General features: G+C 60.9%; 100 protein-coding genes, 2 tRNA genes, 1 pseudogene and 2 riboswitches (2 of these 105 cut by a window edge). Of the genes and pseudogenes, 56 read left to right on the top strand and 47 right to left on the bottom strand.

Annotated elements, in window-relative coordinates; genetic code table 11:
• On the top strand, positions 1-300 hold the final stretch of the coding sequence (locus ACXAEK_RS04155) for a hydantoinase/oxoprolinase N-terminal domain-containing protein (protein WP_475040072.1). 1,707 nt of this gene lie to the left of the window's left edge; only the last 300 of its 2,007 coding nucleotides appear in the window; its start codon lies beyond the left edge, outside the window; its stop codon occupies positions 298-300.
• 149 nt (positions 301-449) lie between these two features.
• Here ACXAEK_RS04155 and msrA read toward each other — a convergent pair whose 3' ends face one another.
• The 8 genes from msrA to ade form a co-directional block, all read right to left on the bottom strand.
• Entirely contained in the window at positions 450-965 is a 516-nt protein-coding gene (gene msrA, locus ACXAEK_RS04150; protein ID WP_475040071.1) for a peptide-methionine (S)-S-oxide reductase MsrA, read from the bottom strand.
• Positions 962-1,411 carry a peptide-methionine (R)-S-oxide reductase MsrB gene (gene msrB / locus ACXAEK_RS04145; protein ID WP_475040070.1) on the bottom strand — a complete coding sequence of 150 codons (450 nt, stop codon included), beginning with the start codon at positions 1,409-1,411 and terminating at the stop codon, positions 962-964. Before msrB ends, msrA begins: the two co-directional genes overlap by 4 nt.
• Positions 1,412-1,526: 115 nt before the next feature.
• The gene (locus ACXAEK_RS04140) at positions 1,527-2,090 is read right to left on the bottom strand and encodes a DUF4202 domain-containing protein (protein WP_475040069.1); all 564 of its coding nucleotides are present in this window, start codon (positions 2,088-2,090) and stop codon (positions 1,527-1,529) included.
• 109 nt (positions 2,091-2,199) lie between these two features.
• Positions 2,200-3,105 (bottom strand): DMT family transporter, encoded by a 906-nt coding sequence (locus tag ACXAEK_RS04135; protein WP_475040068.1) that lies wholly within the window; start codon positions 3,103-3,105, stop codon positions 2,200-2,202.
• Between the two features lie 66 nt (positions 3,106-3,171).
• Complete coding sequence (locus tag ACXAEK_RS04130) at positions 3,172-3,795, bottom strand: LysE family translocator (RefSeq protein WP_475040067.1); 624 nt, start codon at positions 3,793-3,795, stop codon at positions 3,172-3,174.
• Between the two features lie 163 nt (positions 3,796-3,958).
• Entirely contained in the window at positions 3,959-4,246 is a 288-nt protein-coding gene (locus ACXAEK_RS04125) for an HU family DNA-binding protein (protein ID WP_008553440.1), read from the bottom strand.
• 139 nt (positions 4,247-4,385) lie between these two features.
• Positions 4,386-5,852 (bottom strand): AMP nucleosidase, encoded by a 1,467-nt coding sequence (locus tag ACXAEK_RS04120; protein WP_475040066.1) that lies wholly within the window; start codon positions 5,850-5,852, stop codon positions 4,386-4,388.
• Positions 5,849-7,651, bottom strand: coding sequence for an adenine deaminase (gene ade / locus ACXAEK_RS04115; RefSeq protein WP_475040065.1), 1,803 nt, complete (start codon positions 7,649-7,651; stop codon positions 5,849-5,851). The genes ACXAEK_RS04120 and ade overlap by 4 nt, the downstream gene beginning before the upstream one ends.
• 142 nt (positions 7,652-7,793) lie before the next feature.
• Between ade and ACXAEK_RS04110 the strand changes: the two genes are divergently transcribed.
• Together ACXAEK_RS04110 and ACXAEK_RS04105 are read left to right on the top strand one after the other, a co-directional pair.
• A complete protein-coding gene (locus ACXAEK_RS04110) occupies positions 7,794-8,216 on the top strand; it encodes a VOC family protein (protein WP_475040064.1) in 423 nt (140 codons plus the stop codon).
• A gap of 83 nt (positions 8,217-8,299) precedes the next feature.
• Positions 8,300-9,490: a hypothetical protein gene (locus ACXAEK_RS04105; protein ID WP_475040063.1), complete on the top strand. Its 1,191-nt coding sequence runs from the start codon at positions 8,300-8,302 to the stop codon at positions 9,488-9,490.
• On the opposite strand, the gene ACXAEK_RS04100 is transcribed toward ACXAEK_RS04105, so the two are convergent.
• Complete coding sequence (locus tag ACXAEK_RS04100; protein ID WP_475040062.1) at positions 9,487-10,428, bottom strand: GlxA family transcriptional regulator; 942 nt, start codon at positions 10,426-10,428, stop codon at positions 9,487-9,489. The genes ACXAEK_RS04105 and ACXAEK_RS04100 overlap by 4 nt on opposite strands.
• Positions 10,429-10,508: 80 nt before the next feature.
• Here ACXAEK_RS04100 and ACXAEK_RS04095 point away from each other — a divergent pair, with 80 nt between their 5' ends.
• From ACXAEK_RS04095 to ACXAEK_RS04080, 4 genes are all read left to right on the top strand, one after another.
• Positions 10,509-11,672, top strand: coding sequence for an acyl-CoA dehydrogenase family protein (locus ACXAEK_RS04095; RefSeq protein WP_475040061.1), 1,164 nt, complete (start codon positions 10,509-10,511; stop codon positions 11,670-11,672).
• A gap of 3 nt (positions 11,673-11,675) precedes the next feature.
• Entirely contained in the window at positions 11,676-11,972 is a 297-nt protein-coding gene (locus ACXAEK_RS04090; RefSeq protein ID WP_475040060.1) for an Rdx family protein, read from the top strand.
• A gap of 243 nt (positions 11,973-12,215) precedes the next feature.
• Complete coding sequence (locus ACXAEK_RS04085) at positions 12,216-14,246, top strand: acetate--CoA ligase family protein (RefSeq protein WP_475040059.1); 2,031 nt, start codon at positions 12,216-12,218, stop codon at positions 14,244-14,246.
• A 50-nt stretch (positions 14,247-14,296) separates the two neighbouring features.
• Positions 14,297-15,082 (top strand): carnitinyl-CoA dehydratase, encoded by a 786-nt coding sequence (locus ACXAEK_RS04080; protein WP_475040058.1) that lies wholly within the window; start codon positions 14,297-14,299, stop codon positions 15,080-15,082.
• Between the two features lie 276 nt (positions 15,083-15,358).
• Here ACXAEK_RS04080 and ACXAEK_RS04075 read toward each other — a convergent pair whose 3' ends face one another.
• Complete coding sequence (locus ACXAEK_RS04075; protein ID WP_475040057.1) at positions 15,359-15,994, bottom strand: class I SAM-dependent DNA methyltransferase; 636 nt, start codon at positions 15,992-15,994, stop codon at positions 15,359-15,361.
• A gap of 74 nt (positions 15,995-16,068) precedes the next feature.
• Between ACXAEK_RS04075 and ACXAEK_RS04070 the strand changes: the two genes are divergently transcribed.
• Entirely contained in the window at positions 16,069-16,938 is an 870-nt protein-coding gene (locus ACXAEK_RS04070; protein ID WP_475040056.1) for an SDR family oxidoreductase, read from the top strand.
• Positions 16,939-16,989: 51 nt separating this feature from the next.
• Here ACXAEK_RS04070 and dxs read toward each other — a convergent pair whose 3' ends face one another.
• The 6 genes from dxs to ACXAEK_RS04040 form a co-directional block, all read right to left on the bottom strand.
• The gene (gene dxs, locus ACXAEK_RS04065; RefSeq protein WP_475040055.1) at positions 16,990-18,918 is read right to left on the bottom strand and encodes a 1-deoxy-D-xylulose-5-phosphate synthase; all 1,929 of its coding nucleotides are present in this window, start codon (positions 18,916-18,918) and stop codon (positions 16,990-16,992) included.
• A gap of 42 nt (positions 18,919-18,960) precedes the next feature.
• Positions 18,961-19,860, bottom strand: a complete 900-nt coding sequence (locus ACXAEK_RS04060) for a polyprenyl synthetase family protein (RefSeq protein WP_475040054.1) — start codon at positions 19,858-19,860, stop codon at positions 18,961-18,963.
• A 3-nt stretch (positions 19,861-19,863) separates the two neighbouring features.
• Positions 19,864-20,106, bottom strand: a complete 243-nt coding sequence (locus tag ACXAEK_RS04055) for an exodeoxyribonuclease VII small subunit (protein WP_019297546.1) — start codon at positions 20,104-20,106, stop codon at positions 19,864-19,866.
• Positions 20,103-21,029: a histone deacetylase family protein gene (locus ACXAEK_RS04050; protein WP_475040053.1), complete on the bottom strand. Its 927-nt coding sequence runs from the start codon at positions 21,027-21,029 to the stop codon at positions 20,103-20,105. The genes ACXAEK_RS04055 and ACXAEK_RS04050 overlap by 4 nt, the downstream gene beginning before the upstream one ends.
• 274 nt (positions 21,030-21,303) lie before the next feature.
• Positions 21,304-22,005: a response regulator gene (locus ACXAEK_RS04045; RefSeq protein ID WP_475040052.1), complete on the bottom strand. Its 702-nt coding sequence runs from the start codon at positions 22,003-22,005 to the stop codon at positions 21,304-21,306.
• Positions 22,002-22,514: a MarR family winged helix-turn-helix transcriptional regulator gene (locus tag ACXAEK_RS04040; protein ID WP_475040051.1), complete on the bottom strand. Its 513-nt coding sequence runs from the start codon at positions 22,512-22,514 to the stop codon at positions 22,002-22,004. The genes ACXAEK_RS04045 and ACXAEK_RS04040 overlap by 4 nt, the downstream gene beginning before the upstream one ends.
• A 161-nt stretch (positions 22,515-22,675) precedes the next feature.
• On the opposite strand from ACXAEK_RS04040, the gene ACXAEK_RS04035 reads away from it, so the two are divergent.
• Positions 22,676-23,542: a branched-chain amino acid aminotransferase gene (locus ACXAEK_RS04035; RefSeq protein WP_475040050.1), complete on the top strand. Its 867-nt coding sequence runs from the start codon at positions 22,676-22,678 to the stop codon at positions 23,540-23,542.
• A gap of 89 nt (positions 23,543-23,631) precedes the next feature.
• On the opposite strand, the gene ACXAEK_RS04030 is transcribed toward ACXAEK_RS04035, so the two are convergent.
• The gene (locus tag ACXAEK_RS04030; protein WP_475040049.1) at positions 23,632-24,720 is read right to left on the bottom strand and encodes a calcium-binding protein; all 1,089 of its coding nucleotides are present in this window, start codon (positions 24,718-24,720) and stop codon (positions 23,632-23,634) included.
• Between the two features lie 321 nt (positions 24,721-25,041).
• Here ACXAEK_RS04030 and ACXAEK_RS04025 point away from each other — a divergent pair, with 321 nt between their 5' ends.
• From ACXAEK_RS04025 to ACXAEK_RS04015, 3 genes are all read left to right on the top strand, one after another.
• Positions 25,042-25,356 carry a DUF1330 domain-containing protein gene (locus tag ACXAEK_RS04025; RefSeq protein ID WP_082020690.1) on the top strand — a complete coding sequence of 105 codons (315 nt, stop codon included), beginning with the start codon at positions 25,042-25,044 and terminating at the stop codon, positions 25,354-25,356.
• Positions 25,357-25,434: 78 nt separating this feature from the next.
• Positions 25,435-26,394 carry an AraC family transcriptional regulator gene (locus tag ACXAEK_RS04020; protein WP_475040048.1) on the top strand — a complete coding sequence of 320 codons (960 nt, stop codon included), beginning with the start codon at positions 25,435-25,437 and terminating at the stop codon, positions 26,392-26,394.
• Between the two features lie 142 nt (positions 26,395-26,536).
• Entirely contained in the window at positions 26,537-26,908 is a 372-nt protein-coding gene (locus ACXAEK_RS04015; protein WP_475040047.1) for an SPW repeat domain-containing protein, read from the top strand.
• A 1-nt stretch (position 26,909) separates the two neighbouring features.
• Here ACXAEK_RS04015 and ACXAEK_RS04010 read toward each other — a convergent pair whose 3' ends face one another.
• Entirely contained in the window at positions 26,910-27,746 is an 837-nt protein-coding gene (locus ACXAEK_RS04010; protein ID WP_475040046.1) for a LysR substrate-binding domain-containing protein, read from the bottom strand.
• Positions 27,747-27,842: 96 nt separating this feature from the next.
• Between ACXAEK_RS04010 and ACXAEK_RS04005 the strand changes: the two genes are divergently transcribed.
• Complete coding sequence (locus tag ACXAEK_RS04005; RefSeq protein ID WP_475040045.1) at positions 27,843-28,547, top strand: SDR family oxidoreductase; 705 nt, start codon at positions 27,843-27,845, stop codon at positions 28,545-28,547.
• 102 nt (positions 28,548-28,649) lie between these two features.
• On the opposite strand, the gene ACXAEK_RS04000 is transcribed toward ACXAEK_RS04005, so the two are convergent.
• Positions 28,650-29,585, bottom strand: coding sequence for a DMT family transporter (locus ACXAEK_RS04000; protein WP_475040044.1), 936 nt, complete (start codon positions 29,583-29,585; stop codon positions 28,650-28,652).
• 94 nt (positions 29,586-29,679) lie between these two features.
• Between ACXAEK_RS04000 and ACXAEK_RS03995 the strand changes: the two genes are divergently transcribed.
• Positions 29,680-31,182, top strand: a complete 1,503-nt coding sequence (locus tag ACXAEK_RS03995; protein WP_475040043.1) for a malonate--CoA ligase — start codon at positions 29,680-29,682, stop codon at positions 31,180-31,182.
• A gap of 94 nt (positions 31,183-31,276) precedes the next feature.
• Here the strand turns inward: ACXAEK_RS03995 and ACXAEK_RS03990 are convergent, their stop codons facing one another.
• A complete protein-coding gene (locus ACXAEK_RS03990; protein ID WP_475040042.1) occupies positions 31,277-31,909 on the bottom strand; it encodes a cation efflux transmembrane domain-containing protein in 633 nt (210 codons plus the stop codon).
• A gap of 73 nt (positions 31,910-31,982) precedes the next feature.
• Here ACXAEK_RS03990 and ACXAEK_RS03985 point away from each other — a divergent pair, with 73 nt between their 5' ends.
• Positions 31,983-32,399 (top strand): MerR family transcriptional regulator, encoded by a 417-nt coding sequence (locus ACXAEK_RS03985; RefSeq protein WP_475040041.1) that lies wholly within the window; start codon positions 31,983-31,985, stop codon positions 32,397-32,399.
• Positions 32,400-32,402: 3 nt separating this feature from the next.
• Here the strand turns inward: ACXAEK_RS03985 and ACXAEK_RS03980 are convergent, their stop codons facing one another.
• On the bottom strand, positions 32,403-33,557 hold the full coding sequence (locus ACXAEK_RS03980) for an AAA family ATPase (RefSeq protein ID WP_475040040.1): 1,155 nt from the start codon (positions 33,555-33,557) through the stop codon (positions 32,403-32,405).
• Between the two features lie 86 nt (positions 33,558-33,643).
• On the bottom strand, positions 33,644-34,744 hold the full coding sequence (gene aroC, locus ACXAEK_RS03975; RefSeq protein WP_475040039.1) for a chorismate synthase: 1,101 nt from the start codon (positions 34,742-34,744) through the stop codon (positions 33,644-33,646).
• A gap of 232 nt (positions 34,745-34,976) precedes the next feature.
• Positions 34,977-35,068, top strand: a riboswitch (TPP riboswitch).
• Positions 35,069-35,100: 32 nt separating this feature from the next.
• On the opposite strand from aroC, the gene thiB reads away from it, so the two are divergent.
• Genes thiB through ACXAEK_RS03960 form a run of 3 tightly spaced genes read left to right on the top strand, consistent with a single transcriptional unit; the run spans position 35,101 to position 38,289 of the window.
• Positions 35,101-36,078: a thiamine ABC transporter substrate binding subunit gene (thiB, locus tag ACXAEK_RS03970; protein ID WP_475040038.1), complete on the top strand. Its 978-nt coding sequence runs from the start codon at positions 35,101-35,103 to the stop codon at positions 36,076-36,078.
• Positions 36,054-37,610 carry a thiamine/thiamine pyrophosphate ABC transporter permease ThiP gene (locus ACXAEK_RS03965; protein WP_475040037.1) on the top strand — a complete coding sequence of 519 codons (1,557 nt, stop codon included), beginning with the start codon at positions 36,054-36,056 and terminating at the stop codon, positions 37,608-37,610. Before thiB ends, ACXAEK_RS03965 begins: the two co-directional genes overlap by 25 nt.
• Entirely contained in the window at positions 37,597-38,289 is a 693-nt protein-coding gene (locus ACXAEK_RS03960; RefSeq protein ID WP_475040036.1) for a thiamine ABC transporter ATP-binding protein, read from the top strand. Before ACXAEK_RS03965 ends, ACXAEK_RS03960 begins: the two co-directional genes overlap by 14 nt.
• On the opposite strand, the gene ACXAEK_RS03955 is transcribed toward ACXAEK_RS03960, so the two are convergent.
• A complete protein-coding gene (locus ACXAEK_RS03955) occupies positions 38,286-38,723 on the bottom strand; it encodes a 6,7-dimethyl-8-ribityllumazine synthase (RefSeq protein ID WP_475040035.1) in 438 nt (145 codons plus the stop codon). The two genes, ACXAEK_RS03960 and ACXAEK_RS03955, sit on opposite strands and share 4 nt — an antisense overlap.
• A 79-nt stretch (positions 38,724-38,802) precedes the next feature.
• Positions 38,803-39,001, bottom strand: a riboswitch (FMN riboswitch).
• Positions 39,002-39,052: 51 nt separating this feature from the next.
• On the bottom strand, positions 39,053-39,349 hold the full coding sequence (locus ACXAEK_RS03950; RefSeq protein WP_475040034.1) for an antibiotic biosynthesis monooxygenase family protein: 297 nt from the start codon (positions 39,347-39,349) through the stop codon (positions 39,053-39,055).
• A gap of 111 nt (positions 39,350-39,460) precedes the next feature.
• Here ACXAEK_RS03950 and ACXAEK_RS03945 point away from each other — a divergent pair, with 111 nt between their 5' ends.
• The 5 genes from ACXAEK_RS03945 (at position 39,461) to ACXAEK_RS03925 (ending at position 44,544) form a co-directional block, all read left to right on the top strand.
• Positions 39,461-40,060 (top strand): glutathione S-transferase, encoded by a 600-nt coding sequence (locus tag ACXAEK_RS03945; protein WP_475040033.1) that lies wholly within the window; start codon positions 39,461-39,463, stop codon positions 40,058-40,060.
• A 212-nt stretch (positions 40,061-40,272) separates the two neighbouring features.
• Positions 40,273-40,833 carry a ubiquinol-cytochrome c reductase iron-sulfur subunit gene (gene petA / locus ACXAEK_RS03940; protein ID WP_475040032.1) on the top strand — a complete coding sequence of 187 codons (561 nt, stop codon included), beginning with the start codon at positions 40,273-40,275 and terminating at the stop codon, positions 40,831-40,833.
• Between the two features lie 12 nt (positions 40,834-40,845).
• Positions 40,846-42,180 carry a cytochrome b gene (gene petB / locus ACXAEK_RS03935; RefSeq protein ID WP_475040031.1) on the top strand — a complete coding sequence of 445 codons (1,335 nt, stop codon included), beginning with the start codon at positions 40,846-40,848 and terminating at the stop codon, positions 42,178-42,180.
• A 19-nt stretch (positions 42,181-42,199) separates the two neighbouring features.
• Positions 42,200-42,985 (top strand): cytochrome c1, encoded by a 786-nt coding sequence (locus tag ACXAEK_RS03930; RefSeq protein ID WP_475040030.1) that lies wholly within the window; start codon positions 42,200-42,202, stop codon positions 42,983-42,985.
• An 80-nt stretch (positions 42,986-43,065) separates the two neighbouring features.
• Positions 43,066-44,544 (top strand): calcium-binding protein, encoded by a 1,479-nt coding sequence (locus ACXAEK_RS03925; RefSeq protein WP_475040029.1) that lies wholly within the window; start codon positions 43,066-43,068, stop codon positions 44,542-44,544.
• Positions 44,545-44,591: 47 nt separating this feature from the next.
• Here the strand turns inward: ACXAEK_RS03925 and mtaB are convergent, their stop codons facing one another.
• Together mtaB and dapF are read right to left on the bottom strand one after the other, a co-directional pair.
• Positions 44,592-45,857 carry a tRNA (N(6)-L-threonylcarbamoyladenosine(37)-C(2))-methylthiotransferase MtaB gene (mtaB, locus tag ACXAEK_RS03920; protein ID WP_475040028.1) on the bottom strand — a complete coding sequence of 422 codons (1,266 nt, stop codon included), beginning with the start codon at positions 45,855-45,857 and terminating at the stop codon, positions 44,592-44,594.
• Complete coding sequence (dapF, locus tag ACXAEK_RS03915) at positions 45,854-46,696, bottom strand: diaminopimelate epimerase (protein WP_475040027.1); 843 nt, start codon at positions 46,694-46,696, stop codon at positions 45,854-45,856. The genes mtaB and dapF overlap by 4 nt, the downstream gene beginning before the upstream one ends.
• 187 nt (positions 46,697-46,883) lie before the next feature.
• On the opposite strand from dapF, the gene ACXAEK_RS03910 reads away from it, so the two are divergent.
• Both ACXAEK_RS03910 and ACXAEK_RS03905 read left to right on the top strand, forming a co-directional pair.
• Positions 46,884-46,959 (top strand) — tRNA-Lys (locus ACXAEK_RS03910).
• A 405-nt stretch (positions 46,960-47,364) separates the two neighbouring features.
• Complete coding sequence (locus ACXAEK_RS03905; protein WP_475040026.1) at positions 47,365-47,811, top strand: terminase small subunit; 447 nt, start codon at positions 47,365-47,367, stop codon at positions 47,809-47,811.
• Positions 47,812-47,974: 163 nt separating this feature from the next.
• Here the strand turns inward: ACXAEK_RS03905 and ACXAEK_RS03900 are convergent, their stop codons facing one another.
• From ACXAEK_RS03900 to ACXAEK_RS03870, 7 genes are all read right to left on the bottom strand, one after another.
• Positions 47,975-50,035: an AAA family ATPase gene (locus tag ACXAEK_RS03900; protein ID WP_475040025.1), complete on the bottom strand. Its 2,061-nt coding sequence runs from the start codon at positions 50,033-50,035 to the stop codon at positions 47,975-47,977.
• A gap of 2 nt (positions 50,036-50,037) precedes the next feature.
• A complete protein-coding gene (locus ACXAEK_RS03895) occupies positions 50,038-50,289 on the bottom strand; it encodes a hypothetical protein (protein WP_475040024.1) in 252 nt (83 codons plus the stop codon).
• 585 nt (positions 50,290-50,874) lie between these two features.
• Positions 50,875-56,973 (bottom strand): hypothetical protein, encoded by a 6,099-nt coding sequence (locus ACXAEK_RS03890; protein WP_475040023.1) that lies wholly within the window; start codon positions 56,971-56,973, stop codon positions 50,875-50,877.
• Positions 56,966-61,936, bottom strand: a complete 4,971-nt coding sequence (locus ACXAEK_RS03885; RefSeq protein ID WP_475040022.1) for a DEAD/DEAH box helicase — start codon at positions 61,934-61,936, stop codon at positions 56,966-56,968. The genes ACXAEK_RS03890 and ACXAEK_RS03885 overlap by 8 nt, the downstream gene beginning before the upstream one ends.
• Positions 61,936-65,001 (bottom strand): hypothetical protein, encoded by a 3,066-nt coding sequence (locus ACXAEK_RS03880; RefSeq protein ID WP_475040021.1) that lies wholly within the window; start codon positions 64,999-65,001, stop codon positions 61,936-61,938. Before ACXAEK_RS03880 ends, ACXAEK_RS03885 begins: the two co-directional genes overlap by 1 nt.
• A gap of 363 nt (positions 65,002-65,364) precedes the next feature.
• The gene (locus ACXAEK_RS03875) at positions 65,365-66,681 is read right to left on the bottom strand and encodes a tyrosine-type recombinase/integrase (protein ID WP_475040020.1); all 1,317 of its coding nucleotides are present in this window, start codon (positions 66,679-66,681) and stop codon (positions 65,365-65,367) included.
• A gap of 286 nt (positions 66,682-66,967) precedes the next feature.
• Positions 66,968-67,987 carry a DMT family transporter gene (locus ACXAEK_RS03870; RefSeq protein ID WP_475040019.1) on the bottom strand — a complete coding sequence of 340 codons (1,020 nt, stop codon included), beginning with the start codon at positions 67,985-67,987 and terminating at the stop codon, positions 66,968-66,970.
• A 191-nt stretch (positions 67,988-68,178) separates the two neighbouring features.
• Here ACXAEK_RS03870 and ACXAEK_RS03865 point away from each other — a divergent pair, with 191 nt between their 5' ends.
• The 6 genes from ACXAEK_RS03865 to ACXAEK_RS03840 all read left to right on the top strand — a co-directional run bounded on the left by ACXAEK_RS03865 (position 68,179) and on the right by ACXAEK_RS03840 (position 73,253).
• Positions 68,179-68,877 (top strand): fumarylacetoacetate hydrolase family protein, encoded by a 699-nt coding sequence (locus ACXAEK_RS03865; RefSeq protein WP_475040018.1) that lies wholly within the window; start codon positions 68,179-68,181, stop codon positions 68,875-68,877.
• A 325-nt stretch (positions 68,878-69,202) separates the two neighbouring features.
• Positions 69,203-70,246: a TRAP transporter substrate-binding protein gene (locus tag ACXAEK_RS03860; RefSeq protein WP_475040017.1), complete on the top strand. Its 1,044-nt coding sequence runs from the start codon at positions 69,203-69,205 to the stop codon at positions 70,244-70,246.
• 79 nt (positions 70,247-70,325) lie between these two features.
• Entirely contained in the window at positions 70,326-70,907 is a 582-nt protein-coding gene (locus ACXAEK_RS03855; RefSeq protein WP_475040016.1) for a TRAP transporter small permease, read from the top strand.
• Positions 70,904-72,409 carry a TRAP transporter large permease gene (locus tag ACXAEK_RS03850; protein ID WP_475040015.1) on the top strand — a complete coding sequence of 502 codons (1,506 nt, stop codon included), beginning with the start codon at positions 70,904-70,906 and terminating at the stop codon, positions 72,407-72,409. Before ACXAEK_RS03855 ends, ACXAEK_RS03850 begins: the two co-directional genes overlap by 4 nt.
• A 150-nt stretch (positions 72,410-72,559) precedes the next feature.
• On the top strand, positions 72,560-72,736 hold the full coding sequence (locus ACXAEK_RS03845) for a hypothetical protein (RefSeq protein WP_475040014.1): 177 nt from the start codon (positions 72,560-72,562) through the stop codon (positions 72,734-72,736).
• 88 nt (positions 72,737-72,824) lie between these two features.
• Positions 72,825-73,253 carry an acyl-CoA thioesterase gene (locus ACXAEK_RS03840; protein WP_475040013.1) on the top strand — a complete coding sequence of 143 codons (429 nt, stop codon included), beginning with the start codon at positions 72,825-72,827 and terminating at the stop codon, positions 73,251-73,253.
• A gap of 6 nt (positions 73,254-73,259) precedes the next feature.
• Here ACXAEK_RS03840 and ACXAEK_RS03835 read toward each other — a convergent pair whose 3' ends face one another.
• Positions 73,260-74,465 carry a winged helix-turn-helix domain-containing protein gene (locus ACXAEK_RS03835; protein ID WP_475040012.1) on the bottom strand — a complete coding sequence of 402 codons (1,206 nt, stop codon included), beginning with the start codon at positions 74,463-74,465 and terminating at the stop codon, positions 73,260-73,262.
• A complete protein-coding gene (locus ACXAEK_RS03830; protein WP_475040011.1) occupies positions 74,465-75,490 on the bottom strand; it encodes a LacI family DNA-binding transcriptional regulator in 1,026 nt (341 codons plus the stop codon). The genes ACXAEK_RS03835 and ACXAEK_RS03830 overlap by 1 nt, the downstream gene beginning before the upstream one ends.
• A 146-nt stretch (positions 75,491-75,636) precedes the next feature.
• Here ACXAEK_RS03830 and ACXAEK_RS03825 point away from each other — a divergent pair.
• The 15 genes from ACXAEK_RS03825 (at position 75,637) to ACXAEK_RS03755 (ending at position 92,653) form a co-directional block, all read left to right on the top strand.
• Positions 75,637-75,713: transfer RNA gene (locus ACXAEK_RS03825), tRNA-Arg, on the top strand.
• 280 nt (positions 75,714-75,993) lie between these two features.
• Positions 75,994-76,185, top strand: a complete 192-nt coding sequence (locus tag ACXAEK_RS03820) for a Flp family type IVb pilin (RefSeq protein ID WP_475040010.1) — start codon at positions 75,994-75,996, stop codon at positions 76,183-76,185.
• Between the two features lie 175 nt (positions 76,186-76,360).
• A complete protein-coding gene (cpaB, locus tag ACXAEK_RS03815; RefSeq protein WP_475040009.1) occupies positions 76,361-77,167 on the top strand; it encodes a Flp pilus assembly protein CpaB in 807 nt (268 codons plus the stop codon).
• A 30-nt stretch (positions 77,168-77,197) separates the two neighbouring features.
• Positions 77,198-78,655 carry a TadE/TadG family type IV pilus assembly protein gene (locus ACXAEK_RS03810; RefSeq protein ID WP_475040008.1) on the top strand — a complete coding sequence of 486 codons (1,458 nt, stop codon included), beginning with the start codon at positions 77,198-77,200 and terminating at the stop codon, positions 78,653-78,655.
• Between the two features lie 2 nt (positions 78,656-78,657).
• The gene (locus ACXAEK_RS03805; RefSeq protein ID WP_475045178.1) at positions 78,658-79,164 is read left to right on the top strand and encodes a TadE/TadG family type IV pilus assembly protein; all 507 of its coding nucleotides are present in this window, start codon (positions 78,658-78,660) and stop codon (positions 79,162-79,164) included.
• Positions 79,161-79,805, top strand: coding sequence for a TadE/TadG family type IV pilus assembly protein (locus ACXAEK_RS03800; RefSeq protein WP_475040007.1), 645 nt, complete (start codon positions 79,161-79,163; stop codon positions 79,803-79,805). The genes ACXAEK_RS03805 and ACXAEK_RS03800 overlap by 4 nt, the downstream gene beginning before the upstream one ends.
• A 23-nt stretch (positions 79,806-79,828) precedes the next feature.
• The gene (locus tag ACXAEK_RS03795) at positions 79,829-81,058 is read left to right on the top strand and encodes a CpaE/TadZ family protein (RefSeq protein WP_475040006.1); all 1,230 of its coding nucleotides are present in this window, start codon (positions 79,829-79,831) and stop codon (positions 81,056-81,058) included.
• A gap of 94 nt (positions 81,059-81,152) precedes the next feature.
• Entirely contained in the window at positions 81,153-82,454 is a 1,302-nt protein-coding gene (locus ACXAEK_RS03790; protein WP_475040005.1) for a CpaF family protein, read from the top strand.
• The gene (locus ACXAEK_RS03785; RefSeq protein ID WP_475040004.1) at positions 82,455-83,447 is read left to right on the top strand and encodes a type II secretion system F family protein; all 993 of its coding nucleotides are present in this window, start codon (positions 82,455-82,457) and stop codon (positions 83,445-83,447) included. It abuts the gene before it with no gap.
• 14 nt (positions 83,448-83,461) lie between these two features.
• Complete coding sequence (locus ACXAEK_RS03780) at positions 83,462-84,463, top strand: type II secretion system F family protein (RefSeq protein ID WP_475040003.1); 1,002 nt, start codon at positions 83,462-83,464, stop codon at positions 84,461-84,463.
• 250 nt (positions 84,464-84,713) lie between these two features.
• The gene (locus ACXAEK_RS03775; RefSeq protein WP_475040002.1) at positions 84,714-85,553 is read left to right on the top strand and encodes a helix-turn-helix transcriptional regulator; all 840 of its coding nucleotides are present in this window, start codon (positions 84,714-84,716) and stop codon (positions 85,551-85,553) included.
• On the top strand, positions 85,550-86,032 hold the full coding sequence (locus tag ACXAEK_RS03770) for an A24 family peptidase (protein WP_475040001.1): 483 nt from the start codon (positions 85,550-85,552) through the stop codon (positions 86,030-86,032). Before ACXAEK_RS03775 ends, ACXAEK_RS03770 begins: the two co-directional genes overlap by 4 nt.
• Before the next feature lie 360 nt (positions 86,033-86,392).
• A complete protein-coding gene (locus tag ACXAEK_RS03765; RefSeq protein WP_475040000.1) occupies positions 86,393-89,272 on the top strand; it encodes a Hint domain-containing protein in 2,880 nt (959 codons plus the stop codon).
• Positions 89,273-89,432: 160 nt separating this feature from the next.
• A complete protein-coding gene (locus ACXAEK_RS03760; protein ID WP_475039999.1) occupies positions 89,433-91,622 on the top strand; it encodes a dehydrogenase E1 component subunit alpha/beta in 2,190 nt (729 codons plus the stop codon).
• Positions 91,619-92,653 carry an ACP S-malonyltransferase gene (locus tag ACXAEK_RS03755; protein WP_475039998.1) on the top strand — a complete coding sequence of 345 codons (1,035 nt, stop codon included), beginning with the start codon at positions 91,619-91,621 and terminating at the stop codon, positions 92,651-92,653. Before ACXAEK_RS03760 ends, ACXAEK_RS03755 begins: the two co-directional genes overlap by 4 nt.
• 232 nt (positions 92,654-92,885) lie before the next feature.
• On the opposite strand, the gene ACXAEK_RS03750 is transcribed toward ACXAEK_RS03755, so the two are convergent.
• The 3 genes from ACXAEK_RS03750 to ACXAEK_RS03740 all read right to left on the bottom strand — a co-directional run bounded on the left by ACXAEK_RS03750 (position 92,886) and on the right by ACXAEK_RS03740 (position 95,572).
• A complete protein-coding gene (locus tag ACXAEK_RS03750; RefSeq protein WP_475039997.1) occupies positions 92,886-94,460 on the bottom strand; it encodes a DUF427 domain-containing protein in 1,575 nt (524 codons plus the stop codon).
• Positions 94,461-94,605: 145 nt separating this feature from the next.
• Entirely contained in the window at positions 94,606-95,307 is a 702-nt protein-coding gene (locus tag ACXAEK_RS03745) for a winged helix-turn-helix domain-containing protein (RefSeq protein WP_475039996.1), read from the bottom strand.
• A complete protein-coding gene (locus ACXAEK_RS03740; protein WP_475039995.1) occupies positions 95,279-95,572 on the bottom strand; it encodes a hypothetical protein in 294 nt (97 codons plus the stop codon). Before ACXAEK_RS03740 ends, ACXAEK_RS03745 begins: the two co-directional genes overlap by 29 nt.
• A gap of 131 nt (positions 95,573-95,703) precedes the next feature.
• On the opposite strand from ACXAEK_RS03740, the gene ACXAEK_RS03735 reads away from it, so the two are divergent.
• From ACXAEK_RS03735 to ACXAEK_RS03720, 4 genes are all read left to right on the top strand, one after another.
• Positions 95,704-96,255, top strand: a complete 552-nt coding sequence (locus ACXAEK_RS03735; protein ID WP_475039994.1) for a hypothetical protein — start codon at positions 95,704-95,706, stop codon at positions 96,253-96,255.
• A gap of 99 nt (positions 96,256-96,354) precedes the next feature.
• Positions 96,355-96,972 (top strand): ribonuclease HII, encoded by a 618-nt coding sequence (locus ACXAEK_RS03730; protein ID WP_475039993.1) that lies wholly within the window; start codon positions 96,355-96,357, stop codon positions 96,970-96,972.
• A gap of 107 nt (positions 96,973-97,079) precedes the next feature.
• Entirely contained in the window at positions 97,080-98,183 is a 1,104-nt protein-coding gene (locus ACXAEK_RS03725; RefSeq protein ID WP_475039992.1) for a DNA methyltransferase, read from the top strand.
• Positions 98,184-98,377: 194 nt separating this feature from the next.
• Positions 98,378-99,766, top strand: coding sequence for an adenylate/guanylate cyclase domain-containing protein (locus ACXAEK_RS03720; RefSeq protein ID WP_475039991.1), 1,389 nt, complete (start codon positions 98,378-98,380; stop codon positions 99,764-99,766).
• A gap of 3 nt (positions 99,767-99,769) precedes the next feature.
• Here ACXAEK_RS03720 and ACXAEK_RS03715 read toward each other — a convergent pair whose 3' ends face one another.
• Entirely contained in the window at positions 99,770-100,903 is a 1,134-nt protein-coding gene (locus tag ACXAEK_RS03715; RefSeq protein WP_475039990.1) for an alkane 1-monooxygenase, read from the bottom strand.
• A gap of 84 nt (positions 100,904-100,987) precedes the next feature.
• Positions 100,988-102,052, bottom strand: coding sequence for an A/G-specific adenine glycosylase (gene mutY, locus ACXAEK_RS03710; RefSeq protein WP_475039989.1), 1,065 nt, complete (start codon positions 102,050-102,052; stop codon positions 100,988-100,990).
• An 84-nt stretch (positions 102,053-102,136) separates the two neighbouring features.
• On the opposite strand from mutY, the gene ACXAEK_RS03705 reads away from it, so the two are divergent.
• Both ACXAEK_RS03705 and ACXAEK_RS03700 read left to right on the top strand, forming a co-directional pair.
• Positions 102,137-102,664: a DUF721 domain-containing protein gene (locus ACXAEK_RS03705; protein WP_039130804.1), complete on the top strand. Its 528-nt coding sequence runs from the start codon at positions 102,137-102,139 to the stop codon at positions 102,662-102,664.
• Positions 102,661-103,332 carry a DsbA family protein gene (locus ACXAEK_RS03700; RefSeq protein ID WP_475039988.1) on the top strand — a complete coding sequence of 224 codons (672 nt, stop codon included), beginning with the start codon at positions 102,661-102,663 and terminating at the stop codon, positions 103,330-103,332. Before ACXAEK_RS03705 ends, ACXAEK_RS03700 begins: the two co-directional genes overlap by 4 nt.
• A gap of 73 nt (positions 103,333-103,405) precedes the next feature.
• On the opposite strand, the gene lpxK is transcribed toward ACXAEK_RS03700, so the two are convergent.
• The 5 genes and pseudogenes from lpxK to ACXAEK_RS03675 form a co-directional block, all read right to left on the bottom strand.
• Entirely contained in the window at positions 103,406-104,407 is a 1,002-nt protein-coding gene (gene lpxK, locus ACXAEK_RS03695) for a tetraacyldisaccharide 4'-kinase (RefSeq protein ID WP_475039987.1), read from the bottom strand.
• Complete coding sequence (locus ACXAEK_RS03690) at positions 104,394-105,587, bottom strand: 3-deoxy-D-manno-octulosonic acid transferase (protein ID WP_475039986.1); 1,194 nt, start codon at positions 105,585-105,587, stop codon at positions 104,394-104,396. Before ACXAEK_RS03690 ends, lpxK begins: the two co-directional genes overlap by 14 nt.
• Before the next feature lie 113 nt (positions 105,588-105,700).
• On the bottom strand, positions 105,701-106,504 hold the full coding sequence (locus ACXAEK_RS03685) for an inositol monophosphatase family protein (RefSeq protein ID WP_475039985.1): 804 nt from the start codon (positions 106,502-106,504) through the stop codon (positions 105,701-105,703).
• Positions 106,491-107,838: pseudogene (locus tag ACXAEK_RS03680) on the bottom strand (TldD/PmbA family protein). Before ACXAEK_RS03680 ends, ACXAEK_RS03685 begins: the two are co-directional and overlap by 14 nt.
• A gap of 122 nt (positions 107,839-107,960) precedes the next feature.
• A complete protein-coding gene (locus ACXAEK_RS03675; RefSeq protein WP_475039984.1) occupies positions 107,961-109,484 on the bottom strand; it encodes a DUF2125 domain-containing protein in 1,524 nt (507 codons plus the stop codon).
• A 135-nt stretch (positions 109,485-109,619) separates the two neighbouring features.
• On the opposite strand from ACXAEK_RS03675, the gene ACXAEK_RS03670 reads away from it, so the two are divergent.
• The 3 genes from ACXAEK_RS03670 to ACXAEK_RS03660 are packed head-to-tail and all read left to right on the top strand — an operon-like array spanning position 109,620 to position 111,660.
• The gene (locus tag ACXAEK_RS03670) at positions 109,620-110,369 is read left to right on the top strand and encodes an SDR family oxidoreductase (protein WP_475039983.1); all 750 of its coding nucleotides are present in this window, start codon (positions 109,620-109,622) and stop codon (positions 110,367-110,369) included.
• Positions 110,366-110,977, top strand: coding sequence for an enoyl-CoA hydratase/isomerase family protein (locus ACXAEK_RS03665; RefSeq protein WP_475039982.1), 612 nt, complete (start codon positions 110,366-110,368; stop codon positions 110,975-110,977). Before ACXAEK_RS03670 ends, ACXAEK_RS03665 begins: the two co-directional genes overlap by 4 nt.
• Positions 110,974-111,660, top strand: coding sequence for a VOC family protein (locus ACXAEK_RS03660; protein ID WP_475039981.1), 687 nt, complete (start codon positions 110,974-110,976; stop codon positions 111,658-111,660). Before ACXAEK_RS03665 ends, ACXAEK_RS03660 begins: the two co-directional genes overlap by 4 nt.
• On the opposite strand, the gene ACXAEK_RS03655 is transcribed toward ACXAEK_RS03660, so the two are convergent.
• Positions 111,657-111,950: an HNH endonuclease family protein gene (locus ACXAEK_RS03655; protein WP_475039980.1), complete on the bottom strand. Its 294-nt coding sequence runs from the start codon at positions 111,948-111,950 to the stop codon at positions 111,657-111,659. The genes ACXAEK_RS03660 and ACXAEK_RS03655 overlap by 4 nt on opposite strands.
• A gap of 68 nt (positions 111,951-112,018) precedes the next feature.
• Here ACXAEK_RS03655 and ACXAEK_RS03650 point away from each other — a divergent pair, with 68 nt between their 5' ends.
• Entirely contained in the window at positions 112,019-113,218 is a 1,200-nt protein-coding gene (locus ACXAEK_RS03650; protein WP_475039979.1) for a TIGR03862 family flavoprotein, read from the top strand.
• Here ACXAEK_RS03650 and ACXAEK_RS03645 read toward each other — a convergent pair.
• Positions 113,191-113,764: the 3' portion of a glutathione S-transferase family protein gene (locus ACXAEK_RS03645; RefSeq protein ID WP_475039978.1), read on the bottom strand. It continues 17 nt past the right edge of the window; 574 of the gene's 591 nt are visible here — the last part of the coding sequence; its start codon lies off the right edge, out of view — the gene reads right to left on this strand; its stop codon occupies positions 113,191-113,193. The genes ACXAEK_RS03650 and ACXAEK_RS03645 overlap by 28 nt on opposite strands.

Here is a 113,764-nt window from a genome sequence, read left to right as displayed (position 1 = left end):
GTGGTGGGGCGTGTCACCATGCGGCGCAGCGGCACCGTGACGTCGCCAGCAGAGGGTAAGTACCGGGTGCATCTGGAGAGCGGGCCGGTGGATTACCCGGAGTCCGTCGACGCGCTGGCGGCGCTGGAGGCAGCGCTGGCGCAGGATGCCCGCGGCGCGGCGGAGGAAGCCGGCGCCGAGGATATTCACGTGCATGTGGAGCGGGATATCCGCACCGCGCAGGTGGAATCGCGCGAGGTGTTTGTCGAAGGCACGCTAACGGTGGAAGCCAGCGGGAGGCCGCGGGTGGCGCACGCCTAGCGCCGGTTTCACTGAGCGGGTTTTCGGGGAAAACCCGCAGCCTCCGGCGGGGATATTTTTAGCCAGAAGAAGCAGGTTTGCCTGTTGGGCGTCTTGCATGTGAATAGCCCCGCCGGAGTGCGGCGGGGCTGAAAGTGCTTTGTTAGAACCTATTCCGCGGCAGTATCGCGCTTGGGCAGAACCCAGTCGGGGCGGGCGAAATGGCAGGTGTAGCCATTGGGCAGCCGCTGCAGGTAGTCCTGATGTTCCGGCTCGGCCTCCCAGAAGTCGCCGACGGGTTCGAGTTCTGTCACCACCTTGCCGGGCCAGAGGCCGGAGGCATCGACATCGGCGATAGTGTCAAGCGCTACCTGCTTCTGGGTCTCATCGGCGTAGTAGATGGCCGAACGGTAGCTGGCACCCAGATCGTTGCCCTGGCGGTTCGGGGTGGTCGGGTCGTGGATCTGGAAGAAGAACTCCAGCTGATCCCGGAAGGAGGTGACGGCGGGGTCGAAGATGATCTCGATCCCCTCGGCATGGGTGCCGTGGTTCTTGTAGGTGGCATTGGGCACGTCGCCGCCGGTGTAGCCGACGCGGGTGCTGATGACGCCGGGGCGTTTGCGGATCAGTTCCTGCATGCCCCAGAAACAGCCGCCTGCCAGGACGGCGCGTTCGGTGGTGCTCATTTCACGACCTCCACTTGGTTGATATAGGCGCCATAGCCCTCGGCCTCCATGTCGTCCAGATGCACGAACCGCAGGGAGGCGGAGTTGATGCAATAGCGCAGGCCGCCGCGGTCCATCGGCCCGTCCGGGAACACGTGGCCCAGGTGGCTGTCGCCATGGGTGGAGCGGACCTCAGTGCGGATCATGCCGAGGGTGCGGTCCTCCAGTTCCTGGATATGCGCGGCCTCGATGGGCTTGGTGAAGCTGGGCCAGCCGCAGCCGCTCTCGTATTTGTCGGAGGAGGCAAACAGCGGCTCGCCCGAGACGATATCGACATAGATGCCCGGCTCCTTGTTATTAAGCAGCTTGCCGGTGCCGGGGCGTTCGGTGCCCGCGTTCTGGGTCACATAGAACTCTTCCTCCGACAGCGCGGCAATGGCGTCCGGGTTTTTGAAGTATTTGGTCATGATGTCCTCCCGCCTGTTCGCGTTTGGTGCAGAACATGGGGTCTGGATGGTCAAATGCAAAGCCCTGTTACAGGCGGCTCGCAAAGCCGTGTGCTGAGGAACGCCGGGTGTGCCTTCAGGCGGCGAAGGCGCCGGCCAGCTCCGCCGGCAGTTCGAATTCGCTCAGCACCCGGGCGCGGGCCTCTGCCGACATCTTGCGGGCGGTCTTCTCGACGATGCGCTGCACCTTGTCTGCAGGGTGTTTGGCGGCGAAGGGGGCAAAGTACCATTTCAGGAAGACAAAGCAGATGATGTCTTCCAGCGCCTGCACCTGATCATCGCGCTTGATGCCTTCTTTGCGCAACATCCTGGCGGCGGAGTCCACGTCATCGGCGCCATAGCCTGCCTCCCGCATCAGGGCGGTGACAACTTCGGCGTGGTGCTCTGCCTCGGCCTTGCGCCAGGCGAGATAGCCGGCCCGGCCTTCGGGGAAGGCGCTGCGCTCCAGTTTCCAGCGTTCCACATGCTGGCCGCGGGCGGTGATCTGCAGCACCTCGGCTGCGTCCGGGAACAGGCGGGCCTGTTCTGCGCTCATCCGCTGGCCATAGAGCAGCGCGGCGGGCTGGCCGTCTTCCAAGGTGGGGTCCTGGGCATTGGCGGCGTCGATCGCCTCCAGCACCTGGGTCAGTTGCGCGCTCATGCCGCGTCCTCCTGCTAAGTCTTTGAAACAGGTTACGCTTGAAGGGCTGCGGGTTGCAACGGGCCTGCACGCCGTCAGGCGTGCCGGGCCCAAGGGGCAGGGACGGGCGTCAGCCCGGTTTTGCCGCGCGGGAGGGCTCTGCTGGCGGCGGGGCGGGTTGCCGCGCCAGTTGCACGGCCAGGATGCCCGCGGTGACGATAGCCACGCCGAGCAGGTCGAGGGGGCCCAGTTTTTCCCCTAGCAGCACGCTGGCGACGGCGACGCCGAACACCGGGTTCAGGAAGTGGAAGGTGGCGGCGCGCACCGCACCGATGCGGTTCAGCAGCAGAACCCAGATGAAGGTGGCCATCAGTCCCGGCACGATGGTGGTATAGGTGAAAGCCGCGGCCAGGCGCCAGGTGGGGGTGACAAAGATGTCCTCGGTCAGCGGCGCGGCGATGAACAGGATGGCGGAGCCGACCAGCATCTGCAGCCCGACCACCATCATGAAATTGCCGCCCGAGGTGGCGCCGCGCAGGGCAAGCGTTGCGGTGGTGAGGGCGAGGACGCCAATGACGCAGAGACCAACGCCCAGCATATCGACGCCGGCGCTGAGGCGGGTGCCCATGATCAGCGCCACACCCAGGATGCCTGCGGCCAGCCCGGCGTAACCCAACGGCCGCAGCCGCTCGCCAAACAGCATCCAGCCCGCCAGTGCCACCAGGAGCGGCATGGTGGAGGCGATGATGGCGGCCAGGGACGCCTCGATCCATTGCATGGCGACAAAGTTCAGGCCGAGGTAAAGCGCGTTCTGGCAGATGCCGAAGATCACCGTGGCGCGCCATTGGCCGGGGGTCAGCCGCCAGGTCTGGCCCATGGCGCGGGCAATGGCGACGCCGATCAGGCCGGAGATCAGGAACCGTACCGCCAGCGAAAACAGCGGCGAGGCGTCCTGCACGATGATCCGGGCCGAGGTGAAGGCGGAGGACCACATCAGGGCGAAGGCCAACCCCATGGCAATTGCGCGTGCGTCCATTGTGAATTCCTCCTGCTGCGGCGGAGCTTCGGGGAATTGGCGGGGGAGTGCAAGCGGGGCAGGGGGTCAGCCCAGCCGGGCCACCAGGATCTGCCAGCTGGCAGCGCCGAAGGCGGCGGCAAAGACGGCCTCAAAACCTCGGCGCAGGCGCAGGTACAGGCGGCTGGCGGCGGCGCTGGAGAACAGGATCGCGTAGCCGTGGAAGATCAGCGTGCTTTGCACCGCGATGGCGCCGATCACCACCAGCAGCACCGAGGGTTCAGTGCCGGGGGGGATGCCGATGGCATAGACAGAGCCGAAGAACAGGATGGCCTTGGGGTTGGTCAGATGCAGCGCCAGGCCCTTGGCAAAGGCCGCACGCAGCGAGGCGGCAGACGAGGGGCGCAGGTCCGGCGTGCCGGGCCGGAGGGCAGAGCGGGCGGAGCGGATGGCGAGATACATCAGGTAGGCCGCACCGAAATAGCGGACCGCCTCGAACATCCAGGCGTTGGCCAGCATCACGGCACCGAGGCCAAATGCGGCGGAGACCGACCAGATCAAGGAGCCGGTGCTGACGCCTGCCGCCAGCGCCAGCCCGGCAGCACGGCCGCGCTGCATGGAGGTGCCGGCGATGGTCAGGGTGGCGGGGCCGGGGCTGACGCCGGCCAGCAGCGCGGCACCCAGGATCAGGATCAGATTGACGTTTTCCATGGCTCGGCTCCCTTGCGCTTTGGCAGCAGCGTGCGCCTCTGGGTGGGGCTTTGCAATCAGGAACGATGCGCTGGCGGGCGAACTGTCAGCCGGGACTGCTGCGGCAAAAGAAAAGGGCCGCCCGGCGGGGCAGCCCTGAAACCATCCGGCATGTGATCCGGTATCAGCCGTTGACGCTGTCTTTCAGCGCTTTGGCGATGGTCATCTTGACCACCTTGTCGGCTTCTTTGGTGAACTTCTCGCCGGTGGCCGGGTTGCGCACTTCGCGCTCGGGGCGCTCGCGGCAGTAGATCTTGCCGACGCCCGGCAGAGTCACGGCACCGCCGCCCGACACTTCGCGGGTGATCAGCGAGCAGACTGCTTCCAGCGCGGAGCCAGCGGTTTTCTTGTCGCTGCCCATTTCCTCTGCCAGAGCGGCAACAAGCTGGGTTTTGGTCATCGGTTTGGACATTCTTCGTCTCCTTAAACTGCCCGAACTGTGGGGCCTCATTGCGCGACATTATCGTTATGTTGTGGGACAACACAACTTCTTGTGTGCGCTGGAGGCAGTAAAACAGGCATTTTTTCGGGGAAATCTGCGATTTTCGCCCTTAAAGGAAGGCTGTTTCGTCGAACGAACGCAGTTTCCGGCTGTGCAACCGCTCCAAAGGCATGCCGCGCAGGCGCTCCATAGCTCTTATGCCGATTTGCAGGTGCCGCGCAACCTGGGTGCGGTAAAAGTCCGACGCCATGCCCGGCAGCTTCAGCTCACCGTGCAGCGGTTTGTCGGACACACACAGCAGCGTGCCGTAGGGCACCCGGAAGCGGTAGCCGTTGGCGGCGATGGTGGCGCTTTCCATGTCCAGCGCGATGGCGCGGGACTGGGACAGGCGCTGCACCGGGCCGGACTGGTCGCGCAGTTCCCAATTGCGGTTGTCGATAGTGGCGACGGTGCCGGTGCGCATGATCCGCTTGAGGTCGTAGCCTTCGTATTCGGTGATCTCTGCCACGGCCTCCTCCAGTGCCACCTGGATCTCCGCCAGAGCCGGGATCGGGGTCCAGACCGGCAGGTCGTCGTCCAGCACGTGGTCCTCGCGGAGGTAGCCGTGGGCCAGCACGAAGTCCCCCAGCGCCTGGGTGTTCCTGAGGCCGGCGCAATGGCCGACCATCAGCCAGGCGTGCGGGCGCAGCACCGCGATGTGGTCGGTGGCGGTCTTGGCGTTGGAGGGGCCGACGCCGATGTTGACCAGGGTGATGCCGCCGCCGTCCTTGCGTTTGAGGTGGTAGGTGGGCATCTGCGGCAGTTTGCCGTTTTCCGGGATCTTTGCCGCGGCATCGGTGATTTCGTGATCGCCGGTGCTGACAAAACTGGTATAGCCGCTGTCCGGATCGGCCAGCTGGGCGCGGGCATAGGCTTCGAACTCGGCCACGTAGAACTGGTAGTTGGTGAACAGAACGTGGTTCTGGAAATGCTCCGGGCTGGTGGCGGTGTAATGGCTGAGCCGGGCCAGCGAATAGTCGATGCGCTGGGCGGTGAACAGCGCCAGCGGGCCGGTGCCGTTGGGCGGCTGATAGGTGCCGTTGACGATGTCGTCATTGGTGGTCGACAGATCCGGCACGTCAAACACGTCGCGCAGGGTGAACCCCGCCGCGCCGTCCTGCGGCACCGTGAGGTCGGGCCGGGAGGCGACCGCGAAATGCACCGGGATCGGAGTGTCCGAGACGCCGATGGTCACCGGCTGGCCGTGGTTGCGGATCAAGAGGGTGATCTGCTGGATCAGGTAATTGCGGAACAGGTCCGGCCGTGTCACCGTGGTGGCATAGGTGCCGGGCGCGGAGACATGGCCAAAGCTGAGGCGGCTGTCCACCTGGGCAAAGGTCAGGGTGGAAAAGCGGATCTCCGGGTAATAGGCACGGATGCGCTGGTTGTCCGGCGCGCCGTCGGCCATAGCGCGGGTGAATTCCTCGCAGATGAAGCCGGTGGCCTGTTTGTAGAGCAGATTCAGCCGGTCTACTGCCTCGGTGGCGTCATTGAAGCTTTCGTCCGGCGGATGGCCGGGATGTTTTGTTGTTATCATTGGGCAGGCTCGATTACCGGGATTTTCTGGAATGTGCGCACGTCGACAAGGCCAAGGTCGGAGATCCTCAGTTCCGGGATCACCACCAGCGCCAGCAGCGAGTGCTGCATATAGGCGTTGTTCAGGGTGCAGCCGCAGGCCTGCATCGCCTCTACCATCACCTGTGCCTTGGCGGCGACCTCGGTTGCAGGGCTGTCGGACATCAGCCCGGCGATCGGCAGTTCGATCAGCGCCAGTTCCTGCCCGTCCCTGTAAATGGTGACGCCGCCGCCAACCTGCGCCAGCCGGTTGGCGGCCAGCGCCATCTGTTCGCGGTCGGTGCCGACCACGATCATGTGGTGGCTGTCATGCGCCACGGTGGAGGCCATCGCCATCTTGCCGCTGTAGCCGAAGCCGGAGACAAAGGCGTTGGTGACGCCGCCGGTGGCGCGGTGGCGTTCCACCAGCGCGATCTGGCAGACGTCGCCGCTGCCCTCGACCAGGCCATCCACCACAGGCAGCTCTGCCTGCAGCGCCTTGGTCGGGGCCTGGTTTTCGACCACGCCGATCACATTGGCGGTGACCGCATTGGCGCCTTCGGGTGCGGCGAGTTCGAAGTCCTTGGCAGTGAGTTCATGCCCCAGATGCACGGTGCCGCGGGCGCTGGCGGGCCAGTCATAGTGCGGGCAATCGACCTTGATAGAGCCTGATTCTGCCACGATCCGGCCGCGGGCGATCACCACTTCGACGGGCAGTTCGGTGAGGTCCGAGGTCAGGATTACATCGGCGCGGCGGCCCGGGGTGATGGAGCCGATCTCGCGCTCCAGCCCGAAATGGGTGGCGGTGTTGATGGTCGCCATCTGCAGTGCCACCACGGGATCGCAGCCGCAGGCAATGGCGTGGCGCACCACCCGGTTCATATGGCCGTCGTTGACCAGCGTTCCGGAGTGGCAGTCATCCGTGCAGAGGATGAAGTTGCGCGGGTCCAGCCCTTTCTCGGTGACGGCGGTGATCTGGCTTTCGACGTCATACCAGGCAGAGCCGAGCCGCATCATCGACCGCATCCCCTGGCGCACCCGGGCGATGGCGTCGGCTTCGCAGGTGCCCTCGTGATCATCCGCCGGGCCGCCGGCCACATAGGCTGCGAAATCGGGGCCGAGGTCGGGGGAAGCATAATGGCCGCCCACCGTCTTGCCTGCGCGCTGGGTGGCGGCGATTTCGGCCAGCATCTTGGGGTCGGCATTGGCGACGCCGGGGAAGTTCATCATCTCGCCCAGGCCGATGATGCCGGGCCAATTCATCGCTTCTGCCACATCTTCGGCGGAGATTTCGTAACCGGTGGTCTCCAGCCCCGGCGCCGAGGGCGCGCAGCTGGGCATTTGGGTGAAGATGTTGACCGGCTGCATCAGCGCCTCGTCATGCATGTAGCGCACGCCGTCCAGGCCCAGCACATTGGCGATCTCATGCGGGTCGGTGAACATCGAGGTGGTGCCATGCGGGATCACCGCGCGGGCGAATTCTGCGGGCGTCAGCATGCCGCTCTCAATATGCATGTGGGCATCGCACAGCCCCGGGATCATGTAGCGGCCGCCCGCCTCGATGATCTGCGTGTCCGGCCCGGTGCAATAGGAGGCATCCGGCCCGACATAGGCGATGCGGCCCGCCTTGATCGCAATATCATGACCCGGCAGCTGCTCTCGGGTGTGGACGTTGACCCAAATGCCCTGCCGGATCACCGTGTCGGCCGGAGCGCGGCCGGCTGCTACTTCGATCAATTGCGGGGCGGAGTCGGGCCAGCTCGGAAAAATGTTTTCTGACATAATCCAATTGTTCCGATTGCGGGCGGGAAGGCAAGCGGATTGCTGGCTTTGCCATCAAAGCTTCATGCGGGCGGTGGAAAGGCGCCGAAGACTGACGTGTTTGGCATTGCCGCCGGGCTGCAACGGGGCAACACTGGCCTGTATGGATTACGAAAAAACAGATGCCGACAGTTTCGGCCGTTCCCTGCGCGGGATCGGGATCAATCTGCTGGTGCGTGATGTGCCGGCAGAAATTGCCTTTCTAGAGACTGTTTTTGTCATGAAGGGCCATCAGGTGAGCAAGGATTTTGCCATTGTCACCTATGGCGATCAGGTGTTTCAGCTGCACAGCGACGGCAGCTATGCGGAAAACCCGATGCTGGGGCTGCTGCCGGAAAACCCGCCGCGCGGGGCTGGGATTGAGATCCGGCTCTATGACACTGACCCGGATGCGGCTGTGGCGCGGGCGGATGCCGCGGGTTTCACCATTCTGCAAGCCCCGGCGGACAAGCCGCATGGCCTGCGCGAGGCCTATATCCTGTGTGAAAACGGCTATGCCTGGGTGCCCAGCCGGCCCAAGGGGTAAGGGCTAGGAATTCCTCCCCTTTTACCCGGGCGAAGGCCGGTCCATGCTGGACGGAACCTTTTGGATGCCGCGAGGGACCGCTGATGCACGCCATTGCCGATACAACCGCCCTGGTCGAGGAGGGGGTGCTGACCCCGGATCAGGCCCGCACCATCGAGGCGCGGTCGCGCGAGGTGATGGTCTCGCTGGCGGTCAATGCGATCCTGTGTTTTGGCATCATCGCCGCCACTGCCGGGTTCATCTTCTGGCTGGCCGATCCGCTGGCGGTGGCTGTGACCGGCATTCTGATGCTGGGCGGCGGGCTGGCGGTTCTGGCGCGCGGCAGCGAGACGCTGCGGATGTTCGGCAATTCCGCCACCCTGATCGGCGCGGGCATGCTGATGGGCGGCGCCGGGATTGAGCTGGTGGACAAATACGAGGACATCGCCGGCTGGGTGATGCTGCCCGCAGGGGCGCTGGTGGCGCTGATCTGCACCTGGCGCTGGCGGCACGGGGCCTGGTCCACGGGCTTTGTGCTGGGGGCGATCCTGCTGATGGGGCTGGCGATGCATCTGGCGGGGATCGAACTGCTGCTGCAACAGTATGAAATCGGCTCGCCGTTGCGTAACCTGGCGTTGCTGTATTATGCCGCGGCGCTGGCCCTGACCGGCTGGCAGGTGGACGTGCGGTTTGTCACCGCGCTGGCAATTGCGCCCTTTGCCCAGATGCTGGAGACCGGCACCAGCTATTTCCACGCGGCCTATGTGTTCTATTCGCCGGAATCGACGCTGGCGATCCTGCAGATGGTGCTGCTGATCGTGCTTTGCGTCTGGGGCGCGTCCCGGCTGGCGGAGCGTGACGCGCGGCACCTGCGCATTCTGGCAATCCTGGGGTTTGTGGTAGCAAACCTGTGTGCGCTGGTCGGCTCCTTGTGGGGGGACGTGGTGGGCGAAACCGTTTGGGGGCCGGGCCGCTTCAGTGACGGTTATGAGGATTGGGAAAGCTACTCCGCCGCGCGCGATGCCTTCCGCGACAGCGCGCTGTTCATCTCCGAAAACGTCTATTCCGTGCTTTGGGCAGCCGTGCTGGCGGCGGTGATCTTCTGGGCGGCGCAGCGGCACCAGCGCGGGCTGTTCAATGCGGCGCTGACCTTTGCCGCGATCCACGCCTATACCCAGATGTTCGAATCCTTCGCAGATGAGCCGCTGGCCTATGTGATCGGCGGTCTGGCCGCGATTCCGTTGGCCTGGGGGTTGTGGCGGCTGAACCAGTGGATGGCGGCCAAGCAGGCCTAACCGGTGCTGCGCAAGCTGCGCGGGGTGGTCCCGAACTCTTCCTTGAAGGCCCGGGTCAGCGCGCTTGGGTCGTCGTAGCCGCAGCGCAGGGCAATTTCGGAAACGCTCAAAACAGTCTCTAACACGAGCTTTCTGGCCTGTATCAGCCGCAGCCGCCGGTAGACCGCTTGCGGCGTCGCCCCCAGCTCCGCCTTCATCCGCGCCTCCAAGTCCTTCTGGCTGCGGCCTGCCTTTCTGGCCACGGCAGCGATGGGCAGGGGCGTTTCCAGATTGGCCTGCATCACCGCAACCGCGCGGGCAACCGATTTGCCGCGCACCAGGATCGGGTCCTGGGTTTCGGTTGCCTCAGGCGCCATGAACAGCGTGGCAACCTCCAGCCGCAGCGCGGCGCCATGCTGGTCTCCGATCAGCTCCATCATGGTGTCAAAAGCGGCGAGCGCGCCGGTGCAGGTGATGCGGTCGCCGTCCCGGACCTGACGGGCGCGCTCTGCCTGAACCTCTGGGAAAGCCTCAGTAAAGCGGTCCAGTTCCTCCCAGTGGATGGTGGCGCACCGTCCGTCCAGCAGACCGGCCTGCGCCAGCAGCCAGGCGCCGGTATCAAAGCCCGCCAGTCCCTTGTAGCGGTGCGAAGCCGATTTCAGCGCCCGGGCAGTGGCCACGGTGGCATGGCGCAGGAAGTCATAAGACGGTATCGCAATCAGCAGATCGCCGCTGCAATCACCCAGTTTTCCATGCGCCCGCACCTCCATCCCTGAGGACGACACCGCAGGCCCGCCGTCCAGCGTCAGGAACCGCCAGGCGTAAACCTGACGGCCCGAGAAGGTATTGGCTGCGCGAAGCGGCTCCACCGTGTTGGCCAGGCAATGGGCGGAAAAGGCATCAAACAGCAGCACATCCAATTGCTGCGCCGCAGCGGCATCTTTTGTCCAACTTCGCATGATTATTTCTAACCTTGCATGATGAACGCGTGCAAGCGGCGTAATCTGATCCGCAACAGATTTGCCGAAGGAAGACCGCCATGCAGTTCGGGATGACCGAAGAACAATCGATGATCGTGGAGACCACCCGCGCCTTTGTGGAAAAGGAGCTCTATCCGCATGAGGCGGAGATCGAGCGCACCGGCCACCTGGACATGGACGTGATCCGCGATGTGCAGAAGAAGGCGATGGAAGCCGGGCTTTATGCCGCCAACATGCCAGAGGAAGTCGGCGGCGCCGGTCTCGATACCCTGACCTGGCTGATGTATGAAAAGGAACTGGGCCGCGCCAACTATGCGCTGCACTGGACCGGCGTGGCGCGGCCGTCGAACATCCTGCTGGCGGGCACCGAGGAGCAGAAAGAGAAGTACCTCGTGCCGTGCATGAAGGGCGAGAAATGGGACTGCCTGGCGATGACAGAGCCGGATGCGGGATCGGACCTGCGCGGCATGAAGGCAACCGCGCGCCAGGACGGTGACGACTGGATCCTGAACGGCACCAAGCATTTCATCAGCCACGCCGATATCGCCGATTTTGCCATCTGCTTCATGGCCACCGGGGTTGAGGACACCCCGCGCGGGCCGAAGAAAAAGATCACCGCCTTTTTCGTCGACAAGGGTACGCCCGGTTTCGAGGTGCGCGACGGCTACGGCAACGTCAGCCACCGCGGCTATACCAATGCGGTGCTGGAATTCGACGACTGCCGCCTGCCGTCCTCGGCCATTCTGGGGGAGGTCGACAAGGGGTTTGAGGTGGCCAACACATGGCTGGGCGCCACCCGGCTGCAAGTGGCCGCGACTTGCCTGGGCCGCGCCGAACGGGCGCTGCAGCACTCGATCGAATACGCCGCCGAGCGCAAGCAGTTCGGTCAGCAGATCGGCAAGTTCCAGGGCATTTCCTTTAAACTCGCCGACATGGCGTTGGAGCTGAAGGCAGCGAACCTCTTGACCTGGGAAGCCGGCTGGAAATTCGACCAGGGCACCGTCACCGAGAGCGATATGTCGATGGCCAAGCTGAAGGCGACCGAGATGCTGGCCTTTGTCGCCGATGAGGCGATCCAGGTTCACGGCGGCATGGGCCTGATGGATGAGCTGCCGCTGGAACGCATCTGGCGCGACGCGCGGGTCGAGCGTATCTGGGAAGGCACCAGTGAAATCCAGCGGCACATCATCAGCCGCGAGATGCTGCGCGCCGTCGGAGGCTGATCCATGACCCAACCCGGGAAACCAGTTGTTACCATTACCTACTGCACCGGCTGCAACTGGCTGCTGCGGGCGGGCTGGATGGCGCAGGAGCTGCTGCAGACCTTCCAGGACCAGCTGGGAGGAGTGACACTGGTTCCCGGAGATTTGGGCGGGATCTTTGAGATCCATGTTGACGAGGAGCTGGTCTGGGAACGCAAACGGGACGGCGGCTTTCCGGATGTGAAAGAGCTGAAGACCCGCGTGCGAGACCGGATTGACCCGGACCGGGATCTGGGCCATCTCGACCGGCCGGCACCTTGAAACCCAGCAGTTCTTTCGCCTTCGGCGAGGATATTTGAAGGCCAGAAGAAGAATGAAACCAGATCCAGCCCCCGGAGGGCAACGCCGCAACCGGGGGCCTTCTCCTGGCGCGGTCATCGGCGTCCCCGCCTGTACCGCGCAATCAGCGTTGCCGATTCTGGTTAATGAAACCCTACCTTTCTTCTGGCTCAAAATATCCCCGCCGGAGGCTCCCGAACTCTCAACCAGCGGAACCGCCAGAAAATGACACGCGACCTTTCCCGCCTTTTCCGTCCTAAAACCATTGCTGTGATCGGCGGCGGCGCATGGTGCCGCCAGGTAATCGAGCAATGCCAGAAGATGGGGTTCGAGGGCACCATCCGGCCCGTCCACCCCAAGGCCGAGGAGGTCGCAGGCCTGCCTGCCTTCAAGGACGTGGACAGCCTGCCGGAGGCACCTGATGCGGCGTTCATCGGGGTGAACCGCTTTGCCACGATCGAGGTGGTGCGAGCGCTGTCGGCGCGCGGTGCTGGCGGGGCAGTGTGCTTTGCCTCGGGGTTCCTGGAGGCTGCTGCCGAGGACGCAGAAGGCGCCGGTCTGCAGGCGCAGCTGCTGGAAGCGGCGGGTGAAATGCCCTTCCTTGGCCCTAACTGCTATGGCTTCATCAACTACCTGGATGGCGCGCTTCTGTGGCCGGATCAGCATGGCGGACAGCGGGCCGAGAAAGGCGTGGCGCTGGTCACCCAAAGCTCCAACATCGCCATCAACCTGACCATGCAGAAACGCGGCCTGCCGCTGGCCTATGTGGTCACTGCCGGCAATCAGGCGCAATCCGGCATTGCCGCAATTGGCGAGGCGCTGCTGGAAGATGACCGTGTCACCGCGCTGGGCCTGCACATCGAGGGCTTTGGCGATCTGCGCGCCTTTGAGGCTTTGGCCGCGCGGGCGCGCGAACTGGGCAAGCCGGTCATCGCGCTGAAGGTCGGCAAATCGGCTGAGGCCCAGGCCGCAACTGTTTCTCATACCGCTTCGCTTGCGGGCGGTGACGCGGGGGCTGGGGCTTTGCTCTCACGTCTTGGCATTCCGCGTCTGGATGACCTGCCCTCCTTCCTGGAGACGCTGAAGCTGCTGCATGCGGCGGGGCGGCTGCCCTCGAACAGCATCGCAACCATCAGCTGCTCCGGCGGGGAGGCAAGCCTGGCGGCGGACACCGGCCATGCACGGAAGGTGGAGTTCCCGCCTTTGAATGACCGCCAGAAAACGGATCTGCGCGCGGCACTCGGCCCGATGGTGGCGCTGGCCAATCCGCTCGACTACCACACCTATATCTGGCGCGACACCGAGGCGATGACCAAGGCGTTTGCCGCGATGATGGATCCGCAGCTGGCGATGACAATGCTGATCGTGGATTTCCCGCGCGATGACCGCTGTGATGCGTCGGACTGGGAATGCGCCATTCAGGCCGCGATCGGTGCGCATCAGGCCACCGGCGCCAATGTTGGCCTGGTGGCAACCTTGCCGGAACTGCTGCCGGAGGACGTGGCGGCCCGGCTGATGGATGCGGGCGTGGTGCCCTTCTGCGGCCTTAGCGAAGCGATTGCCGCTTGCGAGGCGGCCAGCATGCCGTTGCCGGACGGGCCTGCGCCTTTGCTGCTGCCGACCCCGGTTGTAGAGCCCGATCTGGTGCCGGAAGCCGAAGCCAAGTGGCAGCTAGCGAGCTATGGGCTGCGCACTCCGCGCTCCAAACGGGCGGCTTCTGCCACCAACGCCCGCGCGGTGGCGGTGGACGTCGGCTTCCCGGTGGTGCTGAAGGGCGAAGGCGTTGCGCATAAGACCGAGGCGGGGGCAGTGGCGCTGAACCTGAATTCCGGCCAGGAAGTCAGCGACGCCGCCTTCAACATGCCTGCGCAGCGTTTCCTGGTGGAGGAGATGGTCACCGGCACGGTGGCAGAACTGCTGATTGGCGTGGTCAAGGATCCGGCGCATGGCTTTGTCATGACGCTGGCGGCGGGCGGCACCTTGACTGAGCTGATGGAGGACAGTGCCTCTTTCCTGCTGCCGGCTTCGGATTCGGAGGTTGAGGCGGCAATGAATTCGCTTCGGGTTTCCAAGCTGCTGGACGGCTACCGCGGCGCGCCTTCGGCAGACCGCGAGGCGATCCTGCGCGCCATCCGGGCGGTTGAGGCCTATGTGATGGAAAACGCACTGGGGCTGGAGGAGATCGAGATCAACCCGCTTTTGTGCACACCTTCGGATGCGGTGGCAGCGGATGCGCTGATGCGCAGGAAATACTAGGGCTTCAGCCCGGAAATGGAACGGCATGGCAGATGCCAGGAGGAGATGACATGAGCGATAACCCCGTAAAGACCCGCCGCGATGGCGCCATTCTGGAAGTGACGCTGGACCGGCCCAAGGCCAATGCCATCGATCTTGCGACCAGCCGGGTGATGGGCGAAGTGTTCCGCGATTTCCGGGACGACCCGGAATTGCGGGTGGCGATCCTGACCGGCGGCGGCGGGAAGTTCTTCTGCCCCGGCTGGGATTTGAAGGCTGCGGCTGACGGCGATGCGGTGGATGGCGACTACGGCGTTGGCGGCTTCGGCGGGTTGCAGGAGCTGCGCGACATGAACAAGCCGGTGATTGCAGCGGTGAACGGTATTGCCTGCGGCGGCGGGCTGGAGCTGGCGCTGTCGGCGGATATGATCATCGCCGCCGATCACGCCACCTTTGCGCTGCCGGAAATCCGCTCCGGTACCGTGGCGGATGCGGCCAGCGTGAAGCTGCCCAAGCGCATCCCCTATCACATCGCCATGGAGCTCTTGCTGACCGGGCGGTGGTTTGATGCCGAAGAGGCCAACCGCTGGGGGCTGGTGAATGAGATCGTGGCAGCGGACCAGCTGATGGACCGCGCCTGGGAGCTGGCGCGCCTCTTGGCCTCCGGCCCGCCGCTGGTCTATGCGGCGATCAAGGAGATCGTGCGCGACGCCGAGGACAGCAAATTCCAGGATGCGATGAACCGCATCACCCAGCGCCAGCTGGCCACCGTGGATGTGCTTTATGGATCCGAGGACAACCTGGAAGGCGCCCGCGCCTTTGCCGAAAAGCGCGATCCGGTCTGGAAGGGGCGCTGACGCAGCGCGCCGCCAGGCGCGCTGCCGGGCCCAAGGCTGCAGGTAGCTCCGCAAGTGCTGCTGAAAGACGCGGGACATCTGCAGATGCCCCTGCTCAGTTGGGCCCGGCGCCGCGCTTTGCGCGGCGTTTTCTTTCCGCTGAGAAGCTCTTGAGGAGCAGGTTTGCTCCTCAAGCAGCCAGTTCGGGTGTATGACCCGGCATCGCCGCCTCAAAGGCAAGCCGCGCTTGCCGCGCGGAGGCTGCGCCTTCCTTGACCCGGCGCTGACGGGACAGAGTCACACTTTCTGAAACAGCGCAATCAGCGCGGTGTCGTCCTTGTGATCCCCGGTTGCACGGTCACCGTAAATCCGCACTTGCGGCAGGGTCAGGTTCTTGATCCATTGCCCGCGCTGCAGCCGGTCGAAAGTTTCGGAGAATCCTGCCTTCTGGTAGAACTTCGCGTTTACTGACAGGGCGAACCAGGCATTGGGTGCCGCCACCCGCAGCAGGGCGGGCAGGACTTCCGGGCCGAGATGGCCATGGGTGAAGGTGCCGGAGGAGACCACGCCGCGGTAGGATCCGCGCGGCACCGGAATGCCGTCCAGCAGGTCAGCCTCGATCACATCGCGGTAGGCGTCCTTGCGCAGGGCTTCGGCCAGCATGGCGGCGCTGATGTCGGTGGCGTCGACAGGCTCAACCCCGAAGGCCCGCAAGGCCTGGCCGCAAAGGCCGGTGCCTGCGCCGACATCCAGAACCGGGCCCTGCCCTCCGGCGGCGGCAAAAGCCTTGGCGGTTGATCCGGGCAGGCAATAACCCTGCCCGGCAGCGAAATCCTGATCGTATGTGCTGGCCCAGCTGCCGTACAGCCGCTTGGAATTGGCAGCCGTCCGCAGAGCGTAGGCCTCTGAAAGTCCGGGTTTCTGATTGTCCATGCGCGCCATCAAAAGGCGGATGGGGATTCGAATCAACCCTTGCGCCCGGGGCATCGCCGGCGCATCTAAGAGACATGAGAAAAACGCTGCTTTGTCTTGGATTTGGCTATACCGCGCGGGCGCTTGCGCCGCGCCTGCTGGCGCAGGGCTGGCGTGTCATCGGCACCTCTCGTGAGCCAATGGAGGTTGATGGCGTGGAGATGATCACCTGGCCCGGGCAGGACGTGCCGCTGGACGGGGTGACGCATATCCTGAACTCGATCGGGCCAAATGCCGGAGGGGATCCGGTGCTGGCTGCGCTGGGGAATCAGATCGCTGCCGCGTCCGGGCTGGAATGGGTTGGCTATCTTTCCACAACTGCTGTTTACGGCCACCATGATGGCGCTTGGGTGGACGAAGACACGCCCGTCTCACCCTCCAGCCAGCGCGGCGACTGGCGCGCCCTGGCAGAGGCCCAATGGCAGGCGATTCCCGGCCTGCCGCTGCATATCTTCCGCCTGGCGGGCATCTACGGCCCTGGCCGCGGACCCTTTGCCAAGCTGATGGCGGGCCGGGCGCGGCGGATCGTGAAGCCGGGCCAGGTGTTTTCCCGTATCCATGTCGATGACATCGCCCAGGTGCTGGCGGCCTCCATCGCGCAGCCCCGCCCCGGCGCCATCTACAACGTCTGCGACAACGACCCGGCGCCGCCGCAGGACGTGCTGGGCCATGCGGCAGAGCTGCTCGGCCTGCCGGTGCCGGCCGAGGTGCCCTTTGACGAGGCCGGCATGACGCCGATGGCGCGCAGCTTTTATGGCGAGAACAAGCGGGTCAGAAACCGCCGGATCAAGGAGGAGCTGGGGGTGGAGCTGCTCTATCCCACTTACCGCGAAGGGTTGCGGGCGGTGCTGGAGGCCGAGGACATGGAGAGCTTTGTGCCGCCGGCCGAGCCGCCGGGGGTTTGAATACGTTGACTGGACCCGTTCAGTTGGCCTCCAGTCTGACGATGACGGAAATTAAGCCCGCTTCTCGCCAATCGTTGCGACATCCAGCACCTCCAGAACCTTCGCCTCAATCTGGGGCGCGTTCATGGCGGCCACCTCATACATATCCGCCGGGCTGGCCTGGTCGATGAAGGTGTCGGGCAGCACCATCGAGCGGTATTTGAGGCCGCTGTCAAAGACGCCTTCCTCCGCCAGGAGCTGCGCAACGTGGGAGCCGAAACCGCCCACGGCACCCTCTTCGATGGTGATCAGCGCCTCGTGGTCCGCGGCCAGTTGCAGGATCAGATCACGGTCCAGCGGCTTGGCAAAACGGGCGTCTGCAATCGTGGGCGTGATGCCTTTGGCAGAGAGCGCCTCGGCAGCTTTGCGGACCTCACCCAAACGGGTGCCGAAGGACAGAAGCGCCACGCGCTTGCCCGCCTGGATCATCCGGCCCTTGCCGATTTCCAGCACTTCCGGGGTCTCCGGCATCTCGACGCCTTCGCCCTCGCCGCGCGGGTAGCGGAAGGCAATGGGACCGTCGTCATGGGCGGCCGCGGTGGCAACCATGTGCACCAGTTCGGCCTCGTCGGCGGCGGCCATCACCACCATGCCGGGCAGGTTGGTCATGAAACCGATGTCGAAACTGCCTGCGTGGGTGGCGCCATCGGCGCCGACCAGCCCGGCGCGGTCGATGGCAAAGCGCACCGGCAGGCGCTGGATCGCCACGTCGTGCACCACCTGGTCATAGCCGCGCTGCAGGAACGTGGAATACATTGCGCAGAAGGGCTTCATGCCGCCGGCCGCCAGCGCCGCGGCAAAGGTGACGCCGTGCTGTTCGGCAATGCCCACATCAAAGGTGCGCGAGGGGTAGCGTTCGGCCATCAGGTTGAGGCCGGTGCCATCGGGCATTGCTGCGGTGACGGCGCAGATTTTGTCGTCCTTGGCGGCCAGTTTCACCAGTTCATTGCCGAAAACCGAGGTGTAGGAGGGGGCGTTGGAAGGGGCCTTCTTCTGCTCGCCGGTCACCATGTCGAACTTGGCGGTGGCGTGGCCCTTGTCGCGGGCAGCCTCGGCTGGGGCGTAGCCCTTGCCCTTTTTGGTGAGGACGTGGATCAGGATCGGGCCGGTTGCCCGCGCCTTGACCGTGCGTAGGACCGGCAGCAGCTGGTCCATGTCGTGGCCGTCGATGGGGCCGAGGTAGGAGAAGCCGAGTGCTTCGAACATGGTGCCGCCGACGGCCATGCCTTTCAGCATGTCCTTGGCGCGTTTGGCGCCCTCGCGGAAGGGTTCGGGCAGCAGTGAGACCGCGCCCTTGGCGGCGGCTTTCAATTCCTGGAACGGTTCGCCCGCGTAAAGGCGCGAGAGATAGGAGGACAGCGCACCCACGGGCGGGGCGATCGACATTTCATTGTCGTTCAGGATCACGATCAGCCGCTTGCCCAGGTGGCCTGCGTTGTTCATCGCCTCAAACGCCATGCCTGCCGACATCGAACCGTCGCCGATCACCGCGATGGCGTCGCCGTTGCCCTCGGGGATCACACCGCCCAGGTCACGCGCCACGGCGAACCCAAGTGCTGCGCTGATGGAGGTGGAGCTGTGGGCGGCGCCAAACGGGTCATAAGGCGACTCGGAACGTTTGGTAAAACCGCTGAGCCCGTCCTTCATCCGCAGGGTGCGGATGCGGTCGCGGCGCCCCGTGAGGATCTTGTGCGGGTAGCACTGGTGGGAGACATCCCAGATCACTTTGTCGCGCGGGGTGTCGAACACGGCGTGCAGCGCGGTGGTCAGTTCCACCACACCAAGGCCCGCGCCCAGATGGCCGCCGGTGACCGAGACGGCTGCAATGGTTTCCTGCCGCAGTTCCTGCGCCACCTGCACCAGTTGCGCATCCGTCAGCCCCTTCAGATCCGCGGGGCGCGTGATCTGGTCCAGAAGCGGGGTCTTGGGCCGGTCGGACATGGTGTCTCCTTGGGCTGCGCCTTTTAGCGGCGTGGCGCGGGGTTAGCTGTCGCGCGCAATAACGAAACGCGCGGCTTCCTTCAAGGTTGCGGCGTCTTCACCATAGGGTGACAGCGCGGCACAGGCATCCTCGCAAAGCGACTGTGCGCGGGCTTTTGCCTCTGCCAGTCCCAAGAGCGAGACAAAGGTCGCTTTGCCGGCATCGGCATCCTTGCGCACGGCCTTGCCGACCTTGGCGGCATCGCCTTCCACATCCAAGATGTCGTCAGCGATCTGGAATGCAAGGCCAAGCGCGCGTGCGTATTGCCGCAGCGGCGCCGCATCATCGCCTGCCAGCACAGCACCGGCGGTAGCGGACCATTCAATAAGGCAGCCGGTCTTGCGGCTTTGCAGTTTGGTGATCTGGTCCAAGGTCAGCGGTGCGGCTGCGGTTTCGGCAGCGATGTCCAGCATCTGGCCCGAGACCATGCCGTCCTTGCCGGAGGACTGCGCCAGCCCGCGGATCAGGTCCAGCGCATGGGGGCCAACCTTGGGGTCCGCCAGCAATTCAAAGGCAAATGTTTGCAGGCTGTCGCCTGCCAGCACTGCCATCGCCTCATCCCATTTCCGGTGCACGGTGGGCTGGCCGCGGCGCAGGTCGTCGTCGTCCATGCAGGGCAGGTCGTCATGCACCAAGGAGTAGGCATGGATGCACTCGATGGCCAGCGCCGCCTCTATCGCGGCCTCTTGCGGCACGCCGTGCAGACGGGCGCTTTCCAGCACCAGGAAACCGCGCAGCATCTTGCCGCCGGTGATGGCATAGCGCATCGCCGCGTGCAGATCGTCGCTGCCCGCCAGCCGCAGTTCCATATGCGCGGTGATGCGGGCATGCGCGTCTTTCAGCGCCTCTGCAAAGGGGCGCGCAGTTTCAAGGGAAAACTGGGTGTCTGCGGCGGCACTCATGGCTCAGCCGGCGTCCAGCGGCTGGGTGCCCTTGGGGGTGCCGTTTGCGTCCAGGGTGATGGCAGCCACCTTTTCCTCGGCGCGCTTCAGCTCGTCCTCGCAGCGTTTCTTCAGCGCGGCACCGCGTTCGTACAATGCAATCGAGGCATCCAGCGCCACGTCGCCGCGCTCCAGCTGGTCCACCACGCCTTCCAGCTCACGCATCGCCTGTTCAAAGCTCATCTGGTCTACGGGGGTCTCAGTCATGCCGGTGCCTTCATCAATTCTTCCACATGCGCGCGGGTTGCCGCGGACAGCGCGTTCAGATCATATCCGCCTTCCAAAGTCGAGACGATACGGCCGCCGCAGAGTTCACTGGCAAGTTTGCACAGTTCGGCGGTGATCCAGGCGAAATCGGCAGTGGCCCAGTTGAGGCTGGCCAGCGGGTCGTCCTGATGGGCGTCAAAGCCTGCGGAGATGATGATCAGCTCCGGTTTGAAGGCTCTAATACGGGGGAAGGCCTGGGTTTCATAGGCCGCCTGCATCTCTGTCCGGCCCGAACCCGGCGGCAGCGGCATGTTGAGGATCTGGCCATGGGCGCCGTCCTCATCCGGGCGGCCGGAGCCGGGCCAGAGCGGCATCTGCTGGCTGGTCACCACCAGCGCGCGGGGCTCGTCCCACAGAAGATCCTGGGTACCGTTGCCGTGGTGGACGTCGAAATCCACCACCGCAACGCGGCTGAGGCCGTGATGGTCCAATGCGTGTTTGGCCGCCAGCGCGGCATTGCCGAACAGGCAAAAGCCCATAGCCGTGTCTGTTTCCGCGTGATGGCCCGGCGGGCGCACCGCGGCAAAGGCGTTCTGCACCTCGCCGCCTAAGACCATATCGACGCCGCGCACCACCGCGCCCGCGGCGCGGAAGGCCGCATCCAGCGAGCCGGGGGACATGAAGGTGTCGCCGTCGATCTGTGCCCAGCCCTCAGCGGGGGAAGCCTTGCGCAGGTCTGAGAGGTAGCCGGCCGGGTGGATGCGCAGGATGTCGTCCTCAGCCGCCATCGGGGCTGTCACCCGCTTCAGGTCCAAGGGCTCCAGCGCGTGCAGGATGTGTTCGAGCCGCGCGACCTGCTCCGGGTGGCCGTCAGGGGTCACATGGCCCAGGCAGTCGGCATGGGTGATCAGGGCGGTGGTCATCGGCGGTTTCCTCCTGCGGCGGGTTCTGGCGCGACCCTAGGAGGGGGCAGGGTGTAGCTGCAAGGAAAAACGGGGGGTGCCAAGCGTGCACCGGGCGTACACCCCCTGTGCACCGCCCCGGTGCCGCTTGGCTGGAAGGAAAAGGGGGCGCTGCCCCCGGCACTCGCGGAGTGGGGCTCTGCCCCGTTCGGCCCTGAAACCGTCCCCCGGACGGTTTCCAAGACGGGCCTCACCCCCGGGGATATTTCTGGCCAGAAGAAGAGGCGGGCTGGTCCTAGTCGGGGGCGAGCATGTAGCCTGCGCCGCGCACGGTCTGCAGGTATTGCGGCTGTTTCGGGTTCGGCTCGATCTTGCGGCGCAGGCGGGTGATCTGCACGTCCACCGCGCGTTCCTGCGCCTGGCCGCGGTCGCGGCCCAGATCCTCGACCAGCTTGGTGCGGGAGACCGGCTCGCCGGGCTGGGCCGAGAAGATCTTCATCAGCTGGCTTTCAGTGCCGGTGAGGCGGATCAGCTCATCGCCCTGCCACATCTCGCCGCGCTCTATGTCATAGCGGATGGCGCCCAGATGCAGCACCTTGGGGGCGCTGTCCTGGGCGGTGGTGTCGGGCATCCGCCGCAGAATCGCATTCACGCGCAGCAAGAGTTCCTTGGGTTCAAACGGTTTCGGCAGATAATCGTCGGCGCCGGCCTCCAGTCCTGCGATCCGGTCTTCGGTCTCGCCCTTGGCGGTCAGCAGCAGGATCGGGGTGGCCATACTCTCGCGCAGCGACTGGGTCAGCGAGATGCCATCCTCGCCCGGCATCATCACATCCATGATGATCAGGTCGAAATCCAGGCCCGCCAGCACCCGCCGGGCATGGGCGGCATCGCGCGCAGCAGTGACCAGAAAGCCGGAACGCATCAGGAATTTCTTCAAGAGCCCGCGGATGCGCTCGTCATCATCCACGATCAGCAGATGGGCGTCGTTCATTGTCATACGCCGGTTTCCCGCAGCTTGGTGTAGGCGCGGCGCATGTCCGCGTCCATCATTGCCTCCAGCACTTTCTTGAAACCCTGCACCGCTTCGGGGCCGGCATCCTTGTAGGCGGCACGCATCCTGGCGCGCTGGGCGTCCGACAGGGTGGCCTCCAGGGCGGCACCCTGATCGGTCAGATACAGGTGGCGTTCGCGCTTATCCAACTCACCCACCTTGCTGATCACCAGACCGTCGCCGATCAGCGTGCGCAGCACCCGGTTCAGCGACTGCTTGGTCACGCCCAGGATGCTGAGCAGATTGTTCACCGTAGTGCCCGGCGAGCGGTTGATGAAATGGATTGCCCGGTGATGCGCCCTTCCATAGGACATTTCGGCCAGGATCCGGTCCGGATCAGCAGTAAAGCCGCGGTAGGCAAAGAACATTGCCTCAATCCCCTGGCGCAGCTGTTCATCTGTCAGAAACAGCAGGCTTTCGCCGCCGTATCCCTGCCCTGTCCGGCCCTCAGGCATTCGGTGCCCCCTTATCTGTCTTGCCGGGCAGTTTATGTCAGTGTTGTTGACATTCCAAGGGTGAAGATGTATCGAATCGCAGCTTTGGCGCAAGATTATGACCGGACCGGCCGTATCGGGCGCAATTAATGGAAATTCCGCTGAGTTTAGGAGGGTGCGGTATGGCAGGCTATGATGACCGCGACGGTGTGATCTGGATGGACGGCGAACTGATCGACTGGCGGGATGCCAAGGTGCATATCCTGACCCATGCGATGCATTATGCCTCCTCGGTGTTTGAGGGCGAGCGCGCCTATAACGGCAAGATCTTCAAGAGCCGCGAGCATTCCGAGCGCCTGATTGCTTCGGCCGAGGCGCTGGACATGCCGATGCCCTATACCGTCGACCAGATCGAGGCGGCCAAGGAAGAGACCCTGAAAGCCTCCGGCCTGCAGGACGCCTATGTGCGGGCGCTGGTCTGGCGCGGCTCGGGGGACGACATGGGCGTTGCTTCGGCGGCCAACCCGGTGCGCATGGCGATCGCGGTCTGGGGCTGGGGCGCCTATTACGGCGATGCCAAGATGCAGGGCGCCAAGCTGGCGATTGCCGAGTGGAAACGCCCCTCGCCCGAGACCATCCCGGTTCATGCCAAGGCGGCCGGCCTCTACATGATCTGCACCATCTCCAAGCATAAGGCGACCGCGCAGGGCTGCTCGGACGCGCTGTTCATGGACTGGCGCGGCTATGTGGCCGAGGCCACCGGCGCCAACATCTTCTTTGTGAAGGATGGCGAGGTGCATACCCCGCTGGCGGACTGCTTCCTTAATGGTATCACCCGCCAGACCGTGATCGGCATGCTCAAGGACAAGGGCATCACTGTGCATGAGCGCCGCATCAAGCCGGAAGAGATGGAAGAGTTCGAACAGTGCTGGCTGACCGGCACCGCGGCCGAGGTCACTCCGGTTGGCGAAATCGGCCCCTACAAGTTCGAAGTCGGCGCGCTGACCCGCGAGATCGCCGAGGACTACGAGAAGCTGGTGCGCGCTTAAGCGCAGCTGGCTAGGGTCAGGACCCGAATATCCTGCACCGCTGGCGTTAACAGAAGCCCCTGCTCACCGGCAGGGGCTTTATTGCTGGCTCAGAACAAAAAGTCATCCGCCCCGAGATCGGACAGTTCGACGTTATTCAGCAGGATCGAATCTCCATTTCCGAAATCGATCAGAACGTCTGACCCCTGCTGGCTCAGCAGGGAGGAAAGCTGCCCTTCAAACTGATCGACAGAGGCCACGCCTGACAGGTCGATTTTTTCCGCGCTTTTTCTGGCGCCAAAGTCGCGGATAGTGTCCTGGCCGCCGCCGTCAGAGAACACAAAGATGTCGGGCATTCTGCCGCCATACAGCACGTCGTTTCCGGCGCCTCCGTCCAGCGTATCCTGACCCCAGCCGCCGTTAAGCCGGTCCCTGCCGGCACCGCCGTTCAGCTGATCATTTCCCAAACCGCCGGCCAAACGGTCATTTCCGCCGCCGCCGTTCAGGAGATCATCGCCCTGTTCGCCTTTCAGCCGGTCCCAGCCTTTGCCGCCGGACAGGCGGTCGCCGCCATAACCGCCGAACAAAAAGTCACGCCCGCTGCCTCCGGAGAGAACATCGTCGCTGTAGTCACCGGTCAGCGTGTCCCGCCCATTTCCTCCGTAAAGGGTATCATTGTGGTAGCCGCCAGACAGAGAGTCATTTCCAAGCCCGCCGAACAAAGTGTCGCTGCCATCGTCGCCCAGCAAAGTGTCGTTTCCACCCCGGCCGCGGATCAAGTCGTTGCCGTAGTACCCCAAGACCCGGTCGTCATAGTCCAATAGCTCGAAAGTATCATCGTAGTGCAGAAGGAATTCAAAGCCTTCCAGATCGCTGGCGCCCTCAACCCGCCGCAGATCGTCTTCACTCAGGCTGCCGGGTTCAAACGACAGCGTCACCAGTTTGCTGTCGTTGTCTCCAAGAATAGACACCGCATATACCGGATCCTTCCGTGCAGTTTCGTCGGGTGCCCGGTAATCATACCGATTAAAATCTCCTTCAAACAGCAGTCGCTGGCCTCCTAGCATTTCATTGAAGGAAGTATCGCCTGCAATATAGCTGGAGCCGGAAGCCCATCTGGAAAGGTTGCCCATGTACCAGAAATTGTCGTCGCTGAGAGCCAGAAGATCGACAGGGGCGGTTGCAGTTACGTTTGCCACAGAGTTGCTCCGGAATTAAATTTCAACCTGTAGTTAAGCAAGGTGGAAGGGCACCGCAAGGATGTCTCTGGCAGTGTGATGCTTGGAAACCTTCACAGGAAAGGCGGATTGGCCTATCCCAACGGATAGCTGGCTGACCGTCTGTGCGCCTGCAGACGGCGTGAAATCTGTTTAATTGCGCCGCGGCTGGAAGCATAGTGGATGTTAACGGGCCTGCATCATCGGGATGAGCTGCCCGGTGCCTGAGGGTTTTGCTGTTCTGGGTGAGGGCTGATAACTCCCATGGCTAAGCGGGGAAACGGGAACAAGTCGCGGGGGAATATGGCGGTCATCGTATTTGCACTTACAACGGTAAATCCGGACGATCTGGAAGCGCTCAGCATGTATCTGGGCACAACCAGGCCTCTGCTGGAGGAGGCAGGCGCGGAGATTATCCAAGGCTATGAGATTTCGGACACAATTGTTGGTGAAAAACTGCCGGAAATGGCAACGATCGTCCGCTATCCGGACCGGGAGGCCGTCGATAAAGTGTTTCAGAGTGCTGAGTACCATGCTTTGAAAGAGATCCGCCAAAGGGCGTTTCTGAGCTATCAGATTGGCGTTGTGGAAGCTGAAGGTTCGCCGCTGGTCCGCTGATGCGCCCGGACGTTCACATTCCTTTGCAGATCGTCCTGAACCGTGGACGCGGGGCGCCAGACGCCTAACATAGGCGGCATGTTGGACCTGCTTAGCGATATTCTCACCCGGTTGTCTCTCAAGGGGACGTTTTACTTCCGCACCTCCTTTACCCCGCCGTTCGGGATCCAGGTGCCGCCTTACGAAAACGTCGCCCGTTTCCATTTCGTGCAGCGCGGCGAACTGAAGGTGCATGTGCCTGCAACCGGCGAGACCCTGCGGCTGAAGCAGGGCGACCTGGTGCTGATCCCGCATGGCGCGGCGCATATGCTGCTGTGCAACGAGGTGCAGCCGCTGGAGGCGCTGCCGCTGGAGCAGGTGCTGGAGGAGGCCGGATACGATGGCGGCGGGGTGCTGGTTTACGGCGGCGAGGGTGCCGGGCGCGATACCCAGCTGATCTGCGGCCATTTTTCCTTTGCCGCCATGCCGGGGCGGCGCGGCACCGGGCATATGCTGATCGACCGGCTGCCGCCCTTTATCGTGATCGAGAACTACGGCGAGGAGGCCGGCGCCTGGATTGAGGCGACGCTGCGGATGATCGGCTCGGAGGTGCAGGGTGCCCGCATCGGCGGCGACCTGATTGCGCTGAAACTGTCGGAGGTGCTGTTTGCGCAGGCGATCCGCGCCTATCTGGAGCATCAGAGCCCCAGCGGCTCGGCGCTGGCGGGGTTTGCCGACCCGCGGCTGTCCCGCGCGCTGACTGCGTTCCACCAGTCCCCGGCGCAGGAGTGGAGCGTCGAGGGGCTGGCGCGCGAGGCCGGCATGTCGCGCACCGCTTTTGCGCAGGAATTCACTGCCAAGATGGAAGTGACGCCGATGCAGTACCTGACCACCTGGCGGATGCAGATCGCCTGCCAGGGGCTGACAGAGCAGGGGATGAACGTGGCCGATGCGGCGGAGCTGGCTGGCTATGCCTCCGAGGCGGCGTTCTCGCGCGTGTTCCGCAAGCAGGTGGGCATGTCGCCCGCTGCCTACCGGCAGCAGCATGTGGCGGCGTGATCAGGCTGTGCCGCCGGAGTTCTGAACGATCTGCATTGTTTTGCAGAGGATCTGAAATTCAACGTCCAGAGGTAAGAGGCCAGATTGGGGTCAGAGCCGCAAAGCTGCGGCCAAGACAGCTTCAATCACAAGGACCTGACCCATGTCTCTGCGTTTTGTCACCCGCACCATCCACGCTTACCTCGACTACCCCGTTGCCATCGCCCTGATGGGGCTGCCGTTCCTGCTGGGCCTTGGCGAAAGCAACCCGCTGGCATTGTGGCTGTCGGTGGTGACCGGCATTGCCGCCTTTGTGCTGACGGTGCTGACCGATCATCACCTTGGCCTGATACGGGTGCTGCCGTACAAGCTGCATCTGGCCGTTGATCTGATTGTTGGACTTACCTTTCTCGCAGCACCCTTCATCCTGGGCTTTGCCGGGCTGGACGCTGCCTTTTATCTCCTGAACGGCGCTGCCGTGGTGGCGGTGATTTCGCTGAGCGCACCGGAAAGCGCTGAGGCGGCCTCGGCCTGATCTATTGGCGCAGCAGCCAGTCAACTACTGTTTTGGCCCGGCCCTGTGTGCTGGGCCAAAGCACGTAGAACCCCTGATCTCCCAGGCGCGGTGCCTGCCAAAGGATTTCCAGCGGCTGGCCGCCCAGGAAAATCCGCGGCACCAGCGCAATGCCCTGACCGTTCATCGCCGCATCCATCGCCAAGGCGGTCTGGTTGAATTGCAGGATCCGCCCTGTTGCCGCCAGCCCGTCCTGCCGCAGCAGCAGGTCCCAGTGCCGGTGCCCGTCCTGGATCAGGGTTTGCGCCGCAAGATCCGCCAGTTCAGGCTGATTTCCCGCTGTTAGAGCCGCATCTGTCCTGGTCACTGCTACCAGATCCACCAGCGATAGAAGGGCAGAATTCAATCCGCTTTCCTGCGGTTTGCCGCCCTGGCGGATGGCGATGTCGATGCCGTCGCGCTTGAAATCGGTCAGGCTTTCCTCTGCCACGATCCGCAGGTCGATATCGGGGTGGCGGGCCTCGAACTCCGGCAGGCGGGGCACCAGCCATTTCGAGGCAAAGGAAGGCGGAACCGACAGCGTCACCCGCTGCACGGCGGGGGCCAGCTGGTCCGTTGCATCGCGGATCAGCATCAGCGCCTGCTGGACCGGGGCGTGGTAGCTGCGCCCTGTGTCGGTCAGCGTCAGGCCGCGGGCATGGCGGTGGAACAGCTTGTGGCCCAGATCGGCCTCCAGCCGCCGCACCTGCTGCGCCACGGCGCCCTGGGTCAGGTGCAGCTCCTCCGCAGCGCGGCCGAAATTCAGGTGGCGGGCAGCGGCATCGAACATCCGCAGGGCATTGAGGTTGGGCAGGCGCATCGCATCTCAGCCAGTAGTTTTCCTACAGTCTGGCGCGATGAGACATGATTGGTCAAGCGCGGCTTGAACCGCCATCCTGAGACCAAGCAAAGGAGTATGGATATGACTAAAGTTGCCCTTTTCACAGCCGCTGGCAGCGGCATGGGCGCAGATGCCGCCCGCCATCTTCACGCACAGGGGTATGAGGTTGCGATCCTGTCCTCCTCCGGCAAGGGAGAGGCGCTGGCGCAGGAGCTTGGCGGGGTGGGCCATACGGGCTCCAATTTGGAGCAGTCTGATCTGCAGGCGCTGGTGGACAAGGCGATGGAGCGCTGGGGCCGGATCGACGTTCTGGTCAACTCGGCAGGCCACGGTCCCAAGGGCGACATCATGGAGATCAGCGATGACGACTGGCATCTGGGGATGGAATATTACCTGATGAACGTGATCCGCCCTTCGCGGCTGGTGGCGCCGATCATGGCGGCGCAGGGCAAGGGGTCGATCATCAATATCTCGACTTTTGCGGTGTTCGAACCGGATCCGCTGTTTCCGACCTCCGGCGTGTTCCGGGCCGGGCTTGCGAGCTTTACCAAGCTGTTTGCCGACAAATTCGCGGCCCAGGGCGTGCGGATGAACAATGTGCTGCCGGGGTTCATCGACAGTCTGCCGGAGACCGAGGACCGCAAGGCGCGGATTCCGATGGGCCGCTACGGCACTGCCCGTGAAATCTCCGCGCTGGTGGCCTATCTGGCCTCGGATGATGCCGCCTATACCACCGGGCAGAATATCCGTGTGGATGGTGCCCTGACCCGCGCCATCTGACCTGTTCCACCTGGACGCAGGCGGGGCGCCCGCCCCTTCAAATGAGGGCGGGCGCGTCGCCCTGGCGGGCTCCAGCCGCTCAAGAGCCCTTTGCAGAGCCTGTTATCCGCCCTTTGGGTCGATCATTGGCTTGGCCTTGCCGCGCTGCAGGCCCAGCCGGTGCTCGCGCCAGATCACCAGCGCATTGCCGGCAATCACCAGGGCCGCGCCTGCCAGCATCACCAGCGTCGGCCATTCCTCGAACCAGACATAGCCGATCACGATGGCAAAGATCATCGAGGCATAGTCATAGGGCGCCAGCATCGAGGCGGGTGCAAAGCGGTAGGAGGAGGTGACCAGGATCTGCGCCACCCCGCCGACCAGCCCGGCGCTGATCAGCAGCGCCGTGGTTTGCGCATCCGGCATCACCCAGCCGAAGGGCGCGGTCAGCAGCGCCAGGCCCGAGGCGGTCAGCGAGAAGTAGAACACGATCGCCGCTGTGTGTTCGGATTGCACCATCCGGCGGATGTGGATCTGCACAAAGCTGCGGGCGATTGTCGCCGCCAGCACCAGCATCACGCCCAGCAGAGCGCCGTCGCCGAGGTCCCCGCCCAGGCGCGGCCAGATCATGATCATGACCCCCAACAACCCAACAGCCACGGCTGAAATCCGGACCATCCGGATCTTTTCGCCGAGAAACAGCGCTGCCAGGATCAGGGTGAAGATCGGGGTGGCATAACCGATGGCGGTGACCTCGGGCAGCGGCAGCAGCGCCAGCGCCATGAAGGTCATCCCCATTGCCGAGGTGCCCACCAGCCCGCGCCACACGTGAAACATCGGTTTGCGGGTGATCAGCCCGTGCCGCAGCTCGCCGCGCATCGCCAGCCAGGCCACGATCACCGGAATCGCAAAGAAGGAACGGAAGAACACCGCCTCGCCCGCCGGCACGTGCTCGGAGGTGGCCTTGATGATCCCGGAAAGCGCGGTGAACAGCGCAATTGCCGTCACCTTGAGCAGGATCGCCAGCATAGGCCGATGCGATGTTAAGGATTTTGCCATGGCGCGAACCTGCGCCCCCGCGCCGCAAAGATCAATGGCTTGATTTCAGCCTTTGGCCGCGCGCAAATGGCGCCGCAAGATGAAGGAGCCGCCGATGTATGACGCCAACCACCTGATCCGCCAGCTGCGCGAGTCGTCCCTGGGGCGCGAGGATGATGTCTTTGCCCGGCTTCCCGATGGCAGCACGGTCAGCTTCGGCGCGCTGTTTTCCGGGGCCGAGCGGATGGCGGCGGCATTGGCCGCGCAGGGCGTGCAGCCCGGCGACCGGGTGGCGGTGCAGGTGCAGAAGACCATTCAGGCGATTGAGCTGTATCTGGGCACAGTCATGGCCGGCGGTATCTTCCTGCCCTTGAACACCGCCTACACCGGGCCGGAGGTGGCCTATTTCATCGGTGATGCGACACCGCGCGTGATGGTTTGCGACCCGGCGCGGCTGGAGGAGATCAGCGCCGTGGCAGGCGCGGCGCAGGTGCTGACGCTGGACGCCATGGGGCAGGGGAGCTTGCGCGATCTGGCAGACGGGCAGGGCGGGTTTGCGGCAGTTGCCCGGGAGCCCGGTGACCTGGCTGCGATCCTTTACACCTCGGGCACCACCGGGCGGTCAAAGGGGGCGATGCTGAGCCACGATAACCTCGCCTCCAATTCGCTGATGCTGCGGGAGTACTGGCGGTTCACGGCGGAGGACGTGCTGATCCACGCGCTGCCGATCTTCCACACCCACGGGCTGTTTGTGGCGACCAATGTGGCGCTGTTTGCAGGCGCCCGGGTGGTGTTCCTGCCGGGGTTTGATGGGGATGCTATTCTGAACGCGATGCCCAACGCCACCGCGCTGATGGGGGTGCCGACGTTTTATACCCGGCTGCTGGCGGACGCGCGCCTGACCCGGGAGCGTGCGGCGAATATGCGCCTGTTTATCTCTGGTTCGGCGCCCTTGCTGGTGGATACGCATGAGCAATGGGAAGCGCGCACGGGCCACCGCATCCTGGAGCGCTACGGGATGACCGAAACCAATATGAGCACCTCGAACCCTTACGATGGCGAGCGCCGGGCCGGTACCGTCGGCTTCCCGCTGCCGGGGGTCGAGGCGCGGGTGATGCAGGACGGTGCAGAGGTGTCTGCTGGAGAGATCGGCGTGCTGGAGGTGCGCGGGGCCAATGTTTTCCAGGGCTACTGGCAGATGCCGGAGAAGACGGCGGAGGAACTGAAGCCGGACGGCTGGTTCATCACCGGCGACATGGCCAAGATCGACGCGGATGGCTATGTCACCATTGTCGGGCGCGAGAAGGATCTGATCATCACCGGCGGCTTCAATGTCTACCCTAAGGAAGTGGAGAGCCTGATCGACGATCTGCCAGGGGTTCTGGAAAGCGCGGTGATCGGCGTGCCGCATGCGGATTTCGGCGAGGGGGTGGTTGCGGTGGTGGTGCCGGAAGGTGACGGCACTAGTGCGGAGGCGATCACGGCGGCGCTGTCGGGGCAATTGGCCAAGTTCAAGCAGCCCAAGGAGATCATCCTTCTGGACGCCCTGCCGCGCAACACCATGGGCAAGGTGCAGAAGAAAGCCCTGCGCGAGGAATACGCAGGGCTGTTTGCTTGAGGGGCAGCGTCCGGCCCGGCGGGGAGGGCGTGTAGCGCCCGCCCCGTGGGGGGCGGGACGGGCGCTGCCCGCGCCGCATAGCGGCGCAGGCGGGTTAGTGAGCGTGGGCATGCGCCTCTTCCTCGCGCCATTCCCGCACCGCTTGCACCAGGATCTGGAACGCAGAGCTGAGGAACAGCCCGCCCATGATGCCGGCCACAATGAGGTCCGGCCAGCCGGTGGCGGTGCCCCAGACGCCAAGCGCCGCAATCATCACCGCCACATTGCCAATGGCGTCATTGCGCGAGCACAGCCAGACCGAGCGCACATTGGCGTCGCCGTCCTTGTAACGCGCCAGCAGCATGACCGAGATCAGATTGGCCGCCAGCGCCATGAAGCCGATCACTCCCATGATCTGCGCCTGCGGCACGCCAACGTAAAACACCTGATAGATAGTGGAGCCAAACACCCAGGTGCCCATCAGCAACAGGCTGATCCCCTTGCCCAAGGCGGCCAGCGCCCGGGTGCGTAAGCTGGCGCCGATCACCGCCAGTGAAATACCATAGGTCAGCGCATCGCCCAGAAAATCCAGCGCGTCTGCCTTCAGCGCCTGGCTGCCGGACATTTGGCCCGCCCCCATTTCCACCGCAAACATGCCGGCGTTGATGGCGATCACCAGCCAAAGCCTGCGTTTGTAGTCGTCCGACACCCCGTCGAACCTTGCGTTGTGATTGCAGCAGCCTGCCATTGCTCTTGTCCTCATTCCTGATTCGAGATCAATGTAGGTGCTCTAGTCACTAGAGCTTCAAGAGGTTCTTATCGTGTTTTCCATCGGTGCATTGTCCAAGGCCACCGGCGTCAAGGTGCCCACCATCCGCTACTATGAGGAAATCGGCCTGCTGCCGCCGCCGGGCCGCAATGCCGGCAACCAGCGGCGTTACGGGCAGGACGGCATGGATGCGCTGGGGTTCATCAAACACGCCCGTGACCTTGGCTTTCCGCTGGAGGATATCAAGTCGCTGATGGGGCTGGACGGGCATTTGGGCGATGACTGCGCCGAAGCCGACCGCATTGCCCGCAGCCAGCTGGCCAATGTCCGGGACCGCATCCGCAAGCTGGAGCAATTGGCCTTGGAGCTGGAGCGGATCAGCAATCTGTGCAACGGCGGCAGCGGCGGCTGCTGCAAGGTGCTGACGGCGCTGGGCGACCACAGTCAATGCGCCGGTGATCACGGCTGAGCGTCAGCGTTTCGGCCAGCTCCAGCGCGGCGGCTCCAGCTCGTCAATGCGGGTTTCACCAAATTCCTTCTGCAGGACTACGGACAGCGCCCCCGCGTCCTCCAGTTCCCGGGCCAGATGGCTGTTGTGGGAGACCACGATGATCTGACTGTCGCGGCTGGCGCGTTTGACCAGCCGTGCCAGCGGCGCAATCAGATCCGGGTGGAGGCTGGTTTCTGGTTCGTTCAGCACCATCAGCTCAGGCGGGCGCGGGGTCAGCAGCGCGGTGGCCAAGAGCACATAGCGCAGGGTGCCGTCCGACAGCTCCGCCGCCGACAAAGGCCGCAAGAGCCCGTGCTGCTGCATCTCCACCGCAAACAGCCCGCCCTGCAGCGAGACATCGACGCTGGCGCCCGGGAAGGCATCTTCGATGGCTGCGTCAAAACCCGGCCCGTCGCCGATTTCCCGCAGGGTAGCAATGGCGGCGGCCAGATCCGATCCATCCCCCGATAATGCGGGGGTGCGGGTGCCGACGGCGGGGCGCCGGGCTGGCGAGTCCCGGTCGGTGCGCAGGCTGTCATAGAAGCGCCAGCCACGCATCCGTTCGCGCAATGACAGCATTTCCGGCGCCTGCACCGGGTCGGCGGCATGGGTCATCATGCTGTCAAAGGGACGCAGGTCGCGCGACAGCTCCACCCGCCGGCCGCTGCCGTCCCGGCCCGTCACAACCGCGCCGCGGCGCTCGGCAATGCTGTTGGCGCGGCCCAGGCTTTCGCCGACCCAAAGCGCTTCGGATTTGATTTCGGGATCGTTGCCGAACATCGTCCGCGGCACCGGCGCGGGCAGGCCAAGGTCGACCGCATATCCGTAGTCTTCTGCCGAAAACCCCAGCTTTAGAGCCACAGCTCCCTTGCGCCGAGTGCCCTCAACGGGAACTTCGCCGCGCTTCATGCGGGCGCTGATGTGTTCCGGGCCGGCCCACAGTGTCGACTCCAGCCCGCCCTCACCTGCCAGTGAAGCGATGGCCCTGCCCTGGGCCACCTCCGCCAGCAGCCGCAGCGAACGGTAGAGCGAGGATTTGCCTGCCCCGTTGGCGCCGCTCACCACGGTGAGCTGCTCCAGCGGCAGGGTTGCATCGCGGATCGAGCGGTAGCCGGAGATGGCCAGGGTAATCAGCATGGCGAAGGACCGGATGTGAAAAGCGCTGTGCAAAACCTGCTTGGTTTTGCAGCGCTTCGCAACAGGTCCCGTCAGGCATCAACTGTTCAGCCGATATGGCCCTGGTTTTCGCCGATCTGGCCGCGGTGCAGCAGCAGGTGGTCCAGGATCACGCAGGCCATCATCGCCTCTGCCACTGGCACCGCGCGGATGCCGACGCAGGGGTCGTGGCGGCCCTTGGTGATCACCTCGGTCGCGGAGCCGTCCTTGCGGATCGACTGGCGCGGAGTGAGGATCGAGGAGGTTGGCTTTACCGCAAAGCGCACCACAACATCCTGCCCGGTGGAAATGCCGCCGAGGATGCCGCCGGCGTGGTTGGAGGAATACTCGGGTCCGTTTTCGCCCATGAAGATCTCATCGGCGTTTTCCGAGCCCTTGAGGCGCGCGGCATTCATGCCTTCGCCAATTTCCACGCCTTTTACAGCGTTGATCGACATCATCGCGGCGGCCAGGTCGGTGTCCAGCTTGCCATAGACCGGCGCGCCGATGCCTGCGGGGACATTGCGCGCGACAACTTCAACAACTGCCCCGACCGAGTCATGCGCCTTGCGCAGGGCTTGCAGGTAGTCTTCCCATTCCTGCACTGCGCCTGCGTCGGGGATCCAGAAATCATTCTTCTCAATTGCGTCCCAGTCGAACCGGCTGCGGTCGATCTCCAGCTCGCCCATTCGGGTCATGTAGCCCTTGATCTCCAGCCCGGGCGCCAGCGCCTTGATTGCTTCACGTGCAACACCGCCGGCCGCCACCCGCGCCGCGGTCTCGCGTGCGGAGGAGCGGCCGCCGCCGCGGTAATCGCGGTTGCCGTATTTCTGGAAATAGGTGATGTCGGCGTGGCCCGGGCGGAAGGTCTGGGAAATCTCGCCGTAATCCTTGGACCGCTGGTCGGTGTTCTCGATCATCAGCTGTACGGGCGTGCCGGTGGTCATGCCGTCGAACACGCCGGACAGGATCTTGACCGCGTCCGGCTCATTGCGCTGGGTGGTGTTCTTGTTCTGGCCGGGACGGCGCTTGTCGAGCCACTGCTGCAGCATTTCCGGCGCCAGCGGCACGTTCGGCGGGCAGCCGTCGACGGTGGCGCCAAGCGCAGGCCCGTGGCTTTCGCCCCAGGTGGTGACGCGGAAGAGGTGTCCAAAGCTGTTCATCGACATGAGGCGCGGTCTCCTTTGCGGGACGTGCTTAGCGGGCAGGGGCCTGTGCCTCAAGCGGATTCCTCTGCGGCAAAGGCGAGAGGGGGCGCTGCCCCCGCCGCCTGGGGCGGCTCCCCCGGGATATTTTCTGCCAGAAGAACACGGGATCGGCGCGGGCAGCGGTCCAGTTTGCATGGACCGTAGGTCCTGACGGGGCTTTGGCTTGTCTTTGCTGCGGCTGGGGCATAATGTTCGCGCCACCTCGGGGTGCGCGCAGGCGCTGAGATGACACCCGTTGAACCTGAACCGGATCACACCGGCGGAGGGAAGGTACTGGACAGCCTCCACCCTTGCCCAAAGCCGCAAAGGAGGATGGCATGAAACATCTTGCATTTGCAGCGGGACTGCTCGGCGCCTCGGCAGCCTTTGCCGAGACGCCCGAACTGGTCGTTTATACCTATGACAGCTTTGTTTCCGACTGGGGGCCGGGGCCTGCGGTGGAGAAAGCGTTTGAGGAAGTGTGCGGCTGCGACCTGAAACTGGTTGGAGCGGGCGACGGTGCTGCGCTTTTGGCGCGGGTCAAGCTGGAGGGCGCGCGGTCGGACGCGGACGTGGTGCTGGGGCTGGATACCAACCTGACCGCGGCGGCCAAAGAAACCGGGTTGTTTGCAGAGCATTCGGTCAGCGCCGAGTTTGCGCTGCCGGTGGAGTGGAACGACGCGACCTTTGTGCCTTATGACTGGGGCTACTTCGCCTTTGTGCACAACGCTGATGCCGCAGCGCCCGCGGACTTCAAGGCGCTGGCCGCCAGCGACACCAAGATCGTCATTCAGGATCCGCGCTCCTCGACCCCCGGCCTGGGCCTGCTGCTGTGGGTCAAGGCCGCCTATGGCGACGAGGCGCCGGAGATTTGGAAGGGCCTCTCTGACAACGTCGTGACCGTAACCAAGGGCTGGTCCGAGGCCTATGGCATGTTCCTGGAAGGCGAGGCCGACATGGTGCTCTCCTACACCACATCGCCCGCTTATCACCTGATTGCCGAGGAAGACGGCTCCAAGGCGGCAGCGGCCTTTGACGAGGGGCATTACATGCAGGTGGAAGTGGCCGGCAAGCTGGCGAACAGCGATCAGCCGGAGCTGGCGGATCAGTTCCTGGCCTTCATGGTGTCGGACGCGTTCCAGTCGATCATCCCGACCACCAACTGGATGTACCCGGCGGTGACCCCGGCGGCAGGCCTGCCGGAAGGATTCGGCACCCTGATCGCGCCGGAAAAATCGCTGCTGCTGAGCGAGACGGAAGCGGCAGAGGTGCGCGATGCGGCGCTGGGCGAATGGCTGGACGCGCTCAGCCAGTAAGCGCCTTTCCCGGTATCAGCGCTGCCTTTTTGGTGGCTGCGCTGATATTGGGGACGTTGGGGGCTGTTGCGCTCAGGGCTGAGGCCGGCACAGGGTTTGGCGCCAGCGACTGGGCCGCGCTGCGGTTCACCCTGACCCAGGCGAGCCTGTCGGCGCTATTGAGTGTTGGCCTCGCCATTCCTGTCGCCCGCGCGCTGGCGCGGCGGCGGTTTCCGGGGCGGCGCCTGCTGATTGCGTTGTTGGGCGCGCCCTTCATTCTGCCTGTTATTGTGGCCATCCTAGGCCTGCTGGCGGTCTTTGGCCGGGCGGGCTGGCTGAGCCAGGGGCTGATTTCCCTAGGGTTAGAGCCTGTTCAGATCTACGGACTGCACGGGGTGGTGCTGGCGCATGTGTTCTTCAATCTGCCGCTGGCGACGCGGCTGATCCTGCAGGGCTGGCAGGAGATCCCCGCCGAACGCTTCCGGCTGGCGGCGCAGCTGGATGCCGGGCCGCTGGCGATGTGGCGGCTGCTGGAAGGGCCGATGCTGCGGCGGGTGGCGCCAGGGGCGCTGGCGGTGGTGTTTGCCATTTGCCTGTCGAGCTTTGCGGTGGCGCTGACCCTGGGCGGCGGGCCGAAGGCGACGACCATTGAACTCGCCATATATCAGGCCTTTCGTTTTGACTTTGACCTGGGCCGCGCGGCGCTGCTGTCGGGTATCCAGCTGCTGCTGACCGGTGCCGCCGCGATGGTGGCGCTGCGGGTGTCGGCGGGTGAGGGCTTTGGTGCGGGCCTGGACCGGGCGGTGCGGCGCTGGGACGGGCAGGGCGGCTTGGCGCGCGGTTTGGACGGGTTCTGGATTATCCTGTCCGCGGCGTTTTTGCTGCTGCCGCTGGCGGCGATTGTGCTGGCGGGGATGCAGGGGCTGACAGATTTGAACAGCGGTGTTTGGCAGGCGGCGGGCAACTCCATTCTGGTTGCCGCGCTCAGCACCGTGATTCTGCTGATGCTGGCCCTGCCGATGGCCGCTGCGGCTGCTGCCGGGCGTAGCGGCATGAGCGAGCTGTCGGGTATCCTGGGGCTTGCGGCCTCGCCGCTGGTGATCGGCACCGGGCTGTTCATCCTGGTCTACCCCGTTGCGGACCCTTTTGCGCTGGCGCTGCCGGTGACAGCGCTGGTCAATGCGGTGATGGCGCTGCCCTTTGCCATGCGCATTCTGGTGCCGCGTGCACGGGAGGTGCTGGGGCGCTATGGCCGCTTGTCGCTGTCGCTGGACATGCAGGGCTGGGCGTTTGTCCGCCATGTCTACCTGCCGCGAATGCGGGCGCAGACCGGGTTTGCCGCAGGACTGGCGGCCGCCCTGTCGATGGGGGATCTGGGTGTGGTGGCGCTGTTTGCTGATCCGGAGTTCGCAACGCTGCCCTTGCAAATCTACCGGCTGATGGGGGCCTACCGGATGGAGGCGGCGGCAGGTGCAGCATTGCTGCTGCTGCTGCTGTCGATGGGGGCGTTTTGGGTTTTGGACCGCGGAGGGCGCTGGCATGCTGAGGCTTGAGGCCTGCCGGATCATGAATGGCGATTACGCGGTGGAAGCGGATCTGGCGATCGCGCGCGGCGCTTGCGTGGCTGTGATCGGACCCTCCGGCGCCGGGAAATCGACGCTGGTGGAGGCGATTGCCGGTTTCCTCCCCGTCACCCGCGGGCGCATTTTGTGGAATGGCACGGACCTGACCCGCCAGGCGCCGGGCAAGCGGCCGGTGGCGATGCTGTTTCAGGACGGCAACCTGTTCCCGCATCTGACCGTGGCGCAGAATGTGGCGCTGGGGCTGCATGCGAACTTGCGGCTGAACGCGGCGGAGTGGGGCCGGGTAGAGGCCGCGCTGGCCCGTGTCGGGCTTGACGGCATGGGCACCCGCAAGCCTGCGGCGCTGTCGGGCGGGCAGCAAAGCCGGGTGGCGCTGGCGCGGGTGCTGGTGCAGGGGCGCGACATTCTGCTGCTGGATGAGCCCTTTGCCGCGCTGGGCCCGGCGCTGAAGGCTGAAATGCTGGATCTGGTGGCAGAGCTGGCGCGCGAAAGCGGCGCCACGGTGCTGATGGTCAGCCATGACCCGAACGACGCTCGCCGGATTGCGGATCAGGTGGTGCTGGTGGCGGAGGGAAGGGCGCATGAGCCGCAACAGACGGCGGAGCTGCTGGACAACCCGCCGCCTGCCTTGAAGGCGTATTTAGGTTAAGCGGCCAATGCCGTTTCCCGCGTTTTTGTAATCATCAGGGCTGCGCTGGCGGCTTCGTTGCCTTTTTGCACAAAGTGCGCGCGGTAAATTGCCATGTGATGTTCGGTTTCCTGGAAGTGGTGCGGGGTCAGTGAGACCGACAGCACCGGCACCCCGGTGTCCATGCCGGCGCGCATCAGCCCGTCGACCACCGCCTGGGCGACAAAATCATGCCGGTAGATACCGCCGTCGACAACCAGCGCTGCACAGGCTACGGCGGCGTATTTTCCGGTCTTTGCCAGTTCCTGTGCCAGCAGGGGCATTTCAAAGGCGCCGGGCACGTCGAACACGTCGACCTGCTCTGCCGGGATCAGCTGCAGGAAACCCTCCAGCGCCTGGTCGACAATATCGGCATGCCATTGCGCCTTGATGAAGGCATAGCGGGTGTGTGTCATTTCGTAATCTCCTTGTGGTTCTGACACGTCACCCAAGGCGATCACGAGCAGACGGGCGCGCGCCTGACGCCGCCCTTCTGCACGTTCTCTTCCATCCGGACTGTGACCGTCGGCTCTGGAGTCGCACCAGATCTGCTGACACATCTGTGCTTTGTTCCACAATTTATCCGAAAACCGGTTTCCACTTTTCGGATTGTGGACACAGACGCCGCTCGCGGGCTTACGGGACGTGCCCGCTTACCGCCGGTGGGGAATTCCGCCCCGCCCTGAGAACGGCGCGACATTGGCAAGCAGCGGAGATTCCTGCAAGCAGGAAAAACGCGGCTGCGTCAGGTTTCCACAAGATCGTAATGCCTGATGGTGCGCGACTCGACCAGTTTGGCCTCGGCCGGGTCGATGTGCGGGCTGGTGTAATCCTCACCCACAAATGCCTTGAGCGAGGCCAGATCCTTCCACACCATGACAAAGCTGAACTCCCGCGGGGATTCAGAGCGCGGTGCGCCCGGCAGCACTGAGACGATGCCATCGGTGCCCTTCATCAGCGGGATTGCGGTTTCGTGAAAGAACCTGCTGAATTCAGCCTCCTTGCCGGGCCGGACGGTAACCTGGAATATCCGCATGATCATTTTGGGCTCCTGTCACTTGTTACAGAGTTCCAGTTTAACACAGTGCGGCAATTGCCCCTTCCCCTCAGTCCCGCTTGCATTAGGCTGCAGCCAAACAGCGGAGGATTTCCCATGAAGCTCACTTTTTCCCAAGCATCCCCCTTTGCCCGCAAGGTTGTGGTGCTGCTGCATGAAACCGGGCAGCTGGAGGATGTTGAAATACTGGACGTCACCACCACCCCCCTGAAACCTGCTGCGGATGTGAAGGCCAGCAACCCGCTGGCCAAGATCCCGGCGCTGGAGCGCAATGACGGCCCGGCGCTGTATGACAGCCGGGTGATCTGCGCGTACTTGGATGAGCGCGCCGGCGGCAGGCTGTCGGGCGGCTGGGACAGCAAGGTGCTGGAAGCCACCGCCGACGGAATCATGGATGCGGCGGTGCTGATGTCTTATGAAAAACGGCTGCGCCCAGAGGAAAAACAGTGGGATAGCTGGCTGGAGGCACAGCAGGGCAAGGTGCTGGGCGGCTGCGCTGCGCTGAATGCCCGCTGGATGAGCCACCTGCAGGGGCCGCTGGACACCGGGCAGATCGCCGTGGCCTGCGCACTGGCCTATGTGGACTTCCGCCACCCGGACACCAACTGGCGCCATGGCAATGAGGCGCTGGCAGATTGGTTCGCGGATTTCGAATCGCGCCCGTCGATGCAGGCGTCAAAACCGCCCGCGGCTTGACGCCTGCCCCTTGAAACAGGCCGGTGCCGCGCCGATATGGGTGCGGCACTGTCACACAGGCGTGACAGAATTGCCGTCTGCGGCTTTCTGCGCGCCCATGACCGCTGGACGAACGGCTCTCTCCCCGCTAGACACGCGCCTGAGTCACTGCGAGCAATCGCGGTGCATGCGCATGTTTGCCCTAAACGGGCGCTGGAATTGGAGAAAACCTCGTGTCCCACGCAGAAGACCACGAAGGAACCCGGAGAGATTTCCTCTACTACGCCACTGCCGGCGCCGGGGCAGTGACTGCGGGTGCCGCCGTATGGCCCCTGGTCAACCAGATGAACCCCTCCGCCGACGTGAAAGCGCTGTCCTCGATCCTGGTCGATGTCAGCGGCGTGGAAGTTGGCACGCAGATCTCGGTCATGTTCCTGGGTAAGCCGGTGTTCATCCGCCGCCGCACCCCGGAAGAGATCGAGGCCGCCCGTGCTGTGGAGCTGTCCGAACTGATCGACCCGCGGTCGGAAAACCCGAACAAGCCGGGCACCGATGCGGCTGACGTCAACCGCACCATGGACGAAGCCGGCGAATGGCTGGTGATGATGGGTGTCTGCACCCACCTGGGCTGTGTGCCGCTGGGCGACGGTGCAGGCGAGTTCAACGGCTGGTTCTGCCCCTGCCACGGTTCGCACTACGACACCGCAGGCCGCATCCGCAAAGGCCCGGCGCCTGAGAACCTGCACGTGCCGGTGGCTGAGTTCACCGACGCCAACACTATCAAGCTGGGATAAGGAAACGCGCTCATGTCCGGTATTCCGCACGACCATTACGAGCCGAAGACAGGCGCAGAAAAGTGGCTGCACAGCCGCCTGCCCATCGTCGGCCTGATCTATGACACCATCATGATCCCCACCCCCAAGAACCTGAACTGGTGGTGGATCTGGGGCATCGTCCTGGCGTTCTGCCTGGCGCTGCAAATCGTCACCGGCATCGTCCTGGTGATGCACTACACCCCGCATGTTGATCTGGCGTTCGCCTCTGTCGAGCATATCATGCGCGACGTGAACGGCGGCCATATGCTGCGGTATCTGCATATGAACGGCGCCTCGCTGTTCTTTGTTGCCGTCTACATCCACATCTTCCGCGGCCTGTATTATGGCTCCTACAAGGCGCCCCGCGAGATCACATGGATTGTCGGCATGCTGATCTACCTGATGATGATGGGCACCGCCTTCATGGGCTACGTGCTGCCCTGGGGCCAGATGTCCTTCTGGGGTGCCACCGTCATCACCGGCCTGTTCGGCGCGATCCCGTTCATCGGCGAAGCAATCCAGACCTGGCTCTTGGGCGGACCGGCGGTGGACAATGCCACCCTGAACCGCTTCTTCTCGCTGCACTACCTGCTGCCCTTCGTGATCGCAGCGCTGGTGATCGTGCACATCTGGGCCTTCCACACCACCGGCAACAACAACCCGACCGGTGTTGATGTCCGTAAAGGTTCGAAAGCGGAAGCAGAGAAAGACACCCTGCCGTTCTGGCCGTATTTCGTGATCAAGGACTTCCTGGGCCTGGCCGTTGTGCTGGTGATCTTCTGGGCCATCGTCGGCTTCATGCCGAACTACCTTGGCCACCCGGACAACTACATCGAAGCCAACCCGCTGGTGACCCCGGCGCACATCGTTCCGGAATGGTACTTCCTGCCGTTCTACGCGATCCTGCGTGCCTTCACCTCCGAGGTCTGGGTGGTGCAGTTTGCCTCCTTCGTGACCGGCGGCATTATCGACGCGAAGTTCTTCGGCGTGATCGCCATGTTCGGCGCGATCCTGGCCATGGCGCTGGCGCCCTGGCTGGACACCTCCAACGTGCGTTCGGGCCGTTACCGCCCGATGTTCAAGTGGTGGTTTGCGCTGCTGGTCGTGGACTTCTTTGCCCTGATGTGGCTGGGCGCGATGCCGGCGGAAGAGCCCTATGCATCGTTCTCGCTGATCGCATCGGCCTACTGGTTCGGCTACTTCTTCGTGATCCTGCCGCTGCTGGGCGTGATCGAGAAGCCGCTGGCACAGCCTGCCACCATCGAAGAGGATTTCGACGCCCACTACGGCAAGAAGTCTTCTGCAGACGCCACTCCTGCCGAGTAAGAAGAAGGAACACCTAGCAATGTTCAAGAAACTGGCAACCGGTGCCGCCTTCGCTCTGGCCCTGATCCCTGCTGCGTCCTTCGCAGCAGGCGGGGCAGGCCATGTCGAAGATTACGACTTCTCGTTTGAGGGTCCCTTTGGCACCTACGACCGCAACCAGCTGCAGCGCGGCCTGCAGATCTACACCGAAGTCTGCGCAGCCTGCCACGGGCTGAAGCTGGTGCCGATCCGCACCCTGTCCGACGAGGGCGGCCCGCAGATGCCGGAGGATCAGGTGCGTGCCTACGCAGCTGACAACTTCAGCGTCTACGATCCGGAACTGGATGAGGACCGCCCGGCCAAGCCGGTCGACTTCTTCCCGGAAAACAACAACGCAGGCGCCCCTGACCTCAGCATGATGGCCAAGGCGCGTGCGGGTTTCCACGGCCCCTACGGCCTGGGTCTGAACCAGCTGTTCAAAGGCATGGGCGGTGCCGAGTACATCGCTTCGCTGCTGGCCGGCTACACCGGTGAGACCAAGGAAGAGGCAGGCACCACCTTCTATGAAAACACCGCCTTCCCGGGCGGCTGGATTTCGATGGCGCCGCCGCTGTCGGATGAGCAGGTGGAATATGCCGACGGTCACGCAAACGACGTGGAAGCCATGTCGCAGGACGTCGCAGCCTTCCTGATGTGGACGGCTGAGCCCAAGATGATGGCGCGCAAGCAGGCCGGTTTTGTCGGCGTGCTGTTCCTGACCCTGCTGTCGGTGATGCTGTACCTGACCAACAAGAAACTGTGGGCGCCGCACAAGGGCAAGCACTGACAAGAGGTCTGGTTTTTCAGACTTATTTTAGGAAACCCCTGCGCTAAGGTGCAGGGGTCTTTTTTTGTGGGATTGTTAAGATGGCTTCTGTTTTTCCTGCGTCCGCAGATAGCAAATTTTTTGTTTCGCAGCCCGGCGCTGTCTTTATCGGCGGGCATGTCCGCCTCACAGCAGGGGCTGCTGACGGGCCCGCCGTGGCCGTCACGCCCGAAGCGGATGGGGCGGTCATCCGGAGTGAGGGCCGGATCGAAGCCGGGGCCGGCGCAGGTGTTATGGTGCGGGCCGCGGATGCCTATGTACTGAACGCTGAGGGCGGCAGCATTGTTGCGGACCGGGACGGGGTCCGGGTTGCAAGCACGGGCGTTGATCTGGTCAACCGGGGCGATATTTTCGGGGTGGCTGCGGCCGTTAAAGTTTCGAGCTTTTCTGACAGCGTGTCCGCGCGCGCTGATATTTCCAACAGCGGCAATTTGGACGGCGTCCAGTTTGGTGTCAGGGTAGGCCGCCCAGGGTCCGCCGACATCACCAACAGTGGCAGTATTTCCGGCCGGACCGCGGTATCGGTTTCAGGGACGGCGACGATCATAAATACCGGTGACATCACAGGTGATGCATTTGGTGTCAAATCACATGGGCGCAGTTTCGTCAAAATCGTCAACTACGGAGATATTGCAGGCGATACTGCAATCGAAGTGGGTGCTCGTGCGCAAATTGTAAATTACGGGACAATCTCTGCAGACAGTTCCGGTTTCGCTATCTCCGCACTTGGGCGCTACACGCATAGGGAACTGGAACTGACCAATCATGGCTTGATCACTGGAAATGTCCAGGGCAGCGCGGTCTATGAGGAAACACGTGGCGGCGATACCGGGGATGTTTTTGTAAACGCTGGCCGCATTGAAGGCGCTGTTGATCTTGGAGCCGGCTTCGATTTGTACCGGACTATCGGAAACGGATCTGCGGCATCAGTGTCCGGAGGGGCAGACAACGACACCCTGATCGGTGGCGATGCTGATGACTATCTTGGCGGTGGAACTGGCGATGACCGGCTCAGGGGCCGGAACGGAGATGACACCCTATGGGGCGGTTCGGGGGATGACTTTATCTCCGGGGGGGCTGGTGATGACATTCTGTCCAGCGGGACTGGCAGCAATACCCTCATCGGGGGCAAGGGCAATGACAGTTTGTCTGGCTATTGGTCAGGAGGTGACAATTGGCTGCACGGTGGAGTGGGGGCTGACACGCTGGAAGGCGGTGGCGGCATTGATACTTTTGTCTGGACGTCGGTTGGAGAATCTCCTGTTGGGGGCGGTCACGACCGGGTCAAAAGATTCGACGCAGACAACGATCTTCTCGACTTTCAAAACGTTTTGGAGGCGGACAGCTTCACTTACCTCGGCTCCGGCAGGTTTACGGCGTCCGGAGACGCGGAGCTGCGGGTGTTCCGCAAAGACGGCAATACAGTGATCCGCGCGGATGCAGACGGTGATGGCAAGGCTGATCTGAAGATCGTCCTGCTGGAAACAACCGGCCTGACGGAGGACAACTTCCTGCTGTAGTCGAGCCGGACCAGCTGATCCGGAGCCGGCAGACGGCCAGTTTTAGATCAGGCGGCTGTGAGGCGGGTGCTGGTTGCTCCTGCAATCGCCGCCGTGACGATGCTGCCTTCTTCCTGCGCGGTGGCAAAGGCCACCTCGGTGAACTGTTCGGTTCGGCCCATATGCGGGTTTTCCATCAGGATGCGGTGGGTCTTGCCGATCTGTTCAGCCAAATGCCGGTCCACCTGAGCGTCACCAGCCGCGCGCAGGCGGGCTGCGCGTTCCTTGATCACGCTGCCGTTCACCTGGTTCGGGATCTTCGCCGCCGGGGTGCCCTCGCGCTTGGAATAGGGGAAGACGTGCAGCCAGGTCAGATCGCAGTCAGTGACCAGTTTCAGCGAGTTCTCGAAATGGGCGTCGGATTCGGTCGGGAAGCCCGCGATGATGTCGGCGCCGAAAGTCATCTCCGGGCGCAAGCGGCGGGCTTCCTCGCAGAAGGCGATGGCGTCGTCCCGCAGGTGGCGGCGGGCCATGCGTTTCAGGATCAGGTCGTCGCCGTGCTGCAGCGACAGGTGCAGATGCGGCATCAGCCGCGGTTCGGTGGCGATGGCCTGCATCAGGTTCTCGTCCGCCTCGATCGAATCGATGGAGGAGATGCGCAGCCGCGGCAGGTCCGGCACCAGTTTCAGGATCCGCATCACCAAGTCGCCCAGGCGGGGCTGTGCGGGCAGATCAGCGCCCCAGGAGGTGAGGTCCACGCCGGTCAGAACCACCTCGTTGTAGCCCCTGTCCACCAGCCGCTTGATCTGGTCGATCACGACCCCGGCGGGGACCGAGCGGGAGTTGCCGCGGCCATAAGGGATGATGCAGAAGGTGCAGCGGTGATCGCAGCCGTTCTGCACCTGAACATAGGCGCGGCTGCGGGTGCCGAAGCCGTCGATCAGGTGGCCTGCGGTCTCTGTCACCGACATGATGTCGTCGACCTGGACCTTTTCTGTGGTGCCGATGAAATCCGGGCCCTTGGCGATGTCCTGCCAGGTCTCGGGCTGCATCTTCTCGGTGTTGCCGATGACGCGGGTGACCTCTTCCATTGCGGCAAAGGTCTCCGGCTCTGTCTGGGCGGCGCAGCCGGTGACGATGATCGGCGCCTCCGGGTTTTCGCGGCGCAGCTTGCGGATCTCCTGGCGCGCCTTGCGCACGGCCTCCGCCGTCACGGCGCAGGTGTTCACCACCACCGCGTTCTCCAGGCCTGCCTGCTGGCTCAGCTCCTTCATCGCCTCGGTTTCATAGGCGTTGAGGCGGCAGCCGAGGGTGGTGAACTTGGGCACGCTCATGCCAGGCTCTCCAGGAATTCACGGGTGAAGGTGCCGTCGAACACATGCATGGTCGGGCCGGTCATCCAGACGCCGTCCTCAGACCAGTCGATCCACAGGGTGCCGCCGTCCAGGTCGATCTGCACCTTGCGGCCTGTCAGCCCGCGGCGGGCGGCGGCAACGGTGGTGGCGCAGGAGGAGGAGCCGGAGGCCAGAGTGACGCCCACGCCGCGCTCCCAGACGCGCATGCGGATGCGGTCGGGGCCGGTCACCTGGGCGACCTGCACATTGGTGCGCTGCGGGTAAAGCGGGTGGTGTTCATAGCGGGGGCCGAATTCCGCCAGCGGAATCAGTTCGGCGTCCTCGACAAAGAAAGTGCAGTGGGGGTTGCCCATGCCGGTGGCGGTGGGTGCGCCTTCGATCGGCAGCTCCAGCGTGTCCATCTCTTCAGCCAGCGGGATTTCCTGCCAGTCGAGCTGCGGGGCGCCCATGTTGACGGAGGTGAGGCCGTTGCCGGCATCGCGGGCAAAAAGGTCGCCGCGGTCTGTTGTCAGGTGCAGATCAGTCTTGCCGCTTTCCAGGATCAGATGGCGGGCGACGCAGCGCGTGGCATTGCCGCAGGCGCCGGAGGTGGAGCCATCGGCGTTGTAGAAGGTCAGATGCGCGTCGCCTGTGCCGTTAGAGATCACGGTGAGCTGGTCAAAGCCGGCGCCGAACTGGCGGTGGGCGATTCCCTTGGCCATCGCCGGAGTGATGGCAATATCCTGCGCGCGCGCGTCGACAACGACGAAGTCGTTGCCCAGCCCATGCATCTTCATGAAGGGGAGTGCGGTATCTGGCTTGATGCTCATGGCGGGCATATAGACCCGGCACGGAAATGAATCCAGCCTTCGGCGAGAAAAGTTGAAAAAAGGGGTTGACCCCCTGCGCTACTCCCCCTAGATACGCCGCCTATCGGGACAGCGAGACACACGCTGCCAAGCAGTTCCGAAGCGAAATAAGTGCTTGAACCTTCTGGGAAAAACGCTTAGACCGTAACGAAGAAGTGGGCCGTTAGCTCAGTTGGTAGAGCAACTGACTTTTAATCAGTGGGTCGCAGGTTCGAATCCTGCACGGCTCACCACTTCCTCCAAAGAAAACAATATGTTGCGACCTTGCCATGGCATTTGGCAGGCTAGGGAACAGGTTTTTTCCGGAGTATATCCGGATAAATCTGCCTCCATAATGGGTTTGCGCCTTTCAGGCGTATCTTCGGTTTGGGAAGGCGGGGCTTGCAGCCAAAAAATGGACCTGATTGCTCCATAGCCTAGCAAGTGAGTCGAGCGATTAGATTGTCTGGGCCGCTCCTCGCCAATCCGCTAAGGTGGGGGGGCGGGTACCCGGCCCGCCGATGGGACTCCTACCTTATGGAGTACCTCCCTGACCTGCTGTGCACCCGCAGCAAATTTCTGGAAACTGCCCAACTGGACGATCCCACCTGAGGCTTCGGGCTAGGTTTAGCCTGATCTAACTTCATAGGAGAACTCTGGTGGCAAAGGCGGATTGGGAAAAGCGGGCAAAGTTTGCAGAAGCATATGCTGACTCAGGTAATGCAACTCAGTCGGCGCTCTACGCCGGTGTGCCCCAGTCCTCAGCGCACAGTATGGGCTATAGATGGCTGCGTGACCCTCAGGTCACCGAGATGGTGCGAGACGCGATGAATGACCGGTTGAAGGCACTCGGTCCTCAGGCGGTAAGGGTCGTGGAGCAGATTCTTCTGAGCGAAGACGCGAGCCTCCAGTTACGGCTTCAAGCTGCGCGCGATGTTCTTGACCGGCTGGGATGGGTGCCGCCAAAACGTCCCGAGCCCGTGGTAAACGCGGGTGTGCGAGCGCTGGAAGAGTATTCTCTAGAGGAGCTGGAGACTTTGGCCTCTGGCAGTCCTTATATTCGGCTGGATGATGAGTTTTTGCGACGAATGGCAGAGCAAACGTGACGCCATTTGTGTCTCCAGGGCTATCAATCGGCCTCAGGTTCAGGAGTTTTTTTAGACTGCACCAGAACGAACGAAACGGTCCCCTAAAGGGAACCGTTCCGTTCGTACCCGTTGCTCTGCAGTGACGAACGAAAACGAAAGGCTACGAAACGTGATTTTCGTATCAGTGTTGAAGGGCAAGAGACGCTCCATCCGGGACAAGTGCTCCGTCTCCCGTCAAAGCTCTCAGCGCATCGTCAAAGGCCCGCCTATTCTTTTTGTCATCCCCTTTGCCCATTTTAGGGACGGCAAATGTTCTAAAGTCTTCCCGGTCAACTGAGCTAGGCGAAGCTTCGTCGGGGGCTTTGGCGGTTCCGTCAGCTATGCAAATGTCCAGATACTTCTGGAAGAGGTCCAGAACCTTACGCTGGTTGCCTCCTGCTCCCTTCTTCGCTGCTGTCCGGGCGCTAGGGTCCAAGAATTTTACATAGCAGGTGGTCTTTTCGTCGCCGTCAGCATCGATGCCGAGAAAACTCGGCTCCAACTGAAACGGTAACTGGGCACCGGTCTCGACATTACGCTGCTTTGTGGCTTCGATGTAACGCTGGCCATCCTTCTTGCCGCAGAAGATTTCGGTATCCACTGCGGCCCTGAGGGATGAGTGCCCCCGTGCGCCACGTTCAATGTCCTTGCCGGTGTGGTGCACCAGCATAACATTGGCTCCAGTTGCTCTGCGGATGAAGTCCACGCGATTGATAAGGAGTCCTACATCCGTCCCGGTGTTCTCATCGGCACCGCCAATTGAGCGAGCCAACGTGTCGATAACAATGAGAGCAGGGCTTTCACCGTCGCTCAGGATGTCCTTGGTAAGCTGAACAATGGCGTGAACATCGAGTTCGTCGCTATAAAGATCGATGGGCTCCGGGACGAGGTGCAAGTTAGCACTCGCGCCTCCAGGCAGCGCTACCAAGCGGTTTCCCAAAGAACGCCCGCCTTCTGCTGCAAAATAGACCACAGGTCCTCCCCGAACACGCTGACCATTCCATTCCAGGTTCCTTGCAACATGGTTTGCGATGTTGAGGGCGACAAAGGTCTTCCCAGCATTCGAAGGGCCGTAAAGCATCGAGAATTCGGCGCGCCCCAACCAGCCCTTGATCAAGTAATCTTGGTCCAGGATCGGCTCGGCCTGATCTCCCGCAATTGTGCTGGACCGAAGAGCTTGGGCGCGTTGCCTGATCCGCTCTTCAGCTTCAGAGCCCGCCGGAGTCGGCGTGGGGGGCGTTGTGCGGGTGGCCACCTGCCCCGATTTCAACAGGCCGCTGACGTCAATCTCTCCAAGGCTCTCAGAGGCACGGTACTTCCCCCCGATGGCGCTGAGGTTTGCGCCATTCTGGCATGCCAGAGCAGCAACGCAGGGGGCGCCCGACGACTTGTTTGCCGACAGAGTTTTCCAGATCCGGTCAACCTCCCCCGGCTTGTACTTTGTCCCGCCGGACGACCACTGGTCAGCCAACGCCAACCCTTGAGACGAACCGCTCGTTGCGGTGTAGACCGCCCCCAGCATCCGCAGCCAATCATTGTAATCAATGTCAGCCGGGACGTGAAAGAGAAGCTCGGCCAACTCAGCCAGAGAGGTGTCATTGCTCCCCAAAGTCTTCCGCGGCTCCGCCGAAGCAGAAGGCGGAGGATGGGCGGCTGCCGCCGGGTTCAAAATCTCCGGCCAATCCGGCATCGGTGCGATGTCTAGATCCGGATCGACCCACTGGTACGAGCCATGGCTATCTGCTCGCTTGGAGTAAGCCGTTGCAGGTGGAGCCAGCACATAGCCAAGATATTTGATGTCTACGCCTTCACACAGCTTCGATGCACAGTGAATGACCTTAGAAACAGCAAAGTAGAGGTGCTTTCCTCCACTAGGGGTCGAGACACTCAGGGTGTCCGGAAGTTGCAGCTTGTTTGATACCAAGAACGCTTCGAAGGCATCAGGGTTGTCGATGTCGATAACAACAAGGCCGGACATTGCACACGCCACTGCAGGCTGTACATCAAGCTTGTCTTGTGCCCAGAGGTACACTTGACGCAAATCCTGGGTCGCATCCTTGAAGCCGTTTTGGGTCGCAGGGCTTTTGTCTTTGCGACAGGGAAAAACAAAGAAGCCCCGGTCGATGAGAGCTTTACAGGCAAGGTAGAAATCCAAGGCTTCGCCGTGGAGCTGGTGTTCGTGCTGGATTGCCTGACCGTCCATATTCAGCACCCCTGCTGTTTGTAACCGGGGGTGCTGGCAAGCTTCGCCGCCGCGAAGTCCAAAGCTTCCTTGACGTTGTGCACTGCCTTTTTGTTCGGGTGCTTCACAGTGAGGGGCCAGGAGCGAATGGTGCGCGCGGTCACAGGGAACAGGCGCTTGCTGATGATTTCGGCCAGCGTAGCACGATCAGCGTACTCAGGCAGAAGCTCTCCGCACTTGCATACGGCGCGCTTGGGATTGACGTCACTAGGCATGACTGGTCTCCAGATAGTTATTCTGGCCCCTAGCAGACGTAATCAGTCGGCACCTGTCGTCCCTGTTGGAGATCTTTTTGCACGCTCATAACTAATTCTTTGAAAACAAACGAAAGAAATTTGTGGGTTGGTGCTGAAAGGAGCAGCTCCTCAAAAACTCTTTGCCTCATTTGGGGTGTGGAGAGGCATCCATTCGTCGGTTCGATTACAAGTACTCCGCCGTGCATAAGCCGCCGAAACAGACATCAGTCTCCCACCTTATGTATTTGAAGCACTGGAACAAATTTTCCTCTCGTCGCAGGCACGCGATCCTTGGTGCATTTGCGAAGACATCTGAAGGCCGGGGCGGAAAGCAGACATTCACTGCAAACGCTCCACATTCGGTCTCGCGTGCTGAAGCAGGGCACGCCGCCAACGCAACAGATCGAAAGACTGTTTGGGCGTGGCGGCGCCACGGATGTTTGTCAGACGCCTTAAACACATACCGCCGGAAACATGAAGCGGTGTTTCGCTCTGATAGTCGGGATAATGAGCTGCCGCTTACTGGACGGACTTAGACTGCACTATTCAGCTTGCCATACAGGCTTAGATTTTGACCGATAGTGCGATCAACCGACCCAAAGCGCTAAGGCGATACTGTTTCTCCTTTTGGTGACGGCGCACGACAAGCCCGGTTGCCTGAAGGTCAGGGCCGATTGTCTCAAAATCGGTGTTGGCGATTTCGCGTAGGAGCTCATTCTTCGTATCGAAGTCTCCGTCTTCGTTCAGCACCCAGATGGCGAGGGCGACATCATCGTTCATGAAGTCTTTAGGGAGCTTGACCTCCACCTTCCAATTCGTCGCTTGCTCATCTGGGTCCTCGGAGTCGATCATAGCGGCGATGAGTGCTGTGATTTCCGAAGGAATACCACCGGTCGCAGCCAAAATAGCATTGCGGAGTTCGGGCGTATCCAAATCCGTTCGCTCAAAGCCATCCAGATGAACACGGATCATTTCCGCGCCCCATGGAGATAGGAATTGCGACTGTTCTTCACGGCGGATCGCAAGCGCGCGGAGTTCAGGATGCGACGCGCTGAGGATGATCACCGGCCGAATGGTGTTGTTGAGGACAGCCGTTTGGCCCGCGAGCCAATCGAGCAGTGTTTTTGCTCTAGTTGGGTCGTTGGTTTCGTGAATGATAATTTTGCGTTTGCCAGCCTCTGGGCGGGACTTATCGACAATGCGACGAAGTTCGTTAATCGAAGTCGCTTCTTCGACGACGATTTTGTCGTCGTGTGCACCCGGGAAATTTCCGGTCTCAGAAATGCGTTTAAGTGACTGCGCGACTTTGCCGAGCCCCAACACCTCCAAGCCACAAATGATCTGCACAGGATCGGTGGTGTCTTTACTGATCAGCCGCTCGATCTGGAAGTCGCTGAGAGGAGCATAAGGCCACTGTTGTTGGGGCTGCCTCGGCGCTGCGGAATAGCGGCGACGGTGCGTTGCCCGATCATAAGCGATTGTCGGATCCTTGTTCTCGATCTCGTCAAGTGCATGATAGATGTCGTTGCCCGTGCCCAGCATCGCGGCGACCTCGCGGGTGCGAAGCAGGTAGTTGTAGCGGTTTTCGCTGCCAGGTATCGGGTTGCGGCCGAGGACCCCGAGATCGAAGAGCTCTTCGAGAAGTGCCTCAAATGACGGGAGTGTTGGCGCCTCGCTTGTTTTAGGCCAGTAGATTTGAGCCTCTTCTATCAAAAGTCGCGGTGAAAGACCGATGATCAGAGCCCGACGTTCGTCACCCTCGTAAATGAGGCGTGCCAGTGTGTAAGCAACCAGCGCGTAGCGCGGGTCCAAGTTGAGCGTGAGGTGGAATTTGTCACGAATGCGGTTCTCAATGTGATTGAAACCACGGTGCGTGAACAGGGTGTCCGATGGGATGGTCCAGAGAGGCCCTTCTGTCGGAAGCTTGTAGGTCTTACCGCTTCCGATACCGTGCATCGTGGAGAGAAGTCCCTTCATGTATTCCTGAACAAGGGACGGATAATAGTTGGCCCAAGTCAGGATCTCTTCGACTGCTTGAGTGCTTTCGAACCCGAAGCCGGAAGCCCGCATGGGCGAGACGACGAGATCAAAGGCGGCGCGTTTGTCGTCGATGTTGCGGTTGAGCGGTCCGATGCAAATCGGTTCCCCAAGGTGCCAAAGCGGTGAATTAGGCTGTTTGTGCATACGTTGGACGTTGTGGAGACCTGCAAACACCACTTTGAAAGCGCGCTGGGTTTTTTCCATCAGCTCTTTCAACTTGCTGAGCTGCGGGTAGTCGTCGCGCGTGTCTTGGGTCATAAAATTGTCGGCTTCATCGAACATGCAGATGATCCGCCCGCTCGGATGTCGGCCAACCCAGGCCTGAATGTCTTTTGCGACAGCTTCAGCGCTGGTGTGATCAGGTTTGACGATTTCATCCGGCAGCATGTTTGAGATGTGGCGCCAGATTTCGCTAGTTTTCTCCGAATTGCCTAGAGGCTTTACCTCGCGGTTGACGATGAAACGTTTTGCTTCGGGGGCGTGCTGGGTTTGTGCAATATGCGCAAGAAGGGCGGATTTCCCGAGCTGGCGGCCGCCGTATACAAGACAGCCATCCGCTGTCTTGGAGACAATTGTGCGAACCTCATCCTCGCGCCCGAAGAACATTTCGGGTGGAAGCTGACCTGCATCTGTAGTGTAGGGCTCGATACGACCATAGGGCAAACCGCATTCGAATATCGTCCGAGCGCGTGTGTCGCGACGAGTGGCTGCGAAGGCGATCAGGGCCTCATCGATCAGAAGCGCAGGAAGAGCCTTCGCTCGCAGGCGTTCCGCGATTTCATGGCGGCGGGAGACGTCGGCCACGCCAGACAGGAAAATGATCGCAGGCTTGTTTGAAACGCCGATAGATTTGATCATCGTTTCGGGAAGAGTTTCGGGAGAAGCGAGGATAAAGCTGTACCCGCTAGTTGCGTTCGATCCGAAGACCGGAGGCAGGAACCATCCGTCCGAAACGATGCGCGCACTCAGGCTACCGGCCCATGACCCCGTCCGGCCAAATTCGGCTATGTTCGAGACGTTTACTCGTTCGAAGCCGATTTCCTCAAAGAGTTCACGAAGTTGTCCCAGCGTGGGCTTTTTGGCCCGCATGCCATTCATGACGTCCCGGAACATTGTGATGAAGCCAATCGCGGCTGCGCGGCGATCTTCTTCAGTGAAGAGAGGGCTGTCCGGAGTTGCGATAGAGACCTCGAACTCGCTCCCATTCTTTGGCCAGCCCTCGGAACTGGCAAATGGAAGGAATTTGGGTGTGAATGCCCCAATGAGACCTTTTAGATCGGTTTCAAATACAGCGGCTGACCGGCCATCGCGCAGCTGCGCAATGCGGTCTTCAATTGCTTCGATGGTGAGATTACCGAGCTTTGCTAAGAGGTTTTCGACATCTTCCTCGTTTTCAGGTTTCCGATATTCGTTGATCCGAGCAATTTGACCGTTGCGAATACTGTCTTCGATATCGGAAATCGTTTGATCGAGAAACGCCAGCCGTTCACCAAGCCCAGCGACGTCGTGAACCTCGGTTCCGTCGGCCAAGGCGTCGAGTTTGTCGAGGGTGAGCTTGCACCATGTCAACTGACGGCTGATCTCTTCTTGGTTTTTGAAATCAACTTTGTCGAGAGCCGTAAGAAAGCGGCTTCGGGTCTCGACTTCGGAATGCCAAATAGCGACGAAATCGTCGACGGCTGCTTTGACTTCTTCATTGGACGAGACGTCAAATTGACTGACCATACGGAATGCGGAATCGAAGGCACCTTCGCTGCAGGCGCGTTTGATCGCTTTTTCCTGATCAAGAATTTGCCCTTCGTTGAGGACCCGCGTGTATATTTTTGCGCGCTGATCGGTGTCAATGAGAGCGTCGCGATCAACAGGGGGTAGCAGGTCCATTTCTGCATTGAGGGCTTCGTCGAGCGTTGAGAAGGCACCGGTGTCGCGTCCGAGAAGTGCTTCGCGCACCTCTTCAAGTTGTACCATGATCCACCGGGCAACAGACGCGACGAGAGGATCTTCTGTTTGGTCGGCTTCACCTTGGAGCCCTTCCGTCGCCTTCTCGAGCTGACTGCGAAGGGTCGCAGTCGTTATCTTGATGCGCTCTTCAGATTGATGATTATTGGCGCCGTCAGCCTGCGTGGCTTCGATCCAACCTTCGATCAATGCGATAGGCTCGTCAAATTGACGTGCGAGATATTCGACGCCCTTCGAATAGAGCGCAAGATCGTTGTAACCCTTGTCGGTTGCATAGGTTTCGGACAGGGATTCGATTGCTGACGGGCTGCCAAGGTCTTGAATTACGTTGCGTGCAAGTTCGAGCGCGTTCGAGCGTTTTTCTGTAATAGCGGCAACAGCTTCTCCGAGCGTGCCCGACGGAGACACTACATGCCGCATGAATTCAGTTGCGAAGGGCCAGCGGGATTTTTTCTGACTGAAGGCCGAGCAAATTTTCGAGATGCGGTCGGCCAGACGCTGCCGTTCCGGTGTGCCGGGCGAGCCGGAAAGTTCCGCCAACTTGTCAGGCTTCGGAGGGAATTCGAAGCCGAGCCGAGACACCGTATCATTCACTTCGATCAGATGCTGGCCGAGCGTTCCTTTGCACAGGTCTGTGACCTGACTGCGAAGCGTCGTGTCTTTTGAGAGAATAGCGGGCCTCAGGATCGAGCCTAGGACGAGTACCGACGCAAGATCGGAGAGAGGAGAGGAGATGGCAACCCCGACCAGTTCGTTGAACTTCTGTAAATCGGGACCGAACCCACGATGGGGTGCGCGACTTGCTGCCGCCACGCGCAACGCAGTCGACGGCAGCGGGAGCATCATATCCTCCGCTTCAAAAGCGGTAGCCGCACCTGCGGCGATCGCGATGAAATCGCGGTCAAAGAGGGAAGCGAGGGTCTCACGATCTACTGGCGCGGGATGAGATTTTTGAGGTTCCTCAAAGTGCACATCCTCGTCATGTTGTTCCGTATCATCTTCGACTTCCATTGCATCGGAAATCTCAATCGGATTTTCCAGAGTGCTTTCAACTGTCTGGGATTCGGCAAGAGGAGATTCTTCGGGGGTAGTGTCCACATCTTCCGAGGTCAAAGTAGATGCAGCGTCGTCGGTAGCGTCGAGGGCAGGGGGTACGTCATCCGTCGCGACATTTAGGACTGGGGCTTCGGTCGTTTCGATGTCATTCGAGAAGTCCGTGTGGTCTGCTACGTCATCGACTTGCTCATTGTCTGTTTCGCCAGTGAGGTTTTGTGGTTCGTTTCCCCCGACATCAATGTCACCGTCGTACCGCTGAATTTCAGCGTGTGCCTGCTTGGTGCTTTGATCTCGTAATTGATCGAAGATTTGAGGATAATCTGATGCGCCATAATCTTCGTCGAAGATGTCGGCATCCTGTGCCGGATCAAAATTCTCAATCAGGGCCATGAAGCGATCTGGCTTCTCATCGCCGAGCGATCGGAGGATGTTGAGGACCTTTTGATAGGCCTCATTCATGCGGATGATCTTGTTTTCAAGCTCTTCAGCGCGGATGGCGAGATTACTTACCCGCGCATATTTTTTCTCTACGGTTGCGGTCGCAATATCTGAGCCGATCGCTTCGAGGGTGTCGTTTGTATCGGCGATTTTGTTCTTCCGCCCGAGGAGCAGTTCGTAGAAACGATCCGACCGAAGGATCTCTGCAGTCGCGCTGGCGATGCGGCTCGAATCTCTTCCGTCTTCGATGGCGCCAAGCGTGCGCAGGCGATCCTCAGCTTTCAAAGTGGCCTCTTTGGCAAGAGTCTCCTGCATGCCTTCTGCCCACATCGATAGTTCGTGGATAAGGTTGATGCGAGGCGTTTCCAGCAAGGATCCAATCTGGAGATCTTCTGCGAGCCCCTTAATCGCTCTATGGAGATAGCTCAGAATCAAGACGGAGGAGGCATCCGGCTCGATGCCGAGGAGGGCTCGGAGTTCACCACCAAACTCGTACCAGCCTATGTTTTCGCTATACTCAGGCAATCTGGTTTCGACGAAATCCGTCGGCCCTTTGTAGGCTAGAATGCCCTTGGCTTCGTCATGCACGTGTTCAAATGCGTCGGGATCAGTGAGTTTGTGGTAGTAATTCATCACCGCATATTCACAAAAGGCGGCGACGGCGATCTCTGCTGGCACTTCGTCAAGAAGAAGTTCATGAGCACGGCCATGGAGTTCCGGATGAGCGTCAAAGCGTAGCTTTGACAGAGGGAGTTTCGATATCACTCCTTTTTTCATCACAGGTTTTCGTGTGCGAGGTCCTTTCTGACCGCCACGGTTTTGCATTACGATCGTTTCCATGATTGGGAAAACCCAGGGATCATCCTGAACGCGATCGAGGATAGTGCGATAGAGGCAAGCTGCGTAATTCGGATCAAAGGTCTCACCCATGACAGAGGCGATCGTCTTAAGATCCTTGTTTGTGAAGTGACCTGCTTGCGCGAAAAAATCGGGAGCCTCAGGGCAGATATCTAGCAAGCGAAACCCGCTGAAATGATCAGGGGATTCCCATTGCTCCGGGTGCCAGGCGCTCATGGTCTGCACCGCCGTAGGAGTGCCTGAGAAGAATGTACTTTCAGTCGACGACGAGAGCGTGAACGTCGGCGTTTTTTGCGGCGTATCATCAGGCATGGTCTGTCTCCCACTTATTCCAGCTTTGCGTGAGCTTCACGCCAGCATCGAGCAAGATAGCTTCGATCCAGGCAAGCGCGGGGCGCCTTTCAAAATCTGACCAAAGTCGCTGGTTCGAATAGTCATTTAGGCAACGCGTGCAGCTGGTTACGCAGTCGGGGTTTTCACAATTCAGGATCTTTTGAGCGGCAAGCAGAAGATCGACGGATTTGAATCCTTCCTCCTGCGTCAGTCTGGTCGAATAACCGGCGCCACCCGAAACCGTGTCATAGAGGACAATAACGAGATGTCCATCAAGCCGCTGAACGATTGCTCGAAGGTCTCTCGCGTCGGTTTCAAGGAGTTCCGCGGCCCCGAGGCGCAAGGCTTCCTGCAGGGTCCGGTCGATCTTGGTCGACGTGATGATGTCGCCATTCGGATCTCGAGGCGCGCCTTGAAAAAGAATTGCGCGAACATCTGTCTCAAACACGTGAGCAAGATCGATGGGTCGAATCTGGAACGTAGGATCGTAGCGACAATCTCTGCCTGTGCGTGGATTGGTATGATCGGCAAGCGACATCGATTGTTGCCATGCATTGTTAGGCCCGCCACCTACGGCGGGAACAGCATGCTCGCAACTGGGACACCAGGCAAATCCGCCTCCATGGCGACCCTTGTTCACAGCAATTATTCGACCAAGTTCTTCGTCTGGACGATTGGAGCCGGGGGCATGGAAGGTCAAAAGACCGGGAACATCGGTCTGCTGATAGCTAGAAATCGGCGCCTCCGTTAGTAGGAGTGCTTCCTCAGATACTGTCGAGCGTATTCGGCTGGCACCAGGGTCTCTTCCTTGGCCGTCACGGACGGACGTCAGGAATCCGTGGGGCTTAATAAAGTCCCGTGTTCGGTTGATCGATGCGAACTTAGCACCGCACTGCGAACAGTGCTCTTCAGGGTGAACACGCTGGGGTGTAATCTGTGGTGAACGGCAGACTTCACACACGCGGTACTGCGCTTTTTCGATGAAGGCGTCGTCTCCGGTGAATTTTGATCGTTTCGATATCCCATCCGAAACCCAGACCCTCCCACCGGCGACGACTTCCGACCCGGGCGCATATTCTGAGATGCCGATGGAACCATCGCGATCCAGCTCGAGAACGGATCCGTCAGAGGTTTGTCCTGCAGCATACAGAACCTCCAGCGAGACGGAATGCACCGGGAAGGAATAGGTGGGAATGACTGCGCGTCTAGAGAGTTGGTCGATCATGAATTGGCCGATGTATAGGCGCTGCTGGGTCCGAAGAGCCTCTTGGTAGCGACCAATCCGCGTAAACCCGGCGGAGTTGTTCGCATCGAGTTGTTGTCTTTCCTCTTCGAGATCTTCGATGCCAGATTGCATGATTGCCCAACGACCCCAAACTACATCGGCGAATTGCATCACGCGCTTGCGAAGCTCGCGGCGGCACCCGTCCGCATCGAGAGCGATCTCAGTGTTGGCAGCCGGAAGGCGGTTGCCGAGAGCCGCGGCGTTGGCAACATCCTCATCAGCATTGTCGAGCCAGGTGCTGAAGTCTTCGTCGAAGGCGGCGCGCGCCTCTTCGGTAAGGGCGGTCGCGAAGACGTCGCGAAGCTGAGGGGATCCGCTTCTTTGATAGTTGGCGAGGCGGTGTTCAAGAAATTTAGCCAGAAGCATGGAAAGCTGGTGTCGCTGGAAGAAGCCTCCATTGTCGAGGCTGAGATATGGCACACGAGGTTGTTCGGCTAGATACTCTTCGAAACGCTCGAATACGGCCCGGTCATATCGGCCGGAACGAGATGTCGTAAGAACAATCGGGGCGACTTGCGCGCGACGCCCCGCCCGCCCGGCGCGCTGTTGGTAGCTAGCGATAGAGGGCGGCACGTTTTTGCAAAGGACACTTTCGAGATCGCCGAGGTCGACACCCATCTCCATCGTCGTGGTGCAAGAGAGAAGGTTCACTTCGCCGATCTTGAAATCTTCCTCGATCATCGAGCGGATTTCGCCGGCAATCGCAGCGGTGTGTTCACGCGCGATCCCCATGATAGGGCGCTCGTGATATCGCGCCACGTAGTGGTTCTGCTCGAACATCTCATCGCGTTCAGCAAGAGCGATCTCGGTGAGCGAACCTTTGCATCCCATCGACTGGCATACGCCAGCCGTATCGAACTGCGTTCGGCTTCCGCATTTGACGCACTGGTAGAGATGTATGTTTCTGCCGGGCACGACTTTGATCCCAGGCCCGAACTTCAATCCGCGCCCGACACCATGGCGCGCCGTTATGGACCGCGGCAACTCCATGGCCTTCCAGAAGCTTGTCAGGACATCAAGGATCTTATTGTCATCCATCGCTTCACCAGTGGCAGTTGCCATTTTCTTTAGAAGAGAGGTGAACCTGTTGGGGCGATTGGCGGCCGGGACGATGTTCATCGCGTTGGTGGCGCGACTGTTTTTTTCCCGAGTGAAGCAGCGCGTTTGCTGCGCCGCGATCCGGGTCCAAATCGATTCATCGACTAGGTCGATCATTCCTGAACCCTGATCGGAGACCGCGCGATGCTCGCGAATCATCTTCATGATGTAGCGTGTATAGGCTTCGGCGAAAGGCTTCATCTTCGTGGGAAGGTGCTTTTCGATAGCGAAGACAGCCCGGTCGAGGCCGTCATAGTTGACTCCCAGAAGCCCAAACCCCTCGAGGCCGAGACGGCCCCGTCCGAGTGTCGTTAACTCCGCGACGATGAGAGCTTTCAAGCGCTGGGTTTCGTTCGTTCCGGTCTCGAGTTCAGGCAGAACGCCCGGGCGATAGAGCCTAAGTCCGCTTTTTCGGAGTTCGTTACGCACTGCGGAGACCAGGTTGTCGACATCGATTTCTCCATTCGCCTCGACGGCTCTCAAGATGGCGCTGCGTAGTGATTGTTCCCGTGAAGTCCGCTCGAAGAATGGGGCGAAGAACGCGGCATCTTGGCGGTTATCAGAAAAGACGAGGAGGTTCCGTCCACCCATAGGCGGGTTCGTTCCGAAGTCGCGTTTCGGCATAGCTTCGAGAATGGATTGAGCCGCGACGGCTGCGAGAGCTTCGTCGCCGGGACGAACTGTCGTGATGGGCTCGGGGTAACGGGACGAGCGATGGTGGCAAGCGACACATCGCGGCATGTATCGCCGTCCATCATCCGGGTCTTCCTGAAGCTCGACATTTTCGAGAGCGACAGCGCCAGCGGCCTCTGACTCAAGAGGCAAACCGGAGGACGGGTCGAAGTAGATCGTCTGACGAGTATCATTCTCACCGGAGTTGTGATCATCTTCATCATCTTCTTCGACTGCCTTGCCACCAGGAACGAGACGAAGAAGTCGACGAGGACCGCTGCCGGGAGTGGCCTCAAGGTGGGTTGGCCCATCCCAGGCTTCGATGTAGGGCTCGCCACAATTGCGGCACACAAAAAGCTCGAAGACGGGACGTGACTCGTCATCCATCTCTGCGCCGATAACGACTTGAGAGAGGCTTTCGCTGTCGTTGCACTTCAACGACACGCCGGTCCGGTCAGGCGCACGGGATATCAAGTGGTAACGGGCAGGAAGCAGGGGGAAAACGGCTGCGTTTTCGCTGACGGCAAGGACACCGATGGAGATCAATCCGACGAGCGCCGAGATTGCGTCCTTTCCAGCATCAGGAAAGACATTTTCTGCAAGGCGCGTGAGCGGTATGGAGCCCCCCTCCAGTCGGCGCGCGATCTCGTGGACCTCTTCGAAGTCGGAGAGTTTTTCGATCAGCGCATCTCCAAGGGAGGGCTGGGTTTGATCAAGGATTAGAGCGTCAAGGCCGAGAAACTCTGCCTCGGCATTCCAGCCTTCGATATCGATTTCGGACTCGGTCTGGGTTGCTTCACGAACAAGGCCAGCGAGCTCGGATGCTTGAGCCCACATCTTGGGCGTGAGCCCACTGGGGTAGGCTACTTTGGAAAGCTTCGGATGAAGCTTGCGCTGAGAGGTAATGACCGCGCGTTCGCCAGAGAAGGGTTCACCAAAAAGGCGTTCAGCGAAGTCGGACAACTCACCTTTACGCTTTGGATTGAGCGAGGCGGAGGTGCCGACACACCGAACTTGTCCATCGGGGATGTCGAGATGTGCTTTGAGGCGTCGCAAGAGGAAGGCGACTTCGATTGCCTGGGCGCCGGTATAGGTGTGGATCTCGTCGAGAACGATGTGCCCGAGTTTGGCATTTTGTAGAAGCGGGCGGTTAGTCGGAAGGAGCAGAATGTGCTCCAGCATTGCGTAGTTGGTAACCAGGATATGCGGAGGCTTTTGACGCATTTCCTGCCGGGACAGTTTCCAGTTCAGCGGGACGTCAGCATCTTCCCCAAAGGCCTCCTGGAAACTGGGTGTTTCGCGGAGTCGGGTGACTTCTTGCTCGCGTGTTGCATGAGATTTCACCTGTCCCGTGTAGCGGCCAAGGGTGATACCTGGGTCGCCAATATCTCGAAATAGGAGCTGTGCGATCCGGCCAAGCTGATCGTTAGCCAAAGCATTAAGGGGGTAGACGAGAATTGCTCTGACCCCGGGCCTTTCGAGATTTCCCTCCTTTAAAATGTCGTTGATCATCGGGTAGAGGAAGCTCTCGGTCTTACCGGAGCCAGTGCCGGTCGCGACGAGGTAGTTCTCATCGCGCAGCATGGCCTCCTCCTGGTGAGCATGAAGTGGGCGCTCCCAGACGGACTGTTCGTTCTGCCCGAATTCGATCCATCGAGGATCGAGAAAACCTTCGCTGTGAAGCTGTTTTAAGCTTCGACCCTTCTCGAAATCTGGGAGGGTCTCGACGAACGGTCCTTTCACGAAGGTGAGGCGACTGACTTTTGTGCGAAGCTGCTCAGACAATTTGGGCGCACGGATTTCGTTGATCGGAGAGGATGTCGCGACGAAGCGTGCGAGCATGCGATTTAGTTCTTCGCGGTAAGCATTCGGGTCAAGAATGGTCATCAGGTTGATGCTCCCTGGCTGGTAGCATGACCCCAGAGGGCACGGAAATAGACGAAAAAGCGAACCCCGGCGCGAAGCATCATGGTCATGGTGTAACCGATGTCCTGGCGTGAGAGCCCGGTCCGAAGAGTCAAGTCTTGGATGAATTCTTCCGAACGTTTTTGGGAACAAGCGCGTGCGAACCGTTCGATCTGAATTGCAATCTTGGCCGGAAGAGGGTCTCTGCCACCTCCGGTGTCAAAGGTACGAAGCTCCTCAAGGTGTTCAGTATGGGCCCCGCAGATAATCCGGCAGGTGTTTCCAATTGCACTTCCCCCAATCAGATCCTTCATATCCGTCTCGCGAAGGCGGAACCGAAGGTCGACGAAGGCATCGTTCAGTGCCGCGGCATCTAGCCCACTTGGAAGGCTGGTATCCTGGCAGACCCGCCTGAGCCAATTTCCGAGTGGGAGTTGAGAGTCGAGGTTGGGCTTTGGATCCGGTGCGTCGATCGTTTTCAAAAGGTCGAGGCTCGCGAAGCCAGTGCCTTCCGAGAAATCTGATAGAGCATACGGTCCGGCTTCAAAAACCCAGGGGGCAACGCCGACGATATCATGTCGGGCAGTACCGCCATCGGGCCGAGTGATATTCAAGACGGGTTTGATCGCGCCAACACTTTTGTGGCAGGCGAAAGTGCTGACGGCCTGTTCGTAAGTTGGGTATAGAGCGTTGGAGATCTGCCCACCCAAAGCGTCAGGTTCAGGGTCGGCAAGGAAGGTGGCTAGCTTGACTAGGCTAGCTCGATCGGTCGCTGCCAAGTCGCTAGAAAGGCCTATGGCGATAGGGGAGCGAGCACCGTCCTTCATCTTCTCAAGCGCGCCGGTTGCCGAGATGGATTGGAATGTCAGTCGCCCTGGTCCAGGAAAATGAGATTTGTCCACGTCAATTGTGACCAGTCCGGTCGATTGATCCTTCGCGACAGATATGCCCTTAAGAGGTGGAAGTGAGGCAGGAAAAACGCCGAAAGCAAAGTCACCCTCGACATCGTCCAGACTGACATGCTGTTGGGTGATGCGGATGGCCTGCAGATCATCACGATGGCGAAGGGACAGCGTAAGCTTATGTTCATAATCGTGAAGCGAGAGGGATCCTGTGTCGGTGACCCGGCGAAGTCGTGCGAGCAGGTCGAGCCGACCATCGGATCTTTTGATCGCAATGCGATCGTCTCCTGTATCCTGTTCGAGTTTCTCTGCGCCAATCTCAAAGATTTGGCGCTGGATAAAAGGTCGATTGATTTGGTTTCCGAGGACGATCAAATCAGCATCGAGATCGTGACACCGTACTTTAAGCATGTCATGACGATTGTCGTAGCCGAACGTGACAGTACTTCCTTTCGGAAAAAACACCTGGTTGTTGCTGGCAATCCGAAAATGCCAGAGCTTTTCAGATCTGGCGATCAGATCGAACTCGTAGCTTTGCTCGTCCATTGACAGTCCAAGGACTGGTGTTTCTGCCTCGGCCCGGGGATCGACAGACAGACGTTTGAAGGAGTTGATGTGGAGACCGGCGCTTCGCGCACGGTCATAGTTCGATGGCGTCTGAACGTTCTCGAGGTCGCCTTTTGGCGGCATAACGCAGGGCCATACCCATGATGTCGCTTTCAGATCTGTGCGTGCGGTGAGGTCCCCGGCCGCACCAGGAACTAGAACTTCGAAGATGATTTTTCCAGGATCCGATTCTTGATCGAAGTCGAAGCTTGTAAATGGGACGTTGGCTTCGTTTTTCGCGTCGATGACAAATCTCTTATATCGCGTGGTGTTCCCAATACGAGCACGAACGATACGTTCTGCGCCACCGACGGATGGGTCTAGACGCATGAATATAGTTAGGTCGTTTGCGTATAGGGCGTTCGATCCGTTGCGTCCAAGCACTGTTCCAGCGAACCAGATCGCGGTGTCGACCGGTGCAATGATCCTAAGAGGTTCTCGATTGTGAAAAGTTAGTGTTTCGTTGTTTTCAAACCAAGCTGCAAGAACAGTCTGATCCGCCGTATGAGTCGCCTCTCCGAAAGAAGGAGACTCAAAGGTCGTTCTGCTCAGAGCGATCAAACGCGTTGCGGCAACTTCGATCTCGGTGGTTGATTCGTCGACACGCTGTATCAATGCCCCGCTGTCCGCGTCGAAAATCAGAACCTCTTTTCCTCTCGGAGAGAAGGGCACTTCAAGTGATGCTGGTCCAGACGACCATTGGATCGTTTTGGGCCAAGGAGTGCCGACCGACGTTCTTTTCCCCCCTGGCACCTGCCGAGGGAAGAGGCCGTCTTTTATCGTTTGAGTTTTCGAGGAGGCCTCAGGGAGGAGTGCCAGTCCGTTTCGGTGCCAGATGACGGCTGGCGGTCCGATAAAATCGGAGCGCTTCCGCCCGATGCGGTTGGCATAATGGTCATAGGTTTCGAACAGAGACGTCTCGCTCGGTCCGATGGGGGCCTCCCCACGGCGCCAAGCGTCAAAGCGGCGTGCGTAGTGCGCCGATTCATCGAAACGGATTGGAGCTTTGAGGCGTGGCTGGGTGGAGCAATAGGTGGCAACCGCCAGTCGTTGCCAATGACGTGCGGCAACCGTGTCTTCAATTGCTGGCGGGCCTTTGAACAGCGCTGTCGAAAGGAACGCTTGCGCCAAGTTTGAATGTTGAGGCTCTGGAGCGCCTAGGGGTGCAAAGAAGACTCTGGTTGGATCCGTACTTTCGATAACCGGTATGCCGATTATTCGAGCCGCAGCGATGAAGCGTAATTTTAAAAGGCGGCGATCATCGTTCTGGATCGCTTCGTTTAAGAAAGTTTCGAGATGTCGATAGATGTCGCGATTCTCTGCGGCGTAGTTCTTGGATAGCGGATAAAGAACGGCCCAGACGCCGAGCGTGGGAAATCGAGATAGGAGGAGTCCGATCGGGTATTGTCTCGCTGCGCGATGAGCGGAGCCGAAGAGCTCCTCGGACATATCCAGGTCTGCGATAAAAGGTGTCGAGCCTTCGGCAGTCCAAAGGGTCTGCAACCTATGCTCTATTTTACTGAGGTCTTCGATTGCCAAGGCGTTACACTATATTGATCTGGGTGTATTTTAAGATGTTGACCTTGAGTCAAGATTGGATCGTCGTCTGCAAAGTTCCGTTTTCATGTTCCTCAATTATTTTTCAATCCTCGCACGAAATCATGTCGCCCAAAGAAAAGCTATAATGCGATAAGGTCAACACGGTTCTCAGGCACACAATGACTTAGGTCAAACTTTAACTTGGGCTCGCAGCGAGGGTCCGGTCTCAGGGGCCGTGCCGCCGAGGCAACAGGGAGGGCGCAGAGCCCTTGAGCTTGAGTTCTGACCATTGCAAAAGTAAGACTCTAGGGCGCCTGCTGCCAGCCTAGAAAGGGAGCTAATAGGTTGTAGACATGGGAGTTTTCAAGAATTTGAAAGGGTCCGAAATTGCGTTAAAGAACTGGCCATGGTCCATGTTCCAAGGGCGACGGCATTGGCTACCATCCTTGCCCAGCTCTCCATAAGGTGTACTTTTTGCGGCCATAGGGCAGCCTGATTGTACGCTGCTATAACCCCCCCACGCGTAGCCGATTGGCGATGGTTCAAGAGTGCGTCCACCGCGCTAGCGTCACCTATGCCGTGATCCGCAAGAACTGTTGTGAAGGTTCGCCGCAGGTTGTGAAAGTTAAAGTCGACCACACCGGAACCGGCGCGGATCTTTTTTGTCAATGCAGACCAAGACTTGAAGGTCTTGCCAACCTGGCACATAGGAAAAATGCGAAGATCTGCAGAGGTGCCAGTCCCAATAAGCAGGCTTTTTGCGTTACTTGGGACAGGCATCGAGAAAGGGTCGCCGTTCTTCGTGCGTTTGCCTGAAAGGCTCAGCCGGTTATTGGCAGTATTCACTTCACTCTCCACAAGCTCACAGAGTTCGCCAAAGCGCAACGGCAGCAAAATGCAAGCACGTAGGAAGCGGAGCTGTACGTCAGACAATCCTGTCGTGTTCCACAAAGCTTGGATCTCATTGGCTGTGTAAAAGCGGGTCCGAGGGGCAGGCGGCTTGGGCCGCAACCTCTTTGGAACAGCCGTGCATGGGTTCAGATCAACCGCCTGGTGGGCGAGGAGGTCATCGAAGAAGCGGTTGAGTGAGCCGTAACGGTGGACCGCGCAAGCTCGCCCGCTGTTGTGTGACAGCATCCTCAAGACGTCAGCTACGGTCACGTCTGCAGGCGCGGTGTCTTCCACGTCCATCTCTTGAATTGCCAAGCGCAGTGCGCCGCTCTCCGTCGTTACATGCCGTTCAGTTCCTTTGACGCTGCGAACAATGTACGTCTCGGCAGCATCTTTCATTGTCGACTTGCGGGTCTCGGCCAGCGCCCTTGCGGCCTTTGCCTTCTTTTTCTCTTCAGCCGGGTCAAGGCCAGCGGACACATCAAGCTTGATGCGCTCGGCCTCTTTCCTGACTTCAGCAATACTGTGCGAAGTTGGCGTCCCAATCTTCAGGGATTGAGAGGCATGTTGCCGACCATCCGGCCTACGCCCCGTTGGCTTGTAGTGCAGATAGTAGGTGGCCGAGCGGGGGCCTACCCGAAGCTCAAGCCCGGCTACCACTGTATCACCAAGGCGTTGCGCCTTGTCCCGATTGGCCAAAGCTTTGGCGACGACGGCTTGAGTGAGTTTGACCTTGGTTGATTTTGCCATGAAACTTTCCGGATTATTTCCGGATAGAATCTGGCGCAACTTGGCCTTTCTTGGCAAGTCTTGTTCAGAGGGATTGTGTGTAATATGTTGTTATTGTGCAATTATTGTCCGAGTATGGCAGATCATGGCCGGTGCTGTCATTATCAAACAACTGACTTTTAATCAGTGGGTCGCAGGTTCGAATCCTGCACGGCTCACCACTTCCTCCCAAATCCACTGAAATAGATAAGCATCTGATCCCCTTCGGGGAATCGCGCCTGGACCGGCAGCTGCCGTGTTTTGCCCGGCGATAGGGAGCAGGCCCGCGGGCCTGCCCGTGTTCCCTTCAGCGCTGGCGCAGGATGCCAAGTCCCTTGCGGCGGACCAGCCGGCGGCCCTTGACCGCTTCGCGGAAGACGATCAGCAGACCGGCGCCGACGATCATCGACAGGCCGGTCCAGGTGGCCATGCCGGGCAGGCTGCCGAAGATCATCCAGCCCCAGAACACCGACCACGGCAGGTAGGTGTATTCAAACGGGGTGACCACCGAAGCCTCGGCCAGGCGGTAGGCTTGCGACAGGGCAAAGAAACCGATGCCGGAGATGCCGCCAAGCGCCAGCAGCAGCAGCCAGTCGCGCTGGCTGGGGGCGGCCCATTCGCGGTAGAGGAAGGCGAGGCTGGGGTGCGGGGATTCAGTCTGCAGGTTGGAGAAGATCAGACCGAGCACCGCGCCTGCGGTGATGAAGAACACCAGCGTGAACAGGGTCATCGAGCCGCCGTTGGTGCGTTTGCCCAGCTTGCGGGTGGTGATGATCGAGACCGCATAGGCAACGGCCGCGAGCAGGGCCAGGACGGCCGCGGGCTCGAACACGCCGGCGCCGGGCTGCACGATCACCAGCACGCCGGCCAGGCCGATGAAAACCGCAAACCAGCGGAACAGGCCGATCTTTTCACCCAGGAAGACGGTGGCCAGCATGGTCACGAAGATCGGGGTGGAGAAGGTGATGGCGGCGGTTTCAGCCAGGCCGATGGCGGCCAGCGCCATGTAGTAGACCAAGTAGGAGCTGAAGCCGGCAGCAGCCCGCAGGAGCTGCAGCGGGATCGAGCCTAGCCGCAGCGGCCAGAGGGTGCCGTCGAGCCAGGCAATGGTAGCCACGATTGGCAGCGCAAATACGCCGCGCCAGAACACGATCTGATGCACCGCATAGCCGCCGCTGAGGCTTTTGATGATCACGTCCTGAATCGGAAACAGAGTGGTGGCCAGAAGCAGGAACAAAATCCCGGCCACGGGCCGGGAATCGGGGGCGTCCTGCACCTGGGGTGCCTGCGGGGCAAATTCCGGTGTGTTTGCTTCTGTGACAGCCATCGCGCAACTCCTCGTGTTGGAGGAACAGGCTGCCTGAGAAGGCGGCGGCTTCTGGCGGAACTGCGACAAGAGCGTCGCTGGCAAGCGCATGGGTGTGAAAATTCAAACCGTTACCGAACTGAAGCGGGGTTTACAGGGGCTGGCTTTGCAGGTCTGAGTTGGGGGAAAGCCAGGCGAAAGGAGATATTCAGATGGGTGAGGCTCTGTTTGCATTGCCGCAGGCGCCGGTGATTCCGGTGCAGGGGGAAACTGCGGGCTATCCTGTGGGACGGGTTTTCTGTGTCGGGCGCAACTATGCAGCCCATGCCGCCGAGATGGGCAATGAAGTGGACCGGGAGGCGCCGTTCTATTTCACCAAGGCAGCGGTCAACGCGGTTCTGACAGACACAGTTGTGCCCTATCCGCCGGGGACCGAGAACTTCCATTACGAGATGGAGCTGGCGGTGGCCATTGGCGCGCCGGTCTTCCGGGCTTCGCCCGAGGCGGCGCAGGCTTCTGTCTTTGGCTATTGCTGCGCGCTGGACATGACGCGGCGCGATTTGCAGATCCGCGAGCGGCAGAAGCAGCGGCCCTGGGATCTGGGCAAGGATCTGGAGAATGGCACGGTGCTGGCACCGTTGACCCGGGCCGCGGACTGGGGCAGCCCTGCGGGGCAGCGGATCTGGCTGGAGGTGAACGGGGAGATCCGCCAGGATGCCTCGCTGGACGAGATGATTTGGTCTGTGGAGGAAATCATTTGCCACCTGTCCGGCTATTACCACCTGCGGCCTGGGGATGTGATTCTGACCGGAACACCGGCCGGGGTGGGGCCGGTGCAAGGCGGCAACCGCATGCGCGGCGGCATTGACGGGCTGGAACCGGTCGGGCTGTCCCTGACTGCTGCGGAATGACGCAAGGCGGGCGGCCGTCACGATTGTTGTTGCCATATGGCCGATTCGATATGTATCAATTTGGGTGTAAATGCGGGGAGCTTCGTAACATATAATCTTGTGAATTTGTCTGCAGACCTCATTTGCAGGCGTATTTCATGAGTGAAAAATGCATAATCTGCTGTTGATGGTTACAAATGCACCTAATAGCAGGGATGCAAGCGGTTCGTTAAATGAACCTGAGGCGGGGCTCTGACGGCGGAAACGGAAAGATTTTGGCCGGGTGACGCAGCAATGTTGCGCGAAGCGGGTGCCCGGCAAGTGAATAGGTCAAAGGGAGGACGACATGACCACTCGGAGAAAGCTACTGGGCGCGGTTGGCGCGGCAGCCGTCGCAGCGATGTGCGCGGCACCGGCATTTGCCCAGGACGTGACCCTGAAATTGCACCAGTTCCTGCCGGCGCAGGCAAATGTGCCGAAACTGATCCTGGATGTCTGGGCGGATAACGTCGAGGAGTCCTCGGGCGGGCGCATCAAGATCGACCGGTTCCCGTCGATGCAGCTGGGCGGCAAGCCGCCGGAGCTGATGGACCAGGCCATCGACGGCGTGGCGGACATCGTCTGGACCGTGGTCGGCTACACGCCCGGCCGCTACCCCTCGACCGAAGTGTTCGAACTGCCCTTCATGATGACCAATGCACGCGCGGTGTCGCATGCCTATTGGGAAATGTTCGACAAGCACATGAAGGACACCGAGTTCAAGGACGTGCATATCCTGGGCACCTGGGTGCACGGGCCGGGCATGATCCACACATCAGATCCGGTGGAAACGCCTGAAGATCTGGAAGGCATGAAGATTCGCGGCGGCGGCCGTTCGGTCAATGCGTTGCTGACCGAGCTGGGCGCAACCCCGGTTGGCATGCCGGTTCCGGCAATCCCGGAAGGCTTGTCCAAAGGCGTGATCGACGGCACCACCATCCCGTGGGAAGTGACCGCAGCGCTGAAGGTCCCGGAACTGGTGGAAAACCACACCGAATTCACCGGCAAGGCGCTTTATACGCTGACCTTCGTTCTGGCGATGAACAAAGAGAAATATGAAAGCCTGCCCGACAATCTGAAAAAGGCCATCGATGACAACTCCGGGCTGGAATTCTCGGTCTTTGCCGGCGGCACTCAGGCAGATTCCGACGGCCCTTCGCGCGAAATGGCGCTGGATCTGGGCAACACTGTCATCACCTTGGACGAAGAACAGACCGCCATCTGGCGTGAGCGTTCGCAGCCGATCTATGACAAGTGGATCGCCGATATGAACGAAAAGGGTATCGACGGTGCCGCGCTGATCGAAGAGGCCAGCGGGCTGATCGAGAAATACACGCCGCAGTACCAGTAACGCGGATTGACTGATATTGGTGAAGGGCCGCGCGGCATTGGCAGCGGCCCTTTGCATACCGGAATAAGGCAATAGAACCATGCACAAGCTCATGATGCGGCTGGCCAAGGCCATGGCCTACCTGGGCGGTGCGGTCCTCACTCTCCTGATCATTCTGACATGTGTCTCGATCGCCGGACGGCTGCTGAACGGCGTCTTCCATGGCGATCTGATGGAGCGGATTGCACCTGGGTTTTCGAAATGGATGACGGGCTGGATCGGACCGGTCAACGGCGACTTTGAGCTGGTCGAGGCGGGCGTGGCCTTTGCCATCTTCGCGTTCCTGCCGCTGTGCCAGATCACCGCGGGCCATGCTTCGGTCGATGTGGTGGCAAACGCCTTTCCGCGCGGGGTGAAGCGGTTCCTGCGGATGGTGACCGAACTTATCTTTGCCGCTGTGCTGGTGCTGATTGCCTGGCGGCTGGGGGCAGGGCTTGCCGGCAAATATTCCAATGGCGAGACCTCCTTCCTGCTCGAATTTCCGATCTGGTGGGCCTATGCGATCAGCATGGTGGCGGCGGTCGTGGCAGCCATTGTGGGCATCTACATGGGTGCGGTGCGCACCCTTGAATTCTTTACCGGCCGGATCCTGATCTGGGACGGCGTGGAGGGCGAACAGTGACGGCTCTTGAAATTGGCATCGCCTCCTTTCCGGTCCTGATGCTGCTGATTTTCCTGCGGGTGCCGATCGGGCTTTCGATGTTCCTGGTCGGGCTTGGCGGGCTGATCTGGGTCACGGATGGCACCCAGGTGGCATTCGGGCGGCTGAAAAGCGAGACCTATACGACCTTCTCTTCCTATTCGCTGACCATTGTGCCGATGTTCCTGCTGATGGGGCATTTCGCAACGCTGGGCGGCATGTCCACGGCGCTGTTCAAGGCCGCCGAGGGATTCCTGGGGCACCGCAAGGGCGGCGTGGCGATGGCTTCGATCGGCGCTTGCGCGGGTTTTGGCGCGATCTGCGGGTCGTCGCTGGCCACTGCGGCCACCATGGGCCGGGTGGCGTTGCCGGAGCTGAAGCAATACGGCTATGCCGGCGGTTTCTCTACCGCAACGCTGGCAGCAGGCGGAACGCTGGGTATCCTGATCCCGCCCTCGGTGGTGCTGGTGATTTATGCCATCCTGACCGAGCAGAACATCGCCAAGCTGTTCCTGTCGGCCTTCATCCCCGGCCTGCTGGCGGCCCTGGGTTATGTGATTGCAATTTCTATCTACGTCCGCCTGTTCCCGGAAAGCGCGGGCACCCGCCCGCCGGTTCCGATGCGCGAACGCTTTGCAGCGCTGTTCCATGTCTGGCCCGTGCTGCTGGTCTTTGGCCTGGTGGTGGGCGGCATCTATCTCGGCTGGTTCACCCCGACCGAGGGCGCGGCCGTAGGTGCCTTTGGCACCGGGTTGATTGCCTGGCTAAACGGCGGGCTCACCCGTGAAACCCTGGGTGAGAGTTTCATGGTCACGGCGCGCTCCACCGCGATGATCTTCTTCATCGTGCTGGGGGCGGGCTTCTACAACGGCTTTCTTGCGCTGACCAAGGTACCGCAGGAACTGGCGGATTTTGTGGTCAGCCAGGGTCTCAGCCCCTGGGTGGTGCTGGCGCTGATCCTCGCCTTCTATCTGGTGTTCGGATGCCTGATGGACTCGCTGTCGATGATCCTGCTGACCATCCCGATCTTCTTCCCGGTGATCTCGGCGATGGATTTCGGCCTGCTGTCGCTGCCCGCAATGCAGGCGGACGCGGCAATGGAGGTGCTGAAGGCAGGCGTGCCCGAGGGTATGGGGGCCGAAATGCTGGCCTCGATACAGGACGCCATAGCCGCCGGTGCTGAACTGACCCGTGAGCAGATGAAGGAACTGGGCATCCGGGTGACTGAGGGCCGGGTGAACCGGATCGAGGCGGAATATGTCGCCATCTGGTTCGGCGTGCTGGTTCTGATCGTGGTGGAGGTCGGCTTGATCACCCCGCCGGTCGGCATGAATTTGTTCATCATCAATGCGATGGACCGCAAGACCAAGATGATCGATACCTATAAGGCGGTGATGTTCTTTGTCGCCTCCGACATCATCCGGGTGATAATCTTGGTCGCTTTTCCGGTCATCACGCTGCTGCCCCTGATGCTGACGCAGTAAGACTGACCGCCCTTCCCGCGATGCCGGGGAGGGCACATGTTTTCCAGTGCAGGAAATGGAAATATTTTGTGACACAGGCTCTGATTGACCTGAATCACAATTTGAGGTTCCGATAATCCGACCGAATTGCAGAAAATGGGGAGACCCGCCATGCAGATCAGCCGCAGCAAAGCCTCTGCGCCGAAAGTTCAGGCGCTGGCAACGGAAGTGTCCGGGTTGCAGGGGCCTTGTGTCGGCTGCACAAATTGCGTCGGGCTTTGCGATGCGCTGATTGAAGCGCTGATGCTGCCCGACCTGATCCTCTCCCGCAAGCGCGGCAATACCTGACGCTGCGGCTCTGGCCGTTATTGCCATTTGATGCCGCCGGCCCGCACCGGTAGGATACCCGCGCAGGTTTCATGCGGAGCGGTCAACAATGGCAGTGCAGGACAGTTTCATCCACGAAATCCGCGTGGGCTGGGGCGATTGCGACCCGGCGCGGATTGCCTATACCGGGCGGCTGCCGGCCTTTGCGCTGGAGGCAATCGACGCCTGGTGGGAGCATCACCTGAATGGTGACGGCTGGTATCAGATGGAACTGGACCGCGGCACCGGCACGCCGTTTGTGCATATGAGTATCGATTTTCGGTCGCCCGTAACGCCCCGTCACCGGTTAATGTGCGAGGTTTGGCCGTCGGCATTGGGCGGCAAGTCAGTCACCTTCCGGGTGGCCGCACGGCAGGATGGCAAGCTGTGTTTCGAGGGAAAGTTTGTTTGCGTATTCATTGCGCCTGAGACGTTTACGGCCAAATCAGCGCCGCAGGACTACCGTCACGTGATTGAGGCGCGGCTGCAGCCGGACTGAAACCGGCTAGCGCAGCCAGCCGTCTGCAAAACTCACGCTGCTTAGGCCGGCAAACCGCGCCACCCGGTGCAGCTCCGCGTCAAGCCGTGCTGTGCGGGCTGCTGACCACCTTACGTTCTGCTCCGGCCAAACGGCGGCCACGCGCAACAGATCTGCATCGCGGTCCGCTTTCATGTCTATGCGGCCCACCAGCCGTGTGCCTTCCATCAGGGGAAAGACGTAGTAGCCGTACTGCCGTTTTGCGGCCGGGGTGAAGACTTCGATCCGGTAGTGAAAGCCAAACAGCCGTTCCGCCCGATTGCGGTCGCGCAGCGCAGGGTCAAAGGGGCTGAGCACCCGCATCCGTCCCGGCGCCGGGCCAAGCTCTGCAGCGGCCTCAACCGTGCCTGGGCGGGCAAACACTTTGCGCAGCTTTCCGTCTGATTGCGTGATTTCGATTTCTTCCAATTCACCCAGGCGCAGTTGTTCCGCGCACCAAGTCCTGGCTTCGGCCGGAGAAGCCGTGTCCCAGAAAGCCGCAATTTCACCGGATGTCGCAAATCCCAGCCGGTCCAGCGCGGCGGAACAGAGCCAGCGGACGGTAGCCGTTTCATCGCAGGAAAGAGTGCCGGGACAGAGAGGCGCCTCGATTACCCGCTCTGTCAGATCATAGCGTTTCTGGAAACCCTGACGCCCGACCACGGTCAAAGCGCCGGAGCGCCAGAGAAACTCAAGCGCGGTCTTGGAGGGGTGCCAGTCCCACCAGCCGCCTGATCCTTTCTTCTCATCCTTGCCGACGTCGGAAGAGCTGACCGGGCCATGGTCGCGGACGTAATTCAGCACGGCTTCGAACCGCGCCTCAAATCCGTCCCGGCGCCAATTGCGCCAGCGTTTGCGCAGCAGGCCGGCGTCGCGCTGAAACCGAAGATGCCAATGCGGAAAGAACGCCATGGGGATCACAGCGGCATCATGGGTCCAGTGCTCAAACAGCTTTTTGTCGCGTTCATAGAGCTGCTTGAGATGCTTGGCGCGGTATCCTGGCCGGCGGGAATAGAGGATGACATCATGCGCCCGCGCCACAGTATTGATGCTGTCCAGCTGCACGAAACCAAGCCGCTCGATCAGCGCTAGCAGATCGGAGCCCTTGGCTGGCCCCGAGGGCTGTTCCAGCAGCGCATGGCGTTCCAGGAAAAGCCGGCGCGCATCTTGATTGCCAAGCCTTTGAAGCGCCATCAGCGCCGTTTCAGCGTGTCGCCGTAAGCGATGGTCGGGGTCAGAGTGACATGTTTCTCGATGTCAGCCTCCGGATCTTCAAGCTGGGCGGCGATGATCTCTGCTGCCTTGCGGCCAATCTCCAGGCGGCAGGCGTCCATTGTAGCCAGCTTGCGGGGGAGGCCTTGCAGCAATTCAACACCGTTGAACCCGGCCAGGCCGATCTGGCCTGGAACGCTGATGCCCTGCTCCTGCAGAAACAGCAAGCCGCCCGCGCCAATCATATCATTGGAATAATAAAGAAAATCCAGTTCTGGGGAACGCTCCAGCATGGCTTGGGTCATCTCTCGCCCCTTGGCAAGCGCCGAACCGCCAGAATAGAACTCCCTGTCCTCGATCTCCACGCCTTCCTTGGCCAGAACCTCTGTGAAGCCTTCAAACCGTTTGCGCGCCCGGTGGTCGAGCGGCATTTTCGTACCCATGAATCCGATATGCCGGTAGCCGGCCTTGAGAATCGCCTTGGCCATCTCCCTGCCCGCACGGCGGTGGGAGATGCCGACCATCGCATCCACCGGCTTGCCGTCTGTGTCCATGATCTCAACCACCGGGATGCCGGCGCTGCTGAGCATCGCACGCGCGGCGTCAGTGTGTTCCAGGCCCGCGATGATCACCCCGGAAGGGCGCCAAGACAGCATCTCGTAGAGCACTTTTTCTTCTTTTTCGGGCTGATAGTCGGTCACGCCAACCACAGGTTGAAGCTCCGTGTTCTCCAGCACCTTGTTAATGCCGGTAAGCACTTCGGGGAACACCATGTTCGACAAGGACGGGATGATCACTGCCACCAGGTTCACCCGGTTCGACGCCAATGCACCCGCAATCTTGTTGGGCACATAGCCGAGTTCCTTGGCCGCGGTCAGCACCTTGGTGCGGGTCTTCTCGGAAACGTCCCCGCGGTTGCGCAGCACGCGGCTCACAGTCATTTCTGAAACACCGGTTGCTTCGGATACGTCGCGAAGGGTGAGCGGGCGCTTGCTGTCCGTGGTCACGTTCCTGAGCCTCTTGTTACTGCTGTCTTCAGGTTAGCGCAGACATCTGTTGCTGCACAATGGAAACTGCGCGCGGCAAATCGGCTTTTGGCCGCCCCCATCCCATTGTGATCGCAGGAGGGATTTGCTATCGCGTTAATACGCACGGCCCCGTGGCTCAACTGGATAGAGCAGCCCCCTCCTAAGGGGCAGGTTGCAGGTTCGAATCCTGCCGGGGTCGCCAGTAGCTCCTGAAAGCATTTTCCTTTCAACGCCTTGCATGGCTTGACGCAGAACGCGGGCTGTTACGCCGCCATCTGGGGTACGATGCAGTTTCTCCATTGCTGAAACTTCATCTGTTCGTACCTTGGCAGGGAGAAATACAATTTCAGGGTGTTTTTTCAATCTCTCCGGATGATGCGGCTCAGTCCGATGCGGGCCAGGCTGAAAGGGAGCCAGTGCCAAGCGCGGTTTCTGGCACATGAACTGCCAGCCCGCCGGCATTTATCTGATGGGAGACTGAAATGACTGTTTATCTGAAAGAAATGCTGTCCCGCCTGCGCCGCGACGAGCGTGGAGTGACGCTGGTTGAGTACGGCATTGCAATTGCGCTGGCTGTTGCATTGGGAACGGCGGCGCTGACTGATCTCGGCGATGAAATCGAAGATGGCATGGTGGCCGCAGGCGCCGAAATGCCGGACTCCGGTACCCCCTGATAGGGGATTGGATACTCGGCCGCGCAGGGTCAACAGCTGGTATCAAACCCTGCGCTGCCGAACAGCAGCCCGGCCGAAGGCACAGAACAACACTGGACCCCGCCGCTAGGCAAACCGGTGAAGCAGCCATCCGCTGACCAAGCTTCAGCAGATCACTGATGGAAGGAAACATGGCATGAATATTCCGTCACTTTTGAGCATGATTTCCGGACTCGCCCTGGCTGGAGGCTCGGCTTATGTCGCCAAGGACTATATTGACGGGCAGAATGCGGCCCGCACGGCCGCCGGGCCGGAACTTGTCGAAGTTGTTGTTGCCTCGCATGATATTGCTTTCGGCACGGTGATCACGGCCCAGTCCCTGACCACCATCGCCTGGCCGGCCCAGGCGCAGCCGGCGGGAACATTCACCGGATTTGATGCTTTGCTGCCGGATGCAGGCCAGCCGCCACGCCGGGCACGCCGCCCCATCGCTCAGGGTGAATTGATCCGCGCGTCGAAGATTTCCAAGTTCGGGGAAAAGGTGACCATTGTTCAGGCCCTAAGCCCGAACCACAGGGCGATGGCAATCAAGGTCAGCGCCGAAACCGCTGTGGGCGGATTTGTTACACCGGGTGATCACGTTGATATTCTGCTGACGCAAGGCCGGGGAACGGATCTTAAAACAGTAACCATCCTGCAAAACGCGAGAGTGATTGGTGTGGATCAGGATGCCAATGAGGAATCCGAGGCCCCTGGCGTGGCCCGCACCGTTACTGTCGAAGTTACACCGGAGGAGGGCCAGAGGCTGGCATTGGCACAGCGGGCTGGCACGCTAAGCCTGACCCTGCGGACCCTGGATGCGCCTGATGAGGACGTGCCGCTGGAGTCCATTGGCCTGCGCGATGTTCTGCGCAACCCTGCACCGCTGAGCGCGGACAAGCCGGTGCGAAAAACCGTCCTCATCCGGCGTGGCACCGAAGTGTCCGAAACTGAGATCCGCTGAAACCTGCCGCATTTTGGGAGATGAGCAGCCATGCCCCGGACATCCCGCACACGAGAATTCATCGCCAGTGAGAGTGGCGCCATGCTTGTCACTTGGGGGCTGAGCTTTGCAGTGCTCCTTGGCATCGCCGCAATGTCATTCGATCTGGGCCGGACCGGCATCACGCGAAGCGAACTGCAAGCCTTCACCGATAATGTCGCCCTGGCGGCCGCTGGGGAATTGGACGGAAATTCTGATTCGATTACCCGCGCCCGTGCCGCCGCAGCCAATCTGATCAGCGACCGGAAGACCTTCGGCTCAGGAGGCAGCGTGTTGAGCGGGGATACCGATTACGTACTCACATTTTTTACCGAGCTGCCAAGTGATGACACAGCGGCGCTTACGGCCGTCACCGCGGATCCTGCGGAGGCTGTTTTTGTGCGCGCTGAGGCCGTTCCAAGCACGGTGGGTGCCACGTTAGGCGCCGCCTTTGCCGCACTTGCAGGAACCACCCGACCGAATGAGCAGGCGCGGGCGTCCTCGGTTGCGGGATTCACTCAATATGCCTGCGACATTACTCCTTTGATGTTTTGTATCCCGCCAGGGTTTTCAGCTGATGCCAGTATCGGGGAAATGATCTTGTTGCGCTCTGGCGGCAACGGCGCGGCTTGGGGGCCGGGTGACTTCGGCTTTCTTGATCCGGCCAAGGTGCTGGTGGATGACGAGGGCCCGTGCGCTGGTCTGAACGGAGCGCAATTGGATGCTTGCCTGCTTGGCGCTGAGGGCACCATTACCCAGTGCTTTAATCAGCGGGGCGTGGATATCGAGCCAGGCCAAAAGGTCGGAATCCGTGATGCGGTCTTCAATGTCCGCTTTGACATTTATAAAGCGATTATGAACGGCAAGCGGAATGATCCCGATTACCGGCCGGCGCCCAATGTCATCAAGGGGATCGTGCCAAAGGGCGGCGGGAGCTGCATCAAAGGGAAAGAGCAGGTTTCCCCTGACACGGTCGGCCTGCCTCGGGATGACTGCTTTGGCACCGGCGGATGCTCCCGCTTCGGGGACGGTATATGGACGGCAGGCCGGACTGAATATGTCGATATTAACTACGGCGGGGTTGATCCGCATCCCGGCGCAGCAACCCGGTTTGAATATTATCAGGCGGAAATCAACGCAGCGGGCGGTCCGGGCAGCAGTGCTGACATTCTGAGTGGCTTGGCCGAAACTGGGCGGCCAATCTGTGCACCAAGCCAGAGCGTGGACAAGAACCGGCGCGTGGTCATTGCTGCGGGCGTGGACTGTGCAGCGAATCCCGTTAACGGCTCAGCCACTGACGTGCCGGTCGAGGAATTCGTGAAGGTGTTTCTGACCGAACCAGTTGGTGACGACGGCGCGTCGCCACCGACCCTGGATATCTGGGGTGAAGTTGTCGGCAGTGCGGGGGGCGGTTCCGGAGGTACCGGAAATGCAGGCGTCTTCCGCGATGTAGTTCAGCTGTACCGGTGAAAATGATGCTGAGCCGGGGACATATCAAAAGCAGAATAGCGGTCTTTCGCCGGGAAGATTATGGCGCGGTCCTGGTGGAGTTCGCGCTGATGCTGCCCATGATGCTGCTGATTTTCGCCGTTATCATTGAGGGCGGCAGAATGATGTGGGCCTATCAGGCCGCGGTTTCCGGTGTGCGTGACGCCGCCCGGTATCTGGCGCGGGTCGCGCCTCAGGATATTTGCAGCTCTGGCGGGTCTGTTGCCGGCTACACGCCACAGCTGACCAGCATCGTGCAGCAGAGTATTCAAGAAACTGCGCTGTTTCCGCCGGGCTTGGCAGTGACGTCTGTCACGCCAGCCCTGACCTGTCACGCTGGCAGTTACAGGGTTTCTCCATCTCCAGTCGTGGAAGTCAGGGCCAGCCTATCAATGACATTCCCGTTTGCAGGCATCTTTGCGCTGAATGGTGGCAGCTTGCCTGGCATCACCACCTTTGTTGCCGATCAAAGCAGGGTGTTTGGCACGTGAAAAGCTTTACGAGGGCATATGCGGCACTGCGCCGGTTCCGCCAGGATCAGGGCGGTGCCTCTCTGGTGGAACTTGGGGTAACTATGCCGCTGTTCCTGCTATTGTTCATGGGGATTATCGACTTTGGCAGAATGGCATTCCACTATGTGGTGGCCGAACGCGCGATGAATGTCGCTGCGCGGGTGGCAGCGGTACGTCCGCCCGCCTGTGCCGGAGTCCCGGAAATTCATGAGCGCGATCCAGCCGCCAGCGGAACGCTGCCCAGCTTTGGAACGTCGTGCCGGGCTGGACCTGACGTCTGTTATGATGCTGGAACAGTGACGTGCGCTGGCTTGGCCGCCAGTTCGACAGCGACTGAAATCTGGCAGCTGGTGCGCGGGGCTATGCCGCCGGGCGCTACGATCTCTGCGCTCTCCTTTAGCTACAGTTATGACCAGAATCTCGGGTTTCTGGGTGGCCCTTATGTGCCTGTTGTCACTGTTGAGCTGCGGAACCAGTCGTTTGAGTTTGTATCGCCTTTGGGACGGCTGGCAGCGCTGGCGGGCGCCTCTGCGGATCCATCCCTGGGGGCGGATGTGCCGTTTCCGCCGATGAGTGTTTCCTTGCCGGCTGAGGACCTGGCGCTAGGGCAAAGCGGTTGAGGCATAGCAGAAAGGAGTTGCCGATGCAGGATGAAGGTACTTCCATCGTTGTGGTCTCGAATGATCCGGCGCTTAGCACGCTGGTCACAAGCGTGGCGCAGTTCCGACCAGGGACCGGGGTAAAGAAGTGCATCGCGGAGCTGAGCGAAATCAACGGTACTGCTCTGGAATTGGCGCAGGAAAACGACCTGGTGATCTTCCGGGTTGGCGAAAGTGCCAAAAGAGATGCTGCGGCAGTAAGAGGAATTTTGGACCGCACAGGCGGCGGGGCACTCTTCCTGGCGCTGGCAGACGCGAACATGCCCTTTTCGGAACTCCGCAGACTGGCTGACGCCGGGGTTGATGATGTCTTGCCGGACACGGTCTCGCCGGATGAACTGTCCAAGTCCATTCGGAATTGCCTGAATAGGGTGAAGCCTGTGAATGGCGAGGTGAATGAGCGTGGTTCACGCGAGGGGATGGTGGTCCCGGTCAGCCAGTCTGGCGGCGGGGCGGGTGCGACGACCCTGGCAGTGAACTTGGCAGATTGCCTGACCCGCCGACGCGGGCTGCGTGTCAAGGAAGCCGAATTCCGAGTGGCCTTGGTAGATCTTGACCTTCAGTTCGGGACCATCGGGAGCTTTCTGGATCTGCAACCGAACCGCTGCCTTTATGAACTGGCCAGCGAAGGGTTTATCCCGGACCAAGTATTCTTGGAGCAATCCATGACCGAAGCCCAGCCGGGCTTGTGGGTGCTGGCCGCACCCTTAGAAATCGCGCCCTTGCATGCCTTGCAGCCGGAGCAGATTAAGACCCTGATCGCGCATTTGCGCAATAAGTTTGATTTTGTTGTGCTCGATTTGCCCCGGGCGGTGGCGGAATGGCTGACGCCCGTATTGGAAGCCAGCGAACGGCTGCTCATGGTGACGGGCAGTTCTGTCCCGTCGATATGCCAGGCGCGGCGATTGCTCGACTTTTACGGCGAAACCAGCATGCGTTTGCAGGCCGATATTGTGATCAGCCGGGAAAGCAAACCCTTGTTTTCTGCCAGTCATCACAAGGAAGCTTCCAAGCTGCTCCAAAGGCCGTTCAAGTACTGGCTGCCAAACGATCCTTCGGCGGCTGGCGCGGCTGCTGACAGCGGCGTGCCATTGTCTTCAGCTGCCAAGCGATCGGGTTTGACAAAGGCAATCCGGCGCATGGCCGAGGAGTTGATCGAAACCCGGAACGCCCGCCCGCCGGCGGAGCAGGCCACGCATAGAAAGGCGGTTTGAGATGTTCAGGAACTTTGGCAAACGGACAAAATCCGCCGGCGATGCGGAGACGGTTGTTTCCCTTTGGCCCCAGACGGAGGAGGCGGCATCTCCTTTGGAAGCGGAACTTCCTGTTGAAGATCTGAAACTGATTGCGTTTCTGGAACTCAAGAGCCGGATGCATGAAGCCTTGATTGAGCGCCTGAATCTTGCTGTGATCGACAAGGTTGAGGCAGAGGAGCTGCGCCGGGAAGTTGCCCAGCTTGTCAGCGACGTATTGGCGGAGGAAAACAATCCGCTGCGCGCGGATGAATTCCGCCGCCTGGTGGATGAACTCATTGACGAAGTGCTGGGGCTCGGGCCGCTGGAGCCGCTTTTGGCGGACCCGGGTGTGAATGACATTCTGGTCAATGGCCATAAGACTGTGTTTGTCGAGCGGGGCGGGGTGCTGGAGCAGACCGGAGTGCGGTTCCGCGACGAGAAGCATCTGTTGCGGATTATCGATAAAGTCGTCTCCCGTGTCGGGCGCCGGGTTGATGAAAGCAACCCGTGGGTAGATGCGCGGCTGGAAGACGGCAGCAGGGTCAATGCAATCATCCGCCCCTGCGCAATTGACGGGCCGTCCCTGTCGATCCGCAAGTTTGCGCGTGATCCTCTGACGCTGGAAAAACTGGTTGCGAACAAGGCGATGAATGGCCGGGCTGCAGCCTTTTTGCAGGCGCTGGTAGAGGCGCGGATGAACATCCTGATCTCTGGCGGGACTGGTTCAGGCAAGACCACCATGCTGAACGCGATCTCCGCAGGCATCGATCCGCGGTCGCGAATTGTGACCATCGAAGATGCGGCAGAGCTGCAGCTTCAGCAAGCGCATGTTGTTCGGCTGGAGACGCGGCCGCCGAACCCTTCCGGCGGCGGCGCCGTGAGCCAAAGGGATCTTGTCCGCAATGCCCTGCGGATGCGCCCGGACCGCATCATAGTGGGCGAAGTGCGGGGTGCAGAAACCTTCGACATGCTCCAGGCAATGAACACTGGTCATGACGGGTCAATGACCACCGTTCATGCAAACTCTGCCCGGGATGCGCTGGGCCGGATCGAGCAGATGGTTTCGATGATGGGCATGGAGCTGCCGTTGGCAGCGATCCGTTCTCAAATCGCGTCTGGTCTTCAGTTCATCGTGCAGCTTGCCCGGATGGCAGACGGTCAGCGGCGGGTGGTCAGCATTTCTGAGCTCACCGGGCTTGAGGGGGAGGTCATCACGATGCAGGACATTTTTGTGTTCCGAAGGCTCGGCAAAACCCCGGAGGGCGGAATCGCAGGCGAGTTCCTTGCCACGGGTATTCGGCCGCAATGTGCGGGGCTGCTTAAATCAGCAGGCGCTGGCCTCGACGCGAACATGTTTCTGCCGGAGGGAGCGTGAATGTACCAGGATCTCTTGAGCGCTTTTGCAGGATGGAATGGGTATCTGGGCGGGTATGCCATCTATTGCGGGGTTGCCGTGGGTGTGCTGCTTGCAGTGTCCGGGCTTAAACAAATCCTAAGCCGGAAAGCCAGCGCAGAAGCGATGCGCAGCCGCCGGTTGAAGATGATCGCACAGGGCCGCAGCGGGGCCGAGCGGCTTGCGCTCCTGAAACCGCCTTCCTCCAAGGCTGGATGGCTCCGTTTGCCTGTCGTGGGGCAACTGCCGAAGCTCCTTCTTCAGGCAGGCTTGCCATTCGGCGCCGGGGTGTTCCTGAGCGGCTGCGCTGCGCTGACCCTGATTTTCTGTCTGGCTGCGGTTTCCTTTGCGGGTCCGTTGGCAGGCATTGCAATAGGTGTAAGCGGAGGACTTGGGATTCCGGTCGCCTTGGTTATTAATCAGCGGCAGAAACAGTTGGAAAAGCTGATGCACCAATTGCCGGACGCGCTGGAAATGATGGCGCGGGGGTTAAAGGTCGGCCATCCGCTGAACAACTCCATAGATATAGCCGCCCGTGAAATGCCGGACCCGGTGGGGACGGAGCTGGGGGTTATCTTTGACCAAGTGACTTTCGGGGAAGACTTACCAGATGCCGTACAGGAGTTCGCGGACCGGGCGGGGCTTGAGGACGCCAAATATTTGGCTGCCAGCATTGGGATCCAGCATGGAACCGGTAGTGATCTGTCCGTAATGCTGGAAACCTTGGCGCGGGTCATCCGCAGCCGCATTGCGTTGCGCCGGAAAGTACACGCGCTGGCGTCCGAGGGGCGGTTGACGGCTTGGCTATTGTCGGCACTTCCGCTGGTCATTTTTGCGGCGGTTTCTGTCCTGACGCCCAGCTATTACTCGGGCGTGGCCGATGATCCGATGTTCCGCCCGATGATGGGCGGGATCATCCTGCTGACTGTTTTGAACGCTGCCGCGCTCAAGAAACTCGTCAGTTTCCGGATTTGACCGGGGAGGTAGCTATGCAAGAAGTCATAAACGGAATTTTGGTGCGATTGGACGTGTCCGCGAGCGTGATAGCTATGGCGGGTTTCGCGGTGGCAGCCTTGCTTCTCTACTTTGGTTTGGCTGGAACCCTGGCCAGAAAATCACCCGCAGCGGCCCGTCTCTCATTGTTGGGTGATACCCGAAAGCGGATGCGCCGGGATATGAATCTGCTCAAAGAGCCGGAACCCTCTGCGGACGGGCTGATGAAAGCCTTCGTTCCGGCAGACCAGCGTGAGCGCTCTGCGCTGGAAAGCAAATTGTCCCAGGCCGGGTTTTCGCAAGCCGGAGCGCTGCAGAAATTCATGCTGATCCGTGTCTTTTTGGGGCTTGCCGTGCCTGGATTGCTGCTTTTGATCATCGCCGCCGGGAAAACGCCTGGCCTGCTTCCGCCAAATCCGGTCACCGGATTTGTTGCCGGCTGGACGAATCTGCAGGTGTTTCAGGGGCTCAGCAGCCTGGTTGGGGCGGGCTATTTCGGTCCGGTTTACGTGCTGAACGCACGTGCGGCCGCACGGCGCCGCAGAATTGAGGAAGCGTTTCCCAACGCTTTGGATTTGATGAGGATCTCAGTGGATTCCGGCTTGGGCTTTGATGCTGCCATGACCCGGGTTGGCAACGAGCTGGCAGTGGTCGCTCCCGATTTGGCTTTTGAACTGCTGAGTATGCAAAGGCAGGTTCAGGCTGGAAGGCAGCGGGAAGACGCCCTGCTGGACATGGCCAGCAGGACCGGCGTTGAGACTGCTAAATCCTTTGCCAATGTTGCCCTGCAGTCCATGCAGTTCGGAACCAGCATGGCATCAGCGCTGGCAACCTATTCTGAAGATTTACGGGAACAGCGGGAGATGCGGGCGCAGGAAATGGCCAACAAGCTGCCGGTTAAAATGTCAGCTGTTCTGGCTTCTTTGATGTTGCCAGCCTTGATCATGATCACGATCGGGCCAGTGGTAATCCGCTACATTCGCTTTATCGCCAGCTGAGCCGGAAAACGTTCAACAATTCGGGTTAAGTGCTGGAATTGGTTCTTTCTCGGTCGCTGATAGAGGTGATAAATTCGCCTATTAATTGAAAAATTGACCTGTGCCACGTAATGCCTGTCAAACTCTTGACGAATTGCAGTGAGCGAACCAGCATTATAAGGGTAACGAGGGGTAAATTGATATCAGCGCTTGCTAAGTCGCTAAAGGCGCTAAGTTAAATGAGTACATGTTACTGTGGGGGATGCGCGTTATGGGGACCAATGCGCTTTTTGACACCCGCACCATCCAAGCCGCTGAGGCTGGAATGATCGCGCCTATTGCGCGGTGGTGTGAGTGCCTTCATGGCTGTGCGCCGTTCAGGGATGCATTGCGCGCCTTGGCTGCAGCCATCAATGGAGAAGCTGCAGCTGTTTGCAGAGTTTCGACCGGCAGTGGCCGGCTTTCCGGATCAGTTATTTATGACGCGGTGGTGGCCGCGGGGAAGGGCCCGCCGCTTGAGCGGTCATTTGCAAGATCCGTGCTGGGGACATATCTGGACAAGGCAAAGCCAGGGCTGATCTGGTACAAGTCAATGAGCGGCGAAAACCAGGAACCAGCGCTTGAGCAATTTCATTCAGCGCGCAAATTGGCCGAGCTTGCTGTCATTCCACTCTCCTCCGGCAAACAGCACATAGATTTTCTGGAACTTCATTTTGCCGCCAGTCCAGGAGCGGTGCAGCAGGCGCTGCTGAACATGATTTCCGGCACGCTGGTGGGCACCTGGACCAACCGGTCGCCAGGCTTGTATACGGAGGCCTGTTTGAAGGGGCGCCGGCTGCGCAGGCACCGGGATGTTCAAGCGCATCTTTTGAGTATGGAGAACCCTGCTCAGCTGAGCCGCGCGGAATACCGAGTCTGTGTGCTGCTGAGTAAAGGTCAGCCCGCCAAGCGGGTGCAAAATGACCTGGGGATTTCTAAGTCAACGCTGCGGACGCATCTGCGCAACATCTATGCCAAGACGGGCTCCCGCAACCTGACAGAGCTGGTGTATAATCTGGTCTCAGTCGATACGTTTTCAGGCCATCTGCCCCGGCGCGGTTCCGCTGCATGACAGCCGTGATGGAATTTGTGCCATTGATCGCGGCCAGCCCGCTGTTGCTTTATGCCGGGATTGAAGATGTGCGGCGCCTGCATATTTCAAACCGCTTGGTGCTGTGCTTGATGGGGGTGTTCGTCCTCACGGCCCCGGCGCTTGAGATGCCTGAGGCCGGGATGCGGCTGCTCGCGGCTGGGACGGTGTTTGTGGTTTGCTTTCTATTGTTCTGCCGGCGTGTTCTGGCAGGCGGTGATGTGAAAATGATGTCAGCAGCACTGCTGTTCGTGCCTTCACTTTCCTTAAGCAATTACGGCTGGAGCTTCAGCATCTCTATGATTGCCGCCGTTGCCGCCGTTTCCGCGCTGCGGCGGACATGCCTGTTTCCGGGGCAAGCCCGATGGGCCGCGGTCGCGCAACCTGGCAAACTGCCCATGGGTCTGGCAATCTCCTTGTCACTGGCAATGCTGCCTGCGGTCGAACTGCTTACTTCCTGAAATTCTTTTCTGTGACCAACGGCGTGCAGCGGCTGAAACTGCTGTCTGAGCCAGCAGGGCTTTTCTCAAACACCTGAGATACAATACAGATTTTTCTTCGCCGGATGTTGAGGCCGGCTGACGGAGGCGGCCGACAGCATGTGCTGTGCTGTTAACGGAATGAGGAACAGTTTCTGACAGCGTTAAACCGCAAAAATTGCCAGTCTCAGCTCGGATTATTCGCCTGCGATTTACGCTTTTTTACCGGGATACTCATAACTCTGCTTTTGCCGTCAGCGGCAACTGCAGAGCGTAAACTCTTGTTCCTCAGAGCAAGGGGTTGCGCGTCACCAACGCCTGTTTGAAAGCCGAGAAAAGCGCATGGGGATATTGGATTGGGTCAAGGACCTCGTGGCCAGCAAAACTGGCTCGAAGGGAAATGACAAAATAGATGGATCCACGGGCGACGACACGATCGATGCCGGAGAAGGACAGGATTCCGTTGCAGGCGAAGAAGGTGACGACGTTATCGATGCCGGTGCTGGCAATGATACGGTTTATGGTGACATGGGAGACGGGTTCGAGCAGGGCCTGGATGCCAGCCCGCTGGTTCTGGACATCTACAACATCCAAGGCATCTCGCACGATGGATGGACGGGGTCTTCGGGTGACTACGCCGTCTTCAAAGATGTTGCGACTTTGAATGACGGTTCCAAGGTTTGGGGCAAACTGGTCCTTGTTGAAAAGTCAAACCCGTATATGTCGGTGGAATTCGGTTACACTCAGGGGGCTGAAATCCTGCTGGACGGTGATGATCCCGGAGATCAGGCCACTTTCCGGCTGGAGTTTTTCGATCCGGCGACCGGCGAACCCGTATATCTGAACTCGACTGCAACCTTCAATGACGTCGATGACAACAGCGGCTACGGCGACGCCGAGGCGGTGATCATTGACGGTAACAGCTTCACCTCCTTTGGGGTGTCTGCAGATTCTTCTCTTAGCACGGCTGTCAATGGCAACATGGTGACAGCTACCGGAGCGGAGAAAAACGCCTACACCGATCAGGATGCTTGGTTTTCCGCAGAGTTTGAAGACCGCTCCTCCATCGAATTTACTTTGCAGACCCGCGAAGGCCCCGCTGGCTTTACGCTGTCTGGCGATACCATTGACAATCCTGTTGTCACTCCGATCGAGCAAGGAGCCGATACAGTTCTGGCCGGGGCGGGCAACGATGTTGTTTTTGGCCAAGGAGGAGACGACTCCCTTTACGGCGAAGAAGGTAATGACAGTCTGGATGGCGGTGATGGCGACGATGTCATCGACGGCGGAGTTGGCGCCGACACCCTGATTGGCGGAGCCGGCGGCGATACCTTGGCGGGCGGAGACGGTGACGACTATATCGAAGGGGGGGCAGGCAACGACAGTTTGACCACCGGGCTTGGCAATGACACGCTGATCGGCGGTGAAGGCGACGACACTCTGAGAAACTCTGCTGGCGACGACAGCTTGGTTGGCGGGACCGGTAATGACAGCATCGTAGCGACTGACGGCAATGACACCCTCGAGGGCGGGGATGGCGCCGACACCATGTATGGCGGCAACGACAACGACGTTCTGTCCGGCGGGCTGGATGCGGACCTTATGTACGGCGAGGATGGTAACGACAGCCTTGATGGCGGCGACGGCGATGACGTCATGGATGGTGGTCTTGGCTCCGATACGCTGATTGGCGGTGCTGGCGCTGATACGATCGCTGGTGGGGATGGTGACGACTACATTGATGGCGGCGATGGCGACGACAGCCTGACCACCGGCTTGGGTAACGACACGCTGATTGGCGGTGCTGGCAATGATACGCTCAGAAACTCGGCTGGCGACGACAGTCTCGTCGGCGGGACCGGCAATGACAGCATCGTGGCGACCGATGGCAACGACACTCTGGAAGGTGGCGACGGTGCCGACACCATGTACGGGGGCAACGATAACGACCTCCTGATTGGTGGCAGTGGCGATGATCTGATGCACGGCGAGGCTGATGCGGACACCTTTGAAATGTCCGATGGTTTCGGCAACGACACTTTGACCGGCGGGGAAACCGGGAACGACTTTGATACTGTTGATGTTTCTGCCGTCACAGCAGGGGTAACGGTCACCTATACGGGTGATGAGGCAGGCACGATTACCGACGGCACAGACACGATCACATATTCCGAGATCGAGGCGCTGGATCTGACGGACCAGGCCGATTTGGTGGACGCTTCTGCTGACAGCGCTGGTGTGGATATCGATGCGGGCGCTGGCGACGACACCGTTACGCTGGGTGCCGGCAATGATATTCTGACGACCGGTTCCGGCTACGACGACGTAATCCTGACTGCAGCAGGCGGGATTGATACAATAAGCGATTTCGATATCGGTGATGACGACGCTGATGGCTTTTTCAACGACCAGCTGGATGTATCCGCACTGACCGGCGGCACGGGGCCGAGCGGTGCGATCCGCACTCATGATGTTTCCGTTTCAGATGACGGCAGCGGCAATGCGCTTCTGACGTTTCCAGGCGGTGAAAAACTTGTGCTGCAAGGGGTAGCTCCTGCTCAGATCACCTCAAATGCGCAACTTTTGTCTGCAGGTATTCCGTGTTTTACCCCAGACGTTCGCCTGGCTACGCAACGCGGTGCCATACCTGCAGGAAGAATTCAGGTGGGCGATCTGCTGCAAACCGCAGACAATGGTTATCAGCCGGTCATCTGGGTTGGAAAACGAACACTCTGCCCGGCTGAGCTGGTTCAACGTCCCCATTTAAGGCCCTATTGTGTCTCTCCTGGCGGGCTCCTGTCCCCGGAACGCCCGATGCTGTTGTCGCCGCAGCACCGCTTGCTTTTGGGCCGACATGCCCTTTCTGGAAATCCCAGTCAGGATGAGCGCTTTGTGCCTGTCAAGCTGTTGGCTGATATAGACCAGAGCTGCAGTCAAAAGGTATTTGCCGCCGAACCGGTTACCTATGTGCATCTTATGACAGAGCGGCATGAGGTGATTTTCGCTGAAGGTATAGCCACAGAAACGTTTTGGCCAGGCCCTGAGGCGGTACGCGGATTGAGCCGGGCGGATATGCGGGAGCTGTTTGATCTTTTCCCGGACCTGGCATCCGTTCACGGGCTTTCCGGTGAAGCGGGGCGCAGCCATGTTCGGTCTACCTACGGTGACTTGGCCCGTCAGGTTCTGAAAAGGCGCGATCTGCAAGGCATTCAGGTAGCATGATGTTCGTCATCCGCTACAATGCGGATGCTGCCACGGCGTGAGCATTTCGACTGTATCCAGGGTTATTTATTCCGTTATGGAATAGCTGGAGGACTCAATCTCATTGGCGTTGGACCGTGATTTCCCGGATAAAGACGCAGCTGTATTTTGAGGAGGCTGCATGGACCGCGCCGAGATTGTGCACCAAAATTTCCTGAACCGCGTTCAGGCTGGAGATTTCCCGGCAGGCGCCGTTCCTGCCGGGCCATTGTCTGCTGTTGAAGCTGTTTCAGTCTATCGCTCGCAAGTTTTGAGCCGGGCGTTGGATTTGACCAGCCGGTCCATGCAGAAGGCGGGAGAGGGGTTTTATACCATCGGCTCCTCCGGGCACGAAGGGATGGCAGCGGTCGCGCAAGCCTTGCAGCCAACAGACATGGCCTTTCTCCATTACCGCGATGCAGCGTTTCAGATCGCCCGGGCAGATCAGGTGCCGGGGCAGCGGATTGCCTGGGATATGCTGCTGTCCTTTGCCTGCTCCAGCGAGGACCCGACGTCCGGTGGAAGGCACAAGGTGCTGGGGTCTAAGGCGCTGATGATCCCGCCGCAGACCTCGACCATTGCCTCGCATCTGCCCAAGGCGGTGGGCGCTGCCTATTCCATCGGTGCAGCCAAGCGGCACAAGCCGGAGCATCAGCTGCTGCCGGAGGATGCGATTGTCATATGCTCCTTCGGCGATGCGTCGGCTAACCACTCGACGGCGCAGGGGGCGGTCAACACGGCGGGCTGGACCTCGGTTCAGTCGACGCCGCTGCCCTTGCTGTTTGTCTGCGAAGACAACGGTATCGGGATTTCGACCAAGACGCCGAAAGGGTGGATCGAGGCCTCGATGTCGGGGCGGCCCGGCATCAAATATTTTAAGGCGGACGGGCTGGATATTTATAACGCCTATGCGGTGGCGCAGGAGGCGGCGGAGTATGTGCGGACGCGCAAGAAGCCGGCATTCCTGCACCTGCGCACGGTGCGCCTGTACGGTCATGCCGGGGCAGATATGCCGACCACCTATATGGCCAAGGCCGAGGTGGAAGCGGATGAGGCCAATGATCCGCTGCTGCATTCGGTGCGGCTGCTGGATCAGGCAGGCGCGCTGCGTCCCGAGGACGCGCTGAAGATCTACACGGACACCTGTGCGCGGGTTGAGCGAATCCGGGCGGAAGCGGTGACGCGGCCGCATTTGAAGACGGCTGCCGATGTGGCGGCTAGTTTGATTCCGCCCAAGCGGGATTGTGCGCCCAACAACGGCCCCAGTGCCGAGGCGCGCGCAGAGACGTTCGGCAGCGACATGCGGGCGATAGAGGAGCCGCAGCCGATGTCGCGCCTGATTAATTGGGCGCTGACAGACCTGATGCTGGAACACGGCGAAATCGTCATGATGGGCGAGGATGTGGGCCGCAAGGGCGGGGTCTATGGTGTCACTCAGAAGCTGCAGCAGCGGTTCGGGCCGGACCGGGTGATAGATACGCTGCTGGATGAGCAGTCGATCCTGGGGCTGGCGATCGGCATGGGGCACAACGGCTTCCTGCCCATCCCGGAAATCCAGTTCCTCGCCTATCTTCACAACGCCGAGGATCAGCTGCGCGGCGAAGCGGCGACGCTTTCGTTCTTCTCCAACGGGCAGTTTTCCAATCCGATGGTACTGCGGATTGCCGGGCTGGGGTATCAAAAGGGATTTGGCGGCCATTTCCACAACGACAACTCGCTGGCGGTGCTGCGCGATATTCCGGGGCTGGTGATTGCTTGCCCCTCGGACGGGGCTGAGGCTGCGATGATGATGCGCGAGGCGGTGCGGCTAGCGCGCGAGGAGCAGCGGGTGGTGGTCTTTGTCGAACCCATCGCGCTCTACCCGATGCGGGATCTGCAAGAGGCGAAAGATGGCGGCTGGATGCGCAGCTATCCGTCGCCAGACCGGCGCATTGGCTTGGGAGAAGTTGGCGTGGATGGGGAGGGCACCGATCTGGCCATCGTGACCTATGGCAACGGGCGCTATCTTTCGGCCCAGGCGCAGGCGGAGCTGGCGGCGAAAGGCGTGAATGCGCGGATCGTGGATCTGCGCTGGCTGGCGCCCATGCCGGAGGCTGCGCTGCTGAAGGCGGTCAAGAGCTGCAAGCATGTGCTGATCGTCGACGAATGCCGCATCACCGGCAGCCAGTCGGAGGCGCTGATGGCGCTGTTTGCAGAGCAGTCTGACCTTCCCACTGCGCGAATTGCAGCCAGTGACTGTTTCATTGCAACCGGACCTGCTTATGGCGCAACGCTGCCCTCGAAGGACAGTATCGTTGAAGCGGCCTTGACGCTTGCAGGAGGTGCATCATGACCCGTACTGCTGTTCTGATCTGCCCAGGCCGGGGCAGTTACAACAAGGCCGAGCTGGGGTATCTGCATCGCCATCACGCGGACAAGGCGGCGCTGTTTGCCGGTTTTGACGCGCAACGCAAAGCTTCCGGGCAGGAGGAGATTACTGCGCTGGACGGCGCAGCGCGGTTTTCGGTGTCGAAGTATTCCCGCGGGGATATTGCCTCGCCCTTGATCTATGCCTCGGCTCTCGCGGATGCACAGTCCCTGGCGGAGGAAATCGAGGTGGTTGCGGTCACCGGCAACTCGATGGGCTGGTACATTGCACTGGCGGCGGCCGGGGCGCTGAGCGCAGATGGCGGGTTCAACGTTGTGAACACCATGGGCACCCTGATGCAGGAGCAGCTGATCGGCGGCCAGCTGGTCTATCCATTTGCCGGGGCGGACTGGCAGAACGATCCCAGGCGCAAGGCGGAGCTGCTGGTGCTGGCGGCAGAGATCGATGCGCGCGAAGAGCATGTTCTGGCACTGTCGATTGATCTGGGGGGCATGCTGGTCCTGGCCGGGAACGAGGCCGGGCTGCGGGCGTTCGAGGCGGCGGTGCCGGTGGCGGATGAGCGTTTCCCGATGCGGCTGGCCAATCATGCGGCGTTTCACACCAGCCTGCAGGCGCCGGTGGCGGCTGAGGGGCGCAAGCGGCTGAGGGCGGAGATGTTCACCCAGCCGCAGGTTCCGCTGATCGACGGGCGTGGCCAGATCTGGTGGCCGGGGGCAACAGATAACGGAACGCTCTGGGACTACACGCTGGGGCATCAGGTGTTGGAGCCTTATGACTTCACCCGCGCGGTGCAGAATGCCGCCTGCGAGTTTGCACCGGATCTGTTCATCGTCACCGGCCCCGGCACCACGCTGGGCGGCGCGGTGGCGCAATCGCTGGTGCACTGCGGCTGGCAGGGGATGGTATCCAAGGATGTCTTCAAATCACGGCAGGCAGACGCGCCGCTGCTGGTGTCGATGGGGGATGCGGTGCAGCGCGCTTTGGTGACGGGTTGAACCTGCCGCAAGGGGAGGGGCTCTCGCGCCTGTTGCCTGCATCCAAGATGCGGGCAAAGCAGCCTTGGGCGTGGCCCTGCCCTGCGGGCAGGGCGGAAGGCTTTTGCCGAGACGGCCTTCAGAGGCGGCTTTGCTCCCGAAGACCGTTTTCGACTAGGGAGGCTTCATCCACGCCCCAAGGGTGAACCGCGCGACGGCTGCGCCGCCTTGACCCAGGGCTGAACGGCAGGGGCTATTCGGCGGCGGCTTGCGGTTTCTCGGCAGCCGGGATGGCAAAGCAGGTGACCGGCTGAGACACATTGTGCAGGCTGACCGCTCCGAGGGGGATGCCCTGGGAGGGATTGCTTAGAATGTCGTGGCTGACAACAACCGCGTGGCTGACGGTCTTGCCGTAGTCGCCGAGCCGGGCGGCGATATTGGCGGCCTGGCCGATCACCGTGAAGTCCAGCCGCTCGCGCGAGCCGACGTTGCCGTAGGTGACGCGCCCGTAAGCGATGCCGATGGCAGCTTCGCAACGGTGGCCGTCCGGCTGATTGGCGATCTCCTCCAGACGGGTGACGATGGCGCGGGCGCTGTTCAGGGCCTGCTGCCGGGCATGCGCCGGGTTGCTGCCGGCCGGGAATACCGCCAGCACAGCGTCGCCGATGAACTTCAGCACTTCGCCACCGTGATCATGCACGAGGGTCGAGGCGGTCTCGAAGAACTGGTTCAGAAGCGCAATATAGTCCTGGCGGCCCAGCTGCTCTTCCAGCCGGGTCGAGCCGCGCAGGTCGCAGAACATGATGGCGGCGTCGATCTCGTCGCCGTCGCCGCGGCGGATCTCGCCGCCGAGCACCCGGGCGCCGGTTCGCTTGCCGACATATGTCTCCAGGAGAGACTGAGCGTTTTCGCGCTGCATGAAGATTTCATAGTAGCGGGCGATCACGTCGGAGCATTCGAAAATCAGCCCCAGGTTGGCAGTGGAGAAGCCGTTTGTGTGGTTGCTGGTAAGCGTCAGCACATTGATGCGCCCGTCCGAGAACCGCAGGGGCATGGCAACATAGTCGGTGGCGCCTTCATTGCGCAGGTCTTCGAGGATCGGGAAGGCATCATCCGTGCAGCAGCGGTCCAGCCGGTGCCGCACGCCGCCCAGACCGTTGGAGACATGCCGTAGCGGACTGTTCTGATATGCGGGGTGGTCGTGGATCTCGTAAGAGGGGGCATAGGTGGTGACCTCGCCCGTCTTCTTCTGCCAGATGAAATTCTTGCCCGCGATCAGCGGATGCAGGGACCAGGCCATGACCGAGAGGCGGGAGAGATAGATGCCCTGTTCGACGAATTTCTCCGCCAGGGCGGAGGTCAGCTCCTCTGGTGTTTGCACCAGTGCGGCATCACGCAGAAGCCAGTCTATCACCGGGCCGGATATATTGCCGTAGTCCGGCATCTCCACCGTGTTGCTGCCCAGGTCGAATTCCGCACCAGCGCCGGGCATAAAGCCGACATGGCCGGCAATGGCCGACGCTTCTGGCATGGCTTCTTCATAGGCCCAGACACCGTTTTGCACACCGCCATCGGGCAGCAGGATATCGCGGTAGCTGGCGGTGCCCTTGAACGGGCAGAAGGTTTGCAGATCAGTATGGGGTGAGAGCGGCGCCGTCACATCTTCGGCTGGGAAGTAGATCGCGGGCGGCAGCCGGGTTTCATACATAACCTTGGCGCGGCTGCTTTGCGCCAGGATGGTGCCATTGCGCCGGGCCGTGATCTGGCCCTGCAGCGGCTCGACAATGATGCCGTAGCCTTGTCGCGGTGCATGCACCTGTGTGTCCATCCCAGTGGTCCTTGTCCTTATGCCGAAACATGCCAAAACCAGGACCGGCCGGCTTGGGCCGGTTCTGGGCTATTTGGGGTTCTGGTGCCGGAATTCCAGAGGGGAACACAGGATGTTGAGCAAAGCGGAGCAAGTGCGCCCCGGGTCAGACCATGCGGATCACGTCCTTGCTGATCGACAGCACATAGCCGCGTTTGGCAATATTCTTGACCAGCAGCTCGCTGACCATCTGGTTACCCAATGTGTCGCGCAGACGCTTGATGCGGGTGGCGCCGGCGGCCTCCTCGCAATCGGCGGAGGCACGGCCGGAAATCACCGCCTCGATTTCAGCCCCTGACAGCACGTCGTCGTCCAAACGGGCTTCGGCCAGGACGGAGAGGGTCTCCATTGCGGCTGGTGTCAGCTTGAACCCCATATTGTTGAGGTAGACGGTGTTCTCGTCGCGGCTGATCAGCAGTTCGGTCACCTGGATGCCGGCCCGTTCGATCTGCGCCATGCGCCGGTTCAGCATCACCAGCATGCCCAGCACCGTCAGCGCCGCCACCATCATTGCAGTGGCAAAGACCAGCAGCACAAAGATCACCATCCTGTAGCTGGTCAGCGTGTCGGCAAAGGCGGTTCCCGACTGGGCGAGGATCTCCAGGAGCTTGATCTCTCCTTGCGTGGTCAGGTCGTTCTCGATGAACAGGGTCTCGACCCGGGCGTTGAAGGCATTGGCATCGGGCAGGGTCAGCAGCAGCACGGTGCCTGCAATCACCAAGAGCGCTACTATGGCGGCGATGCCAAGCGCAATCACCTTGCTGCCGGAAGCGCGGGCCTCAGAAACGGAGATAGTAGGATCCGGCATTTGCCTTCCTCTGCTGCAGGCCTTCAGGGCCAAAGACCGACAGGACATTCAAGAGTTTCCAACCGCCGGGTGCAATGCGGGCCTGAATTTCCTGGCGGGCCGCTTTCTTCTTGCAGGCGCCGGAAAGCTGGATGACGCCGTAATGCAGGCGCAGCGGATTGTCCTGCTTGGCCTTGTAGTCGGCATAGCAGTCAGCCGCCTGGGCCGGCGATGAAAGCGCCAGAAGGGCAGCCGCAAGGGCGGGTATCAGGAGGTGCTGTTTCATAGGGGCATCCTGCGTGGAAGCCGGGTGAAATTCAATAACCGCAGGGGGTTGAGGTGGCTGATATCCGATAACATGCGGCCGATATTGCCTGTCGGAAGGGGGCGGGAGCAGGTTGGGCTCATCCAAGCGCAATGGCTGCGCATCTGCCAATCAAGAAGAAAGGTCCCGACATGGCCCAGACACAAGCTTCCAAACCGCACCGCAAGTTCATCGCGCTGATCGTGGCAGTTTCGATTGCCATCACCGGCTTCTCTGCAGCTCCCGCCCGCGCCGATGAGGATGTCGCAAAGTTCATTGCCGGGATGGCGCTGCTGGGGATTCTGGGGGCTGCCATCAATGACGCCAGAAAAGATGACGACCGCCATGTTTCCCGGACTTATAACCCGCCGCATGACCATCGGCATGGTTCCGGGCATCATTCTCACAACCGCCACGGCGGTTATGTAAAACCGCTGCCGCCGCGAGTGCGCCGCTATGACCTGCCGGCCCACTGCGTGCGTTACTTCCCGCGCTACAGCTCCAGCTACCCGCTGGCCGGAAAAGGTTGCCTGGATCGTAACTACGGTCAGACACACAAGTTGCCGAAGGCCTGCAAGGTGACCTTCTGGAACGGCCAGCGCCACCGCACCGGTTTCAAGCCACACTGCCTCAAACGGCACGGCTACAGGATGGTTGGCCGGTAAGATAGACTTTCAGTTTCGAGCAGCAGCAAACCTGGGGGGCTTCGGCTCCCCCTTTTTGTGCGGCTTGCATCCGGGACCGGGATTGGGTTTGTCAGGGGCATGACACAGCCTGACTATAATCTGGAAGACGCCGCCCGATTCAAAGGGTACCTGAGAATTGCCGGAGTGGACGAGGTGGGCCGCGGCCCGCTGGCCGGTCCGGTGACTGCCGCAGCGGTGGTGCTGGACGTCTCTGCCATTCCTGCAGGGCTCAACGACTCCAAGAAACTGAGCCCGAAGAAACGGGAGGCCGTGGAGGCGGAAATTCTTGCGACTGCTGATGTGGCCATTGCCCATGCGACGGTGGAAGAGATTGATTCTCTGAACATTCTGCGGGCCTCGCATCTGGCGATGGAGCGCGCGGTTGCGGCATTGAACCCGGCGCCAGACTATCTGCTGATTGACGGCAACATGATCCCTAAAGGGCTAAGCCTGTCTTCTGAAGCCGTGGTCAAGGGGGACGCCAAGTCACTCTCGATTGCCGCCGCTTCAATTGTCGCAAAACTGGCACGCGACCGGATCATGGTGGATTTGGCGCAACAGTTTCCGGGATACGGCTGGGAGAAAAACGCAGGCTATCCATCGAAACAGCACCGTGAAGCGCTAGCTAATCTTGGTGTGACCCCACATCATCGGCGCTCGTTTAAGCCGGTACACAATATCTTGTATCAAGAGTGAACCGTAGGGCGTTGTTATAATAAACAAATTGACCTCGAATCCGCGATGACTTATCCTGTGGACAACCTAATGAGCGCAAAAATGCGCCGCGGTTATGAGGCAGAGCAATGAATAAAACCATGACAAAGGGCGCGGCAGCGCTCCCTTTAAACACGATTATTGGCGGGGACTGCGTCGAAGCGATGAACAGTCTGCCGGCCAATTCGGTTGATCTGATCTTTGCGGATCCGCCGTATAACCTGCAGCTGAAAGGCCAGCTGCACCGTCCTGACAACTCCAAAGTCGATGCCGTGGATGATCACTGGGACCAGTTCTCCAGCTTCCAGGCCTATGACCAGTTCACTCGCGAGTGGCTGAAGGCAGCGCGCCGGGTGCTGAAGCCGAACGGCTCGATCTGGGTGATCGGCTCGTACCACAATATCTTCCGCGTCGGCGCCGTGCTGCAGGACGAAGGCTATTGGGTGCTGAACGACGTGATCTGGCGCAAGTCGAACCCGATGCCAAACTTCCGCGGCAAGCGCTTTACCAATGCGCATGAGACGATGATCTGGGCGTCCAAATCCGAGGGTGCCAAATACACTTTCAACTACGAAGCGCTGAAGGCACTGAACGAGGGCATCCAGATGCGCAGCGACTGGGTGCTGCCGATCTGCACCGGCCACGAGCGGCTGAAGGACGAAAACGGCGACAAGGCGCATCCGACGCAAAAGCCGGAATCGCTGCTGCACCGGATCCTGGTCGGCGCGACCAACCCGGGCGACGTGGTGCTGGATCCGTTCTTTGGCACTGGTACCACCGGTGCGGTGGCCAAGATGCTGGGCCGCGAGTTCGTCGGCATCGAACGCGAGGAAGCCTACCGCAAGGTAGCGGAGAAGCGGATCAAGGCGGTGCGCAAGTTCGACCGCGAAGCGCTGGAGGTTTCCGCCAGCAAGCGCGCGGCGCCACGGGTGCCCTTTGGGCAGCTGGTGGAGCGCGGCATGCTGCGCCCGGGAGAGGAGCTCTATTCGATGAACCGCCGCCACAAGGCGAAGGTGCGGGCAGACGGCACCCTGATCGGCGACAACATCAAGGGTTCGATCCATCAGGTCGGTGCACATCTGGAAAATGCTCCGTCCTGCAACGGCTGGACTTACTGGTGCTTCAAGCGCGATGGCAAGACCGTGCCGATCGACGTGCTGCGCCAGCAGATCCGGGCGGAAATGCAGAACTGACGCTCCTGGAGCTATTTAGTACCCAATAGTCTATTGCAGGTGCTTGTGCAATTTGCGCAGGCGCACACCTTGCCCCGCCTGGTTCAGGCGGGGTTTTTTGCAAGGATGCGGTCTGATGCGCTATTTCCTGATTGACGCAAGATCACTATTTGAAGTGCGATGCCTGCCGCAGCCAGCGGGAAGAGGGAGAGCCAATGACCGATACGGCGTTTGCAACAGGACCCGGAGCTGCCAGTGCAGCAGAAGCAAGCCGCCAGGAGCTCTCTGCTGCGGAGGGCAGGTTTGCGGAAGCTGCACTGGATGCGCACAAGCGGCGCGGGCTGCAGCTTGCTGTGCGGGCGCGATGGATCGCGCTGCCGATCGTCGCGGTATTCATCGTCTTTCTTAACCCTGTCTGGAGCGTGCTGTATTACCACGGACTTCTTGCGCTTCTGTGCCTGAATGGCTGGTTTATCGGCCGGGCGGGAAAGGTTGGCAAATCGCGGCTGGAGCTGTTCCTGATCTTCCTTGACCTGGTGATCATGACATTTGCGCTGGTTGTGCCCAACCCGTTTGATGCCCGCGAAATACCTGCGGCGATGCACTACAGATTCGACAACTTCCAGTATTTCTTCATCATTCTTGCAGCGGGCACTATGGCCTATTCCTGGCGCACAGTTATCGCGATCGGGACCTGGACCGCGATGATGTGGCTCAGCGCTCTGGGGCTGGTCTGGTGGTTCTCCAGCCCAGTTCCTGGCTTGACGGAGGCTGTTGGTGCGGCCCTTGGGTTTGAGCCGGAACTGGCACAATTCTTTGACCCGAACAGCTTCGTGATCAAGCTACGGGTGCAAGAGGCGGTTGTCTTTGTTCTGGTGGCCGTAACGTTGGCTTTTTCGGTGCGCCGTTTCAATGGGCTCTTGCGCAACAATGCTAGCCTGGAACGGGAGCGGGCGAACCTGTCGCGCTACTTCTCGCCCAATGTGGTGGAACAGCTGTCACAGAACGATGAGCCGCTGAAGCAGGTGCGCAGCGAGAACGTGGCGGTTCTGTTCATCGACATCATCGGCTTTACCCGGCTGTCAGCAGGCATGGACCCGCACGCGGTGATCGACCTGTTGCGCGAATTTCATGGCCGGATGGAACGGGAGGTGTTCCGCCATCACGGAACGCTGGACAAGTATCTGGGAGACGGGCTGATGGCGACCTTTGGCACGCCGGTGGCTGGCAAGCAGGACGCCACCAATGCACTGGCCTGCGCCCTCGCGATGCGGGCTTCGCTTGCGAGATGGAACCGGGGCCGCGCCAAACAGGGGAAGCCCGAGATCCGGGCAGGGATTGGTATTCATTATGGTGAGGCGCTGCTGGGCGATATCGGTGCCAACCGGCTGGAATATGCGGTTCTGGGTTTGACAGTGAACATCGCCGCGCGGCTGGAGAACCTGACGCGCAGGCTGGAGGCTAGTATTGTTGTCAGCGAAACTGTGGACGCGCAGGTCAAGGCTGAGCTGGCCAGCCTGGACCTGCTGGCCGGCGCAGCCCGCCATCCAGATCAGGAAGTGCGCGGGCTGGATCAGCCGATGACGGTTTTGGCTTGGGCCTGACCTCTAACGCGGCATCGGGTTCTGCGCCTTGTTATAGGCGTGCCAGTCGGTGATTTCGGGATAATAAGTCTGCCGCCAACGGCGCACCCGCGGGTTCATCACACGCCGCCACAGGGGCGGGATCATCGCGGCAATTGTCATTACCGGATAACCGTAAGGCAGCTGCGGGGCGTCAGCTTCAGTGTAGTTCTGCAGCAGCGGAAAACGGCGGTTCGGCTTGTAATGGTGGTCCGAATGGCGCTGCAGGTTGATCAGCAGCCAGTTCGATGCCTTGTGCGCCGCGTTCCAGGAATGGCGCGGCTGGACCGGCTCGTATTTGCCCTCGCCCAGGTGTTTGCGGGTCAGCCCGTAGTGCTCGACGTAGTTGACCACTTCCAGCTGCCAGATTGCAGTGCCGGCCTGAACCAGGAAGAGGAGGGCACCAGTCAGCCCACCCAGCATCAGAGCTAGCAGAAGCATGGCTGCCTGCAACGCCCAGTAGCGGAAGAACGGGTTGGACCGGTCGGTCCAGGGGCGGTTTTTCTTGGCTAGCTTCTCCTTCTCGGCCTGGAAGGCGGAGTGCCAGCATTGCCGCAGCACGCGCGGATAGAAACGGTGAAAACCCTCGTTGTAGCGCGCAGTGACCGGATCGCGCGGCGTGCCGACATGGCGGTGGTGCACCAGCAGGTGCTCAGACCGGAAGTGCGAGTATAGCACCATCGCCAGCAGGATATCCCCCAGCCAGCGCTCCATCCGGCTGGATTGGTGCATCAGCTCGTGGCTGTAGTTGATGCCAACCGCGCCGGTCACAACGCCTACGCCAAAGAAGGCTGCGAATTTCTCGAACGCGCTTAGATGTTCTGCGTCGCTGACATACCAGATCAGCCCGAAAAGTGTGAGGAACTGAAGCGGCACCCAGGCCGCAGTCAGTGCCTTGTACCACTTGAGGTCGCTGTCCGGTGTTTCCGGGTCGGCGTTTTCCAGGTTGAGCCCGAACATCCCGTCCAGCAGCGCAAACAGGTGCCAGGTGACCAGCGGCGGCAGCAGCAGTGCCCAGCCGCCTTGCAGCGCCGCGATCCAGACCAGCGGCAGCAACAGGAAAGACATCCAGAACGGCAGGGCGCTTTGCCAGCGGGAAAGAGTTTCGGGGGCAATCATGCCGGGTCTCCCAAATCAGTCAGCGCGCGTTTGCGCAAACCCTATGCCCAGATTTCTGAAAACCCAATAGGGGCGCAGGGTAACTTAGCGGCCTTTGTATAGATCGAAGGCTTTGCGCATCACAGTTGGCAGGCTGGAAGGGCGGAAATCGTGGCGTTCAATCAATTCCTGCTCTGCACTTTGATTGAACCCGCCAGGCAATTCTGCAGTCATGACACGCAGGATCAGGTGAAAATGGGTGAAGGTATGCCGGACCTCGCCAGCCAGTTCCTGCCAATCCGCTTCAAAGGGCGGTTTCGGGATGGGGATATCTCTCCAGTCAGAACCGGGCCAGCCCAGCATACCCCCCAGTAGCCCCTTGTCCGGACGGCGTTCCAGAAGCCAGGTTCCATCGGCGGATTCCGCCAGATAGACAATTCCTTGCCGGGTGGGTTTCGGTTTCTTTGGCGTTTTTTTGGGCAGCTGGGCGGCGGTTCCGGCAACCCGCGCCGCACAGGGGCCGCGCCAGGGGCAGATGCCGCAGGCCGGGTTGCGGGGGGTGCAGATGGTGGCGCCCAGATCCATCACTGCCTGAGCGTAGTCGCCGGGCCGTTGCATTGGCGTGAGTTCTTCTGCGCGGTCTTTCAGGACCGGTTTGACGCCTGGGAGCGGGTCGTGAATGTCGTGAACGCGGGCCATCACTCGCTCCACATTGCCATCCAGCACAGTTTCAGGCCGGTCAAAGGCGATGGAGGCGATGGCCGCAGCGGTGTAGGGGCCGATACCAGGCAGCTTGAGCAGGCGCTCATAGCTGTCCGGGAAGCTGCCGCCGTGCTCCTGCGCCACCGCGCGGGCGCATTTCAGCAGGTTGCGGGCGCGGGCGTAATAGCCGAGGCCGGCCCATTCGCTCATCACGTCTTTGTCTTCCGCAGCAGCCAGATCCAGAACCGATGGCCAGCGGCTAGTGAAGCGGAGAAAGTACTCGCGGACGGCGGCCACGGTCGTTTGCTGCAGCATCACCTCGCTGAGCCAGACCCTGTAAGGATCCGGGCGGATGCCTGTGGCGCGGTCCGCCGGGCTTACACGCCAAGGCATCTCGCGGGCATGAATGTCATACCACGCAAGCAACTCTTCGCTCATCGCCGCGGAATTGCTCTTTAAGTCACGCATTGTTTATTCCTTGGCTTGCGGTTTGGCTGGCGCCTGCATTACCGCTCTTTACAATAGGGCAGGCAGTCGAGCAAAACCTAGATCATGGCATTCAGGCGCAGCACCACACGCGGGTTCTCCCGGACCTCCAAGCTCCTTAGCGAGCAGATCCGCAAGGCGGGGGAAAGCCGGGGATTCGCGGTATCGCGCCTGCTCACCCATTGGGAAGAGATCGCCGGGCCGGATATCGCTGCGATGGCGCGCCCGGTGAACGTAGGCTACGGGCGCGGCTCCTTTGGTGCTACTTTGACAGTGCTCACGACCGGCGCCAACGCGCCCATGCTCGAAATGCAAAAGGAACGCCTGCGCGAGCGGGTGAATGCGGTCTATGGCTTCAATGCCATCTCCAAGGTGCGGATCACGCAAACGGCGCCGACGGGTTTCTCCGATGGCCGCGTGGAATTCAAATATGCCCCCAAAGTGCAAGCGCCGCTTCAGCCAGACCCGCAGGATGCTGCGGAGGCCAGCAAAGCGGCGGAAGGGGTGGAAAACGACGATTTGCGCGCCGCCCTGGAACGCCTGGGGCGCAATGTGCTGACAAAACAAAAAACGCAAGGAAAGGGGTTCAAATGACCCGTCTCATGTCTGGTGTCTTTGCCGCGGTTGCGGTGGTTGCAGGTGGTTATGTCCTGTCAGGTTTCAGTGGCCAGAACAATCTGCCGCAAAACCCGCTGGTCGGCGCAGCCTTCGCGCAGGAGACTGAAGTGGATACCTCTACTATCACCGAGATGACCCTTGGCGCCGAGGATGCGCCAGTCACGCTGATAGAATACGCATCTTACACTTGTCCGCACTGTGCCAATTTCCACAACAATGTCTTCAAGCAGCTGAAAGAAGATTATATCGACACCGGCAAAGTGAAGTTCATCTACCGCGAGGTTTACTTCGACCGCTACGGGCTGTGGGCGTCGATGATTGCACGCTGCAACGGACCGGAGAAGTTCTTTGGCATTTCTGACTTGATCTATAAGGGGCAGTCCGAATGGGCACGCGCTGGGGGAGCGTCGGAGATCATCGACGAGCTGCGCAAGATCGGCCGCCTTGCAGGGCTGGAGAGTGAGCAACTGGAAGCCTGCTTGCAGGATGGAACCAAGGCACAGACCCTGGTGACCTGGTACCAGGAGAACGCGACCGAGCACGGTATCGAGTCGACACCTTCCTTCATTCTCAATGGCGAAAAGGTTTCGAACCAGTCTTATGATGAATTCAGAAAGCTGCTCGACGCAGAGCTGGAAAGCTGAGTGAAAACCTGTTCGCAGATTTGCGAAGCCCGGGCCATTTACCCGGGCTTTTTTTTCTCAGAGGTGTGAGCAGTCAGGGTGCGGGTGCTGAACTTTCCAGCAATGTCCTTAGGGCACTATCCCCGGCAACCTTCAGCCTGACCGGGAGGGTGATTACCTTTCGCCGGAATTTGTCCGGCAGGCGCACGGCATCCTTTTCCGTGGTGACAAGTTGTGCGTTTTGTTGCTTGGCCTCATTTTCCAGCCGGTTGAGAAGTGCAGTAGTCAACGGCTGATGGTCGTCCAGTGCCTCAGCCCGAATGATATCAGCCCCAAGGCCGCGCAAAGTGTTAAAGAACTTTTGCGGATGGCCGATGCCGGCAAAGGCCAGCACCCGGGTGCCGTTCCAGGGCATCCCGGTTTGCAGCGGCTCCAGCGCACCGGTGAAATGCGGCAGCCCCTGCAGCTGGTTGCCCCAGGCGGCGGCAAACTTCTTTTGGGCAGTATCCGTCCCCAGAGACAGGATGGCGTCGGCACGTTTCAGCCCAGTAGATACCGGCTCGCGCAATGGGCCCGCAGGCAGGCAGCGGCCATTGCCAAACCCTTGCTGAGCATCCACAACAACAAGCGACAGATCCTTGGCCACCGATGGATTCTGAAAACCGTCATCCAATATGATGACTGTGGCTCCTGCTGCGGCCGCCGCCTGGGCGCCTGCGGCCCGGTCCTTGGCGACCCATACTTCGCCAAAGGCGGCCAGCAACAGCGGTTCATCCCCGGTTTGCGCAGCCTCGTGCCGACCTGGAAACACCTGCACCGGCCCCTTCAGCGTGCCGCCGTAGCCGCGTGTCACAACATGCGGCTCGTGTCCCAGGTGGCGCAATGTCTCCAGCAGCCAGATCACTGTGGGCGTTTTGCCGGTACCGCCTGCGTTCAAATTACCGACGCAAATCACCGGGACACCCGGCGCGCCGGGAGTGCCCTTTGCAAGCCTGGAAGCGGTGGCGCGGGCATAGACCCAGCCGAGCGGCGCCAGCAAGGCGGCCCGCAGGTCAAAGGCGTTCGGTGGCTTGTGCCAAAAATCAGGGGGCCGCATGCGAAGCCTCTCGCTGGTCCAGCAGAACCTGGACCTTTTCCAGAAGTGTGTCAGTAGTTGCCGCACTTTCAGTTACACTCTGCCAGCCGGCCAAGGCCATTTCGGCAGCCTTGTCGGGCGCTGACAGGGCGACAACCGCATCTGCAAGTTCAGATTGCGTTAATACCGCTTGGGCCGCGCCAGCGGCTGCAAGTCTTTCATAGAGATCACGGTGCGCATGGACGCCCGGACCATGCAGCAGCGCAGATCCCAATGCGGCGGCATCCAGCGGTGACTGGCCCTGCGCTGCCGGGTCCAGGCTGCTGCCGATCAAGGCCGCGGGGGCGAGGCGGTACCATAGGCCCAGATCCTCGCCGCCGGTTAGCAGAACCTGCGTCAGGTCTTCCGGTTCAGCGCCGTCTTCCCAATCCGCAAAAGACAAGCCGCTGTTTTGCAGCAGGCTGCGGGCGGCGTCTAAGTTGGAATAATCGTCCAGGGCGACGACCAGCAGAAGCCGGTGCAGCAACCGCAGGGCAGATTTGTGCGCGTCCAATACGCGGGGCAGCTCGCTTAGTTTGGTATGGGCAGCCAGCCAGACAGGGCGGCTGCCCAGCGTTTGCTGCATGGCCGCAAGTTCATCATCATTGCAGCCGGGCGGAAGAGCGGACACCCGCAGTTTGCTGGCCAGCTCTACTCGTTCAATTGGAAAACCGACCCGGATCAGCCGGGCCTGAACGGCCTTTGACGGTGTCAGGATGCAGGTCAGCCCTTCCAGAAGGCGCCGCCGTTGATCCGGCAGCCAGCGGCTGGCACGGTTGGGCATTTCATCTTCCAGCAAATCTGCCAGCAGAACTCCGGTTCCCCGCTCGCGTAATTGCCGCAGCATGACCCGCCGTGCCGGAGTTCCGGTCCAGATGCAGGCGTCAGGTTGCCAGTGATCGAGGAAATCGCGGGACTCCGCCATCGTATCCTCTGCAAGCGGCCCGACAGGAATGTCGCAACCGACTGTTCCGGTCATCCGTAAACCAGGCTCCCAGCTTGCCAGAACCGAAAGATCAGGGCGCAAGGACTTAAGCCTGCGGCCGAGGTCGCAAAGAGCCAGGTAGCGTTCCGGCGTTGTGGCATGCACCCACAGCAGCTCGCCTCTTGGGCGGGGCTGCAGCACGGATTGGCGGCTGGGTGCGTTTGTTCGCCGTTGCATTTGGTTCGATCTGTTTTTTCCGGCCCAAAGTATCTGCAACATACCGGTTTGTCTGTGAAAAACTTGCGTCTGACCGTGGCGGGCCTGCGATGGCCGGATAAGGGTAAACCGGTTCAATGTCCAGCAATGCCTGGGCCGTTCGGGTTTAACGATCCCAGCAGAGCCTGGTGCAAGGGCCTGCTGGCAGCAATCACGCCGTTTAAGCGCGGGTTTGGATTATTGAAACGCAGCGGTTCGCCGTCCCGGTTCGTGATCGTGCCGCCGGCCTCCCGCACCAGCAGCTCGCCAGCCGCGATATCCCATTCCCAGCTGGGCCGCAGCGTCAGCATGGCCCCAAAGCGGCCATCCGCCACTTTGGACAAGCGGTAAGCCAGCGACGGCCTATAGCTGCGGATGAACTCCGGTGGAGCTCCGCCAATCCAATGGTGGGCTTGCAGGTTCGGTTTGGCGGCAAGGACTTCGGAGCTGGCCAGCTCTGCGTTTGCGGAAACCTGGATGGGTTTGCCGTTGCACGCCGCGCCCCAGCCCTTGGCAGCAGTGAACATCAGCCCGCGCTGCGGCAGGTAGATCACCGCCGCCGTCACCTCGCCGTGTTCCGCAACCGCAAAGGAATGCGCCCAGGTGCGGGAGCCTTCTGCAAAGCTGCGGGTTCCGTCGATCGGATCGACAATGAACACCCGGTCGCGCGACAATCGCACGCCGCTGTCCTCAGTCTCTTCAGACAGCCAGCCGTACTTGGGCCGCGCCTTCTGCAGCATGTCTTCAAGCATTGCATTCACGGCCAAGTCGGCCTCTGTCACCGGGCCTGCACCGCCCGGCTTGTCCCAGCTCTTGGCTTCAGGGCCTGTGTAACGGCAGGCGATATCCCCGGCTCGTTCCGCCGCTTTCACAAGCAGGGAAAGGTCAGTTGCCGGCAAGGGTCATCCCTTCAATCAAGAGTGACGGGACCACTGTAGACAAGTGCCGGCGCGCGTCATTTGCAGGCACGATCCGGCGCAGCATGTCATGCAGGTTGCCTGCAATGGTGCATTCATTGACCGGGTAAGCAATCGCGCCGTTTTCAACCCAGAACCCAGATGCACCGCGGGAATAGTCACCTGTGTTCGGGTTGATGGTGGAGCCGATCATAGAGGTGACGAGCAGCCCGGTGCCCATCTGCGCAATCAGGTCCTCGCGGCTGGCTTCGCCCTGCGTCAGCGCGATGTTCCACGTGGAAGGAGAGGGCACTCCGCCGATGCCGCGGGCGGCGTTGCCGGTGCTTTCCAGCCCCAGCTTGCGGGCAGAGGCGAGGTCCAGCGTCCAGCCGGTCAGCATCCCCTTGTCCACCACCGTGCGCTGGCGGGTTGGCAGGCCTTCGCCGTCAAAGGGGCGGGAGCCTGAAATCCGCGGCCGGTGCGGATCTTCGACAACGGACAGAGAGTTGGGGAGCACCTGTCGGCCGAGCGAATCTTTCAGCCAGGAGGAGCCGCGGGCAATTGCCGCGCCATTCGCGGCCGACATCAGATGCCCGATCAGGGATGAAGAAATGCGTTCGTCGAACAGGACCGGGAAGCTGCCGGTCTTGGGTTTGCGTGCACCCAGACGGGCAACGGCCCGCTCGCCTGCGGTAAGGCCAATTTCCCCGGCACTGCGCAGATCTTCTTGGAAGGTGCGGGAATCGCCGTCGTAATCCCGTTCCATGCCAGTGCCCGCGCCCGCGATCCCGGTGCAAGAGAGCGATCGGCCAGTACGCTGATAGCCGCCAGAAAAACCGTTGGTGGCTGCCAGATGCACCACGTGGCGGCCGTATCCGGCGGCGGCTGACTGTACTTGAGTGATGCCCTCGACCGCCTGGCAGGCTGCCTCGGCGGCCAGCGCGTCTGCCTGGAGGGAAGCCGGTTCCGGCTCTCCGCTTGGGTCTTCCAGCTCAAGTGCGGCAAGGTCCCAATCTTCGGCCAGCTGGAGACGAATCGGCGAGGCCCGCGTAGGGGTCTTCTGGCGCTTCCTTGGCCATGGCGACTGCACGTTCTGCCATTGCGGCTATCGTTTCCGGACGCATGTCCGACGAAGACACCAGGGCCTGGCGTTTGCCGATAAACACCCGCAGACCCAGATCGGTGCCTTCTGAGCGTTCTGCATGCTCCAGCTTGCCTTCGCGGACTTCGATGCTGAGAGAGCTGCCCTCCGCTGCCATTGCGTCAGCGGCATCCGCGCCAGCCTTGCAGGCGGCATCGATTAGGGCGTGGCAAAGCGCTTCGGGAGACTGGGTCATGGGCACCTACTGTTCTGCTCTCTAAAAGAGCTATCCAGTGAAGCGCCGTGCCGCAAGTGCAGGCCGCAAAAAAGGGGCTGCGTTTGGCAGCCCCTTTGCTGACCCCTTCAGGATTTTTATGCTTACTTAATGCGTTGTCCGTTGGCGTGGATCTGACCGCCTTCAGAGATTTCAATCTTCGAGGTCAAAGTGTCCTCGCCCTCGCCCGGCACAGCCAGCATTCCCATCATCATCCGCGCGCCCATGGCATCGCTGTCAGACATCAGGCCCATACCGATCAGCTTGTCGATCAGTGCGTTGGCACCTACCAGCTTGAGGTTGGCTTCGCCTGAGGGTGCAGGCATGCCGTCAAAGCTGACCAAGTCTTCATTGTTAAAGGTAAAATCGCCGGTGCCGGTCAACTCGGCGCCCGCCGCGGACACTTGCAGTTGTTTCACGGTCAGGGCGTTCAGCTCACCTGGCTGCTCATCACCCATTTCCACGGCTTCCATGGCTTCCGGGTCAAACAGGTCAAACAAAACCTTGCCCTTGCCAGCCAGGTCCAGAATGACTGTTGCCGGGTCATGCGGCAGCTGGCCGGTCGGGTCGACCATGCCCCACAGCATCTCCGGAACTGCAAAATCGCGCAGGGTGATACCCAGGGCGAAATCCTGCTCCGCGTCGGACTTGGCAAGCGGCATCATCAGCTTGAAACCAGTCTCCGCCATGCTGAGTGCCAGCGGGAACGGAATTTCCGAACCGGAGATATTCACGTTGGTGCCAACCTGTGAAACGTCGTAGGTCAGATGCTGCTTGTCCATTGCAACGGTGATTGCGCCGCCTTGGGAATTGCTTTCCATTGCGAAGCTTTCGCTGCCGTCCACCCCGGAGATTGCACCATTGCCGCCGGTAAAGGTGAATGTGCCGTCAAAAGCAAATCCTGCGTCCAGCAGCGCCGCCATATCCGGGCCTTCCAAATCAGCAGGAACGGTGCTGGTGCCAGTGAAGTTAAGCCCTTGCAAAGCCCCTTTGAAAGAACCGGTGCCATTGCTTTCCGGGTCGTTGAAACCCATGTCGTAGCTAAGGCTTTCAGCTGTCAGCGTTTGGTCGTAGCTGCGCGCTCCGGCGATTTTCATGTCAGTTCTTGTGGCAACGTCGTTCAAAACGATCCGTACTTTCGCCACCTCCGCTGGAACCGCTTCGCCGTCTGCGGTCAACTCGTCCAAGGTCATGGTAACTTTGGAGGAGTTGTAGTCGTAGCTCATGCTTTCCGCGTCGCCGGCCACTTTCATCGGGCTGCCGTCATGGGCATAAATCAGCTTGCCGGAGAAGGTTTCTCCTTCACCGGAAAACTCAAACCCCATGGGAAATTCCGCCGGTAGAAGCACGTTTACAGTGCCGTCACCGTTTTCCACGAATTGGATCTGCGGGAAGCTGATTGTGCCGGAACCGTCTTCTTCCGGGATAGGCATTACCATAGCAACATCGGAGACGGTCAACGTATTGCCGGACACGGCCTCGGAGCCGGAAACACTATAGCCAGTGCTGGTCAGATAGGCTTTCCAGTCGGCCCAGACATCCTGAGCGCTGAGATCAGCCAGCGCTCCCTGGGCGGAAACAACCAAAATTGCTGCTGCGGCTCCGCCGCGCGCAAAATTAACGGACATAAGAGAACCTTCCTCTGAGAGATAATTGAAATCATCGTCGGCCCGGCGGGCAGCGCCGTCAAGGGGGCCATGGGCTGGACCGTTCCCCCTAACCGCTTTACCACATGGGTTATCAGTCACTTGGAGGGACGGCGGATGGATTTCAACGGAAAAACAATTGCAATCACCGGAGCCAGCCGCGGAATTGGCGCGGATGCAGCCCGTGTATTTTCTGCCGCCGGGGCCAATCTGGCCTTGCTGGCAAGGAGCGCGGACGCAATGCAGGCCCTCGCGGAGGAGATCGGCGGAAACGTGCTGACCTTCGCCTGCGATGTGGCAGATTTTGCTTCCGTGGAGGCCGCATTGGGCACGGCGTATCAGGAATTTGGCAGCCTTGATGTCCTGATCAACAATGCAGGTGTGATCGAGCCCATATCCCGGCTGGAAAATGCGTCATCAGATGAGTGGGGCAAGCTGATCGACATCAACCTGAAAGGCGTTTTCAATGGCATCCGGGCCGCATTGCCGCTGATGAAGCCGGTGGGCGGTGGCACCATTATCACCGTAAGCTCCGGCGCCGCGCACCGGCCGCTTGAGGGGTGGAGCGCCTATTGTGCTTCTAAGGCCGGTGCGGCGATGCTGACTTCGGCGCTTGATCTGGAGGAACGCGCAAATGGCATCCGCGCTATGGGCCTGTCGCCAGGAACGGTTGCGACCCGGATGCAGCGTGAGATCAAGGCCAGCGGCATCAATCCGGTGAGTAAGCTGGACTGGGAAGATCACATTCCAGCAGAGTGGCCGGCCCGGACGCTGATGTGGATGTGTACGCCGGACGCAGACGGCTGCATCGGCCAGGAAGTTTCACTGCGCGAGGATAGCATCCGGAAACGGGTGGGCCTGCTATGATCGGGCTGGAGGTCGCGGAAAACGGTCAGTGGACCGTTACTATCAATCGGCCAGACAAGGCGAATTCACTGACTGAGGCGATGCTGACTGAACTGGCGGACATTGCCGAACGCGCGCAGGAGGCCCGCGGGCTGATCCTGACCGGCACCGGCAAAGTGTTCAGCGCCGGCGCTGATCTGGACGAGGCGCGGGCAGGCTTGGCGACCTCGCCGGTGTGGGAACGGCTGTCGGCGGCAATGGCTGCTGTGCCTTGCCTCAAGGTGGCCGCGCTGAACGGCACATTGGCGGGTGGCGCCAACGGTATGGTTTTAGCCTGTGACATTCGTATTGCGGTGCCGTCGGCCAAGTTCTTTTACCCGGTGATGAAGCTCGGCTATTTGCCGCAGCCTTCGGACGCAGGCCGTATGGCGGCGCTGATCGGGCCCGCCCGCACCAAGATGATTCTGGCGGCCGGGCAGAGGATCACCGCGCAGGAGGCATACGGCTATGGCCTCGTGGACCGGATCGTAGAGCCTGAGGCCTTGCTGGAAACGGCGGAGGACTTGCTGACCCATTCGCTGGAGGCTAAGCCGGAGATCGCTGCGGGCATCCTGAGGATGTGCCGGTGAAGCGGCTGTCAGGACTTCAGCTTCAGGTTGAAGATCCGGAGCGACTGGCTGGTTTCTATACGGATGTGTTCGGCATGGAGGCCCGGATTGATGGTGATGCCTGGCGCGCCGGTTATGCCGGCGGCGATGCAGACTTGATCCTGCTGCCCGGTGGAACCCGGGCGCCGCATACTCGCGATGAGCGCTATTGGAAAACCGGTATCTGCCTGCCCGATCTGGACCTTGCTTGCGAGCAGTTGCGTCAAAAGGGGGTGGCGGTTTCGGCACCGCACCAGTTCCGCGATATCGGCTATATGGCACATCTGCACGATCTTGAGGGATTTTCGATAGAGCTTTTGCAGCATGATTTTTTGGGCAACCGGCCCGGTGGTGCTGGCGATCCTGCACTGCCGCTAGGCGGCGGTGCGCATGTCGGGCAGATCACTTTGCGCACCGGGGACATCGCTGCCGAACTTGCCCTGCGTGCCGACATGAAGCTCTTGTCGGTGCAGGAGGTAGCGGAGTTCGGGTTTGATCTGCATTTCCTGGCCTTCACCGAAGAGACGCCGCCAGATCCGGACCTGCGGTCAGTGGCGAACCGTGAATGGCTTTGGCGGCGGCCGTATACAACGCTGGAGTTCCAGCACATCCCTGGGGCGCAGCTGCGCGACAGCCCGGCGTTTATGGGGCTTGAAATTAGTTAGCGTTTGCGGCGCTTGCCTGGGACACGGGAGCGAAACTCCGGCGGGCGTTTGCGGACCCAGGCGATGAATTTCGCCAGCCGCGGATGGGATTGCAGTGCCTGCAGGGAGTTGAAGTCGCGGGCCAGTTCCGCTTCTGTCAGCGTGGCATGGATTTCGCGGTGGCAGATGTCATGCAGCAGAACGGTTGGTCCGCCCTTGCCTCCTTTCAATTTTGGGATCAGATGGTGCAGGCTTTGCGGAACACCCTCTGGAATGGGGCGGCCGCACAGCGGGCAGACCGGATCAGACATGCACTGGCCTCAACTGGTTTCGTGCGGATACTAGATACGCCCTCACCACGGGCTGGCAAGGGGGTGGCATGACAGAGGCGTGGGACGCAGTGGTGGTTGGAGCCGGGCCAGCCGGGCTCATGGCTGCGGAAGAGCTGGGCCGGGCCGGGCACCGGGTGCTGGTGGCTGAGGCCAAACCGTCAGCTGCGCGCAAGTTTCTGATGGCGGGCAAGTCAGGCCTGAATCTGACCAAGGACGAACCGTTCGATCAACTGATCACCCGCTACGGTGACGCTGCTGACTGGCTGGCGCCGATAATTCGGGTCTTTGATGCCCAGGCTGTGAAGAGCTGGGCGAGGGGGCTTGGTAGCGAGTTATTCACCGGCTCAACCGGCCGCGTGTTCCCGAAGGTGATGAAAGCATCGCCGCTTTTGCGTGCCTGGCTGCGGCGTTTGGACGGGTACGGTGTGCATATCCGGACTCATTGGCGCTGGGCGGGTTGGGACGGCGCAACTCTTGAGTTTGAAACGCTGGGCGGACCGAAGCGTATTGAGGCAGCGGCCGTTGTCCTGGCGCTGGGTGGTTCGAGCTGGGCGCGGCTGGGATCGGATGGCGCGTGGAGGCCGTTGTTGCAGGAAAGAGCGGTGGACGTCTCGCCGTTCAAACCCGCTAATGCCGGCCTGATAGCAGAATGGTCCGAATATATGGTGCCGTACTTTGGCCAGCCCCTGAAAGGTATTGCGCTGCGGTCTGGCGATCTGGTGTCGCGCGGCGAGGCGGTGATTTCGGAACGAGGCTTGGAGGGCGGCGGCATCTATTCCATTTGCGCTGCGGTTCGGGACGGTGCGGCGCTGCACATGGATCTGTTGCCAGACCTCGAAGAGGCGGAGGCCGCCCGCCGCCTGTCTCGTCCGCGTGGCAAGGCAAGTTTTTCAAACCATCTGCGCAAGACCTTGAAGCTGGCTCCGGCAGCTGCAGCGCTTTTGCAGGAGTTCGGGCGTCCGCTGCCTCAGGATCCAACGGCCCTGGCACAGCTGATCAAGGCGCTGCCGGTGAAGCACGCTGGCCTGCGTCCGATGGATGAGGCGATTTCGACGGCCGGCGGAGTGTGCCGCGAAGCGCTGGACGGAGGCCTGATGCTTAAACAGATGCCGGGAACGTTCTGCAGCGGAGAGATGCTGGATTGGGAAGCTCCGACGGGCGGCTATCTGCTGACTGCCTGTCTGGCAACAGGGCGCTGGGCCGGGCGTGCGGCAGCGGATTACTTAGCGAGTTCGGCTACCCGCTGAAATGCTGGGCGTTCCCGCATCCGCTTGCCGTAGTCTTGCAGTTTTTCGCTTTCTACCGGGAACTTGGCGCTGCGTGCCCAATTCAGGCAATGGGTGCAGATGATGTCGGCAATGGTAAAGTTCTCTCCCATAAGGAAGGGGCCTGCTATCTTGGTTTCCAGCCGGGTCAAGTTGTGGGCGAATTCCCATTTCAGGCTGGCTTTCACCTCAGGCACCCGCTGATCCTCGGGCAGGATGAAGCTGTGGCGGGCTGCGGCCCAGAGAACGGCGTCGACCTCGTCTAGTAGCAGGTGAGTCATCGCGTCCTGCTTAGCGCGGGCCACGGTGCCGGCCGGGGCGGTCAGTGCACCATGCTTATCAGCCAGATAAGTGAGTATGGCGGTCGAATCGGTGATGACCTCACCCTCCACCTGCAGCACCGGTACCTTACCAGAGACATTCAGCGCCTGAACTTCCGGGCTGCGGGGGCCGTGCTGATTGAGTTCGTAAGGCGCGCCAAGCTCTTCAAGCGCCCAGAGCACCCGGAAAGTGCGGGTGAGCGGGATG

This window comes from Leisingera sp. ABM4_101 (assembly GCF_056158725.1).
The sequence above is the reverse complement of the archived record's forward strand: the minus strand, read 5'-3'. Positions and strand labels throughout refer to the sequence as shown.

Bases quoted from the DNA above. Each gene is read 5' to 3' on its own strand.
- ACXAEK_RS03795 (WP_475040006.1), top strand. From the start codon at position 79,829: ATGCAGGATGAAGGTACTTCCATCGTTGTGGTCTCGAATGATCCGGCG.
- dxs (WP_475040055.1), bottom strand. From the start codon at position 18,918: ATGTCCGACCGGCCCAAGACCCCGCTTCTGGACCAGATCACGCGCCCC.
- ACXAEK_RS04060 (WP_475040054.1), bottom strand. From the start codon at position 19,860: ATGAGTGCCGCCGCAGACACCCAGTTTTCCCTTGAAACTGCGCGCCCC.
- ACXAEK_RS03890 (WP_475040023.1), bottom strand. From the start codon at position 56,973: ATGCCTGATGATACGCCGCAAAAAACGCCGACGTTCACGCTCTCGTCG.
- ACXAEK_RS04120 (WP_475040066.1), bottom strand. From the start codon at position 5,852: ATGATAACAACAAAACATCCCGGCCATCCGCCGGACGAAAGCTTCAAT.
- ACXAEK_RS04075 (WP_475040057.1), bottom strand. From the start codon at position 15,994: ATGGACAATCAGAAACCCGGACTTTCAGAGGCCTACGCTCTGCGGACG.
- ACXAEK_RS04100 (WP_475040062.1), bottom strand. From the start codon at position 10,428: ATGCGAAGTTGGACAAAAGATGCCGCTGCGGCGCAGCAATTGGATGTG.
- ACXAEK_RS03670 (WP_475039983.1), top strand. From the start codon at position 109,620: ATGGATTTCAACGGAAAAACAATTGCAATCACCGGAGCCAGCCGCGGA.
- ACXAEK_RS04050 (WP_475040053.1), bottom strand. From the start codon at position 21,029: ATGACCACCGCCCTGATCACCCATGCCGACTGCCTGGGCCATGTGACC.
- ACXAEK_RS03755 (WP_475039998.1), top strand. From the start codon at position 91,619: ATGACCCGTACTGCTGTTCTGATCTGCCCAGGCCGGGGCAGTTACAAC.
- ACXAEK_RS03730 (WP_475039993.1), top strand. From the start codon at position 96,355: ATGACACAGCCTGACTATAATCTGGAAGACGCCGCCCGATTCAAAGGG.
- ACXAEK_RS04080 (WP_475040058.1), top strand. From the start codon at position 14,297: ATGAGCGATAACCCCGTAAAGACCCGCCGCGATGGCGCCATTCTGGAA.
- ACXAEK_RS03665 (WP_475039982.1), top strand. From the start codon at position 110,366: ATGATCGGGCTGGAGGTCGCGGAAAACGGTCAGTGGACCGTTACTATC.
- ACXAEK_RS04055 (WP_019297546.1), bottom strand. From the start codon at position 20,106: ATGACTGAGACCCCCGTAGACCAGATGAGCTTTGAACAGGCGATGCGT.
- ACXAEK_RS03740 (WP_475039995.1), bottom strand. From the start codon at position 95,572: ATGAAACAGCACCTCCTGATACCCGCCCTTGCGGCTGCCCTTCTGGCG.
- ACXAEK_RS04000 (WP_475040044.1), bottom strand. From the start codon at position 29,585: ATGGCAAAATCCTTAACATCGCATCGGCCTATGCTGGCGATCCTGCTC.
- ACXAEK_RS03805 (WP_475045178.1), top strand. From the start codon at position 78,658: ATGATGCTGAGCCGGGGACATATCAAAAGCAGAATAGCGGTCTTTCGC.
- ACXAEK_RS04095 (WP_475040061.1), top strand. From the start codon at position 10,509: ATGCAGTTCGGGATGACCGAAGAACAATCGATGATCGTGGAGACCACC.
- ACXAEK_RS03945 (WP_475040033.1), top strand. From the start codon at position 39,461: ATGAAGCTCACTTTTTCCCAAGCATCCCCCTTTGCCCGCAAGGTTGTG.
- ACXAEK_RS03885 (WP_475040022.1), bottom strand. From the start codon at position 61,936: ATGACCATTCTTGACCCGAATGCTTACCGCGAAGAACTAAATCGCATG.
- lpxK (WP_475039987.1), bottom strand. From the start codon at position 104,407: ATGCGGCCCCCTGATTTTTGGCACAAGCCACCGAACGCCTTTGACCTG.
- ACXAEK_RS03895 (WP_475040024.1), bottom strand. From the start codon at position 50,289: ATGCCTAGTGACGTCAATCCCAAGCGCGCCGTATGCAAGTGCGGAGAG.
- ACXAEK_RS03725 (WP_475039992.1), top strand. From the start codon at position 97,080: ATGAATAAAACCATGACAAAGGGCGCGGCAGCGCTCCCTTTAAACACG.
- ACXAEK_RS03820 (WP_475040010.1), top strand. From the start codon at position 75,994: ATGACTGTTTATCTGAAAGAAATGCTGTCCCGCCTGCGCCGCGACGAG.
- ACXAEK_RS03715 (WP_475039990.1), bottom strand. From the start codon at position 100,903: ATGATTGCCCCCGAAACTCTTTCCCGCTGGCAAAGCGCCCTGCCGTTC.
- ACXAEK_RS04010 (WP_475040046.1), bottom strand. From the start codon at position 27,746: ATGCGCCTGCCCAACCTCAATGCCCTGCGGATGTTCGATGCCGCTGCC.
- ACXAEK_RS03745 (WP_475039996.1), bottom strand. From the start codon at position 95,307: ATGCCGGATCCTACTATCTCCGTTTCTGAGGCCCGCGCTTCCGGCAGC.
- mutY (WP_475039989.1), bottom strand. From the start codon at position 102,052: ATGCGTGACTTAAAGAGCAATTCCGCGGCGATGAGCGAAGAGTTGCTT.
- ACXAEK_RS03750 (WP_475039997.1), bottom strand. From the start codon at position 94,460: ATGGACACACAGGTGCATGCACCGCGACAAGGCTACGGCATCATTGTC.
- aroC (WP_475040039.1), bottom strand. From the start codon at position 34,744: ATGTCGATGAACAGCTTTGGACACCTCTTCCGCGTCACCACCTGGGGC.
- ACXAEK_RS03775 (WP_475040002.1), top strand. From the start codon at position 84,714: ATGGGGACCAATGCGCTTTTTGACACCCGCACCATCCAAGCCGCTGAG.
- ACXAEK_RS03765 (WP_475040000.1), top strand. From the start codon at position 86,393: ATGGGGATATTGGATTGGGTCAAGGACCTCGTGGCCAGCAAAACTGGC.
- ACXAEK_RS04025 (WP_082020690.1), top strand. From the start codon at position 25,042: ATGGCGGTCATCGTATTTGCACTTACAACGGTAAATCCGGACGATCTG.
- ACXAEK_RS03900 (WP_475040025.1), bottom strand. From the start codon at position 50,035: ATGGACGGTCAGGCAATCCAGCACGAACACCAGCTCCACGGCGAAGCC.
- ACXAEK_RS03770 (WP_475040001.1), top strand. From the start codon at position 85,550: ATGACAGCCGTGATGGAATTTGTGCCATTGATCGCGGCCAGCCCGCTG.
- ACXAEK_RS03955 (WP_475040035.1), bottom strand. From the start codon at position 38,723: ATGACACACACCCGCTATGCCTTCATCAAGGCGCAATGGCATGCCGAT.
- msrA (WP_475040071.1), bottom strand. From the start codon at position 965: ATGAGCACCACCGAACGCGCCGTCCTGGCAGGCGGCTGTTTCTGGGGC.
- mtaB (WP_475040028.1), bottom strand. From the start codon at position 45,857: ATGAGCGTGCCCAAGTTCACCACCCTCGGCTGCCGCCTCAACGCCTAT.
- ACXAEK_RS03675 (WP_475039984.1), bottom strand. From the start codon at position 109,484: ATGTCCGTTAATTTTGCGCGCGGCGGAGCCGCAGCAGCAATTTTGGTT.
- ACXAEK_RS03780 (WP_475040003.1), top strand. From the start codon at position 83,462: ATGCAAGAAGTCATAAACGGAATTTTGGTGCGATTGGACGTGTCCGCG.
- msrB (WP_475040070.1), bottom strand. From the start codon at position 1,411: ATGACCAAATACTTCAAAAACCCGGACGCCATTGCCGCGCTGTCGGAG.
- ACXAEK_RS03690 (WP_475039986.1), bottom strand. From the start codon at position 105,587: ATGCAACGGCGAACAAACGCACCCAGCCGCCAATCCGTGCTGCAGCCC.
- ACXAEK_RS04110 (WP_475040064.1), top strand. From the start codon at position 7,794: ATGGATTACGAAAAAACAGATGCCGACAGTTTCGGCCGTTCCCTGCGC.
- ACXAEK_RS03870 (WP_475040019.1), bottom strand. From the start codon at position 67,987: ATGGCTGTCACAGAAGCAAACACACCGGAATTTGCCCCGCAGGCACCC.
- ACXAEK_RS03925 (WP_475040029.1), top strand. From the start codon at position 43,066: ATGGCTTCTGTTTTTCCTGCGTCCGCAGATAGCAAATTTTTTGTTTCG.
- ACXAEK_RS03700 (WP_475039988.1), top strand. From the start codon at position 102,661: ATGACCCGTCTCATGTCTGGTGTCTTTGCCGCGGTTGCGGTGGTTGCA.
- ACXAEK_RS03735 (WP_475039994.1), top strand. From the start codon at position 95,704: ATGGCTGCGCATCTGCCAATCAAGAAGAAAGGTCCCGACATGGCCCAG.
- ACXAEK_RS04085 (WP_475040059.1), top strand. From the start codon at position 12,216: ATGACACGCGACCTTTCCCGCCTTTTCCGTCCTAAAACCATTGCTGTG.
- ACXAEK_RS03840 (WP_475040013.1), top strand. From the start codon at position 72,825: ATGGCAGTGCAGGACAGTTTCATCCACGAAATCCGCGTGGGCTGGGGC.
- dapF (WP_475040027.1), bottom strand. From the start codon at position 46,696: ATGCCCGCCATGAGCATCAAGCCAGATACCGCACTCCCCTTCATGAAG.
- ACXAEK_RS04105 (WP_475040063.1), top strand. From the start codon at position 8,300: ATGCACGCCATTGCCGATACAACCGCCCTGGTCGAGGAGGGGGTGCTG.
- ACXAEK_RS04040 (WP_475040051.1), bottom strand. From the start codon at position 22,514: ATGCCTGAGGGCCGGACAGGGCAGGGATACGGCGGCGAAAGCCTGCTG.
- ACXAEK_RS03950 (WP_475040034.1), bottom strand. From the start codon at position 39,349: ATGATCATGCGGATATTCCAGGTTACCGTCCGGCCCGGCAAGGAGGCT.
- ACXAEK_RS03865 (WP_475040018.1), top strand. From the start codon at position 68,179: ATGGGTGAGGCTCTGTTTGCATTGCCGCAGGCGCCGGTGATTCCGGTG.
- ade (WP_475040065.1), bottom strand. From the start codon at position 7,651: ATGTCAGAAAACATTTTTCCGAGCTGGCCCGACTCCGCCCCGCAATTG.
- ACXAEK_RS04140 (WP_475040069.1), bottom strand. From the start codon at position 2,090: ATGAGCGCGCAACTGACCCAGGTGCTGGAGGCGATCGACGCCGCCAAT.
- ACXAEK_RS04015 (WP_475040047.1), top strand. From the start codon at position 26,537: ATGTCTCTGCGTTTTGTCACCCGCACCATCCACGCTTACCTCGACTAC.
- ACXAEK_RS03655 (WP_475039980.1), bottom strand. From the start codon at position 111,950: ATGTCTGATCCGGTCTGCCCGCTGTGCGGCCGCCCCATTCCAGAGGGT.
- ACXAEK_RS03860 (WP_475040017.1), top strand. From the start codon at position 69,203: ATGACCACTCGGAGAAAGCTACTGGGCGCGGTTGGCGCGGCAGCCGTC.
- ACXAEK_RS03845 (WP_475040014.1), top strand. From the start codon at position 72,560: ATGCAGATCAGCCGCAGCAAAGCCTCTGCGCCGAAAGTTCAGGCGCTG.
- petB (WP_475040031.1), top strand. From the start codon at position 40,846: ATGTCCGGTATTCCGCACGACCATTACGAGCCGAAGACAGGCGCAGAA.
- ACXAEK_RS04035 (WP_475040050.1), top strand. From the start codon at position 22,676: ATGGCAGGCTATGATGACCGCGACGGTGTGATCTGGATGGACGGCGAA.
- ACXAEK_RS04130 (WP_475040067.1), bottom strand. From the start codon at position 3,795: ATGGAAAACGTCAATCTGATCCTGATCCTGGGTGCCGCGCTGCTGGCC.
- ACXAEK_RS03855 (WP_475040016.1), top strand. From the start codon at position 70,326: ATGCACAAGCTCATGATGCGGCTGGCCAAGGCCATGGCCTACCTGGGC.
- ACXAEK_RS03705 (WP_039130804.1), top strand. From the start codon at position 102,137: ATGGCATTCAGGCGCAGCACCACACGCGGGTTCTCCCGGACCTCCAAG.
- ACXAEK_RS03720 (WP_475039991.1), top strand. From the start codon at position 98,378: ATGACCGATACGGCGTTTGCAACAGGACCCGGAGCTGCCAGTGCAGCA.
- ACXAEK_RS03965 (WP_475040037.1), top strand. From the start codon at position 36,054: ATGGCTGGACGCGCTCAGCCAGTAAGCGCCTTTCCCGGTATCAGCGCT.
- ACXAEK_RS03930 (WP_475040030.1), top strand. From the start codon at position 42,200: ATGTTCAAGAAACTGGCAACCGGTGCCGCCTTCGCTCTGGCCCTGATC.
- ACXAEK_RS04125 (WP_008553440.1), bottom strand. From the start codon at position 4,246: ATGTCCAAACCGATGACCAAAACCCAGCTTGTTGCCGCTCTGGCAGAG.
- ACXAEK_RS04135 (WP_475040068.1), bottom strand. From the start codon at position 3,105: ATGGACGCACGCGCAATTGCCATGGGGTTGGCCTTCGCCCTGATGTGG.
- ACXAEK_RS03760 (WP_475039999.1), top strand. From the start codon at position 89,433: ATGGACCGCGCCGAGATTGTGCACCAAAATTTCCTGAACCGCGTTCAG.
- ACXAEK_RS04005 (WP_475040045.1), top strand. From the start codon at position 27,843: ATGGATATGACTAAAGTTGCCCTTTTCACAGCCGCTGGCAGCGGCATG.
- ACXAEK_RS04045 (WP_475040052.1), bottom strand. From the start codon at position 22,005: ATGACAATGAACGACGCCCATCTGCTGATCGTGGATGATGACGAGCGC.
- thiB (WP_475040038.1), top strand. From the start codon at position 35,101: ATGAAACATCTTGCATTTGCAGCGGGACTGCTCGGCGCCTCGGCAGCC.
- ACXAEK_RS03785 (WP_475040004.1), top strand. From the start codon at position 82,455: ATGTACCAGGATCTCTTGAGCGCTTTTGCAGGATGGAATGGGTATCTG.
- ACXAEK_RS04020 (WP_475040048.1), top strand. From the start codon at position 25,435: ATGTTGGACCTGCTTAGCGATATTCTCACCCGGTTGTCTCTCAAGGGG.
- ACXAEK_RS03650 (WP_475039979.1), top strand. From the start codon at position 112,019: ATGACAGAGGCGTGGGACGCAGTGGTGGTTGGAGCCGGGCCAGCCGGG.
- ACXAEK_RS03990 (WP_475040042.1), bottom strand. From the start codon at position 31,909: ATGGCAGGCTGCTGCAATCACAACGCAAGGTTCGACGGGGTGTCGGAC.
- ACXAEK_RS03995 (WP_475040043.1), top strand. From the start codon at position 29,680: ATGTATGACGCCAACCACCTGATCCGCCAGCTGCGCGAGTCGTCCCTG.
- ACXAEK_RS03980 (WP_475040040.1), bottom strand. From the start codon at position 33,557: ATGCTGATTACCCTGGCCATCTCCGGCTACCGCTCGATCCGCGATGCA.
- ACXAEK_RS04090 (WP_475040060.1), top strand. From the start codon at position 11,676: ATGACCCAACCCGGGAAACCAGTTGTTACCATTACCTACTGCACCGGC.
- ACXAEK_RS03810 (WP_475040008.1), top strand. From the start codon at position 77,198: ATGCCCCGGACATCCCGCACACGAGAATTCATCGCCAGTGAGAGTGGC.
- cpaB (WP_475040009.1), top strand. From the start codon at position 76,361: ATGAATATTCCGTCACTTTTGAGCATGATTTCCGGACTCGCCCTGGCT.
- ACXAEK_RS03960 (WP_475040036.1), top strand. From the start codon at position 37,597: ATGCTGAGGCTTGAGGCCTGCCGGATCATGAATGGCGATTACGCGGTG.
- ACXAEK_RS04070 (WP_475040056.1), top strand. From the start codon at position 16,069: ATGAGAAAAACGCTGCTTTGTCTTGGATTTGGCTATACCGCGCGGGCG.
- ACXAEK_RS03835 (WP_475040012.1), bottom strand. From the start codon at position 74,465: ATGGCGCTTCAAAGGCTTGGCAATCAAGATGCGCGCCGGCTTTTCCTG.